General features: G+C 61.8%; 111 protein-coding genes (2 of these 111 cut by a window edge). 48 read left to right on the top strand and 63 right to left on the bottom strand.

Translation table 11 applies throughout. The features are described 5' to 3' along the window. Positions 1–164 carry the final stretch of a DNA topoisomerase (ATP-hydrolyzing) subunit B gene (gene gyrB, locus KYK83_RS02840; protein WP_222827106.1) on the top strand. Its footprint begins 2359 nt before the window's first position, so the window shows 164 of its 2523 coding nt (coding positions 2360–2523); its start codon lies off the left edge, out of view; the stop codon is at positions 162–164. A gap of 260 nt (positions 165–424) precedes the next feature. On the opposite strand, the gene KYK83_RS02835 is transcribed toward gyrB, so the two are convergent. The 6 genes from KYK83_RS02835 to KYK83_RS02810 form a co-directional block, all read right to left on the bottom strand. Beyond that, a complete protein-coding gene (locus tag KYK83_RS02835; protein ID WP_222827105.1) occupies positions 425–1924 on the bottom strand; it encodes a tryptophan halogenase family protein in 1500 nt (499 codons plus the stop codon). Then, positions 1921–3948 (bottom strand): glycoside hydrolase family 97 protein, encoded by a 2028-nt coding sequence (locus KYK83_RS02830; RefSeq protein WP_222827104.1) that lies wholly within the window; start codon positions 3946–3948, stop codon positions 1921–1923. The genes KYK83_RS02835 and KYK83_RS02830 overlap by 4 nt, the downstream gene beginning before the upstream one ends. After that, on the bottom strand, positions 3945–5570 hold the full coding sequence (locus KYK83_RS02825) for an alpha-amylase family glycosyl hydrolase (RefSeq protein ID WP_222827103.1): 1626 nt from the start codon (positions 5568–5570) through the stop codon (positions 3945–3947). The genes KYK83_RS02830 and KYK83_RS02825 overlap by 4 nt, the downstream gene beginning before the upstream one ends. Further along, the gene (locus tag KYK83_RS02820) at positions 5567–7396 is read right to left on the bottom strand and encodes an alpha-amylase family glycosyl hydrolase (RefSeq protein ID WP_222827102.1); all 1830 of its coding nucleotides are present in this window, start codon (positions 7394–7396) and stop codon (positions 5567–5569) included. Before KYK83_RS02820 ends, KYK83_RS02825 begins: the two co-directional genes overlap by 4 nt. Then, complete coding sequence (locus KYK83_RS02815; protein WP_346729404.1) at positions 7393–8898, bottom strand: tryptophan halogenase family protein; 1506 nt, start codon at positions 8896–8898, stop codon at positions 7393–7395. The genes KYK83_RS02820 and KYK83_RS02815 overlap by 4 nt, the downstream gene beginning before the upstream one ends. 116 nt (positions 8899–9014) lie before the next feature. Beyond that, positions 9015–11771, bottom strand: coding sequence for a TonB-dependent receptor (locus tag KYK83_RS02810; protein WP_222827101.1), 2757 nt, complete (start codon positions 11769–11771; stop codon positions 9015–9017). Between the two features lie 304 nt (positions 11772–12075). Here KYK83_RS02810 and KYK83_RS02805 point away from each other — a divergent pair, with 304 nt between their 5' ends. The 3 genes from KYK83_RS02805 (at position 12076) to KYK83_RS02795 (ending at position 16200) form a co-directional block, all read left to right on the top strand. Continuing rightward, the gene (locus KYK83_RS02805) at positions 12076–13113 is read left to right on the top strand and encodes a LacI family DNA-binding transcriptional regulator (protein WP_222827100.1); all 1038 of its coding nucleotides are present in this window, start codon (positions 12076–12078) and stop codon (positions 13111–13113) included. A 116-nt stretch (positions 13114–13229) separates the two neighbouring features. Next, positions 13230–14762, top strand: a complete 1533-nt coding sequence (locus KYK83_RS02800; protein ID WP_222827099.1) for an MFS transporter — start codon at positions 13230–13232, stop codon at positions 14760–14762. Further along, positions 14755–16200 (top strand): alpha-amylase family glycosyl hydrolase, encoded by a 1446-nt coding sequence (locus KYK83_RS02795; protein WP_222827098.1) that lies wholly within the window; start codon positions 14755–14757, stop codon positions 16198–16200. Before KYK83_RS02800 ends, KYK83_RS02795 begins: the two co-directional genes overlap by 8 nt. A 172-nt stretch (positions 16201–16372) precedes the next feature. On the opposite strand, the gene KYK83_RS17650 is transcribed toward KYK83_RS02795, so the two are convergent. From KYK83_RS17650 to KYK83_RS02775, 5 genes are all read right to left on the bottom strand, one after another. Next, the gene (locus KYK83_RS17650) at positions 16373–16561 is read right to left on the bottom strand and encodes a sunset domain-containing protein (protein ID WP_488153863.1); all 189 of its coding nucleotides are present in this window, start codon (positions 16559–16561) and stop codon (positions 16373–16375) included. Positions 16562–16604: 43 nt separating this feature from the next. After that, the gene (locus KYK83_RS02790) at positions 16605–17558 is read right to left on the bottom strand and encodes a hypothetical protein (protein WP_222827097.1); all 954 of its coding nucleotides are present in this window, start codon (positions 17556–17558) and stop codon (positions 16605–16607) included. Between the two features lie 2 nt (positions 17559–17560). Continuing rightward, on the bottom strand, positions 17561–20167 hold the full coding sequence (locus tag KYK83_RS02785) for a fimbria/pilus outer membrane usher protein (protein ID WP_222827096.1): 2607 nt from the start codon (positions 20165–20167) through the stop codon (positions 17561–17563). 22 nt (positions 20168–20189) lie between these two features. After that, positions 20190–20957: a fimbria/pilus periplasmic chaperone gene (locus KYK83_RS02780; protein ID WP_222827095.1), complete on the bottom strand. Its 768-nt coding sequence runs from the start codon at positions 20955–20957 to the stop codon at positions 20190–20192. 90 nt (positions 20958–21047) lie between these two features. Continuing rightward, the gene (locus KYK83_RS02775) at positions 21048–21578 is read right to left on the bottom strand and encodes a hypothetical protein (RefSeq protein WP_222827094.1); all 531 of its coding nucleotides are present in this window, start codon (positions 21576–21578) and stop codon (positions 21048–21050) included. A 444-nt stretch (positions 21579–22022) separates the two neighbouring features. Here KYK83_RS02775 and KYK83_RS02770 point away from each other — a divergent pair, with 444 nt between their 5' ends. The 3 genes from KYK83_RS02770 (at position 22023) to KYK83_RS02760 (ending at position 27906) form a co-directional block, all read left to right on the top strand. Continuing rightward, positions 22023–22799: a helix-turn-helix transcriptional regulator gene (locus KYK83_RS02770; RefSeq protein WP_222827093.1), complete on the top strand. Its 777-nt coding sequence runs from the start codon at positions 22023–22025 to the stop codon at positions 22797–22799. A gap of 1088 nt (positions 22800–23887) precedes the next feature. Next, positions 23888–26254, top strand: coding sequence for a TonB-dependent receptor (locus KYK83_RS02765; RefSeq protein WP_222827092.1), 2367 nt, complete (start codon positions 23888–23890; stop codon positions 26252–26254). Continuing rightward, positions 26251–27906 carry an alkaline phosphatase D family protein gene (locus KYK83_RS02760; protein WP_222827091.1) on the top strand — a complete coding sequence of 552 codons (1656 nt, stop codon included), beginning with the start codon at positions 26251–26253 and terminating at the stop codon, positions 27904–27906. Before KYK83_RS02765 ends, KYK83_RS02760 begins: the two co-directional genes overlap by 4 nt. 70 nt (positions 27907–27976) lie before the next feature. Here the strand turns inward: KYK83_RS02760 and KYK83_RS02755 are convergent, their stop codons facing one another. The 13 genes from KYK83_RS02755 to KYK83_RS02695 are packed head-to-tail and all read right to left on the bottom strand — an operon-like array spanning position 27977 to position 37439. Next, positions 27977–28804, bottom strand: a complete 828-nt coding sequence (locus tag KYK83_RS02755; protein WP_196847069.1) for a flagellar motor protein MotB — start codon at positions 28802–28804, stop codon at positions 27977–27979. Position 28805: 1 nt separating this feature from the next. Further along, positions 28806–29669 (bottom strand): flagellar motor stator protein MotA, encoded by an 864-nt coding sequence (gene motA / locus KYK83_RS02750; RefSeq protein ID WP_103024058.1) that lies wholly within the window; start codon positions 29667–29669, stop codon positions 28806–28808. Positions 29670–29697: 28 nt separating this feature from the next. Continuing rightward, entirely contained in the window at positions 29698–30609 is a 912-nt protein-coding gene (gene flgL, locus KYK83_RS02745; RefSeq protein WP_222827090.1) for a flagellar hook-associated protein FlgL, read from the bottom strand. After that, positions 30606–31946, bottom strand: coding sequence for a flagellar hook-associated protein FlgK (flgK, locus tag KYK83_RS02740; RefSeq protein ID WP_103024056.1), 1341 nt, complete (start codon positions 31944–31946; stop codon positions 30606–30608). The genes flgL and flgK overlap by 4 nt, the downstream gene beginning before the upstream one ends. Beyond that, positions 31946–32251, bottom strand: a complete 306-nt coding sequence (locus KYK83_RS02735; protein WP_103024055.1) for a rod-binding protein — start codon at positions 32249–32251, stop codon at positions 31946–31948. The genes flgK and KYK83_RS02735 overlap by 1 nt, the downstream gene beginning before the upstream one ends. Beyond that, positions 32248–33345 carry a flagellar basal body P-ring protein FlgI gene (locus KYK83_RS02730; RefSeq protein ID WP_222827089.1) on the bottom strand — a complete coding sequence of 366 codons (1098 nt, stop codon included), beginning with the start codon at positions 33343–33345 and terminating at the stop codon, positions 32248–32250. The genes KYK83_RS02735 and KYK83_RS02730 overlap by 4 nt, the downstream gene beginning before the upstream one ends. Positions 33346–33356: 11 nt before the next feature. Further along, the gene (locus tag KYK83_RS02725) at positions 33357–34010 is read right to left on the bottom strand and encodes a flagellar basal body L-ring protein FlgH (protein ID WP_103024121.1); all 654 of its coding nucleotides are present in this window, start codon (positions 34008–34010) and stop codon (positions 33357–33359) included. Between the two features lie 11 nt (positions 34011–34021). Further along, entirely contained in the window at positions 34022–34810 is a 789-nt protein-coding gene (gene flgG, locus KYK83_RS02720) for a flagellar basal-body rod protein FlgG (protein ID WP_222827088.1), read from the bottom strand. A 22-nt stretch (positions 34811–34832) separates the two neighbouring features. Continuing rightward, complete coding sequence (locus tag KYK83_RS02715; protein ID WP_103024053.1) at positions 34833–35573, bottom strand: flagellar basal body rod protein FlgF; 741 nt, start codon at positions 35571–35573, stop codon at positions 34833–34835. A 5-nt stretch (positions 35574–35578) separates the two neighbouring features. Then, positions 35579–36391, bottom strand: coding sequence for a flagellar hook-basal body complex protein (locus tag KYK83_RS02710; protein WP_222827087.1), 813 nt, complete (start codon positions 36389–36391; stop codon positions 35579–35581). A 15-nt stretch (positions 36392–36406) separates the two neighbouring features. Further along, positions 36407–36688, bottom strand: a complete 282-nt coding sequence (locus KYK83_RS02705) for a flagellar hook assembly protein FlgD (protein WP_196847072.1) — start codon at positions 36686–36688, stop codon at positions 36407–36409. Beyond that, positions 36685–37089, bottom strand: coding sequence for a flagellar basal body rod protein FlgC (gene flgC / locus KYK83_RS02700; protein WP_103024050.1), 405 nt, complete (start codon positions 37087–37089; stop codon positions 36685–36687). Before flgC ends, KYK83_RS02705 begins: the two co-directional genes overlap by 4 nt. Positions 37090–37091: 2 nt before the next feature. Next, the gene (locus KYK83_RS02695; RefSeq protein WP_103024049.1) at positions 37092–37439 is read right to left on the bottom strand and encodes a flagellar basal body rod protein FlgB; all 348 of its coding nucleotides are present in this window, start codon (positions 37437–37439) and stop codon (positions 37092–37094) included. Positions 37440–37622: 183 nt separating this feature from the next. Between KYK83_RS02695 and KYK83_RS02690 the strand changes: the two genes are divergently transcribed. The 9 genes from KYK83_RS02690 (at position 37623) to KYK83_RS02650 (ending at position 44255) form a co-directional block, all read left to right on the top strand. After that, positions 37623–38279 (top strand): MotA/TolQ/ExbB proton channel family protein, encoded by a 657-nt coding sequence (locus KYK83_RS02690; protein ID WP_222827086.1) that lies wholly within the window; start codon positions 37623–37625, stop codon positions 38277–38279. Next, positions 38276–38671: a hypothetical protein gene (locus KYK83_RS02685; protein WP_222827085.1), complete on the top strand. Its 396-nt coding sequence runs from the start codon at positions 38276–38278 to the stop codon at positions 38669–38671. The genes KYK83_RS02690 and KYK83_RS02685 overlap by 4 nt, the downstream gene beginning before the upstream one ends. Positions 38672–38754: 83 nt before the next feature. Continuing rightward, a complete protein-coding gene (locus KYK83_RS02680) occupies positions 38755–39267 on the top strand; it encodes a flagella basal body P-ring formation protein FlgA (RefSeq protein ID WP_103024046.1) in 513 nt (170 codons plus the stop codon). A gap of 80 nt (positions 39268–39347) precedes the next feature. Next, the gene (locus tag KYK83_RS02675; RefSeq protein WP_222827084.1) at positions 39348–39635 is read left to right on the top strand and encodes a flagellar biosynthesis anti-sigma factor FlgM; all 288 of its coding nucleotides are present in this window, start codon (positions 39348–39350) and stop codon (positions 39633–39635) included. After that, positions 39632–39967, top strand: coding sequence for a hypothetical protein (locus tag KYK83_RS02670; RefSeq protein ID WP_103024044.1), 336 nt, complete (start codon positions 39632–39634; stop codon positions 39965–39967). The genes KYK83_RS02675 and KYK83_RS02670 overlap by 4 nt, the downstream gene beginning before the upstream one ends. A gap of 76 nt (positions 39968–40043) precedes the next feature. Continuing rightward, complete coding sequence (locus KYK83_RS02665; protein WP_346729403.1) at positions 40044–40895, top strand: transglycosylase SLT domain-containing protein; 852 nt, start codon at positions 40044–40046, stop codon at positions 40893–40895. Beyond that, complete coding sequence (locus KYK83_RS02660; RefSeq protein ID WP_222827083.1) at positions 40892–42994, top strand: flagellar biosynthesis protein FlhA; 2103 nt, start codon at positions 40892–40894, stop codon at positions 42992–42994. The genes KYK83_RS02665 and KYK83_RS02660 overlap by 4 nt, the downstream gene beginning before the upstream one ends. Continuing rightward, positions 42991–43716, top strand: coding sequence for a sigma-70 family RNA polymerase sigma factor (locus tag KYK83_RS02655; RefSeq protein ID WP_222827082.1), 726 nt, complete (start codon positions 42991–42993; stop codon positions 43714–43716). Before KYK83_RS02660 ends, KYK83_RS02655 begins: the two co-directional genes overlap by 4 nt. A 233-nt stretch (positions 43717–43949) precedes the next feature. Next, on the top strand, positions 43950–44255 hold the full coding sequence (locus KYK83_RS02650) for a hypothetical protein (protein ID WP_158246637.1): 306 nt from the start codon (positions 43950–43952) through the stop codon (positions 44253–44255). A gap of 15 nt (positions 44256–44270) precedes the next feature. Here the strand turns inward: KYK83_RS02650 and KYK83_RS02645 are convergent, their stop codons facing one another. The 19 genes from KYK83_RS02645 to KYK83_RS02555 all read right to left on the bottom strand — a co-directional run bounded on the left by KYK83_RS02645 (position 44271) and on the right by KYK83_RS02555 (position 59792). After that, positions 44271–44867, bottom strand: a complete 597-nt coding sequence (locus KYK83_RS02645; protein WP_222827081.1) for a LuxR C-terminal-related transcriptional regulator — start codon at positions 44865–44867, stop codon at positions 44271–44273. Positions 44868–44962: 95 nt separating this feature from the next. After that, entirely contained in the window at positions 44963–45343 is a 381-nt protein-coding gene (locus tag KYK83_RS02640) for a flagellar protein FliS (protein ID WP_196847080.1), read from the bottom strand. Position 45344: 1 nt separating this feature from the next. Continuing rightward, entirely contained in the window at positions 45345–46763 is a 1419-nt protein-coding gene (gene fliD, locus KYK83_RS02635) for a flagellar filament capping protein FliD (RefSeq protein WP_222827080.1), read from the bottom strand. A 2-nt stretch (positions 46764–46765) separates the two neighbouring features. Continuing rightward, on the bottom strand, positions 46766–47923 hold the full coding sequence (locus tag KYK83_RS02630) for an EscU/YscU/HrcU family type III secretion system export apparatus switch protein (RefSeq protein WP_222827079.1): 1158 nt from the start codon (positions 47921–47923) through the stop codon (positions 46766–46768). Beyond that, positions 47920–48705, bottom strand: coding sequence for a flagellar biosynthetic protein FliR (gene fliR / locus KYK83_RS02625; protein ID WP_103024036.1), 786 nt, complete (start codon positions 48703–48705; stop codon positions 47920–47922). Before fliR ends, KYK83_RS02630 begins: the two co-directional genes overlap by 4 nt. A gap of 10 nt (positions 48706–48715) precedes the next feature. After that, the gene (locus tag KYK83_RS02620; protein ID WP_103024035.1) at positions 48716–48988 is read right to left on the bottom strand and encodes a flagellar biosynthetic protein FliQ; all 273 of its coding nucleotides are present in this window, start codon (positions 48986–48988) and stop codon (positions 48716–48718) included. A gap of 4 nt (positions 48989–48992) precedes the next feature. Then, positions 48993–49727, bottom strand: coding sequence for a flagellar type III secretion system pore protein FliP (fliP, locus tag KYK83_RS02615; protein ID WP_430298986.1), 735 nt, complete (start codon positions 49725–49727; stop codon positions 48993–48995). Between the two features lie 29 nt (positions 49728–49756). Further along, positions 49757–50038, bottom strand: a complete 282-nt coding sequence (locus KYK83_RS02610; protein ID WP_103024033.1) for a flagellar biosynthetic protein FliO — start codon at positions 50036–50038, stop codon at positions 49757–49759. After that, the gene (fliN, locus tag KYK83_RS02605) at positions 50038–50361 is read right to left on the bottom strand and encodes a flagellar motor switch protein FliN (protein ID WP_234003182.1); all 324 of its coding nucleotides are present in this window, start codon (positions 50359–50361) and stop codon (positions 50038–50040) included. Before fliN ends, KYK83_RS02610 begins: the two co-directional genes overlap by 1 nt. Before the next feature lie 5 nt (positions 50362–50366). Further along, positions 50367–51263, bottom strand: coding sequence for a FliM/FliN family flagellar motor C-terminal domain-containing protein (locus tag KYK83_RS02600; RefSeq protein ID WP_103024032.1), 897 nt, complete (start codon positions 51261–51263; stop codon positions 50367–50369). Next, positions 51260–51847 (bottom strand): flagellar basal body-associated FliL family protein, encoded by a 588-nt coding sequence (locus KYK83_RS02595; RefSeq protein ID WP_221596468.1) that lies wholly within the window; start codon positions 51845–51847, stop codon positions 51260–51262. Before KYK83_RS02595 ends, KYK83_RS02600 begins: the two co-directional genes overlap by 4 nt. A gap of 32 nt (positions 51848–51879) precedes the next feature. Continuing rightward, a complete protein-coding gene (locus tag KYK83_RS02590) occupies positions 51880–53211 on the bottom strand; it encodes a hypothetical protein (RefSeq protein ID WP_222827078.1) in 1332 nt (443 codons plus the stop codon). A 60-nt stretch (positions 53212–53271) separates the two neighbouring features. Next, entirely contained in the window at positions 53272–53592 is a 321-nt protein-coding gene (locus KYK83_RS02585; protein ID WP_146029844.1) for a hypothetical protein, read from the bottom strand. Positions 53593–53647: 55 nt separating this feature from the next. Then, complete coding sequence (locus KYK83_RS02580; protein ID WP_222827077.1) at positions 53648–54979, bottom strand: FliI/YscN family ATPase; 1332 nt, start codon at positions 54977–54979, stop codon at positions 53648–53650. After that, positions 54967–55542, bottom strand: a complete 576-nt coding sequence (locus tag KYK83_RS02575; RefSeq protein WP_222827076.1) for a FliH/SctL family protein — start codon at positions 55540–55542, stop codon at positions 54967–54969. Before KYK83_RS02575 ends, KYK83_RS02580 begins: the two co-directional genes overlap by 13 nt. Next, positions 55535–56554 carry a flagellar motor switch protein FliG gene (gene fliG / locus KYK83_RS02570; protein ID WP_196847088.1) on the bottom strand — a complete coding sequence of 340 codons (1020 nt, stop codon included), beginning with the start codon at positions 56552–56554 and terminating at the stop codon, positions 55535–55537. Before fliG ends, KYK83_RS02575 begins: the two co-directional genes overlap by 8 nt. Next, positions 56551–58176, bottom strand: coding sequence for a flagellar basal-body MS-ring/collar protein FliF (gene fliF, locus KYK83_RS02565; RefSeq protein WP_248284197.1), 1626 nt, complete (start codon positions 58174–58176; stop codon positions 56551–56553). Before fliF ends, fliG begins: the two co-directional genes overlap by 4 nt. A gap of 3 nt (positions 58177–58179) precedes the next feature. Beyond that, the gene (fliE, locus tag KYK83_RS02560) at positions 58180–58542 is read right to left on the bottom strand and encodes a flagellar hook-basal body complex protein FliE (protein ID WP_103024025.1); all 363 of its coding nucleotides are present in this window, start codon (positions 58540–58542) and stop codon (positions 58180–58182) included. Then, on the bottom strand, positions 58539–59792 hold the full coding sequence (locus KYK83_RS02555; protein WP_103024024.1) for a sigma-54 interaction domain-containing protein: 1254 nt from the start codon (positions 59790–59792) through the stop codon (positions 58539–58541). The genes fliE and KYK83_RS02555 overlap by 4 nt, the downstream gene beginning before the upstream one ends. Before the next feature lie 235 nt (positions 59793–60027). On the opposite strand from KYK83_RS02555, the gene KYK83_RS02550 reads away from it, so the two are divergent. The 3 genes from KYK83_RS02550 to KYK83_RS02540 all read left to right on the top strand — a co-directional run bounded on the left by KYK83_RS02550 (position 60028) and on the right by KYK83_RS02540 (position 62822). Then, positions 60028–60840 carry a flagellin N-terminal helical domain-containing protein gene (locus KYK83_RS02550; protein ID WP_103024023.1) on the top strand — a complete coding sequence of 271 codons (813 nt, stop codon included), beginning with the start codon at positions 60028–60030 and terminating at the stop codon, positions 60838–60840. A gap of 160 nt (positions 60841–61000) precedes the next feature. Then, positions 61001–61579: a PilZ domain-containing protein gene (locus KYK83_RS02545; protein WP_222827075.1), complete on the top strand. Its 579-nt coding sequence runs from the start codon at positions 61001–61003 to the stop codon at positions 61577–61579. Positions 61580–61667: 88 nt separating this feature from the next. Continuing rightward, entirely contained in the window at positions 61668–62822 is a 1155-nt protein-coding gene (locus tag KYK83_RS02540) for an AI-2E family transporter (RefSeq protein ID WP_222827074.1), read from the top strand. Between the two features lie 23 nt (positions 62823–62845). Here the strand turns inward: KYK83_RS02540 and KYK83_RS02535 are convergent, their stop codons facing one another. From KYK83_RS02535 to KYK83_RS02500, 8 genes are all read right to left on the bottom strand, one after another. Next, entirely contained in the window at positions 62846–63472 is a 627-nt protein-coding gene (locus KYK83_RS02535) for a hypothetical protein (protein WP_346729402.1), read from the bottom strand. 55 nt (positions 63473–63527) lie between these two features. Then, positions 63528–64349 carry a DUF1295 domain-containing protein gene (locus tag KYK83_RS02530; protein ID WP_346729401.1) on the bottom strand — a complete coding sequence of 274 codons (822 nt, stop codon included), beginning with the start codon at positions 64347–64349 and terminating at the stop codon, positions 63528–63530. Beyond that, on the bottom strand, positions 64339–64965 hold the full coding sequence (locus KYK83_RS02525; RefSeq protein ID WP_222827073.1) for a lysophospholipid acyltransferase family protein: 627 nt from the start codon (positions 64963–64965) through the stop codon (positions 64339–64341). Before KYK83_RS02525 ends, KYK83_RS02530 begins: the two co-directional genes overlap by 11 nt. Before the next feature lie 87 nt (positions 64966–65052). Then, positions 65053–65691, bottom strand: coding sequence for a hypothetical protein (locus KYK83_RS02520; protein ID WP_222827072.1), 639 nt, complete (start codon positions 65689–65691; stop codon positions 65053–65055). Between the two features lie 79 nt (positions 65692–65770). Beyond that, on the bottom strand, positions 65771–67381 hold the full coding sequence (locus KYK83_RS02515; RefSeq protein WP_222827071.1) for a carboxyl transferase domain-containing protein: 1611 nt from the start codon (positions 67379–67381) through the stop codon (positions 65771–65773). Next, a complete protein-coding gene (locus KYK83_RS02510; protein WP_222827070.1) occupies positions 67378–67545 on the bottom strand; it encodes a hypothetical protein in 168 nt (55 codons plus the stop codon). The genes KYK83_RS02515 and KYK83_RS02510 overlap by 4 nt, the downstream gene beginning before the upstream one ends. A gap of 73 nt (positions 67546–67618) precedes the next feature. Then, the gene (locus KYK83_RS02505) at positions 67619–67903 is read right to left on the bottom strand and encodes a hypothetical protein (protein ID WP_103024018.1); all 285 of its coding nucleotides are present in this window, start codon (positions 67901–67903) and stop codon (positions 67619–67621) included. A gap of 3 nt (positions 67904–67906) precedes the next feature. Then, the gene (locus KYK83_RS02500) at positions 67907–69070 is read right to left on the bottom strand and encodes an isovaleryl-CoA dehydrogenase (RefSeq protein WP_222827069.1); all 1164 of its coding nucleotides are present in this window, start codon (positions 69068–69070) and stop codon (positions 67907–67909) included. Positions 69071–69235: 165 nt separating this feature from the next. Here KYK83_RS02500 and KYK83_RS02495 point away from each other — a divergent pair, with 165 nt between their 5' ends. From KYK83_RS02495 to KYK83_RS02480, 4 genes are all read left to right on the top strand, one after another. Then, positions 69236–70762 carry a sensor histidine kinase gene (locus KYK83_RS02495; protein ID WP_222827068.1) on the top strand — a complete coding sequence of 509 codons (1527 nt, stop codon included), beginning with the start codon at positions 69236–69238 and terminating at the stop codon, positions 70760–70762. Positions 70763–70831: 69 nt separating this feature from the next. After that, entirely contained in the window at positions 70832–71290 is a 459-nt protein-coding gene (locus KYK83_RS02490; protein WP_222827067.1) for a hypothetical protein, read from the top strand. Next, positions 71287–72054: an ATP-binding cassette domain-containing protein gene (locus KYK83_RS02485; RefSeq protein WP_222827066.1), complete on the top strand. Its 768-nt coding sequence runs from the start codon at positions 71287–71289 to the stop codon at positions 72052–72054. The genes KYK83_RS02490 and KYK83_RS02485 overlap by 4 nt, the downstream gene beginning before the upstream one ends. After that, a complete protein-coding gene (locus tag KYK83_RS02480) occupies positions 72051–73595 on the top strand; it encodes an ABC transporter permease/substrate-binding protein (RefSeq protein ID WP_222827065.1) in 1545 nt (514 codons plus the stop codon). Before KYK83_RS02485 ends, KYK83_RS02480 begins: the two co-directional genes overlap by 4 nt. On the opposite strand, the gene KYK83_RS02475 is transcribed toward KYK83_RS02480, so the two are convergent. Further along, positions 73592–74677, bottom strand: a complete 1086-nt coding sequence (locus KYK83_RS02475) for a class I SAM-dependent methyltransferase (protein ID WP_248284196.1) — start codon at positions 74675–74677, stop codon at positions 73592–73594. The genes KYK83_RS02480 and KYK83_RS02475 overlap by 4 nt on opposite strands. A 5-nt stretch (positions 74678–74682) precedes the next feature. Beyond that, a complete protein-coding gene (gene lgt, locus KYK83_RS02470; protein ID WP_221596503.1) occupies positions 74683–75549 on the bottom strand; it encodes a prolipoprotein diacylglyceryl transferase in 867 nt (288 codons plus the stop codon). A gap of 163 nt (positions 75550–75712) precedes the next feature. On the opposite strand from lgt, the gene KYK83_RS02465 reads away from it, so the two are divergent. Continuing rightward, the gene (locus KYK83_RS02465; protein ID WP_222827064.1) at positions 75713–77407 is read left to right on the top strand and encodes a class I adenylate-forming enzyme family protein; all 1695 of its coding nucleotides are present in this window, start codon (positions 75713–75715) and stop codon (positions 77405–77407) included. Further along, positions 77404–80163 (top strand): [protein-PII] uridylyltransferase, encoded by a 2760-nt coding sequence (locus tag KYK83_RS02460; protein WP_222827063.1) that lies wholly within the window; start codon positions 77404–77406, stop codon positions 80161–80163. The genes KYK83_RS02465 and KYK83_RS02460 overlap by 4 nt, the downstream gene beginning before the upstream one ends. 19 nt (positions 80164–80182) lie before the next feature. Here KYK83_RS02460 and KYK83_RS02455 read toward each other — a convergent pair whose 3' ends face one another. Continuing rightward, positions 80183–80854 (bottom strand): YggS family pyridoxal phosphate-dependent enzyme, encoded by a 672-nt coding sequence (locus tag KYK83_RS02455; protein WP_222827062.1) that lies wholly within the window; start codon positions 80852–80854, stop codon positions 80183–80185. Between the two features lie 22 nt (positions 80855–80876). Here KYK83_RS02455 and KYK83_RS02450 point away from each other — a divergent pair, with 22 nt between their 5' ends. The 5 genes from KYK83_RS02450 (at position 80877) to KYK83_RS02430 (ending at position 88464) form a co-directional block, all read left to right on the top strand. Further along, positions 80877–81428: a thiamine phosphate synthase gene (locus KYK83_RS02450; RefSeq protein ID WP_222827061.1), complete on the top strand. Its 552-nt coding sequence runs from the start codon at positions 80877–80879 to the stop codon at positions 81426–81428. Between the two features lie 56 nt (positions 81429–81484). After that, complete coding sequence (locus KYK83_RS02445; RefSeq protein WP_222827060.1) at positions 81485–83818, top strand: FtsK/SpoIIIE family DNA translocase; 2334 nt, start codon at positions 81485–81487, stop codon at positions 83816–83818. A gap of 63 nt (positions 83819–83881) precedes the next feature. Further along, positions 83882–85459 (top strand): DUF389 domain-containing protein, encoded by a 1578-nt coding sequence (locus tag KYK83_RS02440; RefSeq protein WP_222827059.1) that lies wholly within the window; start codon positions 83882–83884, stop codon positions 85457–85459. Positions 85460–85530: 71 nt separating this feature from the next. Continuing rightward, complete coding sequence (gene ald, locus KYK83_RS02435) at positions 85531–86646, top strand: alanine dehydrogenase (RefSeq protein WP_103024006.1); 1116 nt, start codon at positions 85531–85533, stop codon at positions 86644–86646. 84 nt (positions 86647–86730) lie between these two features. Beyond that, positions 86731–88464, top strand: coding sequence for a sensor domain-containing diguanylate cyclase (locus tag KYK83_RS02430; protein WP_222827058.1), 1734 nt, complete (start codon positions 86731–86733; stop codon positions 88462–88464). On the opposite strand, the gene KYK83_RS02425 is transcribed toward KYK83_RS02430, so the two are convergent. Both KYK83_RS02425 and KYK83_RS02420 read right to left on the bottom strand, forming a co-directional pair. Continuing rightward, positions 88461–88844, bottom strand: a complete 384-nt coding sequence (locus KYK83_RS02425) for an acyl-CoA thioesterase (protein ID WP_222827057.1) — start codon at positions 88842–88844, stop codon at positions 88461–88463. The two genes, KYK83_RS02430 and KYK83_RS02425, sit on opposite strands and share 4 nt — an antisense overlap. A gap of 5 nt (positions 88845–88849) precedes the next feature. Next, positions 88850–91024, bottom strand: a complete 2175-nt coding sequence (locus tag KYK83_RS02420) for a S9 family peptidase (protein WP_222827056.1) — start codon at positions 91022–91024, stop codon at positions 88850–88852. A gap of 148 nt (positions 91025–91172) precedes the next feature. Here KYK83_RS02420 and KYK83_RS02415 point away from each other — a divergent pair, with 148 nt between their 5' ends. The 6 genes from KYK83_RS02415 (at position 91173) to KYK83_RS02390 (ending at position 96921) form a co-directional block, all read left to right on the top strand. Next, positions 91173–92975: an aminopeptidase P family protein gene (locus KYK83_RS02415; protein WP_222827055.1), complete on the top strand. Its 1803-nt coding sequence runs from the start codon at positions 91173–91175 to the stop codon at positions 92973–92975. A gap of 59 nt (positions 92976–93034) precedes the next feature. Continuing rightward, positions 93035–93430 (top strand): VOC family protein, encoded by a 396-nt coding sequence (locus tag KYK83_RS02410; RefSeq protein WP_222827054.1) that lies wholly within the window; start codon positions 93035–93037, stop codon positions 93428–93430. 1 nt (position 93431) lies between these two features. Further along, on the top strand, positions 93432–93830 hold the full coding sequence (locus KYK83_RS02405) for a cupin domain-containing protein (RefSeq protein WP_222827053.1): 399 nt from the start codon (positions 93432–93434) through the stop codon (positions 93828–93830). Positions 93831–94030: 200 nt separating this feature from the next. Continuing rightward, a complete protein-coding gene (locus tag KYK83_RS02400; protein ID WP_222827052.1) occupies positions 94031–94702 on the top strand; it encodes an EF-hand domain-containing protein in 672 nt (223 codons plus the stop codon). 51 nt (positions 94703–94753) lie between these two features. Further along, the gene (locus KYK83_RS02395; RefSeq protein WP_222827051.1) at positions 94754–95494 is read left to right on the top strand and encodes a response regulator; all 741 of its coding nucleotides are present in this window, start codon (positions 94754–94756) and stop codon (positions 95492–95494) included. After that, on the top strand, positions 95494–96921 hold the full coding sequence (locus KYK83_RS02390) for a sensor histidine kinase (RefSeq protein WP_222827050.1): 1428 nt from the start codon (positions 95494–95496) through the stop codon (positions 96919–96921). The genes KYK83_RS02395 and KYK83_RS02390 overlap by 1 nt, the downstream gene beginning before the upstream one ends. On the opposite strand, the gene KYK83_RS02385 is transcribed toward KYK83_RS02390, so the two are convergent. Further along, a complete protein-coding gene (locus KYK83_RS02385; RefSeq protein WP_222827049.1) occupies positions 96918–98444 on the bottom strand; it encodes a helicase HerA-like domain-containing protein in 1527 nt (508 codons plus the stop codon). The two genes, KYK83_RS02390 and KYK83_RS02385, sit on opposite strands and share 4 nt — an antisense overlap. A 109-nt stretch (positions 98445–98553) precedes the next feature. On the opposite strand from KYK83_RS02385, the gene pabB reads away from it, so the two are divergent. From pabB to KYK83_RS02360, 5 genes are all read left to right on the top strand, one after another. After that, positions 98554–100365: an aminodeoxychorismate synthase component I gene (gene pabB / locus KYK83_RS02380; protein WP_222827047.1), complete on the top strand. Its 1812-nt coding sequence runs from the start codon at positions 98554–98556 to the stop codon at positions 100363–100365. Further along, positions 100362–101024: an RluA family pseudouridine synthase gene (locus KYK83_RS02375; protein WP_103023994.1), complete on the top strand. Its 663-nt coding sequence runs from the start codon at positions 100362–100364 to the stop codon at positions 101022–101024. Before pabB ends, KYK83_RS02375 begins: the two co-directional genes overlap by 4 nt. Then, a complete protein-coding gene (gene arfB, locus KYK83_RS02370) occupies positions 101025–101429 on the top strand; it encodes an alternative ribosome rescue aminoacyl-tRNA hydrolase ArfB (RefSeq protein WP_222827046.1) in 405 nt (134 codons plus the stop codon). A 142-nt stretch (positions 101430–101571) separates the two neighbouring features. Next, positions 101572–101739, top strand: coding sequence for a 50S ribosomal protein L33 (rpmG, locus tag KYK83_RS02365; RefSeq protein WP_103023992.1), 168 nt, complete (start codon positions 101572–101574; stop codon positions 101737–101739). A 74-nt stretch (positions 101740–101813) separates the two neighbouring features. Then, positions 101814–102476, top strand: coding sequence for a LolA family protein (locus KYK83_RS02360; RefSeq protein ID WP_103023991.1), 663 nt, complete (start codon positions 101814–101816; stop codon positions 102474–102476). Positions 102477–102713: 237 nt separating this feature from the next. Here KYK83_RS02360 and KYK83_RS02355 read toward each other — a convergent pair whose 3' ends face one another. Continuing rightward, positions 102714–104144 carry an alkaline phosphatase gene (locus tag KYK83_RS02355; RefSeq protein WP_222827045.1) on the bottom strand — a complete coding sequence of 477 codons (1431 nt, stop codon included), beginning with the start codon at positions 104142–104144 and terminating at the stop codon, positions 102714–102716. 102 nt (positions 104145–104246) lie between these two features. Here KYK83_RS02355 and xth point away from each other — a divergent pair, with 102 nt between their 5' ends. Further along, the gene (gene xth / locus KYK83_RS02350; protein ID WP_222827153.1) at positions 104247–105038 is read left to right on the top strand and encodes an exodeoxyribonuclease III; all 792 of its coding nucleotides are present in this window, start codon (positions 104247–104249) and stop codon (positions 105036–105038) included. Continuing rightward, entirely contained in the window at positions 104987–106093 is a 1107-nt protein-coding gene (ribA, locus tag KYK83_RS02345; RefSeq protein WP_222827154.1) for a GTP cyclohydrolase II, read from the top strand. Before xth ends, ribA begins: the two co-directional genes overlap by 52 nt. Before the next feature lie 22 nt (positions 106094–106115). Here the strand turns inward: ribA and KYK83_RS02340 are convergent, their stop codons facing one another. The 5 genes from KYK83_RS02340 to recQ all read right to left on the bottom strand — a co-directional run bounded on the left by KYK83_RS02340 (position 106116) and on the right by recQ (position 110394). After that, complete coding sequence (locus tag KYK83_RS02340; protein WP_234003178.1) at positions 106116–107132, bottom strand: right-handed parallel beta-helix repeat-containing protein; 1017 nt, start codon at positions 107130–107132, stop codon at positions 106116–106118. Positions 107133–107163: 31 nt separating this feature from the next. After that, positions 107164–107421: a hypothetical protein gene (locus KYK83_RS02335; RefSeq protein ID WP_222827044.1), complete on the bottom strand. Its 258-nt coding sequence runs from the start codon at positions 107419–107421 to the stop codon at positions 107164–107166. A gap of 1 nt (position 107422) precedes the next feature. Continuing rightward, complete coding sequence (locus KYK83_RS02330; RefSeq protein WP_196847124.1) at positions 107423–107614, bottom strand: type II toxin-antitoxin system antitoxin; 192 nt, start codon at positions 107612–107614, stop codon at positions 107423–107425. Positions 107615–107636: 22 nt separating this feature from the next. After that, a complete protein-coding gene (locus KYK83_RS02325; protein ID WP_234003177.1) occupies positions 107637–108551 on the bottom strand; it encodes an SPFH domain-containing protein in 915 nt (304 codons plus the stop codon). Between the two features lie 73 nt (positions 108552–108624). Next, a complete protein-coding gene (gene recQ, locus KYK83_RS02320; protein WP_222827043.1) occupies positions 108625–110394 on the bottom strand; it encodes a DNA helicase RecQ in 1770 nt (589 codons plus the stop codon). 117 nt (positions 110395–110511) lie between these two features. Here recQ and KYK83_RS02315 point away from each other — a divergent pair, with 117 nt between their 5' ends. The 5 genes from KYK83_RS02315 to KYK83_RS02295 all read left to right on the top strand — a co-directional run. Next, positions 110512–110799 carry a hypothetical protein gene (locus KYK83_RS02315; protein ID WP_103023984.1) on the top strand — a complete coding sequence of 96 codons (288 nt, stop codon included), beginning with the start codon at positions 110512–110514 and terminating at the stop codon, positions 110797–110799. 92 nt (positions 110800–110891) lie between these two features. Next, positions 110892–111158 (top strand): hypothetical protein, encoded by a 267-nt coding sequence (locus tag KYK83_RS02310; RefSeq protein ID WP_222827042.1) that lies wholly within the window; start codon positions 110892–110894, stop codon positions 111156–111158. Continuing rightward, positions 111155–112339 (top strand): acyl-CoA dehydrogenase family protein, encoded by a 1185-nt coding sequence (locus KYK83_RS02305; protein WP_234003176.1) that lies wholly within the window; start codon positions 111155–111157, stop codon positions 112337–112339. The genes KYK83_RS02310 and KYK83_RS02305 overlap by 4 nt, the downstream gene beginning before the upstream one ends. A 3-nt stretch (positions 112340–112342) precedes the next feature. Further along, a complete protein-coding gene (locus tag KYK83_RS02300; RefSeq protein ID WP_222827041.1) occupies positions 112343–113569 on the top strand; it encodes a CoA transferase in 1227 nt (408 codons plus the stop codon). Positions 113570–113572: 3 nt separating this feature from the next. After that, positions 113573–114377, top strand: partial view of an acetyl-CoA C-acetyltransferase gene (locus KYK83_RS02295; RefSeq protein WP_222827040.1) — the 5' portion only. 428 nt of this gene lie beyond the right edge of the window; the window shows 805 of its 1233 coding nt (coding positions 1–805); the start codon lies at positions 113573–113575; the stop codon falls past the right edge of the window.

Below are 114377 nucleotides of genomic sequence, written 5' to 3'. Positions count from 1 at the left end.
GGGAAACCACCCTCGACCCCGACAACCGTGCCCTACTGCAGGTGAAGGTCGAGGATGCCGACGTAACCGATGAAATCTTCACCCGCCTGATGGGCGACGTCGTCGAACCGCGCCGCGAATTCATCCAGAACAATGCCCTCAACGTGGCAAATCTGGACGTTTGATGGCCTGAGTCTTAGTGGAACTATATAAAGTGAATTTGGAAGCAATTACGCATATTTTGGAGCCGTAAACACCGCAACCGTTAGGAAATGTTGCCGTCCGCGTGGGCTTCGGAGATTGAGTTAACGAACCTCCAACGGCAGCAATGCGCCCTCAATTCGGACATTCTAGGGGCTATCAAAGAGTCCCACAAGCAGTCATACAGAATTGGCGTTTCGCATACCTATCGGACCAAAAAGTGGCTTCAGCCTTGGTAGGCTGGTTAGTCTGACAGGGGAGCATACCTCCAAAAATTGGTCGCACACGCGGAGAGCGTTCTACGCGTATGATCTACCTCTGCCGTCACCAGCCCGGGGGGAGTTGGCACCATTTTCGCTTCGGGCGGGAAGGTGCCGTAACCGGCGAACAGCGCGTGCCAGCTCATGCTGGCATAATGTGGGTTGCCATCGTGTTGGCGCAGGTTGACCTCGCGCAGGTCCTTATGGGTGAACCAAGCGGTAATCATGCCTTTCAGATTCTCCGACAGCGCGTCGTTGGCCGCATTGTCGCGCCAGTATTGCGTGTCGCTGCGCTGGTTGAGCCGGTAGTGCGCGACGATGTAGTCGCGGATCCCTTCGTACTTGGCAGCGATACGCTGGTTGAACATATCGCGATGCGCTGACCCGTAGCCGCCCTTCTCGTAGGCATCGGCAAAATCGAGCGCAGTGGCGATGACGATGTGCAACGCGGTCGCTTCGAGTGGCTCGATGAAGCCTTGCGACAGGCCGGCAGCTAGACAATTGCCGGTCCAGGTCTCGGCGATCCGACCAACCCGCATCTCCAGAATACGCGCTTCGCCTTCGTCCTGCATCCCGATCGCTTCGCGCAATTCCGCTTCGGCGTCTTCGTCAGATACGTACTTCGATGAATAGACGTAGCCATTGCCGGCCCGCGTCGTCAGCGGGATCGACCACCGCCATCCGGCGCGCATCGCGATACTATCGGTCTGCGGCTTGAAGCGGGTACTATGCGCAGAAGGCAGAACCACCGCGCGATCGTTGAACAGGTTGTTGCCGAACGGAATGAACTGTGCACCCAGCGTCTGTTGCGCGAGGACCGAGCGGAATCCGGAACAATCGACGAAGATGTCGCCCTCGATCCGTGTCCCGTCCTCGCAGAGGAGCGCGGCGATCTCGGTCTGGGTACCCTGTTCCACATCGGTCACCCTGAGGGGCCGGTGCAATACGCCGCGTTCGGTCGCCCAGTCGCGCAGGAGCTTCCCCAGTTTGTGGGCATCGAAGTGGTAGCCGTAACTGGGCATGAAGGGGAAGTTGTCCCGCGGGTGCGGGCCCCTGTGTTCTCTCGCCAGGACCTCGGCGAGAAACCAGTCGTCGGGATGGGCGGGCACATCGAAACCCCGCCGGCGAAGCGCGCAATTATGCACGAAACCCGGTTCGGTATGCAGGTCGACGGGCCCCGGGAAGGAATGGAAATAGCTCTCGAAACACGGCCGCTCGCTCCAGCCGGTAAAGCGGATACCGAGCTTGTAGGTGGCATCGCACGCGGCCATCCAGTCGGCTTCGTCGATGCCGAGATGGTCGAAGAAAGCTTTCAGTTGCGGCGTCGACCCCTCTCCGACACCGATTATCCCGATCTCGGGACTTTCGACGACGGTGACCTGTCCGCCGCGCGAATGCCAGCGATGGTGCAGCAGGCAGGCGGTGATCCAGCCCGCGCTGCCCCCACCCAGCACTACCACGCGTGGAGGTTTGCTTTCTGTCACCCCTCGATCGGTACCAGCCGAACGGCAAAACCGCCACCGGGAGCCATGCGCAGGTCGAGGCGATCGGTCGCGGTCAGGTCGCGTTGCTCGACGACGATATCGAAGCGAGTAGGGCCTTCGAAATGCGCCGTTGCCGCATCACGATAGATTTCGGCGCGATAGGACTTGCCCGGATCGAGGAAATCGAGCGCCAGCGAGACCGAGCGCTCGCTCGCATCGGTGCCGCCACCGATATACCACTCCGCGCTGTTGCGGTCCTTGCGTGCGGTAACGACGTAGTCGCCCACCTCACCTTCGAGGATGCGGCTTTCGGCCCAGTCGGCCGGGACGTCCTTAACGAACTGGAAGGCATCCTTGTGCTCGGCATAGTGCTCGGGCAGATCGGCGACCATCTGGATTGGGGAGTAGACCAGAACATATTCGGCCAGCGCGCGCGCCATAGTCATCTGCAGGGGTTGGCCGCGGCCCTCCAAGCTGAGGATTCCCGGCGTGTAATCCATTGGGCCTGACAGCAAGCGAGTGAAAACCATGGTCGGAATATGGTCCGGACCGTTCGCAGGAACGCCCCAGGCGTTGAATTCCATACCCCGCGCGCCCTCGCGGCTGACCCAGTTGGGATAGGTGCGCCGCAGCCCGGTATCCTTGACCGGCTCGTGCGGATTCATCGCGATTTTGCGCTTCGCCGCTTCGGTCACGACTTTCAGGTGGTGGCGCTGCATCACTTGGCTTTCAGTGCATTCGCGCGTCTCGTGGCCATCGGGATGCACGTAGCGCAGGTTGCAGGCGTCGGTGACGTAGCCGGACTTGATGACCTTCACCCCGCGTGCGGCCATCAGGTCGAGCCCGGCTTCGAGCTGGCTTTCGTAATTGCCGACATCGCCGCTGGTCTCGTGATGGCCGACGATCGGCACGCCCTTTTCGGCAGCGTAGCGGGCAAGTTCCTCAAAGTCGTAATCGGGATAGCTTTCGGTGAAACTGAATTCGCTGCCGTTGAAGAACCAGTTTCCATCCCAGCCGATATTCCAGCCTTCGACCAGCACGCCCTTGAACCCGTTTTCCGCAGCGAAGTCGATGTAGCGCTTCACGTTCTCGGTGGTGGCACCGTGCTTCGGGCCAGAACCCCAGGTTTCCTCCTCGAGGTGGAGCGACCACCATACACCGACATATTTGTGCGGTTTGAACCAGCTGACGTCACCGAGCCTGTTCGGCTCGTTGAGGTTGAGCTCCACGAGGCTCTCGGCAAGGCCCGCGGCGTCGTCGGTAACGCGGATCGTGCGCCATGGCGTTGCAAAGGACAGGTCGCGCTCGGCACGTGCCGCGCCTGAACCCGTGGGCGCCAGTGTTGCACGGAAGTTGGTCCCGGTGGTGCGCTTGATCCACATCCCTGCGAAATCGACCAGCGCAGCCTCGTGAATGGCAACATGCGTGCCGTCGTCCATGCGGAAGGTGATCGGCGTGTGCGCCATCGACACGGCGTCGATCGGCGTTTCTTCGTAGAGATATTCGTAGCGATTCCACTCGCCACCGGGAATCCACCAGGCCGTGCCGTCCTGCGCGAGATTGAATTCGGTCAGCTCATCGGCGACCCGCAGTGTCTCACCCATGCTCCGGTCGTCAAAGACATAGCGAAAGGCGACTGCATCGTCGAACACGCGGAAGGTCACGCCGAAACGCCGCTTTTCGTCGCTGTCCTCCTCGAAACGGACTGTCAGTTCGTTGTGGTGATCGCGCACGAAGCGTTGCTCGCCCCACGGCTGTTCCCATGTTTCGTCATGGATTGCCCGCGTCGCGCCGGTAATGGCGAGGCGCCGTTCGAGCTTGTCCTGATCGGTCAGCAGGAAGCCGAGCCGGCTTTCGCTGAAGACGGCGTTGCCTCCCTTGTCGATGCGGTAGAAAGGCCGGCCCTCGCCGTTGACATCGACCGTGACGGTGATGGTGCCATCGGGCGAAGCCACGACTTCTTCGGCCAGCGCAGGTGCGCCAAACATCGTGGCAAGGAAGGCGAGGAGGGGCAGGAATTTCATAATTCGATCACCATGGCGCTGAGGGGGGGCAGGTTGGCCGAAGTCGCCCCGTTGATGGCGGCCAGCACAGATCCGGTCGCAAGGTCGCCGGGCGCCGCAGCCGTCCCGGACCCCAGATTGAACAGGCAGCGAACCGTCTGGTTTTGCGCGCGGCGTTCGATAACGAACAGGCCGCCGACAGTTTCGCAGCGCACGACGGCGCCGTGATGCAGTGCAGGGGTGTCGCGCCGCAGGCTCAGCATTGCGCGGGTATGGTGGAGGAGCGATGCATCGTCGCCCTCCTGCATCTCGACCGAACGCGCGGCGTTGTCGTCACCGACGGGCAACCAGGGTTCGCCTTCGGTAAATCCCGAATGCGCAGAGGATGCATCCCAGGGCATCGGTGTGCGTGCGCCATCACGGCTGAGCGTAAGCGGCCAGTTGGCAATGGCTTCTGGGTCGTGGAGCTGTTCGAACGGAATTTCGACCTGTGTCAGGCCCAGTTCCTCGCCGTAATAGAGGATGATGTTCCCGCGCAGGCAGGCGAGCAGCATCATCTTCATCCGCGCCGCATCGGCGCGCTGGGCCGGCTTCCACCAGCGGCTGACGGCACGGGGCGCATCGTGGTTTTCAAATGCCCAGCTCGGCCAGCCCACCCCCTCCTCGTCCGGCCATTCGGCCAGCGCGGCGCAGATCGAGCCGGGGGTCAGTTCTTCGGCATAGAGGAAGTTGAAGCCGTAGGCCGAGTTGAGATGCTGCTCGCCCCGGGTGAACGCCTTCATTTCCGCCTCGGCCTCGTCCCCGCCGACTTCGGCGACGGTGAAAATCCCTTCGTAAGCGTCGGTCAGCGCGCGGATCCGCGCGATGAAAGCCGGGATGTCGGGATGCGACATATTGTACTTCTTGAGCTGGAAATCGAACGGTCGCGAACGCAGCCTGTCTGTTGCCGGAGCGGGCGGATTGTCGCGCAATTCCGGGTCGTGCATCGCGAAGTTCAGCGCATCGATGCGGAAGCCGTCGACCCCGCGATCGAGCCAGAACCGCATCGCTGCCAGCATGGCATCCTGCACCTCGCGATTGTGCATGTTCACCTGCGGCTGCGAATTCAGGAAATTGTGCAGGTAGTACTGACCACGCCGCGCATCCCAGGTCCACGCGGGGCCACCGAAGACTGACTGCCAGTTGGACGGCGGCGATCCATCGGGCTTGGCATCGGCCCACACGAACCAGTCCGCTTTCGGGTTGGTCCGGCTCGACCGGCTTTCAACGAACCACGGATGCTCGTCCGACGTATGCGAATAGACCTGATCGATCAGCACCTTGAGCCCAAGCTCATGCGCGCGTGCGATAAGCGTGTCGAAATCCGCCAGCGTGCCGAAGATCGGATCGACATCGCAATAGTCTGCAACATCATAGCCGAAGTCCTTCATCGGCGAAGTGAAGAAGGGCGAAATCCAGATGGCATCGACGCCGAGCGAGGCGACATGCCCCAAGCGCTGCGTGATACCGGGCAGATCGCCGATCCCGTCACCGTTGGAATCCTGAAAGCTCCGCGGATAGATCTGGTAGATTGCCGCACCCTTCCACCAGGGCCGATCGGTTGCCGGGGCGGCAACGGCCTCGAATGCGTCGGCGCGGTTCATTCTGCCACCTCCGACACGCGGCATACGGCCCAGCCGAAGGCGGGCAGCGTCAGCGCGGCGCTCCCCGGGGCGGAAACTTTCGCCGGGCATGTGCCGGCCAGTTCGTCGAAGCTGCGGGCATCGTAGCCTACGACGATGTTGGCGCTGCGTTCTGCATCGGACGTGTTGAAGGCTGCCAGATATTCCTCGCCCGTGTCCGGGTCAAAGCGACTGACGGCGAAGATGCCCGGTTCCTGATCGTAGTGCCGCACAACCTGCCTCCCGCGCGAAAGCGCCGGGTTCGTGCGGCGGATGGCGGAAAACTGAGCAATCAGTTCGAACAGGGGGTGGCTTTCGTCGAAATTGCTTTGCGCCGTGGTCGCATCGGTGCCGATCAGGTCGTTGTCGTTGTAGCTGGCCGTGCGGGAGGGGAACATGTCCTCGCGCGCGGCCTGGTCGTTACCATCGCCGACGAAACCCTGTTCGTCGCCGTAATAGATTACCGGGCTGCCCCGCAGGGTCAGCAGCATCGCATGCGCAAGCTTTACCCGCGCGAGCAGTTCCTCCTGCCCGATCTCGGGCCGATCCGCCTTCACGAGGGTCGAGAAACGGCCCATGTCATGATTGCCGAGGAAGGTCGGTAATGCGAGCGCGGCCTCTTCGCCGCCTTCATACAGCACGTCGCCATCGAACATTTCTGTCAGAACATGCGTGCCTTTGCCCTGGCCCACGGTTTCGCGCAGCGCCTGTGCGAAGGCAAAATCGAGCACGGCCGGGAAGCCGTCGCGCCGCGTATATTGCGCTATATACCCATTGTCGGGTGTGTCGCGGTAGACCTCGCCGAAGATGTGGAAGTTGGGAATTCCTGCTTCGTCGGCGGTTTTCAGCATGGCCGGAACGAAGGCCTGCCAGAATTCCGGGTTCACATGCCGCGCGGTGTCGACGCGGAACCCGTCGATCCCGAAATCGCGGATCCAGTTTCCGTAGATTTCGATCATCCCTTCAACGACGCGCGGGTGCTCGGTGAACAGATCATCGAGACCTGCGAAATCGCCGAACCGGCTGCTCTCGCCGGTGAAGGTAGTGTCGCCGCGGTTGTGGTAGTAGATCGGATCATTCAGCCAGGCGGGAACCTTGCTCTCAGCCTCATCCGCCGGGACCACCGGCGTGTAGGCATAGGACGGGTCCGTCAGCCTGGCGAAATTGACTGCGCTACGGTCTTCGTCGCCCATGAAACCCGTATTGACCGGCGCGCCATCCACGCCGCCCCGGCGCGAATAGGGAAAGTCACCCTTGCTGCGATAAACATAGTCCGTCGCATCACCCTCGGCATAGCGGATCACGTCGGCGGTGTGGTTGGTGATGATGTCCATGTAGACTTTCATCCCGCGCGCATGCGCGGCGTCGACGAAGGACTTGAACTCGACACGCGAGCCGAAATGGCCGTCGGGCCGTGTGAAGTCCGTTACCCAATAGCCGTGATACCCGGCACTCTCGCCGCCTTCGGGGCCCTGTACCGGCTTATTCTGGAAGATCGGCGCAAACCAGATGGCGGTTACGCCCAGCCGATCGAGATAATCGAGCCGCTGCGTCAGGCCTTTCAGGTCACCCCCATGGAAGAACCCCCTATGCTCGGGGTCGTAACCCGTCTCCAGACGGTCCCCCACGAAATCCCCCCGATCGTTGGAGGGATCGCCATTCTCGAACCGGTCGGGAAGCACGAAGTAGACGATCTCCTCGGATGGCAGGCGGTCCCGAAAGTTCGTTTCGCCTGCGCTGTCCTGAGCCTGCGCAGGCGAGACGGACGCAAGACCAAGCGTCAGCAGCGGAAGGACGAAACGGGTCATGCGGCAGTGTTCCTTTTGGCAGGACGGGCCATCAACCTGCCCAGCGTATCTGCGTGGTGCGGCATGGCGGCAGCGGCCTGCTCGAGCTGGCGCTCCTGCCATGCCAGAAAATCGAGGAGGTCCTGTTCGGCCATGGCATCGGCCAGCGGATTGTAGTGATTGGCCAAGACGCCCTGTCCGGCGAAAACCTGGAACCAGGCGACCTCGGTAAACAGCTCCTCATGCTCGCGATGGATGTGGCCCGTATCGCGCCACTGGTCGACCTTGCATTGCAAGGTGGCAGGCAGGTCAAGCGCTCGCATGGCATCCCAGAAGGGATCGCCTTCGCGCCCGTTGGCCCAGTAATGGAGAACGAGAAAATCGCGCACGCGGCTCCACTCGAAATCGGCCTGTGCATTGAAATGGTCGATCGTCGACGGCGTGGACCTGCCGGTGGGCAGAAGTTGCAGGAACCGGGCAAGCGCGCTTTGCACCAGGTGGATACTGGTAGATTCGAGCGGCTCCATGAATCCCGCCGCCAGACCCAGTCCCAGGCAATTGCCTACCCATTGCCGCCTCCGCTTACCGGTGGTGAAGCTCAGCAGACGCGGGTCGCCGTCGGGGCTCCCGTCCAGATTGGCGAGGAGCGTATCGGCCGCATCGGCCTCGCTGCAGAATTGCGAACTGAAGACGTAGCCGTTTCCGATCCGGTGCTGCAGCGGAATGCGCCACTGCCAGCCGGCCTTGCGCGCCATCGCGCGGGTATAGGGGGTGAAATCACCGCCGCTGGTGCAAGGTACCGCCAGAGCGCGGTCGCAGGGCAGCAGGTTCGACCAGTCATCGAACCCGGCCTCCATGGCCCCCTCGATCAGCAGCGCGCGAAAGCCGGTGCAGTCGATGAAGAAATCGGCTTCCATCCGGCGCCCGCCATTAAGCACGAGTGCCGCAATATCTCCGGTTTCGCCGTCGCGCTCCACCCGCTCGATGGTGCCTTCGGTGCGCACGGCACCCCGCGTTTCGGCATAATGGCGCAGGAAAGCGGCATAGAGCGAGGCGTCGAAGTGATAGGCGTATGGCAAGTCCCCCCCGCCCGGCCTTGGCATGCGCAGATTGCGCGCGGCCACCTCGTTGGGCGAATAAAGCGCCAGGTCCTTCGCATGGCCCAGCGCCTTGGCGCGCAGCCAGTAATGGCGAAAAGGGATGAGGCCCGACGACTGACCGACCGGGCCGAACGCGTGCATGTAGCTATGGCCTTCGCCGCGCCAGCCATCGAACGCGATGCCGAGCTTGATGCTGCCCTTTGTCTCGCGCAGGAACTCGGCCTCGTCGATGCCCAGCGCCTGGTTGAAATGGCGGATCTGCGGAATCGTCGCTTCGCCCACGCCGATCGTGCCGATTGCCTCGCTTTCGACCAGCGCGACCCGGTAGTCCGGAGGCAGGAACCGGGCCAGCAATGCCGCCGCCATCCAGCCGGCGGTCCCGCCGCCGGCGATCAAGATGCGAAAGGTGCGATTGTCATTCACGGCTCAACCCTGTTTCCCGAGACGGCAAGGTGTGGCGGCGCGTTTGCCTGCGAAACCTTGGAAAGGATAGGGCGGCATGGCCGCGAGGAACCGCGCCGCCCTTTCCGGGAGAAACACTAGAACTTGTACGTGAACCCGGCCAGGAAACGGCGGCCGTATTCCTGATAGTCGATTACCGCGCGTGGTTCGGGCACGTCGAACTGCGAAACGAAAGGTGCATTGGTCAAATTCTGGCCTTGGATGTAGAGCGAAAGGCCTTCGAGCGCGCTGCCCGACTGGAATTCGTAGCCGATCTGCGCATCGAAGATGGTTTCGGCTCGCGCCAGGCGGCGCGTCGGCGATCCCCCGAAACCGGTGAAGTCGGCCAAGAACTCGGACCGATACCGCACGCTGCCGCGCGCGCTGAAGCCGTTAAGATCGTAATAGAGCGTGCCGTTGGCGACCCATTCGGAATATCCGGGGATCTGGTCGGTATCGCCGTTCGCATTCTCGACCTTGGTCTTCGTGTAGCCCGCCCCGCCGGTAACGCCGAAGCCGTTGAGCGTACCGGTGAAGACATCGAACGGCACCGTCGCGGCCAGTTCGACGCCGTAGAAATTGCCGCCGCCCGTGTTCACTTCGGAATCGAGGAAACCGATCGTGGTGGCCGGGGTCTGCCCGGCCGGCTGCGGGAACGGCGCGTAGTCGAAGATCACGCGAGACCCGTCAATATAGCTGACCAGATCCTTGTAGAAGACCTGCGCCGCGATCACCCCGGCGCCGCCGGCGAAATACTTTTCTATATTCAAATCGACAGCATTGGCACGATAGGGGCGCAGCAGCGGATTACCGCCGCCGCCACTGATGAAGGGCGCTTCGCCCGTCGGACTTTCACCCGCATTGTTATTGATGCCGTAGCTGATGGCGACACGCAGGTCGTCGAGTTGCGGGCGCTGGATCTGGCGGCTGGCGGCCACACGGAACACCCATCCACTGTCCGTGCGCAGAGACAGGTTGGCACTGGGCAGGACGTCCCAGTAATTATCGCCGAGCGAAAGGTCGACGCGGTCTGCTGCACCGTCGCCATCGATATCGGCGAATGCGACACCGGTCGAATTCTGTTCGGTATTGATTGCCTGCACGCCAACATTCCCGGTCAGCACGCCCACGCCCATTTCCTGCTCGATATCGAGCTGCAGATAGGCGGTCATCAGCTTTTCGGTGATGCCGTAGGCCTTCGCCGGAACGTCGTTCGAAGGGTTGGGATCGAGCACCAGCGTGCCGTCCGCGATCAGGTCGCGCACATCGTAGCTGACGATCGGGCCTAGACCGAGATAGCCGAGATCGGTCTCGCGCAGCAGCGCGCTATTCGGGATGGCCACTTCGGTCGCGCCGTTTGCGGGGGACACGAAAAATTCGTCCGGAGTGAGGTTCTTGGATCGATCAGTATAGGCGAGGCCGAAATTGATCTTGGAGAAGAAGCCACCCAACTCCTTGCCCACGCCTAGACGATACTGGAACAGCTCATCTTCGACGATACGGTCATTGTAATATCCCGCCTGGATCCGGTCGCCGCCCCAGCCGAGCGGATCGGTCAGCACGATCAGGTTCGGATCTCTGTAATCGAGCGTAGGTGAAAAGCTGGTACCTTCTGTCCCAGAGATGAAATCGATCGTATCGGTCGCACCCACTCCGGCGCCGTAACCGGTACCCGAGTAGCTTTCGATGCTGAGTTCTTCACGGTCGGTGCGCGAATAGCCGAAATCGAAGAAGGCATTCCAGCCGTCATTGCCTTGGTAGTCGAGATTGATGCCGCCCGAATAGAGATCGGCCTTGCGCTGGAATACGTCATTGCGAACCACGCCCTCGACGTTTTCGAACGTGCCCGCCTCGGCAAAACCGCCGAATGGGCCATCGACCACGGTGGCATTCGTGGGCGCACCGTTGAAGCCCAGAGGCAGTTCGATTCCGCGCTTGGACTGATCGTCGTCGAAGTTGGAATAGAAGCCGTCGACCGTAACCATGAAAGTCGGGCTGGCTTCGAACTGCACCGTGCCGTTGACGCCGAAGCGCTTGAGTTGAGTGGAGGTGACGAAGCTCTTGTTACCGCCGATCACGAAGGGATTGCCTGTCGTTCCGTCACCGGCATAGCCCCAAGCGTTGAATTCCTGCAGTTGATAGGGCTCGTCGGTATAGGCGGCTGCCAGCGCCACGCCCAGCGTATCATCGGCGAACTGGTCGACAAAGGTCGCATTTACACGGTAGCCGAATTCCTTCGACCCGGCATTGAGCGCGCCCAGATCGGCATAGGACCCCTTCGCACCGACAGCCAGGATACGTTCGTCTGCCTCGAGCGGACGGATGGTGCGCACATCGATCGTCCCGACGAGGCCCTGGCCGACAAGGCTGGCCGATGGTGTCTTGTAAACATTGACTTGGTTGACGACTTCGGAAGGGTACTGGTCAAATTCGACCGCCCGGTTGTCGCCGGTCGAGGTCTGTTCGCGTCCGTTCAGCAGCGTCTGCGAGAAGTCGGGGCCGAGCCCGCGAATGGCGATGACGTTTGCGCGGCCGTTGAGGCGCTGCGAAGTGACGCCAGGCAGGCGGGCGATCGATTCCCCGATGGAATCGTCGGGCAGCTTGCCAATGTCTTCTGCCGTTACCGATTCCAGGATCAGGTCGCTGTTGCGCTTGGTGCTGACCGAAGTTGCCAGCGACTCGCGAAAGCCGGAAACGATGATAACATCGTCGGATTGCGCATCGGTGTCCGCTTCCGCCTCGACATCGATGTTCGGATCGACGTCCTGCGCGACTGCCGGTGTCGCCATCGCGGCCAGCGAAACGGCAAAGGCCGACATGCTGACGGTGGCGGTAAATCTGTTGCGATTTGCCATTTCAAAGCTCTCCCCAAAAGACCCGGAACCGTTCTCGGTTGCCTGGGCCGCAGTCCAATTCTCGACAGGTCCTGCGTGGTGCAAACCACCTGTACGGCGTCGGCATATGTCGGGATCGGCAAGTCGCGATAGACAGCATACGTATGTGATTGCGCCGCAACACGGCTTGGTGCAATTTTGCCATAGCCTCGCCGAAATAGCCGATCCCCGCGGGATCCGGGCGCTTCAAGTTGCCTGTCCCGCCACGTATACCTATGGTCGCGGGCGAGAGAGTATGCGAGCACTGCCCCGGAGGAGGAGAGCGATGGGTCGAAAGCCGACGGGTCGGCCGACCAGTTTCGATATCGCCTATGCCGCAGGGGTATCGCAGCCCACGGTGAGCCGCGCTCTCCGCGGCGACAAATCGGTCAGCGCCAGCACCCGGGCAAGGATCGAAGCCATCGCTCGCGATCTCAATTATACGGTCGACAAGAACGCCTCGTCATTGCGCAGCCAAAGATCGAATACGATCGCGCTGCTGTTCTTCGAAGACCCGACTCCCGACGAGAGCATGATCAACCCGTTCTTCCTCGCGATGCTCGGCTCGATCACCCGGGCCTGCGCCGACCGCGGTCTGGACCTGTTGATATCGTTTCAGCGCATGGAGGGTGACTGGCACGTCCAGTACCAGGACAGCCATCGTGCCGACGGGCTGATCCTGCTGGGCTATGGCGATTACACCAAATACCGCGAACGAATGGAGCAGCTCGTTCGTCAGGGCACGCATTTCGCGCGCTGGGGTTCGGTTTCGAGCGACACGAGCGGCGTCACGGTCGGGACGGATAACGTCACCGCCGGAAAGCTTGCCGGTCGGCACCTGATCGAGAGCGGTCGACGGCGCATTGCTTTTCTCGGCCATGCCGACGACCACTATCCGGAATTTGCCGGCCGGTACCGTGGGTTGCTGGAAGCAATGCAGGACGGGGGAATCGCAAAAGACGCGGCGCTCCAGTTCGATGCGCTGACAACCGAAGAAGAGGGCTGGACTGCCGCGAAAGGTCTGCTCGACAGCGGCGCACAATTCGACGCGATTTTCGCGGCCAGCGACCTGATCGCCATTGGCGCAATGCGGGCTCTGGCCGAGGCCGGCCGCCGCGTTCCGCAGGACGTCGCGGTCGTCGGTTTCGACGATATCCCCGCGGCCAGCCTCACGACCCCGCCGTTGACCACGGTGATGCAGGACATTCGCGGCGCGGGGCAGGCGCTTGTCGAAACGCTCCTGGCGCAGATCGAGGGACGCGACCTCCCCCCGCGCAAACTTCCCGGAAAGCTGGTTGTGCGCGGCAGCAGCGGGAGAACCTAACGGGCCAGCGTATTCGTATACGCACTTGGCGCGGACAGCGTGCCGTGCAAGCGTTCGTCACGAGCAATGCTGCAGCGGGCACAAAGACCGGCGTGGCCAGGAACGAGGGACTTTGCATGACGCAGGCGCTGCGGGAAAAACCGCGCCAGAATTTCGCCGGGCTGTGGAATATCAGTTTTGGGTTTTTCGGCATCCAGATCGGCTTCGCACTACAGAATTCGAACATGAGCCGTGTCTTCCAGACGCTGGGATCGAGCATCGACGACCTGCCCGCATTGTGGGTGGCGGCACCGCTTACCGGCCTGCTCGTGCAGCCGATCATCGGCCACCTTTCGGACCGCACCTGGAATCGCCTCGGGCGCCGCCGCCCCTATTTCCTCACCGGGGCCGTGCTGTCCGCCATCGCGCTCTTCCTGATGCCGTTGAGTCCCGCCTTCGGCGCGCCGCTGCTATTCGCCGCAGCGATGCTCTGGATGCTCGATGCGTCGCTCAATATCTCGATGGAGCCATTCCGCGCCTTTGTCGGCGACATGCTGCATGCCGATCAGCATGCCGCCGGCTATGCGGTGCAGACAGCCTTTATCGGCGCAGGTGCCGTGGTGGGATCGATCTTCCCCTGGCTTCTCGAACAGGCCGGCGTCAGCAATGTAGCACCGGAAGGAGGTATCCCGGATACGGTAAAGTGGAGCTTCTGGGGCGGCAGCCTCGCGCTTTTCTCGGCGGTCATGTGGACCATCGTCACGACGAAGGAATACAGTCCGGACGAACAGGCGGCTTTTGCAGGCGGACAGGACGATACGCTTACGCAGCCGGTCCGCGCCCTTTCCAGCAAGAGCTATGTCGGCAGCACCCTCTGGGTGGTTGCAGGTCTGCTTGCGGTCCTCGCCGTCGACGCTCTCGGGCTCGAGAAAGAAGTCCTTTTACTCGGCGCATTGCTGGTTGCCTACGGCTTTCTGAGCGCAATCGGGATCACACTCGCCAAGCGGGGCCGGACAGCCAACATGCTTTCCAGCATCGTCGGCGACTTTTCGGGCATGCCCGAAGTCATGAAACGCCTGGCGCTGGTGCAATTCTTCAGCTGGTCGGCGCTTTTCATCATGTGGATCAACACCACGCCGATCGTCACGCAATACGTCTTCGGCAGCACCAATACCGCGAGCGTCGCCTACAACGAGGGCGCAAACTGGGTGAACGTGCTCTTCACGGTCTACAACGGCGTTGCCGCCATCGCCGCCCTTGCGCTTCTACCCGCGATGAGCCGCCGCCTCGGCCAGGTCATGACCCATTCAATTTGCCTGACGCTTGGCGCTGCGGGCTTTCTGATGTTCTTCTTCGTGCGCGATGCCGGGGCATTGCTGCTGGCGGAGGTGGGCATCGGCATCGCGTGGGCCAGCATCCTGGCCATGCCCTACGCCATTCTCGCCAGCAACCTTCCGCAGGCAAAGCTCGGCATATTCATGGGCCTGTTCAACGTGTTCGTCGTTGTCCCGCAACTGCTGGTTGCGACCGTCATGGGCAGTATCATGCAGGCGTACTTTCCGGGCGAGCCGGTGTGGACCATGCTGTTCGCTGCGGCGAGCTGGCTGATTGCGGCGCTTGCCATGCAGCGCGTGCAAGCCGCAATTCCTTCGGAGCGATCCCATGTATAAGCTTTTGGCTGCCGCCGCGGCGCTAGCCGTTCTTGCAAGCGGGATAGACGCGCGCGCCGGCGCTCCCCTGCCGACCGGTTGGGAAGCCCGAGACAAGGTAACGCTGGCGCATCCCGAATGGGCCCGCAGCGCGGTGCTCTACCAAATCAATACCCGCCAGTTCACAGCCGAAGGAACTTTCGCCGCTGCCATGCAGGAACTGCCGCGCCTCAAGGAACTGGGCGTCGATATTCTCTGGCTCATGCCGATCCACCCGATCGGCGCGGAACACCGCAAGGGCACCCTTGGCAGCCCCTATTCGGTTCAGGACTATTACGCAGTGAACCCCGAATTCGGTACCGAGGAGGACTTTCGCGCCTTCGTCGATGCCGCACATGCACAGGGCTTCAAGGTGATCCTCGATCTCGTCGCGAACCACACCGCCTGGGATAACGAACTCGCGAAGCAGCATCCCGACTGGTACGAGAAAGACTGGAAGGGCGACTTCCGCCCGACCCCCTGGTGGGACTGGTCCGACATCATCGACCTCGACTGGTCCAAGCCCGGCGTGCGCGAACATGTTGGCGGGGCCATGGAATATTGGGTCCGCGAGTTTGGCGTCGACGGATATCGCGCCGACGTGGCAGGTTACGTCCCGCTCGATTTCTGGGAGACCGCGCGGGCGCGGCTCGACGCGATCAAGCCAGTCTTCATGCTTGGCGAGGTGCAGCAGGCCGCCTTTCACTACGCCGCCTTCGATGCGACCTATGCCTGGGACTGGCACAACACGTCGAAGAACGTCGCGAAGGGCAAGGGCAATGCGACCAGCTTCTACGGCTATTATGCCGAAAACGAGAGCCTGTGGCCGCGCCAAGCCATGCGCATGTCCTATATCGAGAACCACGACAGCAACGCTTGGGAAGGCACGACGGAGGAGAATTACGGGGCCGCACTCGATGCGATGACCGTGCTTTCCTTCACCGGCGAAGGCCTGCCGCTGATCCATAACGGAATGGAGGCCTGCAACTCGAAGAGGCTCAAATTCTTCGAACGCGATCCCATCGACTGGGGTCGAGGCGGAGATTGTCCCTATGGCGATCTGCTCAAGAACCTGATTGCCTTCCGCAAGGCCAATCCGGCGCTCGCCAACGGTCAATGGGGCGCACGCATGCACAAGCTGGAGACAGATCGTCCCGAGCAGATATTCGCATGGGTCCGGACGGCGGGCGAAAACCGGGTCGTCGCCTTCTTCAACTTCGGCGATAAGCCGGTGACGGTCACGCCCACAAGCGCGCTTGCCGATGGGACTTATGAGCGGTTCGGCACTCCCGAGCGAGTAGTCCTACGAGAAGGGCAAGAGCTTCACCTGCCGGGTTGGGGCTATCTGCTCTTGGCCCGCAATAGAAAACACGATCGGTCGGCCCCCATCGGATCCGCTTCTAGTGATACTCGGCGGTAGAAGAACGGGCCGCTCGTTCCTGTCCGATAGTGAATATGCCACCTGAGTTGCCGTCCGATCGGCAGTGATTACCGTATCGTCTAAAGCTGCTGCTTGCTTAATGGCCGGTTTCTCTGTGACAGACGCCAAAAGCGGACCGACAGCAAACGGCCCAAGAGCCGTCGCTCGCCATCTAAACCTTCGACCGCCGGTATCCTGCAGCGATCGCGTCCGTTTCGGAACAGAAAATCTCGCCTGGCCTGATCTGTTCGTAATACTGCATACCGGGAACGTGATAGTTCCAATCACCGCGCCTATTGCGGTTCCCCTTGATATCGCATGCAGACGATGAGTGGTTCTTCGTTCTCCGCGCTGGCGTCACGCGCTCAAATTCCGCATCGCCATATCACAACTTCGGCAAATGCCTACTGTTCAACACGGAAGTTGATTGTCACGATATCGCTGTATTTTCCTGCTGCAGCGCCCGGTTGCTGGTCGACCATTACCCTGAGCGGAAGATCAAGGCCGCGCTCGCCGCCAGTGCCGATGGCTACCTGATCGCTCCCATTACTCAAATCAAGCCGACGATTGCCAATGGACATCCGATAAGGGATCGGCCGGGCTCCGAATTGATGCGCCAGAAAACCAAGATTGTCAGAACTTATACGCGCTTGAACGGGAGCGTTGCTACTGAGCACAAAATCTAATTCGCTGGTTGCACCTGTTTCGAGGTTACCAAGATCAACACTGAGGTCGCGTCGACCCACGCCAGCCTGCAAGTTTTCCACTTTCAATGCTGATGCGACTGGCACCGTGATCGGCAATGCTTCCTGAACGCTCAATTCCGGCGCTGCCATATCATCACGGAACAGCTTGAGTATCGCCTGCCCGCTATATGTTCCACCCGGAACAAACTGTTCTGGTGGAATTGAAAGATAGATCATGAACTGCTGGGCGGAAGGTCCTTCAGCGAAAGTCCCATGCAGACGGCTCAGCTGATTTCCGAACAGGTCCGGCGACAGGATCGACGGTCCATTAGGATCACGCAACAGATCGTAGATCAGCGCGTATCCCTGCCGATCCAACCTTCCCTCACCACCGCCGTTCTGCCCGGTAGCGGTCAAAAAGAAATCACATGCACGTCCTTCGTGGCGGACCGTTATCAAGGCTACTTCAAAAGAAAGTGATGGGTCGAAAACTTCGTATCCCCGCCCGTACGGACCTCGCCAATCTACCGCGTTGTCGACCTCCAACGAGAGATAACATTCTGCCGTATCCAAAAGCTGTGGCATGATCGGGCCATCCTGCGCCCAAACCGGCATCGTACTCAAACTCATCGCCAGCCCGACCCCAAGTCGCGTACTTTGTTTCTTGATCATCCTCAGTCTCCTGTCATGGTGTCAGCGTTCGCCAGTGCGATGAGCTCATTGAACCTGACAATCCCTATGGCTTCCTCAGGCAAGACGATCTGCGCTTCGAAAATTTCGCCTTCGATCGTGAAGACAAGCAGATATGTTTCGCCAGCTTCGAGCCCCTCCACGAAGAAACGGCCTGTTCGATTGGTGAAGACGGGCGGAAACTCTTCATCCGACGCGCGATCTGCACGGCGGACGGTGCCGCTTGCAAACGCAAGCGGGGCACCATCAGGAAGTTGAAGCGATCCCACAGCCGCCGCGTTGGCACCGCTCCCGACCACGAGCTTGTGACCCGTTCGGTAGCCAGGCCGAACGGAGAAGACCGTACCCCCGAGCGACGTTCCGACCGGTGCACCAGGAGCTTCGACTTGGATCGACCGATCAAAATAGGGAGTTAGCGTCGGGACGACCGCGGGACCCAGCAAACCGCTATAAGCATTGTAGGATTTTTCAGTTCCCCCAAAACTGACCCTCGGTTCGACCGCAAGCCTATAGTCACCAGCCTCAGAATTTAAGCCGACGATCGCGAAGCTGTTCGATACAGGGCGGCCGATTGCGAACGTCCCATCGGCCATGACGAGGGCTGTTCCGAAGCTGAGGCTAGATCGGAGATCTCGCCTGCCACCGGCGCCCTGTCCACGGCTTGCATCGACACTCGCCTCGAATCGATTGCCCAAATATGTGGCACGAGCGAATTGACGATTGAAATCATCACGCCGTTCGATCCCAGCGGCGTAGCCTAGCGAACCGACACCAACTGCACCCAACCGAGTGTAATCCAATCGCGCCGCATTGTCCCGAGTTGAATAATTGCCGGTCACTGCTCCCCGGCCAATCGGAACCGATAGCGACAAACGAACGACCACAGCATCCTCGTCGTTTGCGGATCTCAGATACTCGCCACTCAGCCCCACGTTCCCGAAATCGAATTGGCGTGAAATCGACGCACCAGCGAAGGTTCTCGATCCGATTTCCTCACCGCTTTCGTACCCGCCGAAAATTTGAGCGCGCAAGCTTCGGCCGAAGGCTTGGCCGGCGCGCGCCTGCGCCGAGAAACTGACTAAAGAACCGCCAAATAACTGGTTAAGGGTTCGATAGTCTTCGCCGGTAAGGATCACTTGTGCATCAATCGAACGACCTCGGTCTGGATCGACATCGCGCCAGCTATACTGAAGACTTGCGCGCCCGGTATGCGGGCCGGGTTCCCGAATATTCGTGGCGACATTCAGCAAAAACGATCCGAACGGTGAGGCCCACGTTGCCTCGGCACCAATTGTGTCGAAGTATCTATCGCCTTCCCAATTAATGCCTGCCGTAAATGTCGGGGTGATCCCACGGCGATAGTACCCGAGAACGTTGTAATTCCCGTTATCGTAAACCCTGGCACCGTCGTTATCGCGATAAGGTAGACCAACGTTAATGGCAAAATCGGACAAACCCGGTTCAAGAAGGTCGATGTCGGTGAAAGCTGAGAAATACAATGTTTCGACTCGCCCATCGATATATCGGACGCGAAGCTCGAGTTCGTTGGCTGCAGAGGGTACAAGCGGAAAATCCCGAAGATTGTAACGCCCTGGATCAAGCGCGAGCGTTTTCGACGGAACGCCGTTGACCAGTATCTCCACGCGGGCGGGCGCGGAGAGTTCGAACCCGCGTTCGGAAACGGGTCTGATCTGCCGATAGGGGTTTATCGGAAATTCCCTGTAAGCCGCGAGACCGGCCATTCGTGGTGTATCCTGAAGTGGTCGTCTACCGACGCTCAAATCACCCGCTTCGAAGCGGATCAGTTCATCGATCCAGTCGTAGGTCAGCCGGATGTCGCGCCGCGACCAGGCGCGATTACGCGTCTCGTCATAGATAAACTGCCCTTCAAGGGCGAAACCCTTTATGTTTATCGCAGCATCGATTACCGCGCCGAAACCGTGCAGTCCCGTGTCGAGCGTATTGCTGTCGAAAATGTAATCGACACCTCCACGCACGGACAGAAGCGCAGAGAAATCGGCCGGCTGAACAAGCTTGCTCGCGCCTCTCCTTCCAGCTGTTCGCAGCAAGAGTTCGCGAACGGTGCGTTGCCCCGGCGGAATGCTGATCCGTAGTGCCAATTGAGCCGGATCGAATTCGATGCTTAGTCCCAATTCGCGAAGCTGGTCGAACGAGACGACCGGATCATCCACCATACTTCGCAACTTTTCCCGCGTTTCCCCTATCGTAATCGGGGAAAGGACCTGTCCCACGAAGTCGCTCGATATAGAGCCTCCGTTAGTCTGCGGGTCGATCCGGTAATCTCCGACGTATACTGTATCGATCACGACGGCGTAGTCGCCTGCCGCCACAGCGGGACGATCTCGCCCGAACACCTGACGAAAAAGTGCGTCCGTGTCCTGTGCCGCCGGCTCTTGGGGGGGCGGCTCAGGCAACACTTCGTCGTCTCGTTCGCCGGGAACTTCAGGCGGTGTAGCCGGCACGCTTGAGGGAGCGACGTTTTGCGCCATTACCTTGTCTGGAGCGCAAACGAACGCCGCGATCAGCGCCGCCGTGATCGCCAGTCTCGATACAGAGACCGGAACAGTCATAGATCTTCCCCCCCGAAGATCCCTAGCTCAACACGAAATACTCGGTAGTTAACGTCCCGCTCACGGCGCCGCTGCCAAGCCCTTCCGGTACGGGAAGCCGAATCTTCCGCATGTTGCCAGCAAGGATATTGAGCCCATTCAATTCGACCAGCGATTTGCCGGTAAGGCTAACCATGGAACCGTCGGCGGCGCGCAGCTCCAGAACAGGTTTGTCTAGTATCGCGCGCATCGTCCCTTCGGACGAAATCCCTACCTCGAGCATCTCAGTGCCATCTTCGCTCATGACCCTTTCGACCGAAGCCAGACGAGCGGATGGTTCTGCGCCTGGCGGAATCACATAAAGCGCGGCTTCATAACGATATTGCACCTTTACCTCGCCGTTGATCCCCGTTCCGTTGGCGCCTTTCGCAAGATCAATCGGCAATTGTTCGGTGACGATGCGATAAGTGAGTTCCCTCTGTGGGCTGGGATCTCCGATCCATTGCACCTTAAAACTCTGGCTGGCCCCAGCAGCGATGATCATCTGGGGCGGACCAACGATAAGATCATCCTCCTCTAGGGTCAGTGTGTCTGACCCGTCTGCATTTTGTTCACGCCTGAATGCGCTTATTTCGATGGCGATCGGAACGCTGTGCGAATTGGTGATGATCATAGTCGCGCTGGACCCGGAACCGGACGGCCTCAGCTCGATGACGATCGGTCGCAGTTCATATGCCTTAAGGGGTTTGGTCGGGGTCATTAGGAAACTGACGGCCAACACAATCGCAAGGAAACGGGTCAGAAAGCTCATAGGTCACCATGGTGGGCTATGGATTAAAAAGACGGAAAAGCCGGGAGGGATCACTCCCTCCCGCCAATTCCTTGCATTTGTCGAGCGGACTTAGAAGTTCGCAGCGAGGCGAATGGTAAGTGTGTCCTCATAGTTTCCGGCAACCGCATACTCGTTGAGGCTGTCGAAGCTCAGATCGAGATTGCCGGTACGCACGCCACCGTTGGTCGCGATGTTTTCCCAGTCATTGTTGGTCACGATCACGACCGGCGCGGTCTTCATTGAGGCTGAGTTGGTCGACGTCTGGTTGAAGATGCCAAGGAAGCCCGCAGCTTCGACGTCGTAGTCGATCAAAACCGAGCTCTGTGTATGCTGCATACCGCCGTTCAACGATTGCAGCGAAACCGTATAAGGCGAATTGCAGGAATAAGCGATCGCCAGAAAGCCCTGGTTGCCGGTCTCGAGCATGTTGACGTCATAAGAGCCATTGCCTTCGGGAAGCAGTTCGCAATTGCTATCGACAGAGCCGCTGAGAGCGATCGCATACTCTTCCGCGTCCGGAGTTACGGACTGGGCATGCGCGGCGCTTGCGAACAGAAACGGAGTGGCGACGATAGCTGCGGCTTTTAAAATAGTCTTCATGATGGTCTCCAATCAATGGTCAGAGTCAGTGTCCGGAGACATCGGCCATCACTCGTCATTCCATCCTTTCGAGATGATCCGCATTCAGGTTGTGACGAGTGAGGCTGCCCCCTCATCCAATGCTAGGCGGATCTTTCGAACGTTCGATCACCCAGGAGTAAAGCGCTCCCGCGCATCGGAAGAAAATATCTACTCAAATGATCAAGAAAGGGCGCGGTAGGGGCTCAGCGCCGCTCTAAAGAGCGTTTGTAGTCGGAAAATTCGTGGGAAGCCGCAATTTCGGATAATTAAACTCGTTGTCGAGATCCGCGTTGGTTTGCGAATCATCGCTTTATACATTAGTCAATTTCCAACGGGTTGATTCGGGGGAACAAGAGCACAAAGTGCCATTCCCAGTAGTACTGGCTCGTTCAGATCGATTTAGATCGATCCTGGGAGGGAATCATGGAAGGCGTATTGCGCCTCGTGTTCGTTTGTCACGGCGGACTGCTGCGTGAAACTATCGCGGCGGGCTTCAGCTCGAGCGATTTCAACATCGTTGGTAGCGATCAGGATCTCAAGTCGCTGTCGCTCTCACTCGCGGGTGAGGCTGATGTCGGTATCTACGTCTGGCACGGTGGTGACGATGACTGGGCTCGATCAGAGGCCGAACGCCTCAGCGATCTTGACGTGCAAAGCTGGGTTATCTTGTGCGAAGACCGGCAAAACCCGCTCCTAACCGCTCTACTCCATGGAGACCGCAAAGTTTGCGCTGCTCCCCTCGATATCTCGCGCGAGGACCTAATGCGTCTTGTCAAACTGTCGATGTCTAATCATCGCTTGCTTGTCGGCGGGCTATGCGGAGCCGTTGCCGCGCCGGCACACCGACCGTTCACCGGCAAAAAACTCGATGATCGCCAGTGGCGGTTATTGCGCTTCTTATCGGAAGGCATGTCGAACAAAGAAATTGCCCGGATCGAGAACTGTTCTGAAGGCAATGTTAAGGTTTGGATACGTGCACTTCTAGATCGGCTCGGAGTGTCAAACCGCACGCAGGCGGCCGTGCTCGCCGCACGCGCCGGCCTTTATTATCGACCGGAAGAAAAAGACTACCATGGCCCCGATCGCCGAGCGAGAACGAGATGCATGAGTAGAACTTCGTCTCACATATTTATTAAGATCGGAAAGGAGCCGGGTGCTCATCATTCTAAATTGAACAGCACATCTTTGGCATCTTACTAACGCCGTTCTACAAGCAATCGCTTTTTGGCTGCGCGACGCGCAGCGAAGACGAGGACTGGCTGTTCGCAGGAAGGCGGAGGACGTCGTTCAGCGATGACGAAGAGGTTGAGCTTGGTACTGCCGACAATGCGCCGTGGTTGCTGGCCGAAACGCTCCGGTGTGCTGGCGTGGTTTACGAAGAAGGACCAAACTGGGGCCCTCATGTTGTCACAGATCGCCTCTCGGGACAGAATCCGGCTTTAGCCGAGGCTGTGATCAAGGCATTGGCTTGAATATGCCCGGTCGGCCCTCAATGCGGCTGGCCGGGTCACCGCCTCTTAAATGTCGTGCTTCTTAGAAGGAGCATCATCGAACAGCCCAGGGTCATCTTGCGTTACGTGACCCGTGGTCCAGTATTAGACTTTGCCGAGGTCCGCTTTCGTTGTTGTGCGGCCATCTTCTGCCAGTCTGATTTCGGCCCAATTCCAGTCATTTAACTAGGGATCCCCGCAATGGCAGCTTTTGGGCCGCAAGCCGACTGTCTGGTCTTATTAGGGATATGTCAAAAAGTGGAGAGTATCACTCCGGCGAGAGGGGATATAGTAGCGGTATACCACCGCGACGAAGTGGAAGCTGATTTGAATTAGGCGTGACAACATGAACGAGACAATTCACCTTTTTTGGGTTTTCTCGATCGATAGTTGCAGGTTAAATGGGTCCAGTTTCGGCTTAATTGCCTCCAAAAGTACATTAGACGCCAGTCTTCGTGGTTCGGCTTAGATTGAGCTAAACACAGCCAGGGCATGCGGCAGCAATGAAGTCGCCTCAAAAAGGGCCGGGAAAAGCGTCATTGCCTATCCCGGCCCTTTTTATGCGGAAAATTCCCGGGCGGTTATTTCCGAACCGTTGCCGACGCATCGGTTCGTGGCGGAAATTCGCCGATGCGTGTTCCTGCGCAAACGGATCGGGCCAGCTCCCACCCGCAGGCACCCTCCACATAGCAGGTATTTCCCCCCAATCGCGTCGCAGTCTCCAGTTTGAAAGAAAACCGTCGCGAGCTTTTCACCTAGCTCTGGGAAAGGCCCCTCACACCGAGAACGAGGGGCTACATGAACATCAAATCGCTTTCCCACGCCGCACTGTTTTGCGCAGCATCGGCCATTCCCTTTCAGGCCCTTCAGGCCCAGGCACCGGCGCAACCGGACGACGAGGATGTCGCGCCTGCCGATAACCAGATCATCGTCACGGCACAGCTTATCGAACAGCGCGCACTCGACGTGCCGATTACCATTTCCGCGCTCACCGGCGATGCGATTGCGGAACTGGGTGTCACCGATCTCGACGAACTGTCGAACTATATTCCCGGGCTCAACATTCAGGAACAGAGCGCCAACAATCCGGGCATCGTGATCCGCGGGATCACATCCGACAGCGGGTCCGCACAGCAGGGACCCCGCGTCACGCTATATTACAACGGGGTCGATATCTCGCGCTCGCGCGGTTCCTATCAGGCGATCTACGATCTCGATCGTGTCGAAGTGATCAAGGGGCCGCAGGCGACGCTATTCGGCACCGCATCCGCCGTCGGCGCGATCAGCCTAGTCTCCGCACGGCCTCGCCCCGGCTACTCGGCCGAAGTGACCGGCGGCTACGGCAATTTCGACCAGACGCTGGTTTCTGGCTTCGTAAATGCCGGGTCCGATGTCGTCGCAGGCCGCATCGCCTTCGAATGGCGCACCCGCGATGGCTATGTCGAAAACCTGGCCCCCTCACAGCAAGAGGATCTTTACGCGCAAGACCAGTTCGGCGCGCGCGGTTCGCTCCGCTTCACGCCGAACGACCGTTTGACGGTCGACCTCATCGGCACATTCGACCGGCAAAGGCACGGCGGCACGCCGTTTATCTCGGATACTTTTGCCACTCCCGACGGGCCCGCGGATCCGTTCGGTCGCGCCTTCCTGGGCGGGTCCCCCTATTCGGAAGCCGCCCTGGGTGACAGCCAGCTCGGCCTCGACCGTGAAGTCTACGATGCGAATCTGACGGCGGAATACCTCATCGGTGACAGCCTGACCTTCACCACCGTCAACGGCTATCGCGAATTCGACAGCCATGAGGTGTTCGACGCCGATGGCGGCCCGGCACCGTTCCTGGAATTTGCGGAGATCGCAATGGGGCATCAGGTCAGCCATGAAGGCCGCTTCACCTATGTCGATCCGCGATGGCGCGCAGCCTTCGGCTGGAATTTCTTCACCGAGGACAATCTCCAGCGCGTGCCATTCTCGACCGAAGAGGGCACTTTCCTGCAGTGCCTCACCACGTCGCTGGGACTGGCTCCGGTTATTCCGGGTATCCCCTGCGTCGCCGCCGACGGCAGTGTGCCCGCGGCACAGGTTACCCAGCTCGCTACCGGCGGTGCCGCCACCGCAATCCCCTACAGTTCCGTGTTCGAAAACCAGGGCAACAATCAGAGCTATTCGCTCTTCGCCGATGCGACCTTCATTCCCACCACCTCGCTCGAACTGACTGCCGGCGCCCGTCTGCTGATCGAGCAGCGCCGTTCGGGCTTCGTTACGTCCGTGCCCAATTCGGTACTGACGGGCGCGCCGCTCATCCCTGGCCAGATCGATACCGGTGGCCGCACGTTCGAAGCCGAAGACAGTTTTTCCGCCGTGCTGCCGCGGTTCAATGCGCTCTACCGGATAACGCCCGACCTCAATGTCTTCGCAACGGTTTCGAAGGGCCGCCGCTCTCCGGTCGTATCACTTGGCGCACGCCGTGCCGGGACCGAGGTCCTGCCCAACATCAATGTCATCCCGCAGGAAGTGGTGTGGAACTACGAAGGTGGGATCAAGTTCGGTTCGCGCACCGTCTCCGGCTCGCTGGGTGTTTATTATCAGGATTACAGCAACTTCCAGACCACGCGCACGATCTCGGACCCGAACGATCCTTCTGGCCTGCCGCTCGGCACCACGGTCACGGAAAGCGTCGGCTCGGCCAGCAACCTTGGTGTCGAGGCGGAGATCAACATACGGCCCACCAGCTGGCTGAGCGTCTTCGCCAATGTCGGCTACATCGATGGCGGGATCGACGACGATCCGATCAACGGAACGGTCGCGGGCGATCGTTTCCGTCTGCAGCCCGAATGGCAGGCTGCCGGCGGTTTCACCGTCGATTACCCCGTCGCTCCGGGAGTACGGATCTTCGCAACGCCGTCGGTCACGCACCGTAGCCGCATTTTCTTCGAAGTGCCGAACAGCCTGCGTATCTCGCAGGAAGCCGTCACGCTCCTGAATGCGCGCGCCGGTGTCTCCTTTGCCGATGAAAGGTTCGAAATCGCTGGCTTCATCCGCAATGCCACGAACGAGCGCTATCTGCTCGATGCCGGCAATACCGGCGGGGCCTTCGGACGGCCGACCTTCATTCCTGCCGAGCCCCGCTTCTACGGTGTCCAGCTGACTGCGCGGATCGGGCGGTGAGCGGGGGGCTCGACCGGCGCACGGTTCTCGGTCTGCTCGGCGCATCGGGAGCCGCCGCACTACCCGTCGGCGTATCGGCTCAGGCAACCGGGCCTGTTCGTTTCGATCACGGGGTCGCCAGCGGCGACCCCGCCGCGGACGGGGCAGTGATCTGGACCCGCGCCAGTGTCGATGGCGCAGGCGATGTTCCCTTGCGCTGGAAAGTCCGTGAAACCGAAGGCGGGCCGGTCGTCCGCGAAGGCGAAACGATTGCACGCTTGGTTGCCGATCGCACGGCCAAGGTGGAGGTCGACGGTCTCGAACCGGGCCGGGAATACTGGTATGCCTTCCATGCCGCCGACGGCGCGCAGTCACCCTCCGGTCGCTTCCGCACCCTGCCCGTGGGTGCGGTGGACCAACTCGTCTTTGCGGTCGCTTCCTGCCAGTTGTACCCCGGCGGCTATTTCAACGCCTTTGCCGACATGGCACGAGCCGAGCGGCTCGACGCGGTCATTCATCTTGGCGACTATATCTACGAATATGGCGATGCCGGTTACGGCGCCGATATTGGCCGACGCCTAAATCGGCTTCCCGATCCGCCACATGAAACTGTGACGCTGGCAGACTATCGCTTGCGCCATGCACAGGCGAAATCCGACCCGGACATGCAGGTCGCCCACGCGCGTGCGGCTTTCATTTGTGTGTGGGACGATCACGAAATCACCAATGATGGCTGGCTGCACGGTGCGCAGAACCACCAGTCTGAAACCGAAGGCGACTGGGCAGGCCGCAAGGCGGTAGCGATGCAGGCCTATTTCGAATGGATGCCGATCCGCGATCCTTCGGCGGCGCGGGCAAAGGAAGCGATTTATCGCAGCTTCGAATTCGGCGATCTGGCAACGCTCGCCATGCTGGAAACACGCCTGCTGGTTCGCAGCGAGCAACTCGAATTCGCAGGCGATCCGGATGATGCAAATGCTTATGCCGCCTTCGCCGAGACGCTGGCGGACGAGACGCGTCAACTGATCGGGAACGAGCAGCGCGACTGGCTACGGAAGGCTCTTTCCACTTCGGTCGCGGCAGGCAAGCCATGGCAGGTGGTAGGAAACCAGGTGGTGATGGGCCGTGTCGCCGGTCCCGATCTGGAGGCAGGAATGGGCCCCGATCAGTATGCCGACCTGATTGCCAGCCTGCCGAGCGGACTTAACGATCGCATCGCGGCGGCGCAGGTGGGCTATCGCAAGGGCGTACCGTTCAATCTCGACAGTTGGGATGGCTACCCTGCCGCACGCGAGCGGCTCTATGCGACGTTCCGGGATGCAGGCTCCAGGCCGATTGTCCTCGCAGGCGACAGCCACGCGGGTTGGGCCAACCGCCTGCGCGGCGCTGACGGTGAGATAGTTGGCCTGGAGACCGGCTGCGCCGCGATCACCAGTCCCTCCTACGGATCCATCTTGCCCGGCATCGGGCGGTATATCGAGCAGGCTAATCCGGACACGATCTACTGCAATCAGGATGCAAAGGGATATACCTTGCTCACCCTGCGTCCGGGTTCGGCGCGAGTGGACTATCGAACGGTCTCCACTGTCACGGACAAGAGCTTCGAGGCGGGGATCGACGCGTCTTTCGAATGGAAGCGCGAGGATGAAACACCGGACTGGTCGGAAGTCTGAACGGAACGGGGGGGGGCCAGGGTTGCGACTACCCGCCGATTGCCGGTAAAGCCAGTAACTCTGCCGGATCTCACCTCTCGAGAGAGATCGAGATCCGGCGATTTCTTGGATCCGCGGGGTCGTCTGCGATCAGCGGTTCGGTATCGGCGACGCCTTCGATCCGGCGGAACCTGTTGAACGCTATTCCTTCGCGGATCAGCGTCTGCCGCGTGGCTTCGGCCCGTCCGGCGGAAAGCGACCAGTTGTTCACCCGGCTCGGGTCGCGATAGCGCAGTGCGTCGGTATGGCCGCGCACGGTTATCTTGCCGCCTTCGGGCGAGATTGCCTCGGCCACCACATCCAGCAAAGCGCGCGCATCTGAGGTCAGGACAGTCGTGCCGAGCGAGAACATCGAGAAATTGGCGTCGTCGACCAGATCGATCCTGATCCCAGTTGTGGTATCGATCATGCGTACCTGCCGCATCAGTCTTTTCAGCCGCTCTTCCTCGGCGATCGCGTCCGAAACACGTTCGCGAATGCGCTTGATCGTGGCAGCGCCTTCTTTCGGGCCGCCCGTCGCATCGCGCGGGACAGTGAGCGTCTTGGTGCCGGTCTGGCCCGCAGCATGCGGGTAGTTGTCGACATCGACCAGCGACGATCCGCCCAGCACGCCATCGGCGCCTGCGCTCTGTTCCTTGGTCTTGACGAGAGTGGGCGTGAAATAATCCGCCAGTCCCTTGCGCTGATCCTCTGTCGTTGCGCCCAACAGCCAAAGGAGCAGGAAAAAGGCCATCATCGCGGTAACGAAGTCGGCATAGGCGACTTTCCAGGCGCCGCCGTGATGGCCAGCGGCGACCACGGTTACCTTCTTGACGATGATCGGAACCGGGTCGTTGCGACCCGCCGGGGTGCTGGCCATCTTACCGGCCCCGCAGCGCGTCGAGCAGTTCGGTCAGGCCCGGCCGGACCGTATGGCCCAGACCCGAGCGGGCGCTTTCCACCACCAGCGGCTGCGGATGGCCATAGAGCGAGGCGATGATCACCTGCTTCACCGCGTGGAAAATCTGTTCGTCCTGCTCCAGCACCTGCTTCAGGCGTCCCGCGAGCGGACCGACGATGCCATAGGCCAGGAGAACCCCGAGGAACGTACCCACAAGGGCCGATCCGATCATGCCGCCCAGGATTTCCGGTGGCTTGTCGATCGAACCCATGGTTTTCACCACACCCAGGACGGCGGCCACGATCCCGAGTGCAGGCAATGCGTCGGCCAGCGACTGCAGCGTGTGCTGGGGTTCGTGAAGCTCGTGGAAATGCGTCTTCATGGCATTGTCCATGACTTCTTCCACCGCATGGGTTTCCAGCGTGCCGGACGATACAACCAGCAGGGTGAGCGTGTCGCAGATCAGTCCAATCAGCGGTTCGTTCTTGAGCAGGTTCGGATAGGCGCTGAAGATCGTCGAATCCTGCGGGTTTTCGACATGGCTTTCCAGCGCCACGGGGCCTTCGTTCTTGAGCAGCTTCATGCACTGCGCGGTCAGCGCGATGGCATCGATATGGTCCTGCTTGGTATGCTGCGGCCCCTTGAAGATGACCTTCATGGACCTGCCGATGGCCTTCAGCCCGTCCATGGAATTGCCGGCGACCAGCGCGCCGATCGCGGCGCCGCCGATGATCAGCATTTCGTGAGGCACGGCCTCCATGACGGGACCCAGCGCACCGCCCGTCAGCGCGAAGCCGCCGAAGACCATGACCAGCAGGATGACTATGCCGATTGCCGCAAACACTTTGAATTCCTGTCAAATAGGGCCGCGATCAGCGCAGCATCGAGAATAGGGAAAGGTTGGCGAGGCGAACGAAGCTCGCCTGGCTCGCTTCCAGAATGGTCAGGGTTTCCTGGAGCCGCGTCATGGTTACCGCGATATCCGCGCCGCCCACGTCGGCGCGTTCTTCGGCAATACGCTCTGCGTTGTTTTCGCGCCGATCCGACATTAGGTCGATCCAGTTGAGGCGAGAACCGACGACGGTCTGCGCGGTCGTTACCTTTTCGAGCCCGATGTCCAATTCTTCCAGCGCCGCAGAGCTGGCATCCATTGCCGTCTGCCCGCCGGTCGCGAGAGCCGCGGCCAGATTGCCCAGCACCGCAAACAGATCGGTCGGGCCATTCGCCGTCGTGAACTCGAATATTTCAGGTCCGGCAAGGCCGGGTTCGACCGACTGCCCCTCGCCGATCTCGAGCGGGGTAATGTCGGGCGTACCGACAAACTGGACGCCGGTGCCACTATCGACGTAGGCGTTACCGGCAGTCTGGCCGCCGAAGAGAGCATGGCCGGAAATATTCCGGCTGTTGGCGAGCACGACGAGATTTTCGCGCAGGCTGGCAACTTCGGTGGAGATCGCCGAGCGTTGCTCGTCGTTCAGCGTGCTGGAATTGGCCCGAACGGCCAGTTCGCGGACCCGAACAACTATATCGACGACCGAATCAAGCGTTTGATCCGCAAGCGAGAGGTCCGCTTCGGCAAGCTGCGAGTTGCGCGTATCGACATTGGCGATGCGCTCCGTACGGCTCAGCATGCGCAGCCGCGCTGCCGCCACGGGATCGTCCGACGAGCGTTCGAGCCGCTCCCCCGTACCGATCTGCTGCTGAAGCGTTTCCGCGCGAGCCCGCAAGCCGCCGATCTGGCGACTACTACGTTCGTAAAACGCGCCGGTGCTGAGATTGATCATCGGCCGATCCCCAGTAGAGTGTCGAATATGTCGCTCGCCGCCTGCATCGCGCGTCCCGAAGCTTGGAAAGCCTGCTGGAAACGGATCAGATTGGCGGCCTCGGTGTCGAGGTCCACGCCTGATTGCTGCTCGAGCGAGATGCGCGCGGAGGACGCGATGGTATCCAGCGCGCCCTGCGTGACCGTGCGACCAGCCACCTTGCTGGACACGTCGAAAAGAAGCCCGTTGAGTTGCTGTGCAGGGTTCAGGCTTGCCAGCGATTGGCGAAGGGCATTGAGATTGGAATCGTCGCGGCTTCCCGCGCCAGCACCGGTCGGTGCGGTCGCGAGGCCCTGACCTTGCGTCATGACGACCGTCAGCGTGCCTGCCGTCGTGCCGGAGAAGATAGGCTGACCTTGCGTACCGTCGAGCGCCACACCAGCCGCCTGGGCATTGTTCACCGTATCCGCGAGGCTGGCCGCGATCGTGTCGAGACGGCCGCGGACCGATGCCAGTTCGGTCAGCGCGAGCGAGGCTCCAGCAAGACTTCCCGACCCCGGACTGACCGGCTGACCGTTGACAGCGAAGCTGAGCGTTCCATCGGCAGCCACTGCAGAGGACAGGGTTTGCGATGTACCTCCTTGCACAAAGCTTTGCGTCGGATTGGCTCCGAGCGCGACGGCAACTGTCCCGTCGCTTTCGAAATTCGTGGTAATGGAAGTGAAGCCCGACAGCCGTTCCAGCAACTGATCGCGCTGGTCGAGCAAAGCAGCCCGATCGCTGCTGCCCGCACCTGCGCGCGTCAGTCGCAAGTTCACGCGAGCCAGTTCGCCGCCGATGACGTTGGCTTCGGATACCTGCGCGTCGGCTTCGAACCGCAGGCCCTCGCCCACTGCGTCGAAACTGGACGCCGTGATGTTGAACTTGCTTGCGAGCGTCGTCGCTTCGCCGATGACCGCAGCCCGCCGCGACGGGTCGACCGGATCGCCTGCAAGCTGCTGCAACGCTGCTTCGAATTCTACGATGGAGGAGAAGACACCCGACTGTTCGAGCGCGCTTTCCATATTGCGCAAACCCTTCAGTTCGGTGTTCGCGCGTTCCAGATCACCGGATGTGCGGCGAACTTCGCCCTGCAGGAAGGAATCCGCATTGCGGCGAATTTCCGCAATGCGCGAACCTGACAGCGAAATGTCGCCAATCCGGCCTGCTCCACCGGATGCAGAGACCTCCTCAATCCGCAAACTGCGGCGAACATAGCCATCGCTCGAAGCATTGGCGATGTTCTGCGCAGTGACGTCGAGTGCGCCGCGCGCTGCACGGGCACCGCTGACGGCGATTGAAAGAAGGTCAGAAGCCATCAGTTTTCACCCTTTGGAAGAAAGCGGGCAAGCTGCTTCTCGATGGCACTGGCAAAGCCAAGCTGGCCGGTCTGGGCGGTCAGCTCGGCAAAGCGCGCATCGCGCATTTCGCGGAATGTGCCTTCGCCCTCGCCGCCGAACAGATCGTTGCCCCCGAAATCGGTGCTACGCGCGCTCGAAAGCATCTGGCGGAGCAGGATTGCCTCGAACTGCTGTGCGGCTTCCCGCAATTCCTTGTTCAGGGGCGCCGCCTCGCGCTCGGAAAGCGGCCTGGCGCCGGCCACATTTATCGGAAAGCTCGTCATATGATCACCAGTTCCGCTGTAAGCGAACCCGCCTGCTTGAGACCTTCCAGGATCGCGACCAGATCGGCGGGGCTCGCACCCAAAGCGTTGAGCGCATCCACAACCTCGGCCAGCGAAGCACCCGGGCCGACGCGTGAGACGACGCTCTCTTTCTGGCTCGCCGTGATGGTGCTGCTGGGTTCAAGGGCAGTCTGACCGCGCGAGAACGGTGCGGGCTGGACCACCACAGGATCCTCGTCGATCCGGACCACCAGGCTTCCGTGGCTGATCGCGGCCGGGGCCAACCGTACGGCGCTGGAGATCACGATCGTGCCAGTGCGACTGTTGATTACGACTTTCGCAGCGCGTTCGGCGGGATCGACATCGAGCATTTCGATCTGCGCCATGATTTCCGCACGAGTATTTGCGCCCGGCGGCAACATCAGAGCCAGCGTCACGCCGTCTTCGACCTGCGCCATGCCGGGGTAAGCGCCGTTGATCGCATCGCGAACGCGCGAGATGGTCAGGAAGTCGGCATTGTAGAGGTTCCAGCGCAGCACTTCGGAAAAGTCGAAATTGCTGGCCACTGCCTGTTCGACTGTCGCGCCGTCGGCAATGCGGCCGACAGTCGGTACGTTGACGGTCAGCTTCGAGCCGTCCTTGCCGGAAACGCCTAGGCCGCCAACAGCCAGATTGCCCTGCGCCATAGCATATATCTGGCCGTCCGCACCATAAAGCGGCGTCATCACCAGCGCACCGCCGCGCAACGACTTGGCCCTACCCATGGTTGAAACGGTGACGTCGATGCGCTGACCAGGTTTGGCAAACGCAGGCAGATCAGCGGTTATGATGACGGCGGCCGCATTTTTGAGAGCTGGATTGACGCCGGGCGGCAATTGCAGCCCGAGACGACCCGACACGCCGCGCATGGCCTGCGTCGCATAGGCGAAATTGTCATCGCCCGAACCGTCCAGGCCAACAACTATACCGTAGCCGGTCAATTGGTTGGAGCGCACCGACTGGAATTGCCCAAGGTCGCGCACGCGTTCGGCCATAGCCGGAACCGGGAGCGCGGAGACCAGAGCTGCGAACAGAAAGATAAGGGGGCGGATCATGTTCGACATCCTCAGAAGGGCGAGATCACGCCGAAGAAGCGCGACAGCCAGCCTTCGCGGCTAGCGCGCTGCACGGATCCGGCACCCGAATAGGAAATGCGGGCATCTGCCACGCGGATCGATGGAATGCGGTTGTCCTGATCGATATCAGCCAGCCGGATGATGCCCGAAAGCTGGACCCACTCTTCGCCCTGGCTGAGTTGCATGACCTTTTCCCCACGTACCAGTGCCGTCCCGTTCGGGCGTACTTCCACGATCGAAACGGTAAGATCGGCCCGGATCGAACTCGCCTGAGAAGCATCGCCTGCCCCTTTGAACGACCCGCCACCCGAAGCATTAAGGTCGCTGCTATCGATTCCGGTCCAGCTGGGGAGCGAAAGTCCGAGGCTGCCGTCGCGCTTGGTCGACCCGCTGGTGGATTTCGACGTCTGCGTCCGTTCGACCAGTGCGATGGTGACAATGTCGCCCACCCGCGCCGCGCGATTGCCATAGTACAGGGGCGCATAACCATGACTGGCTTGATAAATGGCGCCATCCCGGTGCCGATCAGGCTCGACTTGCGGAGCTGGCGGCAGTGCGACTGCAAAGCCTTCGGGCCGGGCAGAACCGCCACCGCAACCAGCAAGGGCGAAAGCGAGTGGGACGAGACAGAGTGCGGATTTCATGGTGAAGATACTCAAAGGGTCTGATTGGCGTTGCGGAGCATTTCGTCCACGGCGGACACCATTTTCGAGCTGATCTCGTAGGCACGTTGACATTCGATCATCTCGACGAGTTCCTCGACGATGTTGACATTCGAAGATTCCAGCATGCCCTGTCGGACATTGCCACGGCCGTTCTCACCGCCCGGCGCCAGTTCGGCGGCACCGCTGGCTGCAGTTTCGACCAGGAAGTTGTCGCCGATGGCCTGAAGGCCCGAAGGGTTCGTAAAGCGGGCAACCTGGATCTGGCCCAGTTCGGCCGGCGCGGCTTCTCCGGGCAACGTTGCGGAGACGATACCGTCAGGTGAAACTGCGATCGCAGTAGCACCCTCTGGCACCGTGATGGCTGGCTGGACCGCATACCCCTGCTGGGTCACGAGTTGTCCTTCGGCGGAAAGCGTGAAATTCCCGGCTCGGGTATAGCTGATGCGGCCGCCCGGCATTTCGATCTGGAAATAGCCGTCGCCATCGAGCGCGAGGTCGAAAGCATTGCCTGTCGTATTAAGGGCGCCCTGTGTCATGATCTGGCTGGTGGACTGGACCGCCACACCGGTACCGAGGTTAAGACCGGTTGCATAAGCCGTTTCACCCGACGAACGCTGGCCGGCAACGCGGGCGTCCTGATAGGCGAGGGTCGCAAAGTTGGCACGGTCGCGCTTGAAGCCGGTGGTCCCGACGTTGGCGAGGTTGTTCGAAATGACGCGCATGCGCGCATCCTGGGCCTCGAGCCCGGTGCGGGCGACCTGCAGAGCTGAAGTGGGCATGATTGACTATCCTTTTGTCTGGTTAGCCGAGGCGCATGAGCTGCGCGCCGCTTTCGTCGATTTCACGTGCCGTCGCGATGACCTTGCTGCGCATGGCGAAAAGCCTTTGAGCATCGATCATTTCCACCAGCACTTCGGTGGTTTTAACGTTGGATTGTTCGAGCGCCCCGACCTGAACGGTCGCCGCTTCGTCGGTCGGCAGTATTCCGCCGCCTTCCACACGGAAGAGCCCGTCGAGCCCCTTGCTGATCGGCGAGCCTTGCCACGCTGCCAGCTTGATCCGGCCGACTTCGGCCGGCGGCTGATCGGGCGTTGCCGGATCCGCGATGGTTACCGTTCCATCCGGCGCAATGCCCGGAATTCCGACCGGCGGAATGGTGATCGGCCCGTTATCGCCAAGCACCGGACGGCCTTCGCCATTGACCAGCAGTCCAGTGGCCGAAATCGACATGTCACCGCGGCGGGTGTAGGCTTCGGTGCCATCCTCAGCCTGCACTGCCATGAGGGCATCGGTCGCCATCGCAATATCGAGATCGCGGCCCGTTTCGATGATTTCGCCGGCGACCATATCCGCACCGCGCACCCGTGCGACTTGCATCGCGCGGGCTTCGAGGGGCTGGCCTTCGATCGTGACGGCGCGTTGATCGAGCAGCTCCGCACGGAAACCGAGCGTATTGGCATTGGCCATGTTGCTCGCGATGACGCGCTGGCTGTCCATCGATGCCCGCATGCCCGAAAGCGCGGTGTGGATAAGGCGGTCCATGGCGATCAGGTCCGCAGGTTGATGACGGTCTGCGAGATCTGGGTGGCAGTATCGATTGCCTTGGCGTTCGCCTGGAAATTGCGCTGGGCGGTAATCAGCCCGACAAGTTCTTCCGCGATATCGACGTTCGAGCGTTCAAGAGCGCCCGACAAGAGCGAGCCATACGCTCCGGTTCCCGGCGACCCGTAGGCAGCCTGACCGGAAAGGCCAGTGCCTTCCCAGTTCGCGTCACCGACCTTTTTCAGTCCGGTAGGAGCGATAAAGGTGGCAAGTGCGACGGCACCGACTGGTTCGACCGAACCGTCAGCATAAGATGCCGACACCACGCCGACATCGTCGATTGTAACCCCGACGAATTCCGAACCGGCGGCGTTCTGTGGGGGGAGATTGGCATCGGCCAGCGTATTGCCAGTGACCTGGCCGTTGGCATCGACCGGGAACAGCTGGAGGCGGTTGCCGCTGTTGCTCACAATGTTGCCGTTTTCATTGAGCGTGAACGATCCGGCTCGCGTGTATAGCGTCGATCCGTCGGTGGCCGAACGGGTCGTGAAGAATCCGTCGCCCGTGATCGCGAGATCGAGAGCCGAGCCCGTCTGTTCCACCGGACCAAGCGCGAAGTTCTGCGTGATCGATTTCACCGACGCGCCGATACCCTGAATCATGCGCGGATTGGTCAGCGCCGAACCGGCGACGATTTCGGAGAATTCCGTACGGCTACGTTTGAACCCATAGGTTTCCGAGTTCGAAATATTGTGCGCGATGACCCCGAGCGAGGTCTGCGCATTTTTCATGCCGTTGAGCGAAGTATAGAAGGACATGGATTATCTCCTGGATCAGTCGTCGGACGGCGACTGGTTGGACTTTATGAGCAGGTCGAGCTTGTCCGCGATCCGCTCGAGAGAGGCATTGGTTTCAGCGACACCGGCAAGCGAAGAGAACTGCGCCATCTGTGCCAGCATTTCCTTGTTATCGACCGGATCGAACGGATCCTGCTGCTGCATCTGGACTGTCAGCAGCTTGAGGAAATCCCCCTGCCCGAGCGAGTCCATGCCGCGGCCCTGAACCTGGCCGACGGAACTTGTCCCGGGCGTGGTGTTGGTGACGGAATTGATCATTTCATCCTCATCGTTTCCAGCATGAGCTGCTTGGCGGTCGACAGAGCTTCGACCATGTTGCGGTACTGACGGGACGCTTCGAGCATCTCGACCATTTCGGCATTTTCATCGACCGGAGTTTCCCAGACATCGCCATTCTCGTCGGCCAGCGGGTGACCCGGGTCGTGACGACGAATAGGTGCGACATCTTCGCGCACCACACCGCCCACACGGACAGAGGACAGGCCGCTTGCGCGGTCGAGTTCCTGTTCGAACACGGTACGCATCGGGCGGTACGCTTCTGCTTCGCTACCTGCGACCGAGCCGGCATTGGCAAGGTTGGAAGCAGCTGTGTTCATGCGCACGAGCTGCGCCGACATGGCGCGGTGGCCCACCTCGAAGAAGGATGTCGGTCCGGCCATCGTTATTCGCCTCTGATCGCGCGGGTTACGGTTTCTACCCGGCCGCGCAGAAAGTTGAGGGTTGCCGAGTAGGCTACGGCGTTTTCAGCAAAGGCGGCCTGTTCGGTGGCCATTTCGACCGTGTTACCGTCGAGCGTTGCCATGGTCGGGACGCGATACTGGATCGAGCGACCCGTCGCCTGCTCAGCTTCGGCACCGCCGAGGCGCGCCTGAAGCGCAGAAGCGAAATCGACGTCGCGCGCTTTGTAGCCGGGCGTCGCTGCGTTCGCGATATTTGAGCCGAGCACACCCATGCGCTGCGACCGGATTTCCAGCGCCGCCCCATGAATGCCAAACAGTCCTTCGCTCATACGAGCCTCCGCAAAAGATTACGTGAAGTGTTCAGCAAGGGGCGTGCCAAAATCCAAAATTGAGGCAGCACAGGGCCATATCGGCAGATTGCGGCAAGCTTTTGCCGGGGAGCGGCAAAGTTCGTCCTCCCCGTAAATCTGCGCGAAATGGGGCCGTTCTTGTCTGCAAGGAGTAGCTACCCCATGCTGGAAACCTGGCTCGACCCGGCCTCTATCGCCATAGTTCTCGTCGGTACGATCATTGCGACCCTGCTTCGGTGCGGGGTGGCAGATAGCCGTGTAGCTATCAGCGCTCTGCGCGGATTGTTCGAAACGCCGTTCAACGTAACTCAGGCCAAGGCAGCGCTCTCCGTCCAGATACGCGAAATTGCCGACGATGGCTTTCTGCGCGCCGAGCCGCAGCATTTCGGAGACAATGAATTCGACAGCCTGTCGGATCTTATAATCAGCCAGCGATCGATCCAGTCGCTGCATGGCGAACATCACAAATTCAAGGAAATACGGGTGGCCACCGCTCAGACTGCAATACGCGTCTTCGACAACGCGGCGGAACTGGCCCCTATTCTTGGACTCGCCGGCACATTGATCGCTTTAGGCCATGCACAGGGATCCGCGTCAGAACAGACCGGTATCGTCGGCGCAATTTCAATGGCCGTAGTGACCACACTGTATGGGCTGATAGCGGCCAATTTCCTTTTCTCGCCACTGGGCAACGCCATTGCACGCAAATCGCGACGTGAAGAACTGGACCGCGACGAGGTTCTGGAGTGGCTGGAACACGGCATTCGTAAAAGCGGGGTGGCAGTGACTTTTGCCGAGCATGCCAAGGCAGTGGCATGATTGTGCGCGCCGCATCCGGTTGGCAAACCGTCATAGCAGACCTCGCGCTAATCCTCTTTCTGATTACCGCGCAGGCCGTTGGCAAGAAACCCGCAACGCAAAGCGAGGCGGAGGAAGAAAGGCAGCCTCCTGCATCCTCGTCTGCATTGGCGGTGCATCGGCCGAAACAGGGCGAGTCCGTTCGAGAATGGCTCATCGCTTCGACCACAGACCAGAGGCAGATGGCGACGATCTCTGTGGGATATACTCAGGAAAAACGAGCCGAAGCCTTGTCCGAGGCGGAAAGGTTGCTGGCCGAGGCCGACAGCGCGGGCGTTCCTGCACGTTTGATAGCCACGCCGAACGCGACAGACGATGTCGTGATTACAGTCGATTATCTCCGACAACAATGAAGGAATGGCACGAACCTTGCTCCGCCTGCGTGTAATACGGCCCAATAACCGTGCGGCCCCGTGAACCGGAGTGAGTAACAACCATGCGTAAACCCTTCTTCGCAGCAGGCCTGACCGCGCTTTTGGCGACAGGCGCAGCAGCAGCATCGCCGATGGACCTGACGATCATCGATCGTGCCGTCGCGGACTTTACCGGCGCCGAAGTCGGTCAACCGGGCGGTGCCAAATTGCCAGTGGACCGGCGCCTCAGGCTGGCGAACTGCGACTCCCCCCTTGATATGCAGTGGTTTGGACGCGATCAGCGTTCTGTTCAGGTCGTGTGTCCGGGTGCGGGATGGCGTATCTATGTCGCCGTGGATGCGGGCTTTTCCAATGCGAACCGGATGCCGCAGCAATTTGGCGAAGCGATCATCAAACGTGGTGAAAACGTGAGCATTCTGGTCCGCGGAAAGGGCTTTACGCTGACTCGCCAGGGTGCCGCCGTTGAGGACGGTGCAGAAGGCCAGTGGATCAAGGTCCGCGCATCCGACCAGCGGACGGAAACGCTGCGCGCCCTCGTCCTTCGCCCAGGCCAGGTCGGCATTGATTTGCCGTAATCGGCAAAATTCATTGCCGGGGAGTTAAACCATCGCATCAAGAGCCGTTCTGTTGGGTAACCAGCTTATGGAGCGAAACGATGCGTATTGTCGGATTGCCGGAATTCTCAGGAGCGTTGGTGCGGCCAAGCAAGGCCGTGGAGCCAACCGCGAAGGTCTCCGCCGTACAGAAAGCGGCTGGCTCTTCGCGCGAAGCAGAAGCAGCCGTTGCCACATCGCGCCTCTCCACAAGTGGTGAAACTCCGATCGATAGCGATCGCGTCTCAGAAATCCGCAAGGCACTCGAAACTGGCACCTACCCACTGATCCCCACCAAGATCGCCGACGCAATCATCGCCGCGGGCATGTACGGAAAGATTGGGAAATGACCGCCAAACAGGAAACGCTCGCAACCCTGCAACAGATGCTCGCACTTTTGCAGGGTGAGCGGCAGGCTCTTGCCGCTCTCGACCTCGATCGCATTGTTACATGCACAAGCGGCAAGATGGACCTGTGCGTAAAATTGGAAGCCGTCGAGAAAGCCAGCCTGGACGAAGAATGCCTCGGCGTACTCGACGCGGTTCGGCGCTTGAACGAGATCAATCGGCGCTTGCGTAACCTCATCGCCAGCAATGTGCAGAACCGTCTGGGCGCGTTGACCGGTAACAATGCTCCCTATGCGGCCCTGCCGCGCAAGGGCACGAGTATGGCGCTCGCCTGACAGGGCATTAGCCAGACGCGGGACTTTTTGGCACGCATCTTGCTGAACTTCCGGGGAACCAGTTCCCGGAGGAAGCGTGCCAACCATTAATCCAGTCCAGACCGCCGAAGTGCAGGGCGCTATCGCCCGCGCTGCGACGCGTACGGGGGTCGATTTCGATTACCTCCTGGCGCAGGCGAAGCTTGAATCCGGGCTGGACCCTAGCGCCAAGGCACAGACTTCGAGCGCGACCGGTCTGTACCAGTTCATCGATTCAACCTGGCTACGGACGCTTGACCGGCACGGTGCCAAACACGGAATGGACTGGGCGGATGCGGCCATCGGACCGGGCGGGCGTGTAACCGATGCGGCAACTCGCAATCATCTCCTCTCGCTCCGCTACGATGCCGACACTTCCTCGCTCATGGCGGCCGAGCTCACGCGCGAAAATGCAGAAGGTTTACGCACGACGCTGGGGCGCGAACCTCAACCGGCCGAACTCTATCTCGCTCACTTTCTGGGCCTTGGCGGCGCGCAACAGTTCCTCGGCGCCCTAGGAAGCAACCCTTCTCAATCGGCGGTTGCTCTGCTGCCACAGGCCGCGCACGCCAATAAATCGATCTTCTTTTCCGGCGGCACACCCCGCTCGGTAGGAGAGGTCATGGCGGTCATGCAGGAAAAGGTTGCCGGCGCCTATGGCGATACATCCATTCCTCGCAACGGAGAGCCGGCCGGTTTCGATTTTGCACGGTTTGCCGCCCAGTCACCGATGCGCCAGCCTGGTGCATCGCGAAGCGGTTTTGCCGTCCCCTCCCTTCCCGACGGCGGGGGGCGAGCATCGATGGCCGATACCCTCCGCGCGACATTCGGTGATGCGAGCTCGGGAGGCGGACGGGCTACCGAGCAGGTAGCAGCCGCATATAGCAAATTCAGGGCATTCGGCCTGTGAGCGCGCGTCAGTTCCTTAATCCCGGCCTGGCTCTGCCCGTCGGGATCCTCACGATCATTCTGCTGATGGTCATGCCGATCCCGGCGATGCTCCTCGACGTGTTCTTCGTCATGAACATCGCGCTCTCGGTTTCGGTGCTCATGGCGGCGATGAACGCGCAAAAGCCGCTCGACTTCTCGTCTTTCCCTTCGGTCCTGCTGTTTGCCACGCTTCTACGGCTGGCACTCAACGTGGCGTCTACCCGTATCGTGCTGCTGAATGGCCACGAGGGTGGCGCAGCAGCGGGCAAGGTGATCGAAGCGTTTGGGGCGTTCCTTATCGGCGGCAACTTCGCCGTCGGCATCTTCGTGTTCCTGATCCTGATGATCATCAACCTGATGGTCGTCACCAAGGGCGCGGGCCGCGTATCGGAAGTTTCGGCACGCTTCACCCTCGATGCGCTTCCCGGCAAACAGATGGCGATCGACGCCGATCTGGCTGCAGGTCTGCTCACCGCCGACGAAGCCAAGGCTCGCCGCCGCGAAATCGCCACCGAGGCCGATTTCTACGGGTCAATGGACGGTGCCAGCAAATTCGTGAAGGGCGATGCGGTTGCTGCATTGCTGATCCTGCTGATCAACGTCATCGCCGGTCTCGTGCTGGGTATTTCGACGCATGGGCTCTCTGCTGGTGAAGCGGCCGAGTTCTATGTCACGCTGGCCGTTGGCGACGCTTTGGTAGCTTCGGTGCCCGCGCTCCTGCTTTCGATCGCGGCGGCAGTTATCGTCACGCGCGTTTCAGATGCTCGCGATTTGACCGGACAGATCGGCGGCCAGTTGGCTGACCCAAGGATATGGCTACCGGTTGCCTGCATTCTTCTCGCAATCGGCTGTATTCCGGCCATGCCGCAATCGATCATTCTGCCACTTTCTGCTGGCACGTTCGGCTTGTGGCATACTCTGCGCAAGCGCCAGCATGACGCGCAGAACATTCCGGAACCGGTGACCACTCCCGATCCGGGACATATCGGGATCGAGGACGTGACCGACCAGACGCTGGTCACCATCCAGCTGGGCTACGGGCTTATCAGCATGACGGATCAGAAGCGTGGCGCCACGCTGGTCGCGCGGCTCACAGGACTGCGCAAGCAGATGTGCCAGAATTTCGGCTTCATCGTTCCCCAGTTCCGGATCGAGGACAGCTTCGAGGTCGAGCCCGACAGCTACCGCATCACTCTGGGCGGCGCGACCATCGGCGGTGGCAAAATCAAGCCCGGCCACATGCTGGCTATCGACACGGGAGAAGTCATGCATTCGCAGGCCGTTCCGGGTGAATCGACAATCGATCCGAGCTTCGGTTGCCCTGCCCTGTGGATCGACCCTGGTGCGCGGGACCTGGCTGTCGCCGAAGGATACCTCGCGGTCGATCCGGAAAGCGTGATCGCCACGCAGATCCACCAATTGCTTGCCGCACGCGCGCAGGATCTTCTCGGGCCGGATCAGGTACGCGACCTTATCGATCATCTGCGCGCGCGGCATGGACAACTGATCGAGACCATCACGCCGCAGCCACTGTCGCTCGCCGCCGTGACGCGCCTGCTGAAAGCGCTGCTGGCAGACGGCATCTCGCTGCGTCACGGCCTGCGTGTTTTCTCCAGCATCTCGCTCGCCGCCCAGCAAACAGCCGATCATGATCGCTTGATCGATATCGTTCGCGCAGATCTGGGCGCCATGATCGTAGCCGAAATCTGCCCTCCCGACGCAAAGCTGCCGGTGCTCACGCTGGCGGCAGCGCTTGAGGATATGGTGGTAAGCGGACTGCAGGATCCGGCATCGGGCGAAATCGTGATCGAACCGGATCTTGCCCGGTCGATCGGCGAACGGATTGCGGCGATCCTTTCGCAACGCGATCCTGCGGCTACGCGTCCCGCACTGATCGTCCAACCTCGTGCGCGCCGTGCGCTTTCGGCCCTACTACGGCTGCGCGCGCCGCAATGCATCGTTCTATCCATCAACGAACTCCCCGCCGCGCAGCCGATCGAAGTGATCGCCGTGATTGGCGATGAAGCACCGGCCCAACCTGCACAACTTGGCCATGAAATGGAGGCCCTCGCAGCATGAAACACGACCACGCCAATTTCAATGCGCAGCGCGCCTATGCAAGCGAGATAAACGAACGGATCGAGAAATTCCTGCCGATGGTTCACAGACTGGCATGGTTCTACGAAGGCAGCTGCGGCGGGTCGCTGGACGTGGACGACCTGCTGCAGGCCGGGATGATCGCGCTGACCGAATGCGCGCAGCGACACGAACGGCCGAGCGAGGACGGATTTGCGGCCTATGCCAAAATGCGGGTTCGCGGCGCCATGATCGATCTCCTGCGATCGCAATCCCATCACGTACGCGGCGCGGCGGCCACCAGGCGCAAAATGGACGGCACCGCCGACGAATTGCGGCGTACGCTTGGCCGCGATCCGAGCGCCGATGAAATGGCCCATGCCATGGGAATTTCACTCGAGGAGTACCACAAGGCCCGAAACCAGATTGCCACTCGCGTAGTCGATCTGGAGAGCAGTTATTCCGATAGCAATCCTGCCTTCACCAGTGAAGAACCCACAGCCGAAGCGGTGCTGTTGGAAGCTGCCGACAAGGCCGCTTTGGCCCACGCGATTGCGGCTCTTCCCGAGCGTCTGCAATTGGTTATTCAATTGCACTTCCTCGAAGAACTCAATCTGACCGAGATCGCAGCAATCCTCGATGTGAGTGTTCCGCGGGTCCATCAACTCAAGGCAAATGCGCTTGAAAAACTGCGCATCGGTTTGACGGCACGCGAATCCATTTAGGAGCTTTATTTCCGTGCCATAAGTAGACACCGGTTCCAAAGCTTGGGGAACTTAAGTGCATTGACGTATGTTGGCGCACTCGATTTGATCTATTGAAATTTTCAATGATCCCCCAGACAAAGTGGAGCTATGGGCGAATGTCGCCGTGGGAAATTAGTGTTCAGCAATTTGTCGATGATTGCGTTGAAGGCCGTTTGCATGATCCCCATGCTGCGCTTAAAGCTTTCGCTGAATTGCGTTTAATAGCGCCGGCGAAATACGCGGCGCTATTCGATCAACCCGTCACTGAAGAACGTCTGGCAGAACTGTGCAATGCGCGCGCGTTTGTTTGCGCGGCGATGGAACTCGTGGGACCATATTGCGGAATTCTTGTTACCCGTGCGGCCAGTGGCCCATCTTCGGCGCTGGTTTCTTTTTCCGGAGAAATAGAAGAAGGCAACTTCTTCGGAGACGATCCGGCAATCGCGCTCGTCGCAGCTTGCGCGCGCGCACTTCTCCTTCTGGGAGGCGCGTCGATCGAGAAGATCCGGCCTGAATGACGAGGCCGGATTAGGTCAGAGTTCGGCTTCGAGAGCGAGCCGCACCGCCGAAATCGAACATGGTACGTCGAGCTTGGCAATCATGTTGCGCCGGTGAACTTCGATCGTTCTGGGGCTGACCGACAGGTGCCGTGCGATAGCCTTGTTCGACTGCCCTTCGGAAACGGCACGAAGCACTTCCTGTTCACGTTGGCTCAGGGCCTGCAGCCTCTGAACTGCGGCCTGGCGGCGGCGTCGCATACCTTCGAACTTTGCGTTCCGACGCAGCAGACGCATGATCGATTGGGTGGGATCTGCCTCCCCGCCATCGTAATCGAAATATCCGCCCGCGCCCTGATCAAGTATTTCGAATACTCTCTCGAGCTCGGGCTTTTCGGAATAGGCCAGAACCGCAGCCAGTGCCTCCTGGACGTTCTTTTCGCTCAGACACGCCTGCAGCTGCCTTTCCTCGTCATAAACGAGAAAGCAGGGTTTACCGGCGCTCACAGAACCAACTTCCGAGACATTGTCCAGCGGAACAGCGCGCGCATATTTGCTCAACAGGCGCGCCAGAGCATTTCGCCTCTGCAGGTTTTGGTCGATGACGTAAAAGGTAAAGTCAGCGATATCCATAACAGCCCCCGATTGGTGTAGGGGTACTTTTGCTGGATTATGGTTCATACCCGATTGCCAAGCGGATAGGTGAAAATACCTATGCCCAGGTCAGTCTATCTGTGCATTGCGCCGCGAAACGCAGCAGCGATTTCGTTGAAATCGTCCTTGATGGCCGTGATGGCAGGGACATCGGTCTGCCGGATCGAATTGAGCAAGACGCCTTTGGCAGATCCGTAAAGATGCGCGAGGCTGGCTCCCAGTTCGGCCGTTCGGTCGATGCCGAGTTCCAGAGCGGTCAAAGCAGTGACACAGCGGGTAATGGCCTGGCTTCGCCCGGCTGCATCGAAGCGGCTATCCGCCATTTCGAGCCGCCCGAGGTTCTCGATGAAATCTTCGAGGCAGAAGATGACGAGATCCTCTTTCGAGCTGCCAAGAAGACGGGCATCGAAACTCGCCTGACGATAGGCTTCATTGGGTTTGGACCGGCTAAGCATCTCAATCCCGCTGAGAGTTCCATACGTCGATTTGCGACTGAAGGAAGGTAAGCGTCGAATTCGATGCGGCGATGCGGCTGTCCGCCTTTGCGAAGCGCGCGACCATGTTGGCTCGTAAGGCTTCCTGCTGGTCGGCGAGCTTTTCCAGATCACGGTTGATCTGTTGCGACTGCGATTGATAGCGCGCGACGGATCCCGCCAGTGTCCCCGGGTTGCTGGAAACGCTGTTTGACCGGGCCATCCGATCGATGGTCGAATAAACGCCATTTAGGCCAGTGGTGAACATCGCGGCCACGCCTGCGGGGTCGCGGGCCATGGCAGCAGTCAGTTTGGAACTGTCGAATGTGAAGCTACCGTCTCGCTGAATTGCAAGGCCAAGCTCGGCTAGGGTCCGTGGCGATCCTTCGGGGGCGTTGGGCATGATCACCGTGGACCCGAGCGCGGCCAGCTGGGTCCTCAGCGCTCGCGCGCCGGTATCCCGCGCAAGTTCGCCCGTCTTCGGATCGGTGGCGCTGCGAAGTTCACCGGAAATTTCGTTGAGAGCACCGGTGATGTCTTGCATCACAGACGACAGCGCGCTGGAGGGGTTGTTGAAGTTGATGACCGCTGGCGCACCAACATTGGTACCTGTCAGCGCCAGCGACAAACCGGGCGCGATACCGTCTATCTTATTGGACGAGCTCGTGCGCGCGATCCCATCGAGTGTGAACTCGGCGTCGGCCGAAGTCTTTACCAATCGTGCAGGATCGCTCCCAGGCTGCCATGCCATTGCCGACAAGCCGGGGCTGGTAGGATCCTCCGTCGCTTCGATTACGAAACCGTTCTTCGCCCCGTCAGCACCCTTTATGACAAGTTGCGCACCCGTAGCTGTCTGGGCGACATAGGCGCTGAGACCGGCATTCTTGCCGTTTATGGCTTGCGCAACATCGGCCAAAGTCGCACCGGCAGCGATGTCCAGCGTCAGCGGAGCTTTGCCGGCATTCTCGGCGAACGAGGCGGAGTTCGTTTCGCCGAAACGGATCGTCAGCGTACCGGCACCGACAGTATCCTGCGCGCTCGCGTACGAGCCCCCGGTCAGAACCTGCCCACTGGCAAGTTTCGTGACTTCAAGCGAATAGCTACCCTTCCCGATCGAGCCCAGCGGGCTCGACACGGCTGCAACGGCGGGGTTCGAGATGGTCGGCAAAGGTGCAAGGTCGCCATTGCGCAAACGCTCTCCCAATGCCGTAGCGAAGGTCGAGAAACTGCTGCGGATGGAACCGGCAAGCGAGATGCGCCGTTCGAGCGTCTCGGACTGGGTCGTCAGTCGCTGGTTGCGGCCTGCGAATTGCGCTTCAGCCAGCTGCACCGCCAGGCCGGTCATGTCGACGCCGCTGCCGATCCCGAGAGAGGAGGCGATAGAGGAAGCTGAGATACTCATCGCTATGATAACGACGCTTCAGCGTGCGGATTAACCGTCAAACGACCATCCGCATCGAAACACAAGGCTGCAGGCACGTCGACGGCAGGCAGCGGCGGCGTTTCGCCCCGTTTCAACGAGAACACGTATGCGAGGACCGATGCGACCGCGCCGTACAGGTCTTCGCAAATGATCTGCCGTTCGCGGGTCGTATAATAGACCGAACGCGCAAGCTGTGGGATCTCGAGTGTCGGGAGATCGAGCTCGCGCGCCAGTTCTTTCATGGCCATCGCCTTGTCGCCGCGCCCCTTGGCCAGAACGATCGGTGCGGACGCCTTTAGCGGATCGTATGTCATGGCGACGGCGAAATGGGTCGGGTTGGTGATGACGAACTGCGCTTCTCGCATCGCGCCAGCTACGGAGCCGGTCGCGATGTCACGCTGACGCTGGCGCCGGGCGGCCTTCATTTCGGGCGAGCCTTCGGATGCCTTGTTTTCGTCCCGCATTTCCTGATGGCTCATCTTGAGGCGCTTTTGTTGGCGCATCCACTGGATCGGAAGATCGACGAACGCGATTACCACGAGCCCGGCAGCCAGCGCGAAAATCAGCGAGATGATGGCATGCCAGGCCGCGGACAATTGCGCGGATAGGTTGCCTCTGCCCAGACCAACGACCGTCTCCATGCTGGTCCACCACCACCAGGCGGCGATGCTCCCAAGAAGGGCGATCTTGAGCAGGCCCTTGCCCATTTCGATAAGGCCTTGCGGGCCGAACATGCGCTTCAGGCCGGACAGGGGATTGATACGCTGCCCCTTCGCCTTGAGATTGTCGACCACCCAGCGTCCCCGCCCGAATGCAAGCTGGGACAGGAGGGTCACGAGGATGACCGGTACGGCCAGTGTGAGAATAGCGGGGAGAGCAAGGAGCAGGCTCTGGTGCAGGAGCGCGTCGACGCTGAAATCATTAACATCGCGCATATCGAACATGAAGGCTTCGCGGGCGAGCTGTGAGAGGCCTTCTAGGAGCCATGGGCCCGCGATGGCCAGCCAGGCGCCGCCGAGCAGCATGACGGCGGCCGTGCCGGCGTCCTTGGAGCGCAGCACGTCCCCCTTCTTGGCGGCGTCGACGAGCCGCTTTTCGGTGGGCGCGTAAGTTTTTTCGCCGGCGGTTTCCTCGCTCATCGCGCAATCACGCTTTCGGTCTGGTCCAGCGCGTCGCCGACAAGGCCGGTGAACTGGTCGTAGATGAGCGGGGCGGAAATGATCAGAGCGGCCATTCCGGCAAGGACGCCTGCAGGCAATCCCAACGCGAAGAGGTTGAGCGAGGGGGCCGAACGACTGAGAATACCGGTGAGCACCTGCACCAGCAGCAGGATGAGCGTTACCGGCAGCGCAATCCGCAAGGCGGTTTCGAACATGAAACTGGCGAAACCGGCGATGGCGCCGAACCGTTCGGCACCGAGCCAGGTCTGTCCGGGCGGAAACGCGTTGTAGCTTTCCGTCACCAGCGCGATCCAGTGAAGATGCGCGCCGGTCGCGAGGAAGATCAGCGTGAGGACGATCATGAAATACTGACCGAAGGACGTGGTCGTCCCCCCACCCATCGCATCCTGTGACACCGCCATGCTCATCCCCATCCCGCCACCGATCAGTTCGGCGGCAACGGTCGGCGCAGCGAAGGCGAGCTGCAACACGAAGCCCAGAGCCAGGCCGACGATGACCTCGCCGGCGATGGTGAGAACGCCGTCGAGCGAGAGCAGTGCCGGCGGCGTGGCGATGGCGGGCATCCATATCGACACGAATATGGCAAGCGCGCCGGTGATCGATATGCGCACCGCCATGGGTACCGATGTCGCCCCGAAGAACGGGGCGGCAAGCAGGGCCGCACCGAGCCGGGTCATCAGAAAGACGACCCGCCACATGTCCTGCTCCAGCGCACCAATGCCGAGATCGAGCCCGTTCACCGCGTCAGTCTCAGTCGCCGATCCGCGCGATTTCGGTGAAGATGTCCTGCGTGAAATCGGCCACGACCGACATCATCGACGCCCCCAGAATAACGAGCACGAAGGCCACCGCGCCGAGTTTCGGCACGAAGGTCAGCGTCTGTTCGTTGACCGAGGTTGCGGCCTGCACGAGGCCGATGACGAGACCGATGGCGAGACTTGCGATCAGGATCGGCGCCGCGACGAGGGCGGCGATCCACAGCATCCGGTCGGCCATGGAAAGAAGGATGGCGCTTTCGTCCATGATATTATCCGAAACTTGAGGCGAGCGAACCCATCAGCAGTGCCCACCCGTCGACGAGGACGAACAGCAGCAGCTTGAAGGGTAGCGAAACGATCATCGGGCTCATCATCATCATACCGAGGCTCATCAGCACGCTGGAGACGACGAGGTCGATGACGAGAAACGGCAGGAACAGCATGAACCCGATCTGGAATGCGGTCTTGAGTTCGCTGGTCACGAAAGCGGGCAGCAGAATCGAGAAGGGCACATCCTGCGGGCTGGCGAACTGGCCGGCATCGGCGATGTCGGCAAACATCTGAAGATCGTATTCGCGCGTCTGGCGGATCATGAAGGCGTGAAACTGGTCGCCTGCCCGCTCGATCGCAACCTCTGCGCCGATTTCACCCGCCGAATAGGGGGCGATGGCGTTCTGGTTCACGTTTTCCAGAGTCGGCGCCATGATGAACATGGACAGGAACAGACTGATACCGATCAGCACCTGGTTGGGCGGCGACTGCTGCAGACCGAGTGCCTGACGCAGGATCGCCAGCACCACGATGATGCGCGTGAAACTCGTCATCATCAGAAGAAGCGCTGGCAGGATCGTCAACAGGCCCATCACCAGCAGCAGCTGGAGCGACAGGCTCAGCGGTTCGCCGCCAGCACCTGCCATCTGGCCGAAGGCGCGGTCTAGTGCGCCCGAAACCGCGGTGTCCGAGGCCTGCGCATGCACCAGCGCCGGATAGGCGAGTGCGGTCAGAAAGGCTGTCAGCCTGGCGAAACGGGCGATCACTGAACGGTTTCCTCTGCCTGCGGGCGCGCCGGCGCTTCGGCCAGGCGGGTGAGGCCGTTGCGCGATGTGGACACGAGGATCTCGCGACCATGGAATTCGATCACGGCCAGACGCAGGGTGGGCGAAAGCATGGTGGTTTCCACGATGCGAACCGCCTTGCTGCCGCCAGCGGGGGCGCCGAACTGGCCCTGCATCTTCTTGGCGAGCTTGAGGCTGCCCCAGATCATTGCGCCAATCAGCGGCAGCAGGATCAGGAGCTTGAGGACGTACCAGAACATCAGGCGTGCTCGCCTGCACCGGTCGGCGTGACCGTCAGCGGCGGAGTGCGGCGGTCGATCGCGGGTTCGCTGGAACTGGCACCGACGATTTCGAGGACACGGATGGCGAAGCGACTGCCTTGGGCGACGACTTCGCCGCGCGCAATCAGCTTGCCGTTGACGAACATGTCGAGCGGTTCATCGGTCAGGCGGTCGAGTTCGATGACGCTGGATTCGCCCAGAGCCAGCACGTCGCGCAGGCGCATGGATTTGCGGCCGAGTTCAACGGTGAGGCGGACGTCGATGTCCTGAATGAGGCCGAAGCCGTCTGCGTGCGAAACCATGGGTTCTACTCCGAGAGGAATGTTTGGGTAAGTTCGAGGGCGACACGGTCGTCGAGTTCGCCGACACAGCCATGCGCGATGGTGAGATTTCCGGTCATCAGCGGGACGTTGCGGTTGACCGCGACCGGGATGACCGAGCCGGGTTCAAGGCTGGCGAGCCGCGCGATCGACATCGGAACGTCGACCAGTACGGCGCGCAGCGGAAGATCGACTTCGGCAATGGCCGACCCGTTGAGACCGCGTGCACCGATCGTCCGGCCGGTTGCCGGCGAGACGGCGCGCGTGCCAACGATTTCGGCGATCGTCGAGTTGCACGCCGCAAGCCGGACCTTCCACGGTCGCGCGCTTTTGGCAGACGTGATGGTGAGCGTTACCGTCCAGACGCGATCGCCCGATGCATAGGGCGCAACCTGTTCGACTTCTTCGCCATTCGCGCTTGCCGCGATGCCGCGCCGATCGCTGGCTGCCTGAATGACTTCGGCCATGCGGTCTTCGAACTGCTGTGCGAAACGGTTGGCGGAGGCAGGCAGGACGGTGCATTTTTCGTCCACTTCGCCCGTGCCGCCGAGGATCCTTTCGAACTGGCCAACCAGTTCGCCGATCCGGACCGAAATCAGGATTCCGCGGCTTTCCTGCCCGATCGAATAGAAGCTATGGCGATGAGCCGCCCCGACCTTTGCAAACCATTCGCCAACAGGCAGCAGTTCGGCGTCCGCAATGTCCACGGCAAGCCCGCGATCATCGCACAGTTGGGACAGCTGATGCTGCGACTGCTGGGCGATGCCGCGCGCAAACCGGGCGAACTCGATATCGAGTTCGGGCGGAGTTGCCGCGCGGCTGAGCAGCTCGTCGCAGTGACATGCTGCCCGGGCCACAGCCTCGGGAATACCGGTCGTGATCATTGGACGATGAAGGACCGGAAATAGACGCTGTCGACGCCGCCGAAGCCTTCGCGTTCTTCAAGCGTTTCGTTGATCGCCTTGGTCAGACGCTTCTGCAGTTCTTCCTTGCCGCGGATGCTGGCGAGATCTTCTTCGCTGGTTGCGGCAAGCTCGGCCAGGATGCGCGACCGCAGAGCGGTTTCATGCTCGTTCAGCCACATCATCACGCGCCCATCGTAATGGGTCGATGCAGCGAGGCTGACCTGGATCAGCGCAGTTCCGTTCGCCAGGTTGGACGTGAACTCGTCGGAAAAATTGTAATAGGCCGTGCGGTATTTACCCCCGCCGCCGCCGTGGATGGCGGGCGCCGCTTCCTTCTCGCCGCCTTCTGCGACGAAGGGATAGGGATCTTCTTCGCCCTTGAGCACCAGCTTGGGATTGCGATCTTCTTCCTTCGCCCCGTGCGCACCAAGCATGCCGCTGGCGAATGCGGCATAAGTGCCGCCCCCGCCTGCACCCAGCAGAACCAGCGAGAAAAGCACCAGCTTGAGCTTGCCGCCCTTTTTCTTTTTCACGGTTTCTTCGGAAGTTTTATCGTTCGACATTGGGTAATCCTGTTGAATGGAATGCTGACAGATCAGGCGTAGAGAGCGTCGTCGCCGGAGTTTCTGGCAGGCGTCTGGGTGCCCGGCCGGGCACGTTCATCGTGGCGGCCACGCTGGTCGAATTGCTGCGAACGGCCACTGTCCCCCGCATTGCCCTGACCGGATGCCGCGCTGGAATTGCCGTTGCCGCCATGACGGTCCGCAGCGGCGTGATTGTTCTGGTTCTGCGCGGATTGGGAATGACCGCCCATATCCTGCTGGCGGGGCATTCCGCGATCGCTGGCCATCGCCGCCGCCAGCGCGCGCTGGCTTTCCTGATTTTCGGCTGCGATCTCGACGTTCATCTTGCCGCCGGACTGATCGAAGGTCACGGTCAGAGCGCCGAATTCCTTGTGGGCCACGGCGATGGCTGCCGGTTTGGACAGATCCATCTGGCGGGCTGCGGTGAGATGTTCGACGACGCGTTCGACCTGAGCGAACTGATCGGTGGTCACCGTACGCGGCGCGACAGTGCCGGCCCGGGCGGCAACCATCGTATCTTCGAAACGAGCCGAGACGAGCTGCGGCGATACCTTGGCGAGATCGGCCGTTGTGGTCTGGCTGGCGGGAGCCTGCCTGTCGCTGGCGGGACGGTCACCATCCTGATTACGGTCGCCGCTGGCGGGATCGAGGGTAGGCTGGACGGCGGGCTGGCTGGTCGTGGCAGAAGCCGTTGCGGCTTTCGCATCGACCGGAGTGGCCTGTGCCGTGCCAGCCGCGACGGCCTGGGAAAGGCGGTCGTTCGTGGCAGAAGCAGTCGAAGCGGACTGCGCCTTGCCCTCGGGCGCGGTGACGAGCAGATCGGCCGCCTTGGCATCTACAGGCTTGTCGGCCGCGGCGATACGCACGACGAAGGATGTTGGCTCGGAACTTTCGGAAGGTGGTGCCTCGACCCCGGTGGCCGCGAGTTCGGCAACGATGGCCTGGGGCGCGATGCCCGAAGCGTTATTGATCGGTTTGCCTGCCGCGAGCGACGCGTCGGACGAGCCTGCGACAACCGGAGCCTGGGCCGGCGGAGGCACGAGAGACGTGAGGGGCGAAGCCACCAGGGCCAGTTCGATATCGGCATCGGCAACCGGATCGACCGGCAAAAGCGGCAAGATATTGCCGGTCGGCAATTCACCGTCCTGCCGCTCTTCGGTGCCGCTCTCTGCCGTACCGAGTCCGGCCGGCAGGACCGGCAAGACCGATGCGAGCTGGTTCAGCAGGTCGGCGAAGCCGTCCACGCCCTGCGAAGCACCGTTTTTACGCCCGCTTTCGCCATCCAGACCGGCGGCGACAGATTGGGTGTCGGGCGTTTTCGAAAAGGCAAACGAGATGTTCATGGCAAGTCCGTGTTAGGTTCACGGACAGTCTATCAAGAAGCGTGCCAAACTCTCGCTCTGCTACCCCTTTTCCAGACTGGCAACGATCTGGCGCACCAGATCCCGCCGGCTTTCCTTGGCCTTGCGCAGACGCATGTCGGACTGGGCGAGCACTTCACGCTTGGCCTGCGACTGAAGTTCGGCTTCTTCCGCCTGTTTTTCGCTCAGCTCGGTAAGGCGCTGCAACTGGTCGCCCATGGCCTTGCCGCTGCGCAGATCGGCGCCGACGATGTCACCTTCGCGCTGGGCATAGTGCGCGGCGAGACTGCGGGTGCGTTCTGCCACGCCGAACAGGCGCGCGCGGGTGGCCTCCGCTTCGCTGGCGGCCGCGACAGACTGCATGCGCTCCACCGACCGGATACGCTGGATGAGCTCGGCGCGCCTCAGCTTCCGGCGTTCAGGCGTCACGGCTGACGAGCTGCGTCAATTGTTCGGATGCGGCGGCGACATCCACGCATTCGCCATGGCCCTGAGACAGGAACCGGCTCATGTGCGGATGAAGGGCGATGGCTTCGTCGAGCAGGGGATCGGACCCTTGCCGATATGCCCCCATCATCACGAGATCGCGATTGGCCTCATACGTCGCACTGAGCGCGCGGAACCGCCGCGCATTCACGGCATGTTCGGGCGCAACGATATCGTTCATCACGCGGCTGAGCGAGGCGCCGACATCGACTGCCGGATACTGGCCGCGCTGGGCGATTTCCCGCGAAAGCACGATGTGACCATCGAGGATCGCACGGGCGGTATCGACGACCGGATCGTTCTGGTCGTCGCCATCGGCGAGCACGGTGTAGATGCCGGTGATGGCCCCGCCGGATTCTTCCGAATTGCCGGCGCGTTCGATGAGCTTGGTAATGGCGGACAGGGCCGAGGGCGGATACCCGCGCGCTGCGCCGGGTTCGCCCAGCAGGATACCGATCTCGCGCGCCGCATGCGCAACGCGGGTCAGACTGTCGAGGATCAGGAGAACGCGTTTGCCTTGCGAGCGCAGATGTTCGGCAATGGATGTCGCGAGCATGGCGCCGCGCAGTCGCAAATTGGCTGCGTGATCCGCTGGAACCGCGACGATGGCAGTCTTCGCCGCGCGTTCGCCGGCCATGTGCCGGGTCACGAAATCGGAGACTTCGCGCGCCCGTTCGCCGATCAGCCCCACGACGACGGCATCGGCCTGCGCATTGTCGACGATCATGTCCATCAGCACCGATTTGCCGACGCCGGATCCGGCCATGATACCGATGCGCTGGCCCACGCCGAAGGTGGTCAGCGCGTTCAATGAACGGATGCCGCTGTCGAACACCTGGGTCACTCGCGACCGGTCGAGCGCGCCGACGCGGTAACCGCCCGCAGGCCAGCTGGTGGTGGCCATGACCGGGCCGCCGCCATCGATCGGTTCGCCCGATCCGTCGACCGCACGGCCGAGAAATTCCTGCCCGACGCCGAGCATGCCCGGTCGCCCTTCGGGACGTACGATCGCACCGGGACGCAGCAGAACCGTATCGCCGAGCATCATCATCATGGTGTGCCCGTTGCGAAAGCCGATGGTTTCGGCGCGATGTTCGGACGATTCCCCCTGCGCGATCGCGCAGATCGTGCCGATGGGTACGCCCAGGCCGGAAACCTCGATCAGGCCGCCATCGCAGGCGACCACCCGCCCGAACCGGCGCGGGGCCAGATCGAGCGAGGCCGAGGCGACGGCCGAGAACGTGCGATCGATCAGCGCGTGCATGAATCGAAGATTTCGGCGAGCGCGCGGCGCCATTGCTGCGGCCCGTCCTCGACCCCGCCATCGTCGGTCTCGACGCGCAATCCGCCCCGCTCGACGCTGCCGTCGGCGACCAGTTCCAGGCTCGCCGGGACACTGGCTTTGACGAGTTCGAGATCTTCAGGATGGATATGGACGATCCGCTGGTCGTGCTTGCGCTGAAGCATGGCGGCCGCCGCTTCGACCCGCCGGGCCAGCCCTTTGCTGTCGAGGGCGAGCGGCAGTACCGCTTCCTCGCACAGCGCGTGGACGGTCGCGAGCATACGGTCGCGCAGCTGACGCTCGCTTTCCGCATCGAAGCGGGCGAAGGCGAGTTCGATGGCCGATCGGGCAGCCCGTTCGGCGGTCAGCTGGGCATCGAAATCGGCACGGGCGGACAGCTGGCCATCTTCATAGCCAGCGCGATAGGCCTTTTCGGCCACGTCTTCGGTCTCGACCGGTTCTTCGGGAACCTGCGGCTTCGCGTAGCGTCCGTCGCGGGCGAAACTGCCCGGCCGGCCGAGGGCGGCGTAGGCGATCCTAGACATAGTCTTCGTCGCCTTCGCCCATGATGAGTTCGCCGTCGGCGATCAGGCGCTTGGCGATGGTGACGATGTCCTTCTGCGCGGCTTCGACCTCGGTTTTCTTGACCCGGCCACGCGCTTCGATTTCATCGCGCAAACCGTCTGCCGCACGCGAGGACATGGCACCGAAGAACTGTTCGCGCTGTTCCTCTTCCAGACCCTTGAGTGCGAGAATAAGCGTATCGCTTTCGATTTCGCGCAGCAGCACGCCGGTCATCTTCGTATCGAGCACGAACAGGTGCTCGAACTTGAACATTTCGTTCTCGAGTTCCTTGGCGAGCTGTTTGTCGATCTTGCCGATCTTCGGCATGACGTTCTTCTCGATGCTGCGATGCGAACGGTTGATGATGTCCGCCGCGTGACGAATACCGCCCATGGTGAGCGGGATCGTGCCATGCAGCTTTTCGATCTTGGCATTAAGCGTGTGTTCGAGAATTTCGATCGCCTGGCGCGACACCGGGCCGAGACGCGCGACGCGGTGCAGCACCGGCGTGTGCAGATCTTCGGGCAGCGCAGCCAGGGCGGCAGCAGCGACATCGGTATCGAGCTGCAGCAGCAAAACGGCAATCGCCTGCGGGTGTTCGTCGGCGAGGATTTCACCGATGATCTTGGGATCGAGCCAGCGCAGCAGGCCGAGGGCAGGCAAGCCTTCCTCTTCCGCTTCCGGAGCCACCTGACGCATGAGATTGTCGGTCTTCACTTCGCCGACGGCGCCGTTCAGCAACCGGCGGACATTGTCCACCCGGCCATGTCCGGAAATTCCGCTATGCTCGGTCGAGCGTGAAAAGCCGGCGATGGCGTCGGAGATCGCCTGCGGCTCGACTTCGCCTATGCCGCACATCGTGCCCGCAAGCTGACGCAGCTCGTCCGGGGTCAGCTGACTTAGAATTCGCGACGCGTCTTCTTCGGCCAGCAGCATCACCATAATCGCTGCCTTGTCGGTGCCGCCAAGCAGATGCTGTGCAGGCGCCGTCATGCCGATGCTCCCTGGCGCATATCTTCGGCGAGCAGGCGACGTAGTGCCAGAACGGCATCATCGGGATTCTCGCGCGCGATGCGCTGGGCGAGTTCGATCTGCCCGTCGAGAGCTTCCCGGTCATAGGGCGTGACGACGCCCATGCCGGGACCGCCCAGAGCGGCCACCTCGCCACCGGCGCCCTGCGGGTCGAGCGTGCCGCCATCCTTGGCGTTGCTGCGCAGCGCATTGATCGCAGGCCGCACGGCCAGAAGGAGGACGAGCAGCACGGCAAGAATGGCGACGCCATTGCGCACGGCCATGCCGAACCAGCTCGTTTCGTAGAAGGGCAGTTCATCCCCTTCGACCTTTTCGAAAGGACGCATCACCACGGTCACCTGATCGCCGCGATCCTGACGCGCGCCGACGGCTGCCGTAACCAGTTCCTTGACCTTGTTAATGTCCGCCGCGCTAGCCTTGGCCAAGGCAGCCTGATCGATCGCAACGGCGACCGAGAGATATTTGATCGAACCGGGCGAGAGATTGGAGACCGAAACCTCGCGACCCATTTCATAGACACGGGTCGCGCTGCTTTCGCCCACGCCGCCAGCAGTCTGGGCGCCCTGTGTATCTTGTGGCGCACCTTGCCGTGCTTCCCCTTCAGCAGGAGGCGTATTCGCCAGCACACCGGGAATTCCGCCGGCAGGTGCGTTGCCGCTCTGCGACTGCTGCGTGGTTTCGCGACGGACGGTGCCATCCTTGTCGTAGCTTTCGCGCGCGGAGGTGACCTCGTTCATGTCCAGCTCTACCTGAACCTGGGAGGTAAAGGCATCGCTGCCGAACATCGGTGCAAGCAGGTGATCCACCTGCGCATTAAGCTTTGCTTCCATCTGCGCCTGCAGATCGAGCCGGCCACTATTCGGATCGCGAGCCTGAGTCAGCAATTTGCCGTGCTGGTCCACCACCTTGACCGCATCGATCCCGAGGCCGGGTACGGATGCTGCCACGAGATTGGTGATAGCCGTGACCTGCCCATCGGTGAGCTGGCGGCCGCGTGCCAGACGGACCATCACCGATGCGGAAGGTGCGACATCTTCGCGCACGAACACCGAACGTTCGGCCTTGGCGATATGGACGCGGACCGCTTCGACGCCGTCGATTTCCGCGATGGTCATGGTCAGTTCGCGTTCCTGCGCCGCGCGCAGACGATCGCCTTCCAGCGTACGACTGGCCCCCATCGGGAGGCTTTCGATAAGGTCGGTACCGCTTTGTGGGGATGCGAGCGATCCATCGGACGCCACCAGCATCCGCGCGCGATAGACGTCGTCTTCGCCGACCGTCAGCGCACCGGTGCCATTGTCGATCGTATAATCGATCCCGGCCTTGCCGAGCGTCTCTACCACGCTGGCGCGTTCGGAATCGGCAAGGGAGGAATACAAGACACGCTGCGGCGCGGGGGACAACGTCGCCCACGTCAGTGCCAGCAGACCCAGACCGGCCATTCCGCCGAACCAGGGCAGCGCCCGCTTCACGGCTGGCTGCGCGGTGAAGGCGCGAAGGCGGTCGCCAAACGAGCCACCCCCGGCTGTGAGCGGAGTCAGCATGCCGGAGCCTTGGCTCTCGGCAGGTACCAGACCGTTCATGGATTAGATTCCCATCCGCATGGTTTCCTGGTACGCGGCAAGCAGCTTGTTGCGGACCTGGAGAGTTGCTTCGAAGGCGACCCCGGCTTCCTGCCGGGCCAGCATCACCTTGGCGATATCGGTTTCCTCGCCGCGTTCATATGCGGCGGTCATGCGGCCGGATTCTGCCTGGACAGAATTGACGTTATCAAGCGCTGTGCGGAGTGAATCGCCAAAACTGGGCGCCCCGCCCGTCGCTTCGGCCGGTCCGGCAGACTTGGGCTGATGAACGTCCTGCAGGACTTTGGAGCGATCGATGATCTGCTGACGCAGTGCAATAATCTGCTCCAGCGATCCGCCACCGCCAATGCCTCCTACGGGGTTCATCGACCTGCTCCCACGGCAATACCGGCATCACGGAAGGACGCGAGGCGATAGCGCAGTGTGCGTTCGCTTATTCCAAGAGCGCGGGCGGCATTGGCGCGGTGACCGCCGACCGACTCCAGTGCTTCCATGATGGCGCGCGCTTCGGAGATCTGGACAATCTTCGACAGTTTTGCCGATGCTTCGGGTTCAGCGGCAACCGGTGCTTCGACCGGCTTTTCGACGGCGCGCGCAGTCATGTCGAAGACGATATGCTCGATACCGATTTCCGCATGGCCCTGCGACAGCAAGAGTGCCCGGCGCATGACGTTTTCGAGTTCGCGGACATTGCCTGGCCATGGATAATTGGCCAGCGCGGCAAGCGCCGCATTGCTGATCCAGGGCATGCGTTCGCCCTTGCCGACATGGCGCAGCAACATGGCAAAAGCCAGCGGAGCGATATCGGCACGACGTTCGCGAAGTGCCAGCATTTCGATGGGAAACACGTTGAGGCGATAATAAAGGTCGGCACGAAAACGGCCTTCCTGGACTTCATGCGGGAGGTCGCGGTTGGCACAGGCAATGATGCGCACATCGACCTTGATCGGCCGGGTCGCACCGATCGGGACGACTTCGCCTTCCTGAAGGGCACGCAGCAGCTTCGCCTGAAGCGAGAGCGGCATTTCAGCGATTTCGTCGAGCAGCAGGGTGCCGCCGTCGGCAGCGCGGAAAAAGCCTTCGCCCGCGGCATTGGCGCCTGTGAACGAACCCTTTTCATGGCCGAACAGCATTGCTTCCAGCATGGTTTCGGGAATGGCGGCACAGTTGACAGCGATGAAGGGCTTGGCGGCGCGGGTGCTACGGCGATGGATGAAATTCGACAGCACTTCCTTGCCCGTGCCCGTGGGCCCGTTGATCAGCACCGGGATATTCGTGCGTGCGAGACGATCCGCCAGTGCGATGATGGACAGCGATGCGGGGTCCGCAGCAACAGGACCTTCACCGGCATATGTCATCGCAACCAGCGCGGCGATGCTGCTCTCGGCGATGGGATCGCTGTAGGTGATCGTACCACCGGCGCCCGACAGTTCGAACCCCGACGCGTCCCCACGCGCCAGTCGGATGGTCCGTCCGCCGCAGTCCGACGAACGATCGCCCTGATCGGCCAACGTCACAGGTCGATCCATGAACAAGGACGAGGCAATTCCCGCCATCCGTGCATCGATCGTCCCATGTATTTTCGAAAAATTTTGGGTTTTCGTAATCCCGTCCATCAGTGCCCCCACTTGGCAAGTCTTAGCGACGAAGGGGGATTTGCGGCCTGGACGTCCAACTTTTGGATAATTTTAGGCCTAGTGAAAACACGTATTATGGTTAACGTTCGTTAAGACTTTGAAAAATTTGACCCTTAAGCCGGCTGAATTCCTGCCGGTCTGGTTCTCGGCTGCCGCATCCTGATGGGGGGCAGTGATCGTAGACAAGTGATCGTAGACCAAAGGGAATTGAGCCATGAACGTCATCAACACCAATATCAGCGCAATGAAAGCCGCCAACTCCTCGAACGCTGCTGGCAAAGCTCTCGGCACCGCAATGGAACGTCTGTCGACCGGCAAGCGCATCAACAGCGCGAAGGACGACGCCGCCGGCCTCGCCATCGCCACCTCCATGACCTCGCAGATCCGCGGCATGACCCAGGGCATCCGCAACGCCAATGACGGCATCTCGCTGGCCCAGACCGCAGAAGGCGGTCTGAACGAAGTGACCAACATGCTGCAGCGCGTCCGCGAACTCGGCGTACAGTCGGCTTCGGGCACATATCAGGATACCGACCGTGCCAACCTTCAGGCCGAAGTGACCGAACTGAAGTCGCAGATCGACGCAGTCATCGCGAACAGCGAATTCAACGGCGTCAAGCTGTTCGATGCCAGCACGGCCAGTGTCACGATCCAGGCCGGTGCGGAAAGCACCGACACGATCGACCTCGCAATGGCCGACCTGTCGGGCCTGTCCGCCGCAACGTTCGATGTCGGAACCGATGCCGCATCGGCAACTACGGCGATCGCCACGGCCGACGCGCAGCTCGAAGCGATTTCGACCGCTCGCGCTACGCTGGGTGCCGGCCAGAGCCGTCTTGAATCGGCCGTTAACACGTTGACCAACAACGTCACCAACCTGTCCGACGCACGTTCGCGCATCGAAGACACCGATTATTCGGCTGAAACGACGGCGCTCGCCAAGTCGCAGATCCTGAGCCAGGCTTCGAGCGCCATGCTCGCACAGGCCAATCAGAGCCAGCAGAACGTCCTCTCGTTGCTCCGCTAACCTCCTGAACCCAGGTAACGAGAAGCAAGGCCCGTCGCTCGCAAGAGCGGCGGGCCTTACGCTTTCCCGCCGGGGCAAAGCATGACTACGCGTTAACGCTGATCCTGCCGGAAAGCGAAAATTCGCTCCGCCAAGTCAATAGGGAGCGAGGGAGTTAACTATGATCTCGGCAGCATACGAAACGCTTTCGCCGCATATGAACTGCATGCGTGCCGAAGCGCGGACCAATCTGTTCGTCATGGCCAAGTTGGCGGCGGGCGGCAGCGTATGCACGGTGAAGGTTCGCAATATCTCATCCGGCGGCGCCCTGGTGGAAGGCGCGGCCCTGCCCCCTCCAGGAACGCCATGCCGGCTCATCCGCGGAGATATCTCGCTCGAAGCGCAGATCGTCTGGCTGCAGGCCAGCAGGGTCGGACTGCAGTTCCACGGCCGGGCAAAAGTCGCCGAATGGCTGCCCTCCGGCCAGAACACCCAGACCGACGTCGACCGCGCCGTGGCGCAGACCAAAGCCGAACTGACCCACACCCCGATTGCCAGATCAGCCACGCCCCTCATCTCGACCGCGCTGACCGCCGCCGATGTCGCAAAGGTCGCGGACACCCTCGAAATACTGGGCGATGAACTGGCCGACGACCCGGCCGTAGTGGCGGGTTACATGGCGAAGCTTCAGGCGTTCGATATTTCCGTCCAGACGCTGCGGAAACTGGCAGCCATGCTTGAGCGGTCAGCTGCGAGCTAATATAGCGAATTTCACATTTGCGCCGATCCGTCGCCGCGCTTATCTAAAGCTCAACTACCGGGAGGATCGAGTTCGGCGAAGCCGGACCATGCGACATGTTCAGGACCAGCCCCAACCTAACCCCCGCGGCTTTGTGGCCGTTTGCGACCGCCCCAATGGCAGGGCGCTGAACACCTTGCACGACCATCCGAAAACAAGGCAGGTTGAACAGGGCGGATTTCTGCTGTTCCTCGCGCTCGTATCGCTGGCGCTGCTGGCGATCGTACTGCCTTTTCTCCAGCCGATGTTGTGGGCAGCGCTCGCCGCGATCCTGTTCCAGCCGCTTTATCGCTGGTTTCTGGCAAAACGCCCGCTGAAAACGACGCAGGCAGCGCTCGCCAGCATGCTCGTCATTCTATTTGCAGTGGTGTTGCCGGCACTGTGGATCGGCAGCGCGGTGATCGACGAGGCAGCGGGGCTGTTCCTCGCCTTCCAGGATGGCCAGATTGATGTAGCGATGTATTTCGAGCGCGTGTTTGGAGCCTTGCCTGCCAACATTCAATCTTCGCTCGATAGCGCAGGGTTCGGCGATCTGGGCGATATACAGGAACGCGCGCAGACCTTCATCCAGGCCTCTCTTGGTATTATTGCCGCACAAGCGTTGGTGATAGGCGGTAGTGTCGTCGGCTTTGTGTTGAGCTTCGGGATTGCCCTTTACGTCGGGTTCTTCCTGTTACGCGACGGGCGCACGATCGGGGAGGCAATCCTTGCTTCGATGCCGATGGACAGGATCATTGCCGACAGATTGGCGCTGCGTTTTCTGACGATCGTTCGCGCCACCATCAAGGGGTCGGTAGTCGTCGGACTGGTGCAGGGTGCGCTTGGGGCCATTACCTTCTGGATAGTGGGCATTCCATCGGTCCTGCTGCTGGGAGTGATCATGGCGATCGCTTCGCTGCTGCCGGCCGTCGGACCGGCCATCGTCTGGGCGCCGGCAGCGATCTATCTGCTGGCGACGGGAGCGGTATGGCAGGGCGTGGTAGTTATCATCTCAGGTGTGGCGATCATCGGCATGGCCGACAACGTATTGCGTCCGATCTTGGTCGGCCGCGACACGGGGATCCCCGACTGGCTGGTGCTGGTGACTACACTTGGCGGGATCGCATCGATGGGCTTGTCGGGCATCGTCGTCGGCCCGCTGGTGTGCGGATTGTTCCTCGCCGCTTGGGGCATTTTCGCAGAGCAGCGTGAAGGCGGTAATTAGCCCGCGGCCACGAACCAGCCGGATCAGGCCGCGCGGATATCCTGAGTACCGCCAGCGCCGCCATCCTTCGCGTTTAATCCATCGAAGATCGCACCGACAATCAGCGCCAGCTTTTCCTCGCTCAGCCGTTCGTCGATCATCGCGATCATGTAAGGCTGAAGATAGCAGTTCACCATCTGGTTGATGAGCGACAAGGCGGTATCGACCTCGAGACCCTGCAAATACCCTTCGGCCTGTGCCTCCGCAATCAGCTCGCATAGATAGTGATCGGCAAGATCGATATAGCTGCGAGCATATTCGAAATAGCGTTCACCCATTTCGACATAGAGATTGAAGGTCGCCGGATCGTCGCGGTAATTCTGTCGCAGCAGGAGGAAGCGGCGCGCGATAAATTCATACATCTTGCGCCGCGGCGGCAGCCCCGAAGCCATGACTTCGTCCATCACGGCCAGTTTGGGGGCGAACCATTCGCCGGTCACCGCTTCCAGCAGATCGCCTTCTTCAGGAAATACGGCATCGAGCCTGGCGCGTGCGACACCCAGTTCGGCGGCCAGCTTGGTACGGGTTACTTCCTCGCCGCGGCGCTCCATCAGGCGCATGGCCTCGCGCGCAAAGCGGCTCCGCAGTTCCTGGATTTCGTCGTCGCTCACGGCAAGGCGCTCCCGTCTCGTCCTGCCAGTTCAATTAGGATGGGAGGCGCGGCGGTTAAACCCCTTCCCGCGAACGCGACGATCTTTTTCTTGGAGGGAGCGGGAAGATCGCCGACGTACGGGCCTTGTACTCGTCATAACCCGGGCGCGAGGCTTTCATGCCGCGTTCGAGGAGTGGAGCGCCGGACCATTTCGTGAGGGTGAAGGTAAGGAACAGGGGGCCGATCACGGTGACAGCGGCCACCCACCACCCTGCACTGGCAGCAGCGATCCAGATGCCCCACCAGACACAGGCATCGCCAAAATAATTGGGATGGCGGGTGTATCGCCAGAGACCGCGATCCATGACTTTGCCCCTGTTCGCGGGGTCAGCCTTGAAGCGCGCGAGTTGCCAATCGCCAAACCATTCGAACACTATGCCGATCGCCCACAGGCCAAGTCCAAAAAGCGCGAGGCCACTGATCGGCGTCAAGCTGCTGGCTTCCAGAATTCCATATTGCGCGGGGCTCGAAACAAGAAACAGCAGGACCGACTGGCTCAGGAATATCTTTGTCAGCGCGGCTGAAGCGAAGCGGCCCTTTTCCCGATCTTTCCTGAGAATGCGCGCATAGCGTTTATCCTCGCCTTCACGCCGCCAGCGGATAAGCAGATGGATGCATAGCCGCATTCCCCAGATTACCGTCATCGCCATCAGCAAGCTGGCGAGAGGGCCCGGGTCAAACAGCCGTAACCAGCTGACCGCAGCCATCACAGCCATTCCCCCACCCCAATAGGCGTCGACGAAGCTGACATCGTCGATCTGTACCGCGACCACCCACAAGATCATGGCCAGTCCGAACAATATGGCCGCATTGGCCAGCAGCGCTTCAGCTATCACCCTTCATCTCCTCCAGCGTCTGCGCACTCTTTTCAAGAGCGACGAAGCGGTCACAATCGGGACGTTTCTCGCGGTAGAATGCAGCAAGATGCGCAAGATCGGCCCGATAGTCGCCGGTTGGCATCATGGCTTCTCCCATACCTCCGCGCATCGTCTTATTGTTAACCCATGCAGGGACGATGGGTACACCCGCCGCCATGGCGATATGGTAGAAGCCCGTTCGCCAGCCACCCTTGAAGGTGCGGGAGCCTTCCGGCGCGATCACAAGCGCCAATTCATCGGAAGCCTCGAAGGCGGCCGCAACCTGTTCGACATATTTTCCGCGCTTCGTCCGGTCGACCGGCACACCGCCCATGTCGAGCATGAAGCCGGTCATCGGCCATTTGAACAGACTGGTCTTGCCCATGAAGCTTGGCTTGATGCCGAGTTGGTTTGCCGCGCCAAGAAAGAACACGAAGTCCCAATTCGAAGTATGGGGCGCGCCTAGAATTATGAACTTGTCGCAGTCGGGCCTGCGGCCTTCGATTTTCCATCCCTTCCAGCGGTAAAGGCCCAGCAGGATGCGCTGTACCATTCGGCTCGACAGCGCTGGCCGACGGTTTGAATCAGTAGGCATGTTCTCTCCCTGAACCGCCCATAGACCAAGACGCGGCGAAAGCGAGTGCAGAGCGGTCAGGAATTCAGAACAGGTCGAAACGGGAGTTCAGTCGCCGGGGCGGCGCGTCGTGGTGCTGAAAGCCGCCGGCTTCGTGGGAGCCTCCCGGCGGCCGGCCTCATCGATTTCGCTCTCGCCAGAAGCGCTGGTCTCGTCGGCGATTTCGCTGGTCATATCCGAGAATAGCGCTTCGTAGTGGTTGATGGCCCTGCGGAGTTCTTCTGTCGTCGCGTCGCTCGAACGGGCAGCAATTTCGTGGCCGGCGAAGTAGTGTTTGGCGACCTCACCATGATCGACGGTCAGATCGGCGTGGCGGTTTTCGAAATCGCCCATCGGGTAACCGCGGGTGTTCATAACATCGGTCAGCAAGCGATCCGCTCGGCTCACCGCCTCTACCGGGCTATCGACGAACAACGCCTTGGTTTCATTCCAGTCGTTAGCATAGCTGTCACGCTCGGAAGCAGTGAGCGGGCGTATCTGGAGTTTCGCTACACGTTCCCTGCGTTCGATCAGATCGTCTTCGGCAGCGCTCCGCTTTCCTCGCGCCTCTACCGTGCGATCATATTCCTCGCCGAAGGCATCGCGCAGCGCCTGCGTGCGACGCTGACGCATGAAGAGCCAGACGAGCAACAGGATGACAACTGCTGCAGCAATAACGACGGCAAGGGTAATTTCCTGGCCCGACATGGATATCTCTCCTAGACACCCGCCCAATCCCCATAATTACTAACCGCAATGCGCGTGAGGGCCATGCGGTTCCGCGGCGCTACATCCTGAAGACCCCGAATTGCGGGCGTTCGGGGATCGGCGCTTCGAGTGCTGCGGCAAAAGCTAGGCCAAGCACGTCGCGCGTCTGCACCGGATCGATGACCCCGTCGTCCCAGAGCCGCGCAGTGGCATAGTAGGGGTTCCCCTCGTCTTCGTACTTTTGCCGGATCGGGGCCTTGAATTCTTCCGCCTGTTCCGTCGTCCAGCTGTCGGCATCGCGGTGCACCGTGGCCAGAACCGATGCCGCCTGTTCGCCCCCCATCACGCTGATCCGCGCGTTGGGCCAGGTAAAGAGGAACCGCGGGGAGTAGGCGCGCCCGCACATGCCATAGTTGCCGGCACCGAAGCTGCCGCCGATGACCACGGTCACCTTGGGCACGCTGGCGGTCGCGACAGCGGTCACCAGCTTCGCGCCATGCTTGGCGATGCCTTCGGCCTCGTATTTGCCGCCAACCATGAAACCGGAGATATTCTGCAGGAACAGGAGCGGAATGCGTCGCTGGCAGGCAAGTTCGATGAAATGCGCGCCCTTCTGCGCGCTTTCGGAGAATAGCACGCCGTTGTTCGCCAAAATGGCCACCGGCATGCCCCAGATGTGGGCGAAGCCGCAGACCAGTGTGCTGCCATAGTGCTGCTTGAATTCGTGGAATTCGCTGCCGTCGACCAGCCGCGCAATGACTTCGTGAACGTCGTAAGGCGCGCGCACATCTTCCGGGACCAGCGCATAAAGATCCTCGGCGTCGAATTTAGGCGCGCGGGGCTCTTTCAGCTCGATATCCTTTGCATGAGCGTAGTTGTCGCCGAGGTGGCTCACGATGTCGCGCACGATCGTGAGCGCGTGTTCGTCATTCTCCGCCAGATGATCGACCACGCCGGATTTCTTCGCATGCAGGTCGCCGCCGCCGAGATCCTCGGCGCTGATTTCCTCGCCCGTGGCCGCCTTCACCAGCGGTGGCCCGGCGAGAAAGATCGTGCCCTGATTGCGCACGATTACCGTCTCGTCGGACATGGCGGGCACATAGGCTCCACCGGCAGTGCACGATCCCATCACACAGGCAATCTGCGGAATGCCGAGCGCCGACATGTTCGCCTGATTGAAGAAGATGCGACCGAAATGGTCGCGGTCGGGAAAGACCTCGGCCTGGTGGGGAAGGTTCGCCCCTCCGCTGTCGACCAGATAGATACAGGGCAGGCGGTTTTCCTGCGCGATCTCCTGCGCACGCAAGTGCTTCTTCACCGTCATCGGGTAATAGGTACCGCCCTTAACGGTGGCATCGTTGCACACGATCATCACCTGACGGCCGGAGACACGCCCGATCCCGGCAATCAGACCCGCGCCATTGATCTCGTCCTTGCCATACATGCCATTGGCGGCAAGCTGGCCGATTTCGAGGAAGGAACTGCCGGGATCGAGCAGGCGCTCCACGCGCTCGCGCGGGAGAAGCTTGCCCCGCCCGACATGCCGTTCCCGGCTACCTTCCGAACCGCCCAGCGCAGCGGCGGCAACGCTGGCCCGCAAGTCGGCCGCGAGCGACGCATTGTGTGTAAAACGCGCCTTGGCCTCGGGAGCTTCGCGATCGAGAGTGGACATAAGAACGGGGGCGGTCATGCGGTTTCCTTCTGGGGCGTTTCGGCCATGCGGGCTAGCGGGCCGATCCACGGCAGGGCAAATCCGCCATGTTGCCGAGTCAGTTCTTCGGGTTGCTGGAAATCGAGGATCAGTTCGGTGCGCGGCTGCAATTTTCCCGGGACGCTGTTACGGCGAGAATACACGGGTGATCCGCAACGCCCGCAGAATGCGCGGGCTGTGTTGCCGCACGGGCATTCGCCCAGCAGGTCCGGCACATCAACCGCGGCTTGCTTGGGATCCATCATCGTTACCGCCCGCTGCAATCAGATAGCGATAGACGCCGACGATGTTGATGATGAGCAGACCGATATTCTGCCAGCCGATTCCTTCTGCATCCTGTTTCAGGAATCCCCACGCAACCAAGGCGATCGAACTGGTGACGAATAAGACGAACGCCCAGCCAGTCACGCGTGTACTGATGTTCAAAGACACGACGAAAGCCGCCACCAGCGCCGCCCCTGCACCGTAATATTGGAGAGCCGTAAGGACGGTGTCGCTCATAAGTCATGCCCCGATCAGTTCACGGCCGATCAACATCCGACGGATTTCATTCGTTCCGGCTCCGATATCGAGCAGTTTCGCATCCCGCATATACCGTTCCACTGGCCAATCGAGCGTATAACCAGCCCCGCCCAGCGCCTGAACAGATTCTGCCGCAACGCGGAACGCGTTCTCCGATGCAAGAAGGATGGCCCCTGCCGCATCGAAACGGGTCGTCTGTTCACTGTCGCAGGCCTTGGCCACCGCATAGGTGTAGGCTCGGGCCGACTGCAGCGCGACATACATGTCGGCCACCTTGGCCTGCATAAGCTGGAAGCTGCCGATGGGTTTGCCAAATTGCGTTCTTTCACGCAGATAGGGAATGACCGTATCGAGGCATGCCTGCATGATACCGAGCTGCAATCCGGCAAGCACCACGCGTTCATAATCGAGCCCGCTCATCAGAACCCCGACACCGCCGTTGACCGGCCCCATCACCCGATCTTCGGAAATGCGGCAGTCGTCGAAAACCAGTTCCGATGTAGGGGAGCCACGCATGCCGACCTTTTCGATCTTCTGCCCGATCGAAAAGCCTGGGTCGCCCTTTTCTATCAGGAAGGCGGTGATACCGCGGCTGCCCGCGCTGCCATCTGTTTTGGCATAGACCACCAGAGTATCGGCGAAAGGCGCGTTGGTAATCCAGAACTTGGTGCCGTTGAGTACGTAGCCGCCATCGACCGCCTCCGCTTTCAGTTTCATCGAAACGACGTCGGATCCGGCGCTGGCTTCGGACATGGCGAGCGAGCCGACATGTTCGCCGCTGATCAGGCCCGGAAGATATTTGGCCTTCTGCTCTTCGTTGCCCCACCGCCGGATCTGGTTGACGCACAGATTGGAATGGGCGCCGTAGGAAAGGCCGAGCGAGGCACTGGCGCGGCTCACTTCTTCCACGGCGACGACATGTTCCAGATAGCCGAGCCCCAGGCCGCCGTCCTCCTGAGATACGGTAATGCCATGCAAACCGAGTTCGCCCATCTGTTTCCAGAGCTCGTCGCGCGGAAACCAGTCCTCGCGATCGATTTTTTCGGCGAGCGGGGCAATCTGCTCGTCTGCGAAGCGGGCCGTAGCCTCGCGGATCATCTCGACACTTTCGCCGAGCTGGAAATCGAACTGGGGGGTCGCGCGCATCGTCTCTCCTCAAGGGCTCGCGAAAGTAACTGTCGTCAGGGCCGATAGCCGAGCCAAGGCTGCGGAGCAAACCGATTGGACTGCACGATAGACAGAAGCTGCGAACTTGCTTTTTGCGTTAGGTATTCGTTTAAATTTGAGTCTAAAGCGCCTCTGGACGAGAGCATGTACCGTAAGGAAAACATCCTTTGGCCCGAAGGCAAACCCCCTTCGGAAGCCTATTGCGACGAGGAACGGCGCCTCGCGATCCTTGCTGCGCACGGTACGGACGCCATGATCGACGATCCCGAACTGCAGGAGATCGTCGATCTTGCAGCGAAGGTTTGCGATGTACCCATGGTCATGGTCACCATGGTCGAAGAGGGCCGTCAGATGTTCCTCGCTCGAACGGGAATAGAAGCGCGCGAAACGCCGCGCTCGACCAGTTTCTGCGCGCATGCCATGCTGGGCACGGAACCTATGGTCATTCGCGACGCGAAGGAAGACATTCGCTTTGCGGACAATCCGCTCGTCACGGGTGAGCCGCATATCCGCTTTTACGCCGGTCAGCCGCTGATCTCTGCCGAAGGCGCGGCCCTGGGCGCTCTTTGCCTCATCGATAGCGAGCCTCACGAAGACGGGCTGTCCCAGCTTCAGCAAAACGCACTGTCGGTTCTCGCGAAGGCTACCATGCGGCGCATATCCCAGCAGCGCCTGGGCGATGCGGCAAAGGAAGCTGTCAACGAGCGGGAAAGCGATCTCAAACGGATGATCGACAGCGTTCCCGGGATTGCTTGGTCGGCTGATGCCTCGGGTAATTTCGATTACGTCAATGTGCAGTGGGATGAACTGACTGGTCTTTCCCAGCCGCAAAGTTTGGATGACTGGCAGACTGCCATACACCCCGAAGACTGGGAAACTGCGATCGACGCCTTTCGGACATCGCTGAAGAGCGGGGAACCCTTCGAATACGAATGGCGCCTGAAACTTGCAGATGGCGATTATCGCTGGATGCTCTCGAGAGCCGTTCGAACGTCTGCGGGAACGGGAAAACCGCGTTGGTTCGGAACAGTCATCGACGTCGACCGCCAGCGCCGAATGGCCGAAGCCCGCGACTTGCTGGCGAATGAACTTTCGCATCGTATCAAGAACATCTTCGCCGTTATTTCGGGCCTCGTGGCAATCCGTTCGCGCGGCAAGCCGGAGGTTACGGAATTCGCATCTGAATTGAGTGAAACCATTCGCGCGCTGGGGGCAGCACACGATTATGTCCGCCCGGGCCATGGGCACAAGGGCGGCACGCTGTCCGGGCTGCTGTCCGATTTGCTGGCACCTTACGATACCGCTGGAAACGCGCGTTTCAGCATCGTCGGCCCCGGCGTTGCCGTCGGCGAACGCGCCGCCACGCCACTCGCCCTGATTTTCCACGAGCTTGCTACGAACTCTGCGAAATATGGCGCCCTTTCCAGCGAGGAAGGAAAGGTGACTGTCACCGTCGAAGGGGATAGCGACGATAGCGACGACATTTGCGTGATCTGGGAAGAGAGCGCCCCGAGCTATCAGGTTCCGGACGAGCAGGAACGCGAAGGGTTCGGTTCGCGCCTGTTGCGGATGGCGGTTGAAGGGCAGCTCAAGGGGTCGTTCGAGCGCGAATTTGCCGACGGCGGACTACGCGTGCGTATCGCTTTCCCGCGGCAGTCGATAGGGAACTGATCCCAGCTGCCTTGCACCAGCCCAATTGCTGTGCTTTCCCACACGCCGATACAAAGGGGAGCAGAACATATGCGATTTCTATTTGCATCGGGGTTTCTTGCGCTTGCGCTGGCCGCCTGTTCTCCGACTGGGAACACGGCAGGCGGAACTATCGGGACCGACGGGCTCGAAACTGTCGCAACGACCGAACCATCTTCCTCCCGGGCTGTCCCCGAAGCATTCAGTTCCACCGCCTGGCGGGCGATCGCGGAAGACGGGGCACGCTATGTTACGGAAATCGATCCCGACGGCACTTATCGCGATCTGCGCAATGGCGATCCGTGGCAGACCGGCAGCTGGACGTATTCGAAGGACGAGGGAGACAAGCTCCTTTGCTTCACACCCGATAGCGAGAACGGAGTGGAGCGCTGCTGGAGGCCCGAGCGTATGAACGGGGATACCATGCGCGCAAGAAGCGGCGACACCGAGATCGAACTTACGCGCGTCGAATACGCCCCGCCCGGCGAAGGATCGGAACAGGCAGAGTGAACCAGCAGACGCAACCGCTGCTCGAATTTCGCGACGTCTGTAAAAGCTATGACCGCACCCAGGCGGTAGAGAGCATCTCCACCGCCGTCGCCCGGCGCGAATTCGTTGCGCTTGTTGGGGCATCCGGATCGGGCAAGTCCACCTTGCTCAAGACGGTCAACCGATTGGTCGATCCGAGCTCCGGCGCGGTATTGATCGATGGCGATCCGGTAGAAAGCCTGCCGCTTGCCGCCCTGCGACGGCGGATCGGCTATGTTTTCCAGTCGGTCGGGCTGTTTCCCCACATGAGCGTGGGCGAGAATATCGCGATCGGCCCGCGTATCAGCGGCCAGAAGTTGACGCGCGAACGGATCGCGGAACTGCTCGACCTGGTGGATCTCGAACGCTCCATGGCCACGCGCATGCCGAACGAACTGTCCGGCGGGCAGCGCCAACGGGTCGGTGTGGCCCGCGCGCTGGCGAACGAGCCGCAGCTCCTGCTGATGGACGAGCCGTTCGGTGCGCTCGACCCGGTCACCCGCGATGCCTTGGGTGAGCGTGTGCGAAGCCTGCATCGCGAGTTGAATTTGACCACGGTGATGGTCACCCATGACATGGCCGAAGCACTGCTACTGGCCGATCGGGTTCTTGTGATGGAAGCAGGAACCATCGTTGCCGATGAAACCCCGCAGTCCCTGCTCCACGGGGGTGGCGGCGAGATTGCACAAAGTCTCGTTGCCGTGCCGCGCACGCAAGCGGACCGGCTGGCCGAGCTTACCCGATGAGCGATATCTGGACGGCCCTTCTTGGCCTGGGCGACAAGCTCGCAGCTCATGTCCTGCTTTCGGCCGCGGCGATCATGCTGGGTATTGCGGTCGCACTGCCAATGGCGATCTGGGCAAGCCGCTCGCCACCGATCGCGCGGATCACGCTTGGCTTCGCCAGCCTGGTTCAGACCATTCCCGCGCTCGCCCTGCTCGCCCTGTTTTTTCCGATCCTGCTGAACCTTCGCGCGATATTCGGCGAAGGCTTGCCAACGCTCGGCTTCCTGCCCGCATTTCTTGCCCTTTCGCTCTACGCCCTCCTGCCGATCCTCCGCAACGCTGTGACAGCGCAGACCAATCTCGACCCAGGGGTAATCGAGGCTGCTGACGGTGTAGGAATGACCTTCTGGCAGCGCTTGCGACTGGTCGAAGCGCCCTTGTCGTCCCCTTACATCATGGCGGGCATCCGTACCGCGGCCGTCTGGACCATTGGCGCTGCGACACTGTCCACCACGATCGGCCAACCGAGCCTCGGCGATCCTATATTTGCCGGATTGCAGACGCAGAATTGGGTGCTGGTGCTCGCAGGCTGTATCGCCAGCGCCGGCTTGGCGATAGTCGCCGATGCGCTTCTCGGGACCATTGAGAAGGGGCTTCGAACACGGCGCCGGGTCCTAAGCCTGGGAGGACTGGCAGCGGTCCTTCTGGGCATTCTGGCAGCGTTGTTCGTTTCCTTCGGCAACAGCGACGACGATCGTATCGTGATTGGGGCAAAGAGCTTCTCAGAGCAATATGTCCTTGCTCGTCTTATCGGTCAGCGGCTGGAAGCGAGCGGATATACGGTCGCTTATCGAGACGGCCTGGGTTCGGCGGTCGCGCATCGCGCCGTTTCCACCGGCGCCATCGACATCATGGTCGATTACACAGGAACGATCTGGGCCAACGAGATGCAACGCAGCGACAATCCCGACCGCGACGCGATGCTCACCGAAATCGTGGATTGGGAACAGCGCACCAGCGGTACGAATGTAGTAGGAAGGCTTGGTTTCGAAAACGCCTATGGCCTCGCAATGCCACGCGCAAAGGCTGCACAAGGCGGAGTTCGATCCATCGGCGATCTCGCGGTCCGCGCGCAAAGCTTGACGATTGGCGGTGACCCTGAGTTTTTCGAGCGGCCCGAATGGGTCTCAGTGCGCAATGCGTATGGCTTGCGTTTCGCAGACCAGCGCACCTTCTCACCCACTTTCATGTACAACGCGCTGCGATCGGGCGAAGCCGACGTGATTGGCGCTTATACCTCGGACGGACGCATCGCTGCCGACGATCTGGTCATTCTGGATGATCCCGAAGGCGCGCTGCCGAACTACGACGCCATCCTCCTCGTCTCGCCTCAGGCAAGCCGCGACGCCCGCCTGCTGGAGGTCCTCAGGCCATTGGTAGGGGCGATAGATGTGGAGGCGATGCGGGCAGCGAACCTGTCCGTCGATCGCGAGGATGACAAACTGTCGTTCGGCGAAGCAGCAACGAGGCTGGCCCAGCGCGTGGGACTCGGCGGCTCCTAAGTCGCTTCGGGCTTGCGCCGCTCGCCTTCGGGGAAAGCCGCGCCGCGCGGCCAGTCGCGCGCCGTAATCGCGAGACATTTGAACAGCTCGCCCATCGCGTCCGGTTGAACCAGCCGTTCGACCGCAACTTCGATTTCATCGGCGCGAGAGGGGGATGCCTTTGCAAGTGCCGTTGCTCGCAATGCGATGCCCATCGCGCCGAGCCAAGCACCTTGGGTCGTCAGCGAACTGGCCAGCCCCTCGCGGCGAGCAATAGTATCTAGTGTGGCGAAATCGACATGCGCCGTGAGATCCATTTCTCCCGGCGCGTCGAACACGTCGAGCTTTTCGTGCGATTTTACCGCCTGCAAGGTGGATCCGCTGCGGACATCGACGTGCCCGTAATCGATGAAAAGCGCGGCGCCGCCCTGCACGTCTATCCGGCGAGCGACGGCTTCGACCAGGGCTGCTGCTCCGGGGCAGGTTTCGATCACAGTCCCCGCGGGTGCTGCGCGTTGGGCTTCCGGGACGGCGTCGTCCATCGAATTGGGTCCGGACACGAAGGCGAATTCTCCCCCTTCGATGCCGACCATCCGTTCGCGCCAGCCCTTTTCGGTCATTACCAGTTGCCGGATGGGCAAGGCGTCCAGGAATTCGTTCGCCAGCAAAAGAATGGGGCGACCATCCGGGACGCTATCCATCGTATCGTGAAATTGGGCTCCCGCCAGCACACCGCCCTGCACTTTGCGCAAGGCCTCGGAACCCTCGACCAGATGCACGTCCGGGCGCAGCCCCTGACTGGCCATGGCACGCAGCGCATCCTTGGCTAAAGTCCCACGGCCTGGGCCAAGCTCGACATAGATCGGATTTGCCGGTCGCCCCGCCCGCACCCAGATGTCCGCGAGCCACAGCCCAGCCATTTCGCCGAACATCTGGCTGATTTCCGGCGCAGTGGTGAAATCGCCAGCAGCGCCCAACGGGTCGCGCGTTGTATAATAACGCGCGTTGCTTTCACCCATATAGCGCAGCACGGGCATCGGTCCGTGCTGGTCGATCAGGCGGCGAAACGTGCGCGCCAGATCCGTCTCTGGTCGATCCCTCATGTGGACTACGGTTTAGCCCTGGCCGGGCCGCCAACGGGCGGCTTCATCATCGCATAGATCACAACGACGATACCTACCGCGATCATCGGAAGGCTGAGCCACTGCCCGCGGGAGAGGCCCGTTTCCACGACGACATAAGCGAGGTAGGCGTCCGGCTCGCGGAAAAATTCCATGAGGAACCGGCCGAGACCCATGCCGATGGTGAACACGCCAACCAGCAGTCCGGCCCGATAGCGGGCACGCGTTTTCCAGAAGAGCGCGAACAGCAGCACACCTAGCAAAAGCCCTTCGAACCCGGCCTGATATAGCTGGCTTGGATGGCGGGCGAGCTGATCCGGATCGGTTGGGAAAACCATGGCGAAAGGAAAATCGCTCTCTACCGGGCGGCCATACAATTCGCCGTTGATGAAGTTTGCCAGCCGGCCAAGCATGTAGGCGAAGGGCACATTCACCGAGATGTAATCGCAGATGCGCAGCCAGTTCAGTCCGTTGCGCCATGCGACCCAGCTGATTGCAATGAGCACCCCGATAACCCCGCCATGGAAGCTCATTCCCCCTTCCCACAGCTTGAACAGTTCCACACCGCCGAACAGTTCTGGCTTGTAGAATGCGGCATAACCGAGCCGGCCGCCGAGGATGACCCCAAGTGTACAATAGAAAAAGAGGTCGTCCGCGTGGCGTTGGGCCATGGGCGATCCCGGTGCCTTGATCATTTTCGACAGGTGCCAGTAGGCCAGCAATATGCCGAAGAGGTAGGCGAGCGAGTAGAATCGCAATTGGAAACCGCCGATCTCGAAAAGATAGGGCCGCAAGCCCAGATTTTCCCAGTAGATCGGTTCTGCCGCGCCCGATGCAGCCAGTAGTGACAGCAAGTGCTTATCCCCTTAGAGGTGAATCCAAGGCCGCGACCGGCGACCCATCGGGGCGGCTTTTGGCATAGCAGGGGTTTGGGGGGAAGCCTGCGTCGAGCCGCAGTTATTGCGCGTGCCTCGAACCGGAGGTTCTGCGCCGATTGGAGAGGATATTTTACGACCGATGCCGACAGAACTCGACAAGGACATCCATCGCATCACCGATGCCGTCACCGCGCCCGGCCAGATGTTCGAACTGACAGAAGTGACGCGCCGCGGCGTGCAGATGCCCGCGTTCAAGAACGCACCTCCCAGCGTCGTCCATTACTTCGCGCATTTCTGTAACGAAAAGAAAGACGATACGTTCATCGTCGATGGCGACATCCGCATGACCTTCGGCGAGATATGGCACGCTGCCAGCCATGTCGCCCACGGTCTTGCCACGCTGCATGGAATTGAAAAGGGTGACCGCGTTGGTCTTGCGGCCCGCAATTCGACGAACTGGATCGTCGCCTACATGGGCATTCTCATGGCCGGTGGCTGTGCGACACTGCTCAATGGCTGGTGGACCGGGGAAGAACTCGCTTACGGAATCGACCTTTGCGAATGCAAGCTCGTCCTCGCCGATCCCCCGCGTGCGGCCCGGCTCGATGGCGTAAAGCATGCCTCGAAGCTTGTGGTCTTCGATCACGGCAAGCCTTCGGAAGGTCTGGCCCCGGTATGGGCGGCAGGCGGCACGGCCATGGCCATGCTCGGCCAGATCGGCCCGGATGACCTTGCCACCATCCTCTATACATCCGGTTCGACCGGGCGCCCGAAGGGGGCGTATTCGGATCATCTCGGCGTCGTTTCCGGCACCATGAACTATGTCTGCCAGACCGCGATGATCCTGCAGCTTCTCACGGAAAAGGGCGATGCCCCAACCGTCCAGCCTTCCGCACTGGTCGCCGTTCCGCTCTTCCACGTCACTGGCGAAGTGCCGCTGTTCCTCCAGAGCTTCGCGATGGGGCGCAAGCTGGTGCTGATGCCCAAATGGGATGCAACCGAGGCCCTGCGCCTGTTGGCAGACGAACAGATCACCTATTTCGTTGGCGTTCCCCTGATGAGTTACGAGATCGCCGTGCATCCGGATCGTGAAAAATACGATCTGTCGCAATGCAAGACCTTCGCTGGCGGCGGCGCAGCGCGCCCGATCGAACATGTGAAGAAGATCAAGGACGCGTTCAAAGACGGCTTTCCCGCTCTGGGTTACGGCCTGACCGAAACCAATGGCGTGGGCGCAGGTAATCTGAACGAAAATTATCTCGCCAAACCCAACAGCACCGGCATGCCTTCGCGGCCATTGGTCGACATGGCCATTCTCGACGACGACGGCAAACCCATGGAGCGCGGAAAGGTTGGCGAGGTTTCGATCCGCTCGGTGTGCAACTTCCTCGGCTACTGGAAGAACGAGGAAGCGACCAAGGCGGCTTTTTCCGCAGACGGGTATTTCCGCACGGGCGACCTCGGCTATCTCGACGAGGACGATTACCTGTTCATCGTCGACCGCAAGAAAGACATCATCATTCGTGGCGGCGAGAATATCAGCTGCATCGAAGTGGAAGAAGCGATCTACGCGCATCCGGCAGTGGCCGAATGTTCGGTCTTTGGCCTTCCCGACGAACGCTTCGGCGAGATTCCCGCTGCCGTCTACTACACCCACGACGGCAAGGATCTCTCGGTCGAGGATCTGCAGGAATTCCTGCGCGAGCATATTGCTGCGTTCAAGGTGCCTTCGGTCATCTGGAAAAGCGATGAGCAATTGCCTCGCCTCGGCACCCAGAAGGTCGACAAGCGCACCGTGAAGGCGAATTTTGCCAAGGAGCACCTCGCCGCTTGAATGCCCTGCGTGTCCCCCGACAGCGTGCGATAATCGACCGGCGCGCCCTTGCTTCCGAAATCGACGCGCTGGTGGGGGAGCATGGCGACAAAGCCCGTCCTCATGTCGTAAAACTGCTCAAGACTGCGCTCGACAAAGGCCGGGCCGAGCTCGAGCGCCGCCTGAAAGAGAAACCGTCCGCCGGGCATGAGAATGCGGGCGGTTTCGCATTCATGATCGACCAACTGATCCGCGTGATCCACGATCACGCGACCGCCCATCTCTATCCCAGCGCCAACCGTTCCAAGGCGGAGCGGTTGGCGATCATGGCTGTCGGCGGATACGGTCGGTCTGAAATGTCGCCGCATTCCGACGTCGACATCGCGTTCCTCGTCGGCGGCAAGAAAACGGCATGGTGCGAGCAGGTCGTCGAAGCGATGCTCTATATGCTGTGGGATCTGGGTCTGAAGGTAGGCCATTCGACCCGCACGCTGGATGAAGCGATCCGGCTGTCGAAGAGCGACCTCACCATTCGCACAGCCCTCCTCGAAGGGCGGTATGTCTGGGGCGATCAGGAGCTCTACGACGAGGGGTCGCGCCGCTACACGGCCGAGGTGGTGCGGGGCAATGAACGCACCTTCGTGACCGAGAAGCTGGCTGAACGCAACGCGCGCCACAAACGCATGGGCGACAGCAGATATGTCGTCGAACCCAATGTGAAAGATGGCAAAGGCGGGCTGCGCGACCTGCATGCGCTCTATTGGATCGGCAAGTTCATCCATCGCGTGCGCACGGCGTCGGAACTGGTCGAGATCGGCCTGTTCACCCCGGCCGAATATCGCAGTTTCAGGCGGGCGGAGAACTTCCTCCTTGCCGTACGCAGCCACATGCATGTGCTGACGGGCCGTGCCGAAGACCGCCTGACCTTCGACCTGCAGCGGCGTATCGCGGAAAGAATGAAATTCGCCGAACGCCCGGGCAAGAGTGCGGTAGAGCGGTTCATGCAACTCTACTTCCTGCAGGCCAAACGGGTCGGCTCCCTTACCGGAATCTTCCTGGCCCATATCGACGAGCAGTTCGAGGCCAGAACGGCGCGCCGCGGCTTCTTCGCGGGGTGGAAACAGAAGGCACGGCAACTGAAGGGTTACCGCGTTTACGGGGGCAAGATCGCCGCACCGTCGGAGGACTGGTTTCGCAAGGACCCCGTGCGGCTGATCGAGATATTCCAGCTGGCCGAATCCGAAGAACTGGAAATCCACCCCGACACCATGCGCCAGGCGAACCGTGAAACGGGCCTCATCGACCATGCGATCCGCAATGACGAACGGGCCAACGCGCTGTTCCTCGACCTATTGTGCGGGCGCAACGATCCCGAAATGGTGCTTCGCTGGATGAACGAAGCTGGCGTTTTCGGGAAATTCGTGCCGGATTTCGGCAAGGTCAACGCGCAGATGCAGTTCGATATGTACCACCACTATACGGTGGACGAACATACGATTCGTGCGATCGGACTGTTGAACCGTATCGAAAAGGGCGAACTAACGGATGATCATCCGCGCGCCGCACGTCTGATCCACAAGGTGAATTCGCGCCGCGTCGCCTATGTCGCCGCGTTGCTGCACGATATCGCCAAGGGCCGCGGGGGCGACCATTCCGTGCTCGGGGCGGAAGTTGCGCGAGATCTGTGCCCGCGTTTCGGCCTGAGCGAGAGCGAAACAGAGATGGTGGCCTGGCTGGTTCTCAATCACCTGCTGATGAGCCACACGGCGCAGAAACGCGATCTTACCGACCCCAAAACGATAGAAGATTTCGTCGGTCAGGTGCAAAGCCAGGAAAGGCTGCGGCATCTCGCAATCCTTACCGCGGTCGATATACGCGCGGTCGGTCCGGGCACCTGGAACAGTTGGAAGGGCCAGTTGCTGGGCGAACTTTACGACATATCGAGCGAGCGCTTGCGGCTGGGGCACATGCGGCATGGTCGCGAACAGACAATCGCGCACAAGCAGGCGGAGGTGGCAGACGATCTCGGGGAAAAGGGCCATCTCGTCGCAGATCTGGCCCAGACCATGGGCGACGCATACTGGATCGCTGAACCGATCGATATCATCGCGCTGAACCTGGTGCACTACGCTGCCGCGCGCGAACGGGAGCATCAGCTTTCCATTCACTGCGAATATTACGAAGCGCGCGGGGCAACGCTGGTCACGGTAATCGCGGCCGACCATCCGGGCATGTTCTATAGAATTGCCGGCGGTATCCATCTCGCAGGCGGAAACATCATTGATGCCCGCATCCACACCACGCGGATGGGCTGGGCGCTCGACAATTTCCTGGTGCAGGATCCCCACGGGGAACCCTTTGCCGAAGAAGGCCAGCTGGAACGGCTGAAAAGCAGCATCGCCGATGCGCTGGCGAACAAGGTCGATCTGGCGCCACGACTGGCACAGCGTCCGTTGGCGCACAGCCGTGCGCGTGCTTTCGATGTCGCGCCACGGGTTCTGTTCGACAACAAGGCATCGAACAAGTTCACCGTGGTCGAGGTCAACGCCCGCGATCGGCCCGCGCTGCTCAACCGTTTGGCCCGTGCGCTGTTCGAAAGCCGACTGGTGGTCCATTCCGCCCATATTACCAATTACGGGGAGCGGGCTGCCGATACGTTTTACGTCACCGACCTTACCGGCGGAAAACTGGAGCGCGGCGACCGCATGAACCGCATCGAGGCGCGGCTCATGGAGGCCGCAAGTGACGCAACGCAAGATCGGCTGGAGAACGCCTGAGCGCGCGGGCAGCAGATCGCTAGCGGGGCGAGGCGCGTTCACCAAATAGTGCAGTACCCACGCGCACATGCGTAGCGCCGAGTTTTACTGCTGTTTCGTAATCCCCGCTCATGCCCATACTACGCCCGTCGAGACCGTGATCGCTGGCTAGCCGATCAAGGAATGCGAAGAATGGCGCAGGCTCGATCTCGAACGGCGGAATGCACATGAGCCCGGCAACCGGAATATCGGCCGAGCGAGCCTGCTCGAGCAGTCCGGGCAGATCGGCCACAGGGCACCCGCCTTTCTGTTCCTCAACGCCCACATCGACCTGCACAAAGCACGGAATGCGCCGATCCAGCTTATCCATGGCCTTCGCAAGCGCCTTTACCAGGCTTGGCCGATCGAGCGAGTGGATGACATCGAACAAAGCCACGGCGTCATCGGCCTTGTTCGACTGAAGCTGGCCGATGAGGTGCAACTGGGCTGCAGGGTAGGCTTCCCGCAGTGCGGGCCACTTGTCCTGCGCTTCCTGAACGCGATTTTCTCCGAAATGGCGCTGCCCTTGCAGAAGCAATGGTTCGATCGCCTCAGCCGGATGGGTCTTGCTGACCGCAACGAGCGTAACATCGCCGGGTTCGCGGCGGGCGATTGTGCAAGCCTTGGCAATATTCGCCTGTACTTGCCTTAGCGGGGTGTCTGCCTTTTCCATCGCGTCGCGCTATAGCGTGTGTGTGACACGACGCCAGCATCATCCCGGAGCCGATCGGCCCATCCTCCCGTTGTTTTGGTTGCTGAGCGATCGGCGAAACGACGCTAGAATTGAGACGGCGCTTCAAAGTCTGCCAACTGGTTCGGGCTTCGTCTTTCGCCACTATCACCTCGATCCCGACACGCGGCGTGCGCGGTTCGACGAGCTTGCAGCGATCGCTCGCCAATGTGGACACACGGTTATCCTATCCGGTGATGACGATTGGGGCGCGGACGGCCACTACGGGTCTGCAACCAGGCCAAGAGATGGCCTCTTCCTTGCTACTGCTCATAACGAGGACGAACTGGCGGCGGCGGTCGCAGCGGGAGCGGAAGGCATCTTCCTCTCGCCGGTGTTCGCCACAGCTTCGCATCCAGGTGCCAAGACCCTCGGTATCGATGCGTTTCACGCGCTGGCCCGGCAATCGCCCGTGCCGGTGATCGCTCTTGGCGGAATGACCCATGAACGCGCGCGAGAGTTGGGGTGGCCCCGCTGGGGCGCCATCGATGGACTCGGTTCGACGAACGTCGCTTGACCTCCCTGTCCGGGAGGACTCATACTGCACTCTCTCGACAGGTCAGGGGATACGAAATGGCTACGCGCGCAGGCGCAGCACCCGATTGGCGCGCGGCTTTCCGCCGCTCCTTTCGCCGCGCTACACATATGGCAGGCGCAGGCTTGCTGTTCGCGATCCTTGTTTTCCTGACCTTGGCGCTCGCCAGCTATACGCAGACCGATCCGAGTCCCTCTACTGCAGCGGGCGGCGACGACATCCGCAACTGGATGGGGGCAACCGGCGCCTGGGCCAGCGAACGCGCGCTTAACTACCTGGGACTTCCGGCGGCGCTGCTTTTGCCGCTGCTCTATATTTCAGCCCGCCGGCTGTGGACCGGGGTGGAACGGGACGACGAGGATAGTACCCCCGGCCGCTGGTGGGGTCCCTTCGCCATGCTGCTTGCCGCCATCGCCTTGCTGGGCACGGTGCTGGCGCTGGCGTTCGAGCCGGCGACCGGCAGCCTGCCGGCCGGGCTTGGCGGTTTGTTCGGTCAGTTGGGTGGCCTGGGGATCGAAGCTGTCGCGGACCGTTTCGGTGGCGACTTTTCAGGCTGGATCGTGCTGCTGCTCGCTCTTGTCACGCTCGGCGGCGGGGTGGCGCTCGTCACCCGGGTCTTCGCGATCGACTGGGCGCAATTCCTCACCTTGCCCGACTTCGTCAAACGCAAGGCACACTTGCCCGAATTCGACCTGCCGTTGACACCCAAGAAGCAGACCCGTGCCAAGCCGATGAAAAGCCTTGAGGATGACGAGGATCTGCCCTTGCGCGAACCGCGCCGCGCGCCCGAAATCGCCGATCCCGCGCCGATGCCTGCTCAGCCCGTTGCCGCCAAACCCAAGCAGCGCGACATGTTCGCCAATTACGAATTGCCGAGCCACGATCTGCTCGATGATGCGCCCGAAAATGCTGCGCCGAAGCTCGACAAGATGGCGCTGGAACGCAATGCGCGCCTGCTGGAAAACGTGCTCGACGATTTCAACGTGAAGGGTGAAATCACCGCGGTGCGCGCCGGACCCGTGGTCACCATGTACGAACTGGAGCCGGCACCGGGTATCAAGGCCAGCCGCGTGGTCGGCCTTGCGGAAGATATCGCCCGCAACATGTCGGCAATTTCCGCGCGCGTTTCTCCCATTCCGGGCAAGACGGTGATCGGGATCGAACTGCCCAACGCGGACCGGCAGATGGTCAGTTACAAGCAGCTCGCCAATTCGGCCGCCTTCATCGACCATCACGGCAGCCTGCCCATGATCCTGGGCAAGGACATTGCAGGCGAACCGATCGTCGTAGACCTTGCTGCCATGCCTCACCTGTTGGTGGCCGGTACCACCGGTTCGGGTAAGTCGGTCGGCCTCAACGCGATCCTGCTTTCACTGCTCTATCGCTTCACGCCTGACGAGTGCCGACTGATCCTCATCGATCCCAAGGTGCTGGAGCTCAAGACTTACGACGACATTCCGCATCTCCTGAGTCCTGTGGTTACCGAGCCCCACAAATCGGTCCGGGCGCTGAAATGGGCGGTCGAGGAAATGGAGAAGCGCTACCGCATGATGAGCAGCGTGAATTCACGCAACATCGCGGGCTTCAACGAAAAGGTGAAGAAGGCGATCGAGAAGGGTTCGCCACTGGGTCGCCGCGTGCAGACGGGCTTCGATCCCGAAACGGGCGAAGAATTGTACGAGGAAGAGCAGCTCAATTACGAGCCCCTGCCCCTCATCGTACTGATTGTCGACGAACTGGCCGACCTCATGGTCACTGTTGGCAAGGAAATCGAAGTCCTGATCCAGCGCCTCAGCCAGAAATCGCGCGCCGCCGGCATCCATCTGATCATGGCGACACAGCGCCCTTCGGTCGATGTCATCACCGGCGTCATCAAGGCCAACCTCCCGACCCGCATCAGCTTCAAGGTGACGAGCCGTATCGACAGCCGCACCATCCTTGGGGAACAGGGGGCCGAACAGCTGCTCGGCAAGGGCGACATGCTGTATAAACCCAATACCGGCGCGATGATCCGCGTGCATGGCCCCTTCGTGTCCGACGAGGAAGTTGAACGTGTGGCCGATCACTGGCGTGGACAGGGCAAGCCCGACTATGTCGACGCGGTTACCGAAGAACCGGAAGATGGCGGCTTCAATTTCGAAGACGAATTCACCGCTTCGGATAATCCGGAAGAACGGAAATATCGCCAGGCCTGTCAGATTGTTATCGAGAACCAGAAAGCGTCTGGCAGCTGGCTTCAGCGCCAGATGGGGGTCGGTTACAACACCGCTGCCAAATGGATCGAGCGCATGGAAGGCGAAGGGCTGGTAGGGCCGGCCAACCATGTGGGGCGTCGCGAGATCTTCCGCGATCAGGACGGAAATCCGCTTTAGAAGCTGAAAAGTTTCGAAATTTGGGCGGGACTTGCGCTGGATGGCTCGCTAAGTCCCGATCCAATGGCACCTACGAAAGAAAACCCCGCCGACGACTGGTCCGACGACGAAAAGCCGGGTCCAGACTATGCCAAGCGACGGCCGATCAGTCGTCTTACCATTCTGCGCGCCATCGCGGAAATGCGCCTGTGGTGGAATGAAGGGGTTATCGCCGACCTGGATCATGTCGCGACGATCGAAAGGGTGCGGGGCGAATCGCTCCTGACCAGCCGCTATATCTTCATGATCGCGATGAGCGCGGGTATCGCGATCCTCGGCCTCCTGCTTTCTTCGCCGGCAGTCGTCATCGGGGCCATGCTCCTGTCGCCCTTGATGAGCCCGATTATCGGGACGGGGTTTTCCCTTGCAACCGGCGATGCGGACTGGTTGCGCCGCTGCGGTAAGGCCCTGATTGCAGGATCCCTGTTTGCCATCCTGTTCTGCGCGGTAATCGTGTTTCTCTCACCGTTGCAAACGGTGACGGAAGAAATCGCGGCCCGCACCAGGCCAAACCTGTTCGACCTGCTGGTTGCGTTATTTTCCGCCCTTGCAGGTTCCTATGCGGTGATCCGCGGGCGCGAAGGCACGATCGTCGGGGTCGCCATTGCTACGGCCCTTATGCCGCCGATCGCAGTGGTGGGCTTCGGTCTGGCAACCTTCAACTGGCCCGTATTTGCAGGCGCGCTGGGCCTGTTCGTAACCAACCTTGTGACCATCGGACTGACCGCCGCCGTCATGGCTCGGCTCTACGGCTTCCAGTCCGATCTGAGCCATCGCCAGTCCCGTCTCCAGTCGCTCGGGATTGCAATGGTCTTCGTAGTGCTGGCGATCCCTCTCGCTTTCTCCCTGCGAACCATCGCGTGGGAGGCCAACGGCCAGCGCATCGTCAATCAGGAGGTCGCATCTGCCTTTACCGACAGGGCAAGAGTCGAACAGCCGATCGTGAACTGGGATTCCGAACCTTTGACCGTGTCGGCCAGCGTCTTTACCCCGGACTTCAATTCCAACGCAGATACGGAAGTGGCCAAGCGACTGGAAGAACGTCTTGGCCGTTCCGTCGTGGTGAATATCGACCAGTTCCAGGTCGGCACCGACCCGGGCGCAGCCGAACAGGCAGCCCTTGCCCAGGCAAGAGCGCGCGAAGCGGCTGAAGCGAGCGAAAGACAGATTGCCGTACTGGCCCAAAGCCTCGCCCTGATTGCCGGGGTCGAGCGCAAGGACGTATTGCTGGACCGCGAGAACCAACGCGCACAGGCAATTGCTCAGCCGCTCGAAGGGCTCGACCTGTCGGGATATCGCGAACTTGAACGACGGCTCGAACAGACTACGCCGGGCTGGACGGTCGAACTTCGTCCCCCACTGGTGCCGCTACCCACCGTTAATGTTGGCGAAGACGGACTCGATACGACCAATGCCGGACGCGTAGCGTTGCTCGGATGGGCGGCCCGGCGCACGGGCGTTCGCATAGCCCTGACCGGTAGCCAAAACGCTCTGACGGCTGTCACCCAGGCACTTGGCGATTCCGCGCGTTATTTCGACACGCAGGTTTCGGGAGAAGGAAACTCCGTGACGGCTGTTTGGTCCACGGCGCCTGCATCCTGAGATCGGCTCTCGGGCTTGCCCCCACATGGTTGCAGTTGTAACGGGCTGCCGCAGATAAGGAGTTCCCCCCAATGCTCATCGGCAGCCCCAAGGAAATCAAGAACCACGAATATCGCGTCGGCCTGACGCCGGAGAGCGTGAAAGAGCTCGTCATGCAGGGTCACGAGGTGTGGATCGAAACCGAGGCCGGCTGCGGCATAGACGCAACCGACGAGCAATATGTGGCGGCGGGCGCGAAGATCGTCGACGGCCCCGATCCTATTTTCGCTGAGTGCGAAATGGTGGTGAAGGTCAAGGAACCGCAGGCGGTCGAGCGCAAGAAGCTGCGCGAAGGACAGATCCTCTATACTTACCTCCATCTGGCACCCGACCCGGATCAGACGAAGGATCTGCTGGATAGCGGCGTCACTGCCATTGCCTATGAAACGGTCACCGGCCCGCGCGGCCAGTTGCCTCTCCTCAAGCCAATGAGCCAGGTGGCAGGCCGCATGAGCGTGCAGGCCGGTGCAACTGCACTCGAAAAGGCTCATGGCGGTCGCGGTGTGCTGCTCGGCGGCGTACCTGGCGTCATGCCTGGCAAGGTCGTGGTCATCGGTGGCGGCGTGGTTGGCTTCAATGCAGCGCAAATGGCAGTGGGCCTCGGTGCTGATGTCACCATTCTCGACCGCGATCCCGAAGTTCTGGAAAAGGTGGGCACCCATTTCGAAGCGCGCGCCAGCACGCGTTTTTCCAACGCGGCGAACCTCTATGACGCGGTCACCACTGCCGATCTCGTGATCGGGGCAGTCCTCATTCCCGGTGCGGCAGCACCCAAGCTGGTTACGCGCGAAACGCTGAAAGACATGCAGAAAGGCGCCGTGCTGGTCGATGTCGCGATCGACCAGGGGGGCTGTTTCGAAACCAGCCGTGCGACCACTCATGCCGATCCGACATATGTGGTGGACGACGTGGTCCATTATTGCGTCGCCAATATGCCCGGGGCCGTTGCCCGCACCAGCACCTATGCGCTGAACAACGTCACCCTGCCGCATGCGCTACGCATCGCCCGGATGGGGTGGAAAGACGCGCTCGCCGCCGACCCGCATCTTGCCGAAGGTCTCAACGTCCACAAGGGCGAAGTCACGTACGAGGCCGTCGCAAGCGAACTCGGCTATGATTATCGACCGGTGGCGGACCTGCTTCGTTAAGACGCGTTTCGCGGCTAATTCCTTAATCGTCCTTTAAACCCTTCGCCCTACCGCGGGCGCGTGGGACGGGCTTCATCATTTGATGTGCTGCTTTTCGTGCGGCTGGTTCTGCTCGCAATCTTTGCGGGCCAGTTCGCTGTGCCTGCTTCCGCCGTGGCAACCCCGGGTTTCGCGCAGCAATCCATCTGCTGGATTTCCGGCGACGACACCCTTCGGCTGAACGATGTGGCGCAGCGCGCAGATGCGTGGACCTGCGATGGGTCGATCAGCGATTGGGACGCTGCGCGGCAACTCATCCGTATCGATCTACGCGGCCGTGCCGCCGATCCTGCGACGATACGCCATGCCGAATTCGATCGACACGAGTTTGAGGAGCTTACCGCCACGCTGATCGACGAGAATGGCGACAGCCGCAGTCGTACTTACGGTTTCGGCGATACCTGGCTTGGGGCTTCCAGCCTGCGCTCGATGATCGATCTGCCTGAATTCGACGGTCAGCCCATCGCGGTGATATTCACCTTGGACGGCAGCCAGTGGCCGGAAGCACTGGCCGAAGCGGATCTGCTTGCCGAACCGTCGGTCCCTCCGGTTGCCGGCCTCGCACATTTGCTGGCCGCCCTGATTTGCGGTTTGCTATTGGCCCCGATCGTATTCGACTTCGGCTATTTCCGGGCGCTGCGCGAACCGTTTCCGCTGTGGCATGCACTCTTCTGTGCCATGGCCGCTGTGCAGACGGCCGCGGTTTCGGGCCTCATTCCCTTGGTGACTGCAATCGACTTCGCCAGCGAACTCGACATCACCTATCTCAGTCTCGACGTAATGGTCGCTGCTACCTTGCTCTTTGCGAGCAATTTTATCGAGACCGACTTCGTTTCCCGGCGGGCCCGTGCGATTCTGCTCTCCCTTGCATCCCTTGCGCTTGCAAGCGGGCTGACGACTACATTTTATCCCGAGTGGTTCGGCGCGTGGATCGATCATTTCTATTTTGGCGCCTATCTCGCGATACTAGCTACTTATTTTGCCGTCCTCTGGCGCGCCAGGGAAAGCGGAAGCCGTATGGCGTCCTATCTCATTCTCGGTTTTGCGCCGTTCAGTGCGATAGTCGTCATCCAGTTCGCCTCGGTCACGCTGCTGCCGCAGATCGGGACATTTGACGAAACCTGGCCACAGAATTTCGCCCTGTTGTTCGAAGTCGTCGCCACTGCGCTTGGCGTGGCCGACCGCTTCATTTCGATCAAGCATGAGCGTGACCAGGCGCGAGACGAGGCTCGCTCGCTCGAGAAGCTGAGTGAACAGGATGAGCTGACCGGGCTGCGAAACCGGCGTTCGCTCGACACGCGCTTTGAATCGCTCGTTGCGGCTGGCTTTCACACGATTGCCGTCATCGACATCGACCACTTCAAACCCATCAACGACATATTCGGGCATCCGTATGGGGATAGCGTGCTGGTGTGCGTGGCTGCGGCGCTGCGGGCGAGCGACGACAAGGATCTGATCGCCTTCCGCATCGGCGGTGAGGAATTCCTTCTGATGCTGCGGGGCAAGGACGCGGCGGAGCGGGCCGAGGCACGCAGGCGAGCCATCACGGCGCGTACGCTGGCGACAATGGACGGGCTGGACCGGCCGATCACGGCAAGCATGGGTCTGCTCGATTTCACGGCCGTGGCCGACGACCCGGATCTCGACTTCTGGAGCCTTTACACCAGAGCCGACCAGCTGCTGTACGATGCCAAATGTGCCGGCCGCAACCGCACGGGGCGCGATGCACTGGAATGGTTCGTGCCGCAGGCGGACGGGCCGGCGAGCGCCGTGGCTTAGGTCGTGAAGGGGGCGAGCACTTCGGGCCGGACCCGGACCAGGCGATTGGTCTTGCGGTCGAGCATGGCCCAGGTGGTGGCCGCGCTGACGATGACCTTTCCGGCGGCATTGCGAAAATCGACGCGACGCAGCGAAGTGGCGCCGCGGGCGGGGCCTTCGATCCAGGTTTCACACGTAACGCTCTGACCCGCATCGATATTTCCACGGTAATCGATTTCATGGCGGGTCACGACCCAGAAGAAAGCGGCGCGATCTTCCGGGCGTGCAACCGCATCCCAATGGGCGGTGGCGATGTCCTGGATCCACTGCACCCAGACGGCATTGTTGACGTGACCGAGTTCGTCGATGTGCTCCGGTGCTGCAGAAAAGGTGCGGATCATACGTATTATTTGGCCTGTTCGGCAGCCGAACGGTCCGCGCTGCCCTGCTGCCACAGTATGAAGGCCACCTCTTCGGCCGCCTCGCGAATGGATTCGAACCGGCCCGACTTGCCGCCATGGCCCGCGCCCATATTGGTCTTGAGCAGCAGTTCGTTATCGTCGGTCTTGACCTCGCGCAGCTTGGCCACCCATTTCGCAGGTTCCCAATAGGTCACGCGCGGGTCGTTGAGACCGGCGGTCACCAGCATGGGCGGATAGTCCTGCGCCACGACCTGATCGTAAGGCGAGTAGCTGAGGATATAGGCGAAGGCCTGCTTGGACAGGATCGGATTGCCCCATTCGGGCCATTCGCCCGGCGTCAGCGGCAGATCCTTATCCAGCATGGTGTTGAGCACATCGACAAAGGGAACATGCGCCACCACGGCGCCCCACAGATCGGGATCGGTATTGACCACCGCGCCCATCAGTTCGCCGCCGGCCGAACCGCCGGAAATGCTGATCTTGCCCTTTTCGGTATAGCCCTTGTCCACCAGCCCTTTCGCCACATCGACGAAGTCGTTGAAGGTATTGGTCCGTTCGTTGAGCTTGCCCTGCAGATACCATTTGCGGCCCAGATCATCGCCCCCGCGGATATGCGCGATGGCATAGGCATAGCCGCGATCGATCAGGCTGAGGCGCGTGGTCGAAAAGCCGGGCGGCACGGCATAGCCGTAGGCGCCATAAGCATAGAGATGCAGCGGGCCGGTCTTCGGGCGGTCCTTGCGCATCACGATGCTGACCGGGACCATCGTGCCGTCACGCGCGGGGATTTCCACGCGCTCTGTCGTGTAGAGATCGACATCGTATCCGCTGGGGATTTCCTGCTGCTTGAGCAGTTCCAGCTCGCCGCTGTCGACGTGGTAATCGAACACGGAATCGGGCGTGACCATGCTTTCATAGGCAAGGCGCAGCGTGTTCTGATCGTATTCGGGATTGTTGCTGAGGCCCGCATCGAAGCTCGCTTCGGTGAAGGCGATCGGCTTGACCAGATTCGGATCGGCATAGTCGCGCAGCTGGATCTGATCGAGCCCGCGCAACCGCCCTTCGGTGACGTAGAAATTCTTGAACAGATCGAAATCGGTGAGGTAGAATTCATCCGATCCGGGGATCAGCGTGGTCCATTCGCCCGGCGCATCCAGCGTGGCGGTAGCCAGCCTGAAATTGACGTGATCGTCATTCGTGTGGACCCACAGTGTCCCGTCGCGCACGTCGACATCATATTCGACGCCCTTCTGCCGTGCCTTGACGAGGATCGGTTCGGCCGTGGGATCGTCGGCAGGCACGAGGCGCACTTCGCTCGTCTCGTTGTCGCCCGTGGCGATGACCAGCCAGTCTTCCTGAGCGGAGAGACCGGTGCCGACCCGGAACCCTTCGTCCGCGGTTTCGCGGTAGAGTTCCACATCGTCGCTCACCGGTGTGCCGAGTACGTGCAGGGTGGCATCGTGAACCCGCCAGTTGTCGTCGGCGAGGCCGTAGACGAGGGCGGTATCGCCCTTCACCCAGACGAGGCCCGAGAGCGTGCCGGGAATTTCGTCGGGCAGCAATTCGCCGGTCTGGAGATCCTTGATCCGCGCGGTGAAGCGTTCCGAGCCATTGGTATCGGCCGAATAGGCGAGATAGCGCCCGTTCTTGGACACGGAGAAGGCACCCAGCCGGAAATATTCATGACCATCGGCCAGCGCGTTTTCATCGAGAATCAGCTGAGCATCGCCGCCCGCGACAGGTTTGCGATAATATTTGCGGTATTCCGCGCCTTCTTCGAATTCGGACCAGTAGAGCCAGTCGCCATCCTTCTGCGGCACGGTGGAATCGTCTTCCTTGATCCGGCCCTTCATTTCTTCGAACAATTCGTCGACCAGCGCCTGCTGCGGTTTCATCCGCGCTTCGAACCAGGCGTTTTCCGCCTTGAGGTGATCGAGAATGTCCGTGTCGTCCACGGTCGGATAGGACTGGTCCTTGAGCCAGTAATAGGGATCGGCGATGGTGATCCCGTGATGCGAATAGCTGTGATCGCGCTTCTCGGCTGTGGGCGGGGAAGTCGGCTGTGTCACGTGTGTTCCTTCGGTGTTTTGCGCATAAAGCGGCGCGGCGAGTGCCAGCGTCGCGGCAGATAGGCATGCGGTGTATCGCTTGAAAGCCATGACCTGTCCCCCCTTGCGCGGCGCAAAGGTGGAAAGGCGCGCCGCGGATGACTATGATGGCAGGGTGATTATGCGGCTGCCCGTCTGGCCGCAAGCGCCGAGTCGGCCAGCGCGCCACCGGCCCCGATGAAAGGATATTTTTCGCCTCATGCTGATGCAGACATACGAAGCTCGCCTCGATGGATTACGCAAGGAACTGGGCCGCCGCGGTCTGGATGGCTTCGTGATCCCGATTTCCGATGAACATATGAGCGAATATGTCGGCTCTTACGCACAGCGCCTGAAATGGCTGACCGGCTTCGGCGGCAGCGCGGGCAGTGCCGCAGTGCTGAAAGACGCGGCGGCCATGTTCACCGATGGCCGCTACACCGTGCAGGTGCGCGAGCAGGTGGACGGCAAGCTTTACGATTACGAGGATGTGCCCGCAACATCGCCCGCCAAATGGATTGCCGCCCATGCCCCGCAAGGCGCAAAGATCGGTTACGATGCCTGGCTGCACGGCATCGGCTGGGCCGAAGACGCGGAAAAGCTGTTCGCCAAGAAGGGCATCGAACTGGTGCCGGTCGACGGCAATCCGATCGATGCGATCTGGGACGACCGTCCCGAAGCGTCGCTTGCGGCAGCCGTGCCGCATGCCGACGAGCATGCCGGCCGGTCGAGCGCCGACAAACGCGCCGAAATCGCCGACTGGCTGAAGAACGAAGGCTATGATGCTACCGTCATCAGTGCGCTGGATTCGGTAGCCTGGCTGCTCAACATGCGCGGCGCCGACGTCGACAATACGCCGGTTTCGCTGTCCTATGTGCTGGCCCATGCAGACGGCACGGCGGAACTGTTCATCGCGCCCGACAAGGTCACGCCCGAACTGACCAAGCATCTGGGCAACGCCGTGACCGTGCGCAATCGCGACGAATTCCAGCCCGCTCTCGAGGCGCTCAGGGGCAAGACCGTCGCGGTGGATCCCAACCATGCGGTGGCGGGCATATTCCACGCTCTGACGGCGGGCGGCGCGAAGGTCGTGCGCGATGCCGATCCGACCGTGCTGCCCAAGGCGATCAAGAACCCTGCGGAACAGCAGGGCCACCGCGATGCCCAGGCGCGCGACGGCGCGGCCGTTTCGCGGTTCCTGCGCTGGATTTCGATCGAAGCGCCCAAGGGCAGGGTGGACGAACTGACCGCCGCCGCCAAGCTGCGCGAATTCCGCGAGGCCGGCGGCGTGTTGAAGGATGCCAGCTTCGACACCATCAGCGCGGCGGGGCCGCATGCTGCCCTGCCGCACTACAAGGTCGACGAAGACAGCAATATCCCGATCCCGCCATCGTCGATCTATCTGGTCGATTCGGGCGGCCAGTATCTGGACGGAACCACCGACATCACCCGTACCGTGTGGGTCGGCCCGGGCGAGCCGAGTGCCGAAATGGTCGAGCGCAACACGCGCGTGCTGAAGGGCCACATCCAGCTCGACATGCAGAAATTCCCCGACCGCACGAGCGGCGGTGCGCTCGACGCGCTGGCGCGGATGCATCTGTGGAACGGCGGGGTCGATTACGGCCACGGCACCGGCCACGGCGTGGGCAGCTACCTTTCGGTCCATGAAGGCCCGCAGCGTATCTCCAAGCCCGGCGGCGCATTCCCCGGCACGGAAACCGAACTGCGCGAAGGCATGATCCTTTCGAACGAGCCCGGCTATTACAAGGCCGGGGCCTACGGCATCCGGATCGAGAATCTGGTTCTCGTCGTGCCGGCAGGGATTGAGAGCGAAGGCGACTATCTCGGCTTCGAGACGCTGACCTTCGTCCCGCTCGACCGCAGGCTGGTGGACAAGGACCTGCTTTCGCCCGCCGAAATCGGCTGGTGGAACGACTATCACGCCAAGGTTCGCGACATCGTGGCGCCGCAACTGGATGGCGCGGATCTCGAATGGCTGGAAGCGGAATGCGCCCCCTTGTGATGTAGGAAATGTTCACATAATGTTCTCTTGGTCGCGAGTCGTTTTCAAGGAGCATTGTCATGATCGGATACGTCACTCTCGGGACCAACGACCTCGAGCGCGCAGCCGGGTTCTACGATCCCCTCGCCGCCGAAATGGGGGTGGGGCGGATGATGGACTTCGCGACCTTCATCGCCTGGGGCAAACCCGAAGGGGCGCCCGGTATCGCCGTGACCAAGCCGTTCGACGGCAAGGAAGCGACGGTCGGCAACGGGACGATGGTGGCGATCGAGGCCAGGGATCGCGATCAGGTGAAGCGGCTGTACGACATCGCGCTGGCCAATGGCGGCAGCAGCGAAGGCGAACCCGGCCCGCGCGGCGAGCCCGATGAAAACGGGATGGTGTTCTACGCGGCCTATTTCCGCGATCCGGACGGCAACAAGCTGAATGCCTTCCTGATGGACAAGGTGAACTGACATGACCCAGCCGCCCCGTCTCGACGAGCGTTTCATCCATCTGGGGCTCGGCGCAACCGCCGTGCCCCAGCCGCCGTTCGACGGGATGGAATGGTACGGCGCCTATGGCGAACGGCACGGGGCGGACGGGCGCGAAGGGCGGCTGGTCAGCCAGTATACCTTCGCCGAAGACTGGCCGGGCTGGGAAATGCACCCGGCAGGCGAAGAAGTGGTGATCTGCACCGCCGGGGAAATGGAACTGACGCAGGAATTTCCCGACGGCAGGCGCGAAAGCGTGACGCTGCGCCCCGGCGAATATGCCATCAATCCGCCCGGCGTATGGCACATTGCCGATATTGCGCAGGAAGCGACGGCCATCTTCATCACGGCAGGCGAAGGCACCCAGCACCGCCCCCGCTGACTTTTCCGGCCCCGCCGACTTTCCCTGCGGTGAACGGCACGGTCCGCGTGCGACAAACCGATACAATTCGACCCCGATCCGGCATAATCCTGCGACATTGCAGGCCTAGACAGGGCACATGAGCTGCGGCGGGCTTCAGACATCCCCCTCCCCTCCGGTCCCAGGTCCGCCGCAGCTCTCCAGAGTTTTGGAGATATGAAATGAACAGCAAGACCTTTCTCGCCTTTTCGGCCGCCACGCTGGCGCTGACCGGCACCGCCGCCATCGCCCAGCAGCAGGATCGCGGCGGCGATCTCACCCTTGCCGACATGAAGGCCCGCGGCGACAAGATGTTCGCCCGGATGGATGCCAATAGCGATGGCGTCATCAACGCCGAAGACCGCGAAGTGCGCCGTCAGCAGATGTTCGCCAAGATGGACACCAATGGCGACGGCGAAATCTCGCAGGCCGAAATGCAGGCCGCACAGGAAGCCCGCCAGCAGCGCCGCGAACAGCGACGTGAAGCCCGCAGCGAACGCCGCGGCGACCGCATGGCGGAACGCTTCGCCAAGCTCGATACCGATGGTTCGGGCGGCGTATCCGCCGAGGAAATGGCCGCCAAGCGCGAAGCGCGCGGCGAACGTGCAGGCAAGGGCAAGCGCGGAATGCGCGGTGGCCACGGCATGCGCGGCGGCGGCATGATGATGCGTATGGCCGACACCAATGGCGACGGTTCGATCACACGCGCCGAGTTCGATGCAGCGCTCGAAGCACGCTTTGCCAAGATGGACGCCAATGGCGACGGTGTGGTCACGCAGGACGAACGCAAGGCTGCCCGTGATGCCATGCGCGCCGAATGGAAAGCCAAGCGCGAAGCACGGCAGAACCAGTAAGCCGCTTGCTAGCAGGCCCAAACCACAGGTAATCGCGGGCGAGGACTGATCATGACCGAACCCGCGCCTACCACCCTTCTGCTGGTCGACGACGAGCCGACCCTGCGCGAGCCCCTGGCCGAGTATCTCACTCGCCAGGGGTTTGTGGTGCAGGAGGCCGAAAGCGCCGCCGCGGCCCGCACGAAGCTGGCGCAAGCGACGCCCGATCTGGTTCTGCTCGATATCATGATGCCGGGCGAGGACGGGCTGTCGCTATGCCGCCATCTGGTCGAAAGCCGGCGCCTGCCGACCATTCTACTTACCGCCAGGGGTGAAGCGATGGACCGGATCATCGGCCTGGAAATCGGCGCCGACGATTATGTGACCAAGCCGTTCGAGCCGCGCGAACTCGTCGCCCGGATCCGTTCCGTAATGCGCCGTGCCGAGCGGCCCGCAGCGCCCGCGACCGATGACGAACTCCTGTATGAATTCGAAGGCTGGCAGCTCGATCCGCTCAAGCATCGGCTAACCGATCCGGACGGCGCGCTGGTGCCGCTCTCCACAGCCGAATTCCGCATGCTGCGCGCCTTTTGCGACCATCCGCGGCAGGTGCTCGACCGCGACCGGCTGCTCGACATGGTGCAGGGCCGCGAGGCGCATCTGTTCGACCGCGCGGTCGACAATCAGATCAGCCGGCTCAGGCGAAAAATCGAAGCCGACAGCCGCGACCCGCGCTTTATCCAGACGGTCAGGGGCGGCGGATACCGTTTTGCCACCGATGTTGCGCGCCTGAGCCGCGCGGACGAGGGCTGATGCGCCGGTTTACGCAGAGCCTGCTCGGCCAGGTGATGCTGTCGATGGCGGCCGCGCTGCTGATCGCGCAGGGCATTTCGGCGGTCATGCTCTATCGCGCCGCGTCGGAACGGCGCGAACTCGCCATCATGAACGCAGCGGCCTTCCAGTTGCTCGCCGGGGCCCGCCGGGCCGAGCGCGCGCCGTCCGAACGCGGCGAGAGGCGGGGGCCGCGGCGTCTGGCTCGCCCGCTTTCACCGGCCGGCGAAGGAGAGCGCCGCATCCGGCTTCCGCGCAATATCCGGTACCGCGAGGCGGGCCAATCGCCGCTGGTCCCCGGTCAGGCGCGCCAAGCCGAGCGCGAAGCCGAACTGGCGGATATTCTGGCCGCACAAGGGGTCGATGTCGAAGAACTCGTCGTCTTCGAGCGCCCTTTGCTGGATGACGGACTGGTCCGCGCTGCCGCAGAACGCCGCCCAAGGCTCAAGGCAAGAGCCGGGGCGACACCGCATGACCTTCTCGTCGTGGGACTGAGGCAGGCAGGGAGCGACACATGGCAGGTGGCCCGCCTGCCGCTGCCCCAGCGCGACCGCGCCATCGTCCGCACGCTCGCCATGCAGACGGTGATACTGTTTCTGGTACTCGTAGGCCTGCTCTATTTCGTCCTGCGGCGGATCACCCGCCCGCTCGACACGCTGGCCGAGCGCACGCGCAGGTTCGGCGGCGCGGGGATGGCGGAGGAACCGCTGGCCGTATCGGGCCCGCAGGATATCCGCCGCCTGATCGAAGCGCATAATGCGATGCAGGCGCGGATCGGCTCGATGCTCGACGAGAAGGACGTCATGCTCGGCGCCATCGGCCACGATCTCAAGACTCCGCTGGCGGCACTGCGCGTGCGCATCGAAAGCGTCGATGACGAAGCCGCTCGCGCGAAGATGGCGGACAGTATCGAGGATATCACCAACACGCTCGACGAGATCCTTTCGCTCGCCCGGATCGGACGCACCAGCGCGAAGCCGGAAAGAACCGAACTGGGCGCGCTGGCCGAATCGGTGGTGGAGGAATTCGAGGACATGGGCCGTCCGGTGACGCTGGATACGGAAGGCCGCGTGGTCGCCCCGGTGCACCTGACGTGGCTGAAGCGCGGGCTGCGCAATCTGATCACCAATGCGCTGCGTTATGCAGGAACGGCGGGCGTCACCATTCTGCGCGAAGACGGCCACGCCGTCCTGCGCGTCGATGACGACGGGCCGGGTATTCCGGCCGACCGCATTCAGGACATGCTCGAACCGTTCACCCGCGGCGAAGCCAGCCGCAATCGCGAGACCGGCGGGGCGGGGCTGGGTCTTACGCTGGCGCGGGCCGTGGCCGAACAGCACGGCGGCGCGCTGGTGCTGGCGAACCGGCCGGAAGGCGGCCTGCGCGCAGAGTTTCGAATCCCTGTCTAGCGCATCAATCCGCCGATGATGTTGCGCACGAAGGCGGTGGCCCCGGTGCGCAGCGGATCGGCACTGGATTTCTTGCCAAGGACCGTCGCCACGGCAATCGAGCTGAGAGAACCGGCGACAGCGGTTGCAGCGGCCTTGCCCGCACGGCCCCAGAGCGAGGTCGATTTGCGGCTCCGCTTGCCCACCTCCTTGCGGCCGGCCTCTTCCACCTCCGCAGCCGTGGCAGCCGCATCCGCAGCTTTCGCAGCGAGCACTTCCTCCGCGCTTTCACGATCGACGGCGTCGTCATATTTCCCATCGAGATCGCTGACCGAATTGACGATCTTGCGTTCTTTTTCCGTCACGGGACCGAGCCGCGAATAGGGCGGCTTGACCAGGGTCCGCTGCACCACGCCGGGCGCACCGTCTTCATCCAGCGTGGACACCAGCGCCTCGCCCACTTTCAGTTCCGTTATCGCCTGTTCCACATCGAGGTCGGGATTGATGCGGAAGGTTTCTGCCGCCGCCCTGATCGCGCGTTTGTCGCGCGGAGTGAAAGCGCGCAGGGCATGCTGGACCCGGTTGCCCAACTGCCCGGCGATCTTTTCGGGAATGTCGATCGGGTTCTGGGTGACGAAATAGACCCCCACGCCTTTCGACCGGATAAGGCGCACGACCTGTTCGACCTTGTCTTCCAGCGCTTCGGGCGCCTCGTCGAACAGCAGATGGGCCTCGTCGAAGAAGAAGACCAGCCTGGGCTTTTCCGGATCGCCCACTTCGGGCAGGCTTTCGAACAGTTCGGCCAGCAGCCAGAGCAGGAAGGTCGCATACAGCTTTGGCCCGCGCATCAGCTTGTCCGCGGCCAGCACATTGATCATGCCGCGGCCCCGATCGTCGACTTTGAGAAAATCGTCGATCTCGAGGGCCGGCTCGCCGAAGAACAGATCGGCGCCCTGGCTTTCGAAGCTCAGCAACTGGCGCTGGATGGCGCCCACGCTCGGCCGGGTGACATTGCCATAACTGCCCGAAAGCTCGCTCGCGTTCTCGTAAGCATAGGCCAGCATCGCCTGCAGATCGCCCAGATCGAGCAGCAGCAGCCCGTTGTCGTCGGCATAGCGGAAGATGATGTTGAGAACGCCTTCCTGCGTATCGTTCAGATCGAGCAGGCGGGACAATAGCAACGGCCCCATTTCCGAAATCGTCGTGCGGATGGGGAACCCCTGTTCGCCGTACAGATCCCAGAACACCGCGGCATTGTCGGCATAGGCATAGTCTTCCATGCCCAGTTCCCTGGCCCGGCTTTCCAGCTTGTCCGCATTCTTGAACTGGGGCGATCCGGCCATCGATATGCCTGCAAGATCGCCCTTCACATCGGCGACGAACACCGGAACGCCCGCGGCAGAGAAGCTTTCGGCGAGCCCCTGCAGGGTTACCGTCTTGCCGGTACCGGTGGCGCCCGCGATCAGGCCGTGGCGATTGGCCTGGTCCAGCCGCAGGACCTGCCGTTCCCCATTCGCCCCCAGACCTATGAAAATCTCGCTCACCCGCCCGTACTCCCGACACTGTTTAGTCCCGGGTGATGTGGCAAAGGCTTGTGGGCGCGGTCAAGCAATCCCTCGACAGGCGCAGCGCATAGGGTAAAGGCTGGCACCGATGGCGGAGAGGCATCCCTTTGTCCTGCTCGACGATGCGCGCGAACACGGTGCGGCAGATGCCTTGCTGTTCGAAAACCCGCGCCAGGTCTTCGTTGCCCATCGGCCCGACCAGGTTGCCGACGTCCTTTTCGCAGCAGACCAAGCCCGCAAGTCCGGCGGCGAGCTGGCCGGTTTCATCGCCTACGAGGCCGGGCTGGCGCTGGAAGACAGGCTGCGTCCGCTCGCCCATGCGCGCAGCGGGGCGGCCGGCCCGCTTGTCTGGCTTGGCCTGTTCGACGCGCCTACCCGCATTGCCGCCGCCGCCTTGCCCGATTGGCTGGCCGCCCATGCGCAGGGTCCCGGCAGCGTAGGGCCGCTCGATCCGCAGCTTTCACCGGGCGGCTACGAGAAGGCGTTCGCCACGCTGCAGGAAGCGATCCGGGCGGGCGATATCTACCAGGCGAACCTCACCTTTCCGCTCGCCGGCAATTTCACGGGCGATCCCGTCGGCCTTTACGCCGCGCTGCGCCCGGCAGCGCAGGCCGGCTACGGCGGCGTGATTTTCGACGGGTCGCACTGGCTGCTGAGCCTGAGCCCCGAACTTTTCATTTCGCTCAAGGGACGCGAAGCGAAGGCCAAGCCGATGAAGGGCACGCGCCCGCGCGGCGGCGATACGGCAGCGGACGCGGCGATGGCGGCCGAGCTGGCCGGGTCGGTCAAGGACCGGGCCGAGAACCTGATGATCGTGGACCTCATGCGCAACGATCTGTCCCGCGTTGCCCGGGCGGGCAGCGTGCATGTGGACGAACCCTTTGCAATCGAGACCTACCCCACCGTCCACCAGATGGTCAGCGTCATTCGCGCACGCCTGGATGAAGGCCGGAGCGCCGTCGATCTGGTCCGTGCCCTGTTCCCCTGCGGTTCGATCACCGGGGCGCCCAAGATCCGCGCCATGGAATTGATCGACGCGGTCGAACGCGATGCGCGCGGGCCCTATTGCGGCGCAATCGGTCGTATTGGCGCAGATGGCGATGCGGCGTTCAATGTGGCCATCCGCACTCTGCGCCTGACCGAGATCGAAAATGGCCGAGGCAAGGCCGTGCTGGGCGTGGGCGGTGCGATCGTTGCCGACAGCGAACCGCGCACCGAATGGCGCGAGGCCTTGCTCAAGGGTGCCTTCGCGCGCACGTCCTCGCCCGAACACCGCGCCGCACAGTTCGACCTGGTCGAAACCATGCGTTTTACCCCGGACAAGGGCATCCCCCTGCTCGAGGCGCACCTCATGCGGATGAAGGCCAGCGCGGCAGAGTTGGGATTTTCCTTCGACCGCCACGAAGCCCGCAACCAGATGCACGCACTCTGCTTCGTGCTCGATAAACCCAGCAGGGTCCGCCTGCTGGCGGCGCGATCGGGCGCGATTTCGCTGGAAGCGCACGACGTTCCCGAAGCCTGGCCGGAACCGGCACAGGCGATCGTCCTTCCCCTCCCGGTCGATCCCGGCGACTGGCGCCTGCGGCACAAGACCACGGACCGCGGTTTTTACGAGGAAGGGCAGCGCGTAGCCCGCGCCCACGGCGTGCAGGAAGCTTTGTTCGTGCGCGAGGACGGGTTGCTTACCGAAGGCTGCGTCACCAGCATTTTCGTTCGCGGCGAAGACGGGGTCTTGCTGACACCGCCCGCCCATCTCGGCCTGCTACCCGGCGTTTTCCGGCAGACCCTGCTGGACGAAGGCAAGGCGCGCGAAGCCGAATTACATATAGAAGACTTGGAAAACGGCTTCTTCCTAGGCAATGCGCTGCGCCTGATGATGGACGCGAAACTCAAGACATGACCAATATTCCGATCCTGTTCGAAGACGGCGAAGCGCTGGTAATCGACAAGCCCGCCGGCCTCCCCATCGAACGTCCGCGTCGTGGCGGGGCAAGTCTTGAAGACCATTTCGAACAGCTCAAGCTCGGCTTTCAGCGCCCGCCCATGCCGGTTCACCGGATCGATACGGACACCAGCGGCTGCCTGCTGCTGGCCCGCAATCCCAAGGCGCTGAAACGATTTGCCAAGGCGTTCGAGGATCGGCTCGTCGAAAAGCGTTACCTCGGCGTACTGGCAGGTGTCCCCTCGACCAGCGAAGGCACGATCGAACTGTCCCTGTCCAAGATCAGCAGTGCCGAAAAAGGCTGGCGCATGATCGCGGCGAAAAAGGGCAAACCCTCGATCACCCACTGGCGCGTTCTCGCCGAAATAGATGGCCACGCTCTGCTCGAATTCCGGCCCGAAACGGGGCGTACGCACCAGATTCGCGTACATTGCCAGGCTGGCCTCGGCATGTCGCTGCTCGGTGATCCGGTATACGGTAACGGCAAGGGCGCACCGCGCACCATGCTTCACGCCGCAGCGATCGGCGTGCCGCGCGATGGGAAGCCGCCGATCGCCGCGACGGCTCCGTTGCCGCGCGACTTTACCGCGCTCGGCTTCGTCGATGGCCAGGACTGAATGGGACGCATAGCGGACAAGGCTATCGAAATCGCGGAGGAGAAGTTCATCGCCTCCTCCGGTCCCGGCGGACAGAACGTCAACAAGGTTGCCACCGCGGTCCAGTTGCGTGTCGACGTTTTCCAGCTGGGCATGCCGCCCGAAGCGTTCGAACGGCTCAAGGACATTGCGGGCAGCAAAATGACAAAGGGCGGCGAAATCGTCCTGACCGCCAGTGAATACCGCACGCAGGACCAGAATCGCGAAGCGGCACGCGAACGGCTTCTCGGTTTGCTGTCAGAAGCGCTCACCCCGCCGCGCAAACGCGCCAAGAGCCGCGTCAACCGGGTCGGCAAGGTCAAGCGCCTGAAGGCGAAGAAGGTTCGCGGGACGGTAAAGGCGAACAGGGGCAAGGTAGACTGGTAGCCAGCAAGCCACGACGCTTGACTTTTACCCGTGAATCACCCAATGGGCGCGCCGGACGGCGGTGCTGCACGCGCCGCCATAATTATTTCGGCCTTTCGCCCGCTTTGGGCAGGCTCATCAGAAAGATCTTTAGGAACACGCCATGGCGAAGCCCGCAACCGTCAAGATCAAGCTCGTCTCGACCGAGGGCACGGGCTTCTATTACGTGACCAAGAAGAACCCGCGTAACCACACGGAAAAGTTCACCTTCCGCAAGTACGATCCCGTCGCGCGCAAGCACGTCGAGTTCAAGGAAGCCAAGATCAAGTAATGCGCGCCAAGCTGAACCGCGGGAACGAGCCGGGTTCAGTGATGGTTCAATGCTCCAAATCTAAACGCAGGAGCATGAGCACCTTGTCTTCTAAAAAGAACAAATCGATCGGCGCCGCGCTGGCTTTATCGCTGGCTGCGGCGCTTCCCGCGTCCGCCATCCTGGCCCCTGCCCCGGCACAAGCCGCGGCAGGCGACCTCGACAAAGCGGTCGCTGCCCTGCGCGGCATATCCACCATGAAGGCCGATTTCGTCCAGACCGACCGTGCGGGCCAATCCGTGCGCGGCGTCATGACGCTGAAGCGCCCCGGCAAGATCCGGTTCGAATACGAAAAGGGCGTTCCCATGCTCGTCGTATCGAACGGCAAGTCGATGTACATGGTCGATTACGAGGTCAATCAGGTCCAGCGCTGGCCGGTCAGCAATTCGCCCCTGGGTGCGCTGCTCGACCCGAGTCGCGACGTGAAGAAATACGGCAAGCTGGTTCCTACCAGTCATCCCGACGTCGTCAGTGTCGAAGTGCGCGATACCAATCGCCCCGAATACGGCGTGATCACCCTGATCTTTTCCCGCGATGCGTCTGCGCCCGGCGGGCTGAAACTGACCCACTGGGTCGCGCTCGATTCGCAGAATCACCGTACGACCGTCAGGCTGTCGAACCAGCGTTACGGCGTGTCGGTAGCCGACAGCGCATTCACCTTCCGTGACCCGCGCCAATCATCCCGTCGCCCGGGTTAAACGGATCAGCGGCGAAAGGTGTCATCTATGCGACATCCCGCCCCTATGCGTTCATTGAACAGCAAGCGGGGCGCGCCTAGATTTCAAATCACGAGATGACGCGAAGCGGGTTTCCCCCCTGTTGACCCCTTCCATCTAGTTCATCTTGTTCCAAGCGTGACGAACGCTCACAGGAAACCCCCGTGCCAATGCCCCCGGCGCGGGGGTTTTTTGTGTCCCCCGCAGACGATTCGTCGATCAGTCGGCCCAGCCGAATGCCTTGCGAATCACATCGTAGATCAGGTTCTGCTCCATCACTCCGCGCACGTTCTGCGCCCCCGGGCCATTGGCATAGAGCGCCACATCCTCGCCGCCATGGGTTTCCGAACCGGTAGGAATGGCTGCCTGCTGATGCGCGGCGACGCCGGTTTCCGGCATTTCGCGACCGCCGGGCTTTATCGCCCCGGGGCCGTTGCCATAGCCCAGCGTCGTATAGGGCTTGCCATCCGCTGCGAGCGAGGGGCCTTCGCCCGTATCGCCATCCTCCCCGCCACCGGCGGGCGGCACGACCAGGCCGAGGATGTCGTTCCCCCGGCGGGGATAGCCCGCCATGGTGAACACGTGGCTGTGATCCGCCGTCACCAGGATCAGCGTTTCTTCGGGATCGGTGTTGTCGATCGCCCACTGGATGGCGCGGGCGAATTCCACGGCCTCTTCCAGCGCATAACCGGCCTGGCCCGCATGGTGACCATGGTCGATCCGCTCGCTTTCGACCATCAGGTAATATCCTTGCGGATCGGCGCGCAGCCGGCCCACGGCCGTGGCCGTCATGTCGGTCAATGTGGGCTCTGTGCTTTCGGGCGTGCGGTCCGCCGTGAACGTCATGTGGCTGGGTGAGAAAAGACCCAGCAGCGGCTTTCCTGCAGGTGCGGCGGTCATTTCGTCCATGCTCGTAACGAAGGTTCCGCCGGTCTTCGCCGTCCACTCTCCGGGAAGATCTGCGCCTGCATCGAGCCTGCGGCCACCCTTGCCTTCACCGAAGAAGGCCGCGCTCCCGCCTCCGAGCGCGACGTCGAATGGCGTCTCGACGAGTTGGCGGGCGATATCCATGCAGCCGAGGCCGCGCTGGTCTTCGGGAATTTCCGAATCGCCCTCCCAGTTCCGGCTGACACTGCGCGCATAGACTGCTGCGGGGGTGGCGTGGGTGATGCGGGCCGTGCTGACGATGCCGAGCGCCTTGCCTTTGTCGCGTGCCTCTTCGCTTACCAGGGGCACTTCGTTCCCCTTGCCGGATGCGCAGTCGCTAAGGGTTGCCCCGGGGCCAAAGCCGAGCATGCCGATATTCGTTTTCACGCCCGTGTTCATGGCGCTGGCCGTCCCGGCGCTGTCGGGGACCTGCGCATTGCTGTTGTAGGTTTTTACGAGCGCGACATGATCGAAATTCTCGAACGGCAGGACATATTCCTCGCCCGTCTGCCCCTGCTTCTGCCCGGCATAGATTCGCGCGGCGGTAACCGTGGAAATCCCCATGCCGTCGCCGATGAACAGGATGACGTTTTTGGCCCGCTGTTCGCTCGCCGCCACTGGGGCGGCGGCGGCCTGCGGCGCATCCTGCGCGACTGTCGCGGTGCAGCCACCCAGGGCCAGCGTGGCGGCGCAGGTCGCCAGACAGAACGAACGGAACATCATGCAGTATCTCCGGAATGAAACTCGTGAGGTCGTATATCAGTGACCCATAAGACAAAAGTGTGACGCTTGCGGGAAAAGGGGCGCTCGCCTACCTCGCTGCGCATGGTCACTGTTGCTACTTGGAACATCAATTCGGTTCGTCTGCGGATGCCGATCGTCGCCCGCTTCATCGAGGAGCAGGCGCCCGACGTCCTGTGCCTGCAGGAGATCAAGTGTCAGGAACACCAGTTCCCCTACGAAGCCTTTCGCGCCCTGGGGTACGAACATTTCGCGGTGCACGGCCAGAAAGGCTATCACGGCGTGGCGACCGTATCGAACACGCCGCTCAGGGAATTTTCCCGTTACGACTGGCAGGACAATGGCGAAGCCCGTCATGTCGGGGTGGAGTTGCCCGAACATCAGGGCATGATCGTGGAAAACGTCTACGTTCCTGCCGGCGGCGACGAGCCTGACCGGGAGGTAAACCACAAGTTCGGCCAGAAGCTCGACTTTCTCGAACGCATGACCCGCTGGGCCGACGCGATCGACCGGCCCACGCTGATCGTCGGCGATTTCAACATCGCCCCGCTCGAAAGCGATGTGTGGAACCACAAGCAATTGCTCAAGGTGGTCAGTCATACGCCGGTCGAGGTCGAAAGCCTGCAGCGCTTCATGGACGCGCATGGCTGGTCCGATATCGGACGTGAACACATCAAGGCGCCCGATCGCTATTACAGCTGGTGGAGCTATCGCTCGAAAGACTGGAAGACGAACGATCGCGGGCGCCGGCTCGACCATATGTGGGCAAGCCCCGAACTGGCGAAACAGGCTGTCGGCCACTCGGTCCATGAATATGCCCGCGACTGGGAAAAACCGTCCGACCATGTTCCGCTGGTGACGGAGTTCGCGCTCTGAGCGCAGGCTCGCCTTCGCGCCGCGCTGCGCAGGCCGTCGATGCGCTGCGCCATGGCTGGCCGCTGGCGATCGAAGGCGCGCCGCTGTTGCAGCCCGTCGAAACGGCCTTTGGCGAAATGACGGGCGAGGCGATGCTGATCTCCGCCACGCGTGCGACCACGTTGAAGCTGGCCAACCAGCGCGAAGCGGCGGCGCCGCGCCAGCCGGTGCTGATGCGCGGGGCGCAGGCCTTCGATCTGCCGGCGGCCCTTGCCGTCGCCGATCCCGCGCTCGACATGCAGAACCCCCTCAAGGGTCCGTTCAAAGCCCTCCCGCTCGGCTGGGAAACGCAGGCCAGGGCGGCGCTGGAACTCGCCCGCATGGCCGGCGTGCTTCCCGCCTTCCTGGTCGATCCGCAGGGCGCGGGTGAAGCCGTATCGCTTTCGGCTGGCGATGTGGCCGCATTCGCCGATGCATCCCGCCTGCAGATCGCGACGCGGGCCCGGCTGCCGGTGGCGGCGGCGGAAGATGCGCGCATCGTCGCATTTCGCAGTCCCGACGACACGCGCGAGCATGTCGCACTCGTCATCGGCGAACAGTCGGCGGACCGCACGCCGCTGGTGCGCCTGCATTCCGAATGCCTGACGGGCGACATCCTCGGCAGTCTCAAATGCGATTGCGGCCCGCAGCTCGATGCGGCCCTGCATGCCATGGCCGCAGAAGCCGGCAGGGGCGGCTGGGGCGTGCTGCTGTACATGCGTCAGGAAGGGCGCGGCATCGGCATCATCAACAAGCTGCGGGCCTATCGGCTCCAGGACCAGGGCTTCGATACGGTCGATGCCAACACGCGGCTGGGCCTGCCGGACGAAGCGCGCGATTTCCCGACTGCGGCCCGCATGCTCGATCTGCTGGGGATCGGCACGATCCGCCTGATGACGAACAATCCGGCCAAGGTCCGCGCGCTCGAGGCAGAGGGCGTCCATGTCGCAGAGCGCGTGCCGCATGCCCTGCCGGACAATCCGCACAATACCGATTATCTCGCCACCAAGCGCGACCGGTCGGGACATCTCCTCTGACCAGCGGCGCGGGCGCGCAGTATCAGCGTTTCTCGAACGCCCTGATGCCGCTGCCGAGCTGGTTGTCCCTCATGACGATATCGTCGCCCGTCCAGTCCGCCACGAAGGCCGGGTTGCGCGACAGGCCCGGCACCAGCCGCGCTTCGTTGCCCGCAATGACGAGACCGTTCGAACTGTAATTCGCGCCTTCCGCGCCCACGGCGATCATGGTCGACCAGTTTTCCTTGTCGCGCCCCTGCACGAACCAGTTGCCGCGGATCGAACCGGTGCCGCCATTGGGCAGGTCGATGAGATAGTTGGTCGCGCGGCCCTGCGAATCGTCGAAGCTGGAATCTTCGACCACGGTGCGCGATGCGCGCGATTTGAGATAGTGGCCGCCCGTGCCCTGTTCGAACCGGCTGCGGGTCACCGTGACCGTGCCGTAATCGCCGGCATAGATCGAATGCGCACAACCGGCCGAATTCTCGCAGGTGCCGAGGCGGGTGAAGGTCGATTTGTCGACCACCAGTTCGCTGTCGACGCCGTTCGCGGTGAGGATGCCCTGCTGGCTGTCGCGGAACCAGCTTTGCGAAACGCGCAGCGGGCCTTGCTCCAGCCGGATACCGGCACCATTGCCGTCGTCCACCGCCAGATCGGCGAAGACCAGGCCGTCGACGGTCGCCCCGCGGCCGCGCAGGACCAGTGCCGCCTTGCCTTCGCAGGCCTGCCCGCCAAGCAGGGCCTTGCCCGCTTCGGCGGCGCGGAAATGGACCACGCCTTCGCTCTGTACCGCGCATTCGCTCCAGTTGCCGGGGGCGATGATCACGGTGCCTTCGCGGTCGCCGATCGCGTCGACCGCTTCCTGCAGCGATCCGTATCCGCGGCCCGTTTCGAGCACGGTAAAACTGCTCGCGCCGCCGCCCTGGGCAAGCAGCGCAGCCAGCGGAATGGCCCCCACCGCGGCAACGCCGACTGCGGCCAGGAGCCAGCGTGGCAGACGCGAAGCGGGCGAGACGAAGGGAGACATCATCGTCCCGACATAGGATTTGATGGTTAACATCGAGATAAGTTACCCCCCTTAGGTAACGGCGTCAGTCGTCGCCGCCCCACCGCCAGCGCCATCCGCCGCGGGTCTTGATCGCGCTTGCATAGATCAGCGCGGCGGTTGCGGGAACTATCAATGCAAGGCCCGCGATCAGGCCAACGTCCTCGTCCCATGCGGCCAGCCCGATGCCGGTCAGCAGGGCCAGCGACCATGCCCCCAGCACGGCCCAGCCCTGCCAGGCGATGGGCAGGCCTGCGCCATACCCATACCGCTTCTGCGCGAACCATGGCTTGCCGTCGTCCATGTCAGTCCTCCTTCGCCGGTCGTCCGCGCCTCGGCGCCTTGCTCACGCCGACATCGATGCCGCGCTTCTCCAGCGCTTCGCGCAGCAGCATCTCGATCTGGGCATTCGCGCTGCGCAGTTCGGCCGCGGCCAGGCGCTCGACCGCGGCATGGACTGCCGGGTCGAGACGCAGGGCAAAGGCCTTCTTCTTCATGACAGCGTTCCGCCCGGCCCGCCTACTGGTACAGCGTGCCCGCGTTCACCACGGGATGCGCTTCCTTTTCGCCGCACAGCACGACCATGAGGTTGCTGACCATGGCGGCGCGGCGTTCATCGTCCATCTCGACGATATTGTCCTGCGACAGTTTGATCAGGGCATCTTCCACCATGCCCACCGCGCCAAGCACGATCTTGGCCCGCGCGGCGATGATCGCATCGGCCTGCTGACGTTTCAGCATGGCGCTGGCGATTTCGCTGGCATAGGCAAGATGCGTAAGCCCCGCCTCGTCCACCAGTATGCCGGCGACTTTCAGCCGGTCGTTCAGCTCCTCCAGCAGTTCGCGATTGATGACATCAGCGCTGCCGCGCAGCGTGACTTCCTCGTTTTCGAAATCGTCATAGGGATGGCGCGAACCGACCGTGCGCAGGCCCGCCTCGATCTGGATGTTCACGAATTCCTTGTAATCGTCGACATCGAAACTCGCCTGCGCGGTATCGGCCACCCGCCACACCACGTTGCAGGCGATCTCGATGGGATTGCCGCGCAGATCGTTGATCTTCACCCGTTCGGAATGGATGTTGTGCGCGCGAACGGACATCTTGTTCTTCATCATCCAGGGCCACACCCAGCGCAGCCCTTCGCGCCGTTCGGTCCCGCGATATTCGCCGAACAGGGTAATCACGGTCGCCTGATTGGGCTGGATCATGAAGAACCCGGCTGCCAGAAATGCCAGCACCAGCAGCGGGAAGATGATCAGCCCGACAAAGGTCAGCTTCACGGCCTTGGCCGCACCGTCCGGCGGGATGTTCCCCGCCACGTTCCAGACAACCAGCACCAGCAGGGCCAGAATGAACAGCAGCATGGGATAGCCGCTGAAGCTCGACCCCGCTCGCTCGGTGCTCGTATTCATCCCCTTGAATTCCACCGACATGACGAATCACTCCTTCGATATAATTATGATATCATATTTATATCAGCCGATGAATTCCGTCAATCGGGTCCCGTTAATGGCGCTCGATCGCGCGCAGAAAGCGATCGCCATAGGCTTCCAGTTTCTTGGCGCCGATGCCCGGCAACCGGCCAAGCTGGTCGAGCGTGGCCGGTCGTGCCGCCGCCATCTCGCGCAGGGTTGAATCGTGGAAGATGACATAGGGCGGCACCTGTGCATCCTCGGCCAGTTCCTTGCGCAGGGCGCGCAGGGCCTCGAACAGGGGATCCCCGACCGGGTTGGGCGTCATGTCGCCGCGTCGCCCGCGCCTGCGCTTGGGCGGCACCACGATCTGTACCGCGCTTTCCCCCTTCAGGATGGCACGGGCCGATCCGCCCAGCGCCAGTCCGCCATGCTCGTTGGCCACCAGGTCGCCGCGCGCCTGCAAGGCCCGGGACAGCGGCTGCAGCATGACGGCTTCTGCCGGTTCGACGATGCCGAACACGCTCAGCCGGTCATGGCCGCGCTGGCGGACCCGCTCGTCCTCGCTCCCGGTCAGTACCTTCTGCAGATGCCCCATGCCGAAGCTCTGTCCGGTGCGATAGACCGCCGACAGCAGCTTGCGCGCCAGTTCGGTCGCATCGGTTACATCGGGCTGCTCCAGGCAATTGTCGCAATTTCCGCAGCTTGCCGGCGGGTGTTCGCCGAAATGCCGCAGCAGCACGGCCCTGCGGCATTCGGCCGTCTCCACCAGTCCCGCCAGCGCGTCGAGCCGCGTCCGCTCTGCCGCCCGGCGCGTCTCGTCCACCTCGGCCAGCCGCTGGCGCGCGGTGGCGAAATCCCCCGCACCCCAGAACATGACCGCCTGACTGGGATCGCCGTCGCGGCCGGCACGGCCCGTTTCCTGATAATAGCCTTCGATGGACTTGGGCACGCCGACATGGGCGACGAAGCGCACATCCGGTTTATCGATCCCCATGCCAAAGGCGACCGTGGCCACGATCACCATGTCCTCGCTGGCAACGAAGGCGCTCTGGTTCGCCGCGCGCACCTCAGCATCCAGCCCTGCGTGATAGGGCCGCACGGCCCGCCCGGTCGCCGCTGCCAGCTTGTCCGCCAGATCCTCGACCTTGCGCCGGGTCTGGGCATAGACGATCCCTGGCCCCGGCTCGCTTTCCATCAGATTGGTCAGCTGCCGCACCGGATTGTCGCGATGGCGGATCGCATAACGGATATTGGGCCGGTCGAACCCCGCCAGTACCAGCCCGTCCTCCGCTATGCCGAGCTGCGCCATGACATCGGCACGCGTCTGGCGATCCGCCGTCGCGGTCAGCGCCAGCCGCGGCACCTGCGGAAAAGCGTCCATCAGGCCGCGCAGCATCCGGTAATCGGGACGGAAATCGTGGCCCCATTCGGATACGCAGTGGGCCTCGTCGATCGCGAACAGGCACAGCGGCGCAGAACTCAGGAATTCGCGAAAGGCCGGCTGGCTCGCCCGTTCCGGCGCGACGTACAGAAGATCCAGCTCGCCGGCCCGGAAGGCATCCTGCGTTTCGCGCCAGTCGGCATCGGCGCTGGTCAGCGTGGCCGCGCGGATGCCATTGGCGCGCGCGCTGCGAAGCTGGTCGTGCATCAGCGCGATCAGCGGGCTGATCACCACGCAGGTACCCGGCAGCATCACGGCGGGCAGCTGGTAGGTCAGCGATTTCCCCGCGCCGGTCGGCATCACCGCCAGCGTCGATGCGCCAGCCAGGATGCGCGTGACGACATCCTCCTGCCGACCGCGAAATCCGTCGAAGCCGAAGACATCTTTCAAGGATTGATATGCGCCTGCGATCCCGCTCATCGGGGCCTGATGGCAGACGCGGGGGCAAGCGCAACCGCTGGCGGGCAATTTTCCCCTTGCCCCGCATGCCGCGCTTGCGCTTTACCGCCAGCCAGATTCCACGAAGGAGACTTTATCATGAAATTTCGTATCGCCCTGACGGCCGCCGCAACCATCGCCCTTGCTGCCTGCGGCAGCACCGAAGATGCCTCGACCGAAGTCGAAGCCGACACCGTCGAAATGCCCGCCGACGAAGCTCTGACCGGGATCGAGGAAACGCCGGTTGCCGATCCGGCCGCCAATACGGAACCCGCGCCGCAGGTGACCTCGCCCAGCGAAGAGGTCCAGATCCAGGAAGCTGGTGACAGCGCAGCCGATACCGCTGCCGCAGCCATGGATGCCATGTCCGAAGACTCCAGCAACTGATCGGCATGCGGGCGGGCCAGCCGGCTCGCCCGCGTCCAGCCGCGCCGTAGCGTCCTTTGCGCGGCGTTCGATAGCGCCTAGCTTCCGCGCCAATGAAACGACTCGTCCCCCTTCTCGCCGCGCTGTCTGCGCTGTCCGCCTGTTCGGGCTACGATGATGACCAGCCGGTCGAAGCGGTCTCGCAAAGCGAAGCGGAAGCGCTCGACGACGCTGCCGAAATGATCGAACAGCGGCGCCTGCCGGACGACGCGGTTCCCGCCGCAGGCAACGGGACGCTCGCTGCCGACGCAGAAGATGCCATGCCCGCTGGCGCGGATACGCGCGCAACCGGCGGTCCGGAAAATGGAGCTACCGAATGACCGACACCGTCAATCCCGGCATGGATGCCGACATCTTCGACCAGTTCCTCGAACAGCTCGAACGCTACGTTCGCGAACGGCTGCTCCCGGCAGAAAAGCAGGTCATCGCCGATGACCGCATTCCCGATGAAATCATCACCGAAATGAAGGATATGGGCCTGTTCGGCCTCACCGTGCCGGAAGAATATGGCGGCGCGGGCCTGAACTGCACCCAATATGCCAAGGTCGTGAAGACCATGGCCTATGCCGCGCCTGCCTACCGGTCGATCTTCTCGATCAATGTCGGCATGTTCAATTCGGCAATCAAGAACGGCGGGACCGATGCGCAGAAGGCCGAATGGTGGCCCCGGATCGCCAATGGCGCGATTGCCTGCTTCGGCCTGACCGAACCCGGTTCCGGCAGTGACAGCGCCGCCATGGCGACCACCGCCCGGCCCGATCCCGATGGCAATGGCTGGATCCTCAACGGCACCAAGCGGTACATCACCAATGCGCCGCATGCCGATGTCGGCCTCATCATGGCCCGCACGGAAAAGGACGCGCTGCCCAAGAACGCGCATGTCTCCGCCTTCATCGTGCCCATGGACACGCCCGGCGTGTCGACCGGTAGCCCGGATCACAAGATGGGTCAGGCCGGCAGCCATATCTCCGATGTCATGCTCGACGATGTGCACGTGCCGGGCGATGCGCTGCTGGGCGGCGAGACCGGGCAGGGCTTCCGCTTTGCCATGATGAGCCTCGACAATGGCCGCATCTCGGTCGGCGCGGCCAGCACGGGCTACGCCCGCCGCGCGCTCGACAGCGCGATCAAATATGCCAGCGAGCGCCAGGCCTTCGGCGAACCGATCGCCAACTTCCAGCTGATCCAGCAGATGCTCAGCGAAAGCTGGACCGAAATCTACGCCGCCGAAGCGATGATGGCCGATGTCACCGCGCGGGTCGATCGGGGCGAAAACACGGTCAAGCATGCCGCCGCCTTCAAGGTCTTCGCCTCCGAAATGTGCGGCCGCGTGGTCGACCGCGTCGTGCAGGTCTACGGCGGGGCCGGCTATCTCGCCGAATATGACGCGGAACGCTTCTTCCGCGATGCCCGCATCTACCGCATCTACGAAGGTACGACGCAGATCCTCCAGCTGCAGATCGCCAAGCACATGCTGCGCGATTACGCCGCTGGCCTTTAGGGAATGTACGACCTTCTATCGGGTCTGAGCATCATCGAGGCGTCGAGCTTCGTCGCCTCGCCGACGGCGGGTCTGTACTGCGCGCAGATGGGGGCGGAAGTCATCCGCGTCGATCACAAGGCGGGCGGGCTCGATTACGATCGCTACATGCTGACGAAGGAAGGCCGTTCGCTCAGCTGGGAAAATCTCAACCGGGCGAAGAAATCCGTCGCGCTCGACCTGCGCAGCGGCGAAGGGCGGGAATTGCTGGTCGAACTGTCTGCGAAGACCGGCAATCTGATCACCAACCTGCCGGAAAAGAGCTTCCTTTCGCACGGCGCCATCGCTGCCAGGCGTCCGGATCTGGTCAGCGTGCGCATCATGGGCTGGCACGATGGCCGGCAGGCGATGGACTTCACTGTCAACGCCGCCAGCGGCTACCCGCTCATGTGCGGCCCGGAAGACTGGGACCCGGCCACCGCGCCGCCGGTCAACCAGGTGCTACCCGCCTGGGATTTCGTCACCGGCGCCTATTGCGCTTTCGCCCTGCTCGCGGGGCTGCGCCACCGCGACGCGAGCGGCGAGGGCAGCGAAATCCGCGTGCCGCTCGGCGATGTCGCCATCGGCACCATGGCCAATAGCGGCGCCATGGCCGAAATGCTCTATCGCGGCGGCGACCGCGAACGGCTCGGCAATGCCATCTGGGGCGCTTTCGGGCGCGATTTCCGCAGCCGCGATGGCGTGCGCTTCATGGTCGCCGCGCTGACGGCCAAGCAATGGCATGGCCTCGTCGCGGCTTTCGATCTCGCCGATGAGATCGCCGAACTCGAAAACGAACTGAACGTGCGCTTCGCCGACGGTGATCGGCCGCGTTTCGAACACCGGCACCGACTGTTCGAGCTGTTCGGCACCCGCAGTCAAACGTATGATTGGCATGCGTTGTCGGACCGTCTGACGCAGCACGGCACCACGTTCGAGCGCTATCGTACCATGCACGAAGCCGCAAACGATGCGGAACTGGTGACGGAAAACCCTCTTTTCGGGCCCTCCCCGGCCAACCCCAGCGGCTTCGAATACCCTGCAACCCGCAGCTTCGCCAACATCCCCACCCTCGATGCAGGATTGCCCCGGGCCGCTCCCTACTTGGGCCAGCACACCGAGGAAGTCCTGGCCGACCGCCTCGGCCTCGCCTCCGGCGCCATCGGCGATCTCGTCGACCGGGGCATCGCCCGCCTTTCTGACAAGGACTGACCCATGACGACTAACCGCCGCGTAGCCATCTGCAAGCCGCTCAGGACCCCGGTCGGGCGCTTTCTCGGCACCCTCGCTCCGCTCGAGGCGGGGCAGCTCGGCGCTATCATCATCAAGGCTCTGGTGGAACGCAGCGGGATCGATCCTACGCGCGTCGACGATGTCGTCTTCAGTCAGGGCTATGGCAGCGGCGAAGCGCCGGCCATCGGCCACTGGAGCTGGCTGGCGGCAGGCTATCCGGAAGAAGTCCCCGGCTTCCAGCTGGACCGCCGCTGCGGCTCGGGCCTGCAGGCCGTCGCAACGGCCGCCATGATGGTGCAAACCGGCGTCGCCGATTGCGTGCTGGCCGGCGGTGTCGAAAGCATGTCGAATGTCGAACATTACACGACCAAGGCCCGTCACGGCTCCCGCCTCGGCGACCTGCAACTGTGGGATCGCCTGACCCGCGGCCGTCTGATGAGCCAGCCGATTGAACGGTACGGCATCATCACCGGCATGATCGAAACGGCGGAAAACCTCGCCAAGGATTACGGCATTACGCGCGAAGAGGCCGATGCCTTCGCTGCGCGCAGCCATCAGAACGCCGCCCGCGCATGGGACGAAGGCAAGTTCGATGACCAGTTGGTCCCGGTGGAAATCCCGCAGCGCAAGGGCGATCCGCTCGTCTTCGCCAAGGACGAGGGCTTCCGCTCCGACGCAACCATCGAAACGCTCGGGGCCCTGCGCGCCATTGATGTGAAGCGCGACCCGGATGCCATCGTGACGGCCGGCAACGCCAGCCAGCAGAACGATGCGGCGGCGGCCTGCC

The sequence above is a fragment of the Qipengyuania pacifica genome (genome assembly GCF_019857205.1).
In the GTDB taxonomy this organism is placed as follows: Bacteria; Pseudomonadota; Alphaproteobacteria; order Sphingomonadales; family Sphingomonadaceae; genus Qipengyuania; species Qipengyuania pacifica.
The sequence above is the reverse complement of the archived record's forward strand: the minus strand, read 5'-3'. Positions and strand labels throughout refer to the sequence as shown.

Excerpts from the sequence above, each read along its gene's own strand:
- KYK83_RS02830 (WP_222827104.1), bottom strand. The coding sequence starts at position 3,948 with ATGAAATTCCTGCCCCTCCTCGCCTTCCTTGCCACGATGTTTGGCGCA.
- KYK83_RS02825 (WP_222827103.1), bottom strand. The coding sequence starts at position 5,570 with ATGAACCGCGCCGACGCATTCGAGGCCGTTGCCGCCCCGGCAACCGAT.
- KYK83_RS02820 (WP_222827102.1), bottom strand. The coding sequence starts at position 7,396 with ATGACCCGTTTCGTCCTTCCGCTGCTGACGCTTGGTCTTGCGTCCGTC.
- KYK83_RS02810 (WP_222827101.1), bottom strand. The coding sequence starts at position 11,771 with ATGGCAAATCGCAACAGATTTACCGCCACCGTCAGCATGTCGGCCTTT.
- KYK83_RS02805 (WP_222827100.1), top strand. The coding sequence starts at position 12,076 with ATGGGTCGAAAGCCGACGGGTCGGCCGACCAGTTTCGATATCGCCTAT.
- KYK83_RS02800 (WP_222827099.1), top strand. The coding sequence starts at position 13,230 with ATGACGCAGGCGCTGCGGGAAAAACCGCGCCAGAATTTCGCCGGGCTG.
- KYK83_RS02795 (WP_222827098.1), top strand. The coding sequence starts at position 14,755 with ATGTATAAGCTTTTGGCTGCCGCCGCGGCGCTAGCCGTTCTTGCAAGC.
- KYK83_RS02790 (WP_222827097.1), bottom strand. The coding sequence starts at position 17,558 with ATGATCAAGAAACAAAGTACGCGACTTGGGGTCGGGCTGGCGATGAGT.
- KYK83_RS02785 (WP_222827096.1), bottom strand. The coding sequence starts at position 20,167 with ATGACTGTTCCGGTCTCTGTATCGAGACTGGCGATCACGGCGGCGCTG.
- KYK83_RS02780 (WP_222827095.1), bottom strand. The coding sequence starts at position 20,957 with ATGAGCTTTCTGACCCGTTTCCTTGCGATTGTGTTGGCCGTCAGTTTC.
- KYK83_RS02775 (WP_222827094.1), bottom strand. The coding sequence starts at position 21,578 with ATGAAGACTATTTTAAAAGCCGCAGCTATCGTCGCCACTCCGTTTCTG.
- KYK83_RS02770 (WP_222827093.1), top strand. The coding sequence starts at position 22,023 with ATGGAAGGCGTATTGCGCCTCGTGTTCGTTTGTCACGGCGGACTGCTG.
- KYK83_RS02765 (WP_222827092.1), top strand. The coding sequence starts at position 23,888 with ATGAACATCAAATCGCTTTCCCACGCCGCACTGTTTTGCGCAGCATCG.
- KYK83_RS02755 (WP_196847069.1), bottom strand. The coding sequence starts at position 28,804 with ATGGCCAGCACCCCGGCGGGTCGCAACGACCCGGTTCCGATCATCGTC.
- flgL (WP_222827090.1), bottom strand. The coding sequence starts at position 30,609 with ATGATCAATCTCAGCACCGGCGCGTTTTACGAACGTAGTAGTCGCCAG.
- flgK (WP_103024056.1), bottom strand. The coding sequence starts at position 31,946 with ATGGCTTCTGACCTTCTTTCAATCGCCGTCAGCGGTGCCCGTGCAGCG.
- KYK83_RS02735 (WP_103024055.1), bottom strand. The coding sequence starts at position 32,251 with ATGACGAGCTTTCCGATAAATGTGGCCGGCGCCAGGCCGCTTTCCGAG.
- KYK83_RS02730 (WP_222827089.1), bottom strand. The coding sequence starts at position 33,345 with ATGATCCGCCCCCTTATCTTTCTGTTCGCAGCTCTGGTCTCCGCGCTC.
- KYK83_RS02725 (WP_103024121.1), bottom strand. The coding sequence starts at position 34,010 with ATGAAATCCGCACTCTGTCTCGTCCCACTCGCTTTCGCCCTTGCTGGT.
- flgG (WP_222827088.1), bottom strand. The coding sequence starts at position 34,810 with ATGCCCACTTCAGCTCTGCAGGTCGCCCGCACCGGGCTCGAGGCCCAG.
- KYK83_RS02715 (WP_103024053.1), bottom strand. The coding sequence starts at position 35,573 with ATGGACCGCCTTATCCACACCGCGCTTTCGGGCATGCGGGCATCGATG.
- KYK83_RS02710 (WP_222827087.1), bottom strand. The coding sequence starts at position 36,391 with ATGTCCTTCTATACTTCGCTCAACGGCATGAAAAATGCGCAGACCTCG.
- KYK83_RS02705 (WP_196847072.1), bottom strand. The coding sequence starts at position 36,688 with ATGATCAATTCCGTCACCAACACCACGCCCGGGACAAGTTCCGTCGGC.
- flgC (WP_103024050.1), bottom strand. The coding sequence starts at position 37,089 with ATGGCCGGACCGACATCCTTCTTCGAGGTGGGCCACCGCGCCATGTCG.
- KYK83_RS02695 (WP_103024049.1), bottom strand. The coding sequence starts at position 37,439 with ATGAGCGAAGGACTGTTTGGCATTCATGGGGCGGCGCTGGAAATCCGG.
- KYK83_RS02690 (WP_222827086.1), top strand. The coding sequence starts at position 37,623 with ATGCTGGAAACCTGGCTCGACCCGGCCTCTATCGCCATAGTTCTCGTC.
- KYK83_RS02685 (WP_222827085.1), top strand. The coding sequence starts at position 38,276 with ATGATTGTGCGCGCCGCATCCGGTTGGCAAACCGTCATAGCAGACCTC.
- KYK83_RS02680 (WP_103024046.1), top strand. The coding sequence starts at position 38,755 with ATGCGTAAACCCTTCTTCGCAGCAGGCCTGACCGCGCTTTTGGCGACA.
- KYK83_RS02675 (WP_222827084.1), top strand. The coding sequence starts at position 39,348 with ATGCGTATTGTCGGATTGCCGGAATTCTCAGGAGCGTTGGTGCGGCCA.
- KYK83_RS02670 (WP_103024044.1), top strand. The coding sequence starts at position 39,632 with ATGACCGCCAAACAGGAAACGCTCGCAACCCTGCAACAGATGCTCGCA.
- KYK83_RS02655 (WP_222827082.1), top strand. The coding sequence starts at position 42,991 with ATGAAACACGACCACGCCAATTTCAATGCGCAGCGCGCCTATGCAAGC.
- KYK83_RS02645 (WP_222827081.1), bottom strand. The coding sequence starts at position 44,867 with ATGGATATCGCTGACTTTACCTTTTACGTCATCGACCAAAACCTGCAG.
- KYK83_RS02640 (WP_196847080.1), bottom strand. The coding sequence starts at position 45,343 with ATGCTTAGCCGGTCCAAACCCAATGAAGCCTATCGTCAGGCGAGTTTC.
- fliD (WP_222827080.1), bottom strand. The coding sequence starts at position 46,763 with ATGAGTATCTCAGCTTCCTCTATCGCCTCCTCTCTCGGGATCGGCAGC.
- KYK83_RS02630 (WP_222827079.1), bottom strand. The coding sequence starts at position 47,923 with ATGAGCGAGGAAACCGCCGGCGAAAAAACTTACGCGCCCACCGAAAAG.
- KYK83_RS02620 (WP_103024035.1), bottom strand. The coding sequence starts at position 48,988 with ATGGACGAAAGCGCCATCCTTCTTTCCATGGCCGACCGGATGCTGTGG.
- KYK83_RS02610 (WP_103024033.1), bottom strand. The coding sequence starts at position 50,038 with ATGTTCTGGTACGTCCTCAAGCTCCTGATCCTGCTGCCGCTGATTGGC.
- fliN (WP_234003182.1), bottom strand. The coding sequence starts at position 50,361 with ATGGTTTCGCACGCAGACGGCTTCGGCCTCATTCAGGACATCGACGTC.
- KYK83_RS02600 (WP_103024032.1), bottom strand. The coding sequence starts at position 51,263 with ATGATCACGACCGGTATTCCCGAGGCTGTGGCCCGGGCAGCATGTCAC.
- KYK83_RS02595 (WP_221596468.1), bottom strand. The coding sequence starts at position 51,847 with ATGTCGAACGATAAAACTTCCGAAGAAACCGTGAAAAAGAAAAAGGGC.
- KYK83_RS02590 (WP_222827078.1), bottom strand. The coding sequence starts at position 53,211 with ATGAACATCTCGTTTGCCTTTTCGAAAACGCCCGACACCCAATCTGTC.
- KYK83_RS02585 (WP_146029844.1), bottom strand. The coding sequence starts at position 53,592 with ATGCAGTCTGTCGCGGCCGCCAGCGAAGCGGAGGCCACCCGCGCGCGC.
- KYK83_RS02580 (WP_222827077.1), bottom strand. The coding sequence starts at position 54,979 with ATGCACGCGCTGATCGATCGCACGTTCTCGGCCGTCGCCTCGGCCTCG.
- KYK83_RS02575 (WP_222827076.1), bottom strand. The coding sequence starts at position 55,542 with ATGTCTAGGATCGCCTACGCCGCCCTCGGCCGGCCGGGCAGTTTCGCC.
- fliG (WP_196847088.1), bottom strand. The coding sequence starts at position 56,554 with ATGACGGCGCCTGCACAGCATCTGCTTGGCGGCACCGACAAGGCAGCG.
- fliF (WP_248284197.1), bottom strand. The coding sequence starts at position 58,176 with ATGAACGGTCTGGTACCTGCCGAGAGCCAAGGCTCCGGCATGCTGACT.
- fliE (WP_103024025.1), bottom strand. The coding sequence starts at position 58,542 with ATGAACCCCGTAGGAGGCATTGGCGGTGGCGGATCGCTGGAGCAGATT.
- KYK83_RS02555 (WP_103024024.1), bottom strand. The coding sequence starts at position 59,792 with ATGGACGGGATTACGAAAACCCAAAATTTTTCGAAAATACATGGGACG.
- KYK83_RS02550 (WP_103024023.1), top strand. The coding sequence starts at position 60,028 with ATGAACGTCATCAACACCAATATCAGCGCAATGAAAGCCGCCAACTCC.
- KYK83_RS02545 (WP_222827075.1), top strand. The coding sequence starts at position 61,001 with ATGATCTCGGCAGCATACGAAACGCTTTCGCCGCATATGAACTGCATG.
- KYK83_RS02540 (WP_222827074.1), top strand. The coding sequence starts at position 61,668 with ATGCGACATGTTCAGGACCAGCCCCAACCTAACCCCCGCGGCTTTGTG.
- KYK83_RS02525 (WP_222827073.1), bottom strand. The coding sequence starts at position 64,965 with ATGCCTACTGATTCAAACCGTCGGCCAGCGCTGTCGAGCCGAATGGTA.
- KYK83_RS02520 (WP_222827072.1), bottom strand. The coding sequence starts at position 65,691 with ATGTCGGGCCAGGAAATTACCCTTGCCGTCGTTATTGCTGCAGCAGTT.
- KYK83_RS02515 (WP_222827071.1), bottom strand. The coding sequence starts at position 67,381 with ATGACCGCCCCCGTTCTTATGTCCACTCTCGATCGCGAAGCTCCCGAG.
- KYK83_RS02505 (WP_103024018.1), bottom strand. The coding sequence starts at position 67,903 with ATGAGCGACACCGTCCTTACGGCTCTCCAATATTACGGTGCAGGGGCG.
- KYK83_RS02500 (WP_222827069.1), bottom strand. The coding sequence starts at position 69,070 with ATGCGCGCGACCCCCCAGTTCGATTTCCAGCTCGGCGAAAGTGTCGAG.
- KYK83_RS02495 (WP_222827068.1), top strand. The coding sequence starts at position 69,236 with ATGTACCGTAAGGAAAACATCCTTTGGCCCGAAGGCAAACCCCCTTCG.
- KYK83_RS02490 (WP_222827067.1), top strand. The coding sequence starts at position 70,832 with ATGCGATTTCTATTTGCATCGGGGTTTCTTGCGCTTGCGCTGGCCGCC.
- KYK83_RS02480 (WP_222827065.1), top strand. The coding sequence starts at position 72,051 with ATGAGCGATATCTGGACGGCCCTTCTTGGCCTGGGCGACAAGCTCGCA.
- KYK83_RS02475 (WP_248284196.1), bottom strand. The coding sequence starts at position 74,677 with ATGAGGGATCGACCAGAGACGGATCTGGCGCGCACGTTTCGCCGCCTG.
- KYK83_RS02465 (WP_222827064.1), top strand. The coding sequence starts at position 75,713 with ATGCCGACAGAACTCGACAAGGACATCCATCGCATCACCGATGCCGTC.
- KYK83_RS02455 (WP_222827062.1), bottom strand. The coding sequence starts at position 80,854 with ATGGAAAAGGCAGACACCCCGCTAAGGCAAGTACAGGCGAATATTGCC.
- KYK83_RS02445 (WP_222827060.1), top strand. The coding sequence starts at position 81,485 with ATGGCTACGCGCGCAGGCGCAGCACCCGATTGGCGCGCGGCTTTCCGC.
- KYK83_RS02440 (WP_222827059.1), top strand. The coding sequence starts at position 83,882 with ATGGCACCTACGAAAGAAAACCCCGCCGACGACTGGTCCGACGACGAA.
- ald (WP_103024006.1), top strand. The coding sequence starts at position 85,531 with ATGCTCATCGGCAGCCCCAAGGAAATCAAGAACCACGAATATCGCGTC.
- KYK83_RS02425 (WP_222827057.1), bottom strand. The coding sequence starts at position 88,844 with ATGATCCGCACCTTTTCTGCAGCACCGGAGCACATCGACGAACTCGGT.
- KYK83_RS02420 (WP_222827056.1), bottom strand. The coding sequence starts at position 91,024 with ATGGCTTTCAAGCGATACACCGCATGCCTATCTGCCGCGACGCTGGCA.
- KYK83_RS02415 (WP_222827055.1), top strand. The coding sequence starts at position 91,173 with ATGCTGATGCAGACATACGAAGCTCGCCTCGATGGATTACGCAAGGAA.
- KYK83_RS02410 (WP_222827054.1), top strand. The coding sequence starts at position 93,035 with ATGATCGGATACGTCACTCTCGGGACCAACGACCTCGAGCGCGCAGCC.
- KYK83_RS02405 (WP_222827053.1), top strand. The coding sequence starts at position 93,432 with ATGACCCAGCCGCCCCGTCTCGACGAGCGTTTCATCCATCTGGGGCTC.
- KYK83_RS02400 (WP_222827052.1), top strand. The coding sequence starts at position 94,031 with ATGAACAGCAAGACCTTTCTCGCCTTTTCGGCCGCCACGCTGGCGCTG.
- KYK83_RS02395 (WP_222827051.1), top strand. The coding sequence starts at position 94,754 with ATGACCGAACCCGCGCCTACCACCCTTCTGCTGGTCGACGACGAGCCG.
- KYK83_RS02390 (WP_222827050.1), top strand. The coding sequence starts at position 95,494 with ATGCGCCGGTTTACGCAGAGCCTGCTCGGCCAGGTGATGCTGTCGATG.
- pabB (WP_222827047.1), top strand. The coding sequence starts at position 98,554 with ATGGCGGAGAGGCATCCCTTTGTCCTGCTCGACGATGCGCGCGAACAC.
- KYK83_RS02375 (WP_103023994.1), top strand. The coding sequence starts at position 100,362 with ATGACCAATATTCCGATCCTGTTCGAAGACGGCGAAGCGCTGGTAATC.
- arfB (WP_222827046.1), top strand. The coding sequence starts at position 101,025 with ATGGGACGCATAGCGGACAAGGCTATCGAAATCGCGGAGGAGAAGTTC.
- rpmG (WP_103023992.1), top strand. The coding sequence starts at position 101,572 with ATGGCGAAGCCCGCAACCGTCAAGATCAAGCTCGTCTCGACCGAGGGC.
- KYK83_RS02360 (WP_103023991.1), top strand. The coding sequence starts at position 101,814 with ATGAGCACCTTGTCTTCTAAAAAGAACAAATCGATCGGCGCCGCGCTG.
- KYK83_RS02355 (WP_222827045.1), bottom strand. The coding sequence starts at position 104,144 with ATGATGTTCCGTTCGTTCTGTCTGGCGACCTGCGCCGCCACGCTGGCC.
- xth (WP_222827153.1), top strand. The coding sequence starts at position 104,247 with ATGGTCACTGTTGCTACTTGGAACATCAATTCGGTTCGTCTGCGGATG.
- KYK83_RS02340 (WP_234003178.1), bottom strand. The coding sequence starts at position 107,132 with ATGTTAACCATCAAATCCTATGTCGGGACGATGATGTCTCCCTTCGTC.
- KYK83_RS02335 (WP_222827044.1), bottom strand. The coding sequence starts at position 107,421 with ATGGACGACGGCAAGCCATGGTTCGCGCAGAAGCGGTATGGGTATGGC.
- KYK83_RS02330 (WP_196847124.1), bottom strand. The coding sequence starts at position 107,614 with ATGAAGAAGAAGGCCTTTGCCCTGCGTCTCGACCCGGCAGTCCATGCC.
- KYK83_RS02325 (WP_234003177.1), bottom strand. The coding sequence starts at position 108,551 with ATGTCGGTGGAATTCAAGGGGATGAATACGAGCACCGAGCGAGCGGGG.
- recQ (WP_222827043.1), bottom strand. The coding sequence starts at position 110,394 with ATGAGCGGGATCGCAGGCGCATATCAATCCTTGAAAGATGTCTTCGGC.
- KYK83_RS02315 (WP_103023984.1), top strand. The coding sequence starts at position 110,512 with ATGAAATTTCGTATCGCCCTGACGGCCGCCGCAACCATCGCCCTTGCT.
- KYK83_RS02310 (WP_222827042.1), top strand. The coding sequence starts at position 110,892 with ATGAAACGACTCGTCCCCCTTCTCGCCGCGCTGTCTGCGCTGTCCGCC.
- KYK83_RS02305 (WP_234003176.1), top strand. The coding sequence starts at position 111,155 with ATGACCGACACCGTCAATCCCGGCATGGATGCCGACATCTTCGACCAG.
- KYK83_RS02300 (WP_222827041.1), top strand. The coding sequence starts at position 112,343 with ATGTACGACCTTCTATCGGGTCTGAGCATCATCGAGGCGTCGAGCTTC.